The 115,343-nt window shown below is 39.7% G+C and carries 104 protein-coding genes and 2 tRNA genes (2 of these 106 only partly in view); 59 read left to right on the top strand and 47 right to left on the bottom strand.

Annotated elements, in window-relative coordinates; all coding sequences use genetic code 11:
• The 3 genes from DFQ04_RS02065 to DFQ04_RS02055 all read left to right on the top strand — a co-directional run.
• On the top strand, nt 1–71 hold the 3' end of the coding sequence (locus DFQ04_RS02065) for a T9SS type A sorting domain-containing protein (protein WP_133552196.1). The gene continues 1,768 nt to the left of window position 1, outside the view; the window shows 71 of its 1,839 coding nt (coding positions 1,769–1,839); its start codon lies off the left edge, out of view; the stop codon is at nt 69–71.
• A gap of 1 nt (nt 72) precedes the next feature.
• Complete coding sequence (locus tag DFQ04_RS02060) at nt 73–369, top strand: rhodanese-like domain-containing protein (protein ID WP_133552194.1); 297 nt, start codon at nt 73–75, stop codon at nt 367–369.
• Nucleotides 370–647: 278 nt separating this feature from the next.
• Nucleotides 648–1,856, top strand: a complete 1,209-nt coding sequence (locus tag DFQ04_RS02055; RefSeq protein ID WP_133552192.1) for a tyrosine-type recombinase/integrase — start codon at nt 648–650, stop codon at nt 1,854–1,856.
• On the opposite strand, the gene DFQ04_RS02050 is transcribed toward DFQ04_RS02055, so the two are convergent.
• On the bottom strand, nt 1,853–2,281 hold the full coding sequence (locus DFQ04_RS02050) for a hypothetical protein (protein ID WP_133552190.1): 429 nt from the start codon (nt 2,279–2,281) through the stop codon (nt 1,853–1,855). The genes DFQ04_RS02055 and DFQ04_RS02050 overlap by 4 nt on opposite strands.
• 153 nt (nt 2,282–2,434) lie before the next feature.
• Here DFQ04_RS02050 and DFQ04_RS02045 point away from each other — a divergent pair, with 153 nt between their 5' ends.
• Together DFQ04_RS02045 and DFQ04_RS02040 are read left to right on the top strand one after the other, a co-directional pair.
• On the top strand, nt 2,435–2,704 hold the full coding sequence (locus DFQ04_RS02045; protein WP_133552188.1) for a hypothetical protein: 270 nt from the start codon (nt 2,435–2,437) through the stop codon (nt 2,702–2,704).
• 451 nt (nt 2,705–3,155) lie between these two features.
• Nucleotides 3,156–3,752: a hypothetical protein gene (locus DFQ04_RS02040; protein ID WP_166637234.1), complete on the top strand. Its 597-nt coding sequence runs from the start codon at nt 3,156–3,158 to the stop codon at nt 3,750–3,752.
• Nucleotides 3,753–3,981: 229 nt separating this feature from the next.
• On the opposite strand, the gene DFQ04_RS02035 is transcribed toward DFQ04_RS02040, so the two are convergent.
• The 4 genes from DFQ04_RS02035 to DFQ04_RS02030 form a co-directional block, all read right to left on the bottom strand.
• A complete protein-coding gene (locus DFQ04_RS02035; RefSeq protein WP_133552184.1) occupies nt 3,982–4,650 on the bottom strand; it encodes a hypothetical protein in 669 nt (222 codons plus the stop codon).
• Between the two features lie 27 nt (nt 4,651–4,677).
• Nucleotides 4,678–4,836, bottom strand: a complete 159-nt coding sequence (locus DFQ04_RS18270) for a hypothetical protein (protein ID WP_166637233.1) — start codon at nt 4,834–4,836, stop codon at nt 4,678–4,680.
• A 100-nt stretch (nt 4,837–4,936) separates the two neighbouring features.
• Nucleotides 4,937–5,104 carry a hypothetical protein gene (locus tag DFQ04_RS18265; RefSeq protein ID WP_166637232.1) on the bottom strand — a complete coding sequence of 56 codons (168 nt, stop codon included), beginning with the start codon at nt 5,102–5,104 and terminating at the stop codon, nt 4,937–4,939.
• On the bottom strand, nt 5,101–5,457 hold the full coding sequence (locus DFQ04_RS02030) for a hypothetical protein (RefSeq protein ID WP_133552182.1): 357 nt from the start codon (nt 5,455–5,457) through the stop codon (nt 5,101–5,103). The genes DFQ04_RS18265 and DFQ04_RS02030 overlap by 4 nt, the downstream gene beginning before the upstream one ends.
• Nucleotides 5,458–5,640: 183 nt before the next feature.
• On the opposite strand from DFQ04_RS02030, the gene DFQ04_RS02025 reads away from it, so the two are divergent.
• From DFQ04_RS02025 to DFQ04_RS01985, 9 genes are all read left to right on the top strand, one after another.
• Nucleotides 5,641–6,219: a hypothetical protein gene (locus DFQ04_RS02025; RefSeq protein ID WP_133552180.1), complete on the top strand. Its 579-nt coding sequence runs from the start codon at nt 5,641–5,643 to the stop codon at nt 6,217–6,219.
• Nucleotides 6,220–6,336: 117 nt separating this feature from the next.
• Nucleotides 6,337–7,920 (top strand): type I restriction-modification system subunit M, encoded by a 1,584-nt coding sequence (locus tag DFQ04_RS02020; protein ID WP_133552178.1) that lies wholly within the window; start codon nt 6,337–6,339, stop codon nt 7,918–7,920.
• Nucleotides 7,920–9,206 (top strand): restriction endonuclease subunit S, encoded by a 1,287-nt coding sequence (locus tag DFQ04_RS02015; protein WP_133552176.1) that lies wholly within the window; start codon nt 7,920–7,922, stop codon nt 9,204–9,206. Before DFQ04_RS02020 ends, DFQ04_RS02015 begins: the two co-directional genes overlap by 1 nt.
• Before the next feature lie 4 nt (nt 9,207–9,210).
• Nucleotides 9,211–11,898: an McrB family protein gene (locus tag DFQ04_RS18405; protein WP_133552174.1), complete on the top strand. Its 2,688-nt coding sequence runs from the start codon at nt 9,211–9,213 to the stop codon at nt 11,896–11,898.
• Between the two features lie 4 nt (nt 11,899–11,902).
• Nucleotides 11,903–13,159, top strand: a complete 1,257-nt coding sequence (locus tag DFQ04_RS02005) for an McrC family protein (RefSeq protein ID WP_133552172.1) — start codon at nt 11,903–11,905, stop codon at nt 13,157–13,159.
• A gap of 10 nt (nt 13,160–13,169) precedes the next feature.
• On the top strand, nt 13,170–16,391 hold the full coding sequence (locus tag DFQ04_RS02000; RefSeq protein ID WP_133552170.1) for a type I restriction endonuclease subunit R: 3,222 nt from the start codon (nt 13,170–13,172) through the stop codon (nt 16,389–16,391).
• Between the two features lie 33 nt (nt 16,392–16,424).
• Nucleotides 16,425–17,909: an AAA family ATPase gene (locus DFQ04_RS01995; protein WP_133552168.1), complete on the top strand. Its 1,485-nt coding sequence runs from the start codon at nt 16,425–16,427 to the stop codon at nt 17,907–17,909.
• Nucleotides 17,906–18,556 carry an HNH endonuclease gene (locus tag DFQ04_RS01990; RefSeq protein ID WP_133552166.1) on the top strand — a complete coding sequence of 217 codons (651 nt, stop codon included), beginning with the start codon at nt 17,906–17,908 and terminating at the stop codon, nt 18,554–18,556. The genes DFQ04_RS01995 and DFQ04_RS01990 overlap by 4 nt, the downstream gene beginning before the upstream one ends.
• Nucleotides 18,557–18,784: 228 nt before the next feature.
• Nucleotides 18,785–19,408: a tetratricopeptide repeat protein gene (locus DFQ04_RS01985; RefSeq protein WP_133552164.1), complete on the top strand. Its 624-nt coding sequence runs from the start codon at nt 18,785–18,787 to the stop codon at nt 19,406–19,408.
• A 136-nt stretch (nt 19,409–19,544) separates the two neighbouring features.
• Here DFQ04_RS01985 and DFQ04_RS01980 read toward each other — a convergent pair whose 3' ends face one another.
• The gene (locus DFQ04_RS01980; RefSeq protein ID WP_133552162.1) at nt 19,545–20,195 is read right to left on the bottom strand and encodes a tetratricopeptide repeat protein; all 651 of its coding nucleotides are present in this window, start codon (nt 20,193–20,195) and stop codon (nt 19,545–19,547) included.
• Nucleotides 20,196–20,464: 269 nt separating this feature from the next.
• Here DFQ04_RS01980 and DFQ04_RS01975 point away from each other — a divergent pair, with 269 nt between their 5' ends.
• On the top strand, nt 20,465–20,935 hold the full coding sequence (locus DFQ04_RS01975; protein WP_133552160.1) for a hypothetical protein: 471 nt from the start codon (nt 20,465–20,467) through the stop codon (nt 20,933–20,935).
• Nucleotides 20,936–21,024: 89 nt separating this feature from the next.
• Here DFQ04_RS01975 and DFQ04_RS01970 read toward each other — a convergent pair.
• Nucleotides 21,025–21,101 (bottom strand) — tRNA-Ile (locus tag DFQ04_RS01970).
• Nucleotides 21,102–21,203: 102 nt separating this feature from the next.
• Here DFQ04_RS01970 and DFQ04_RS01965 point away from each other — a divergent pair.
• Nucleotides 21,204–21,833, top strand: coding sequence for an HAD family hydrolase (locus tag DFQ04_RS01965; protein ID WP_133552158.1), 630 nt, complete (start codon nt 21,204–21,206; stop codon nt 21,831–21,833).
• Nucleotides 21,826–22,935: a site-2 protease family protein gene (locus DFQ04_RS01960; protein WP_133552156.1), complete on the top strand. Its 1,110-nt coding sequence runs from the start codon at nt 21,826–21,828 to the stop codon at nt 22,933–22,935. Before DFQ04_RS01965 ends, DFQ04_RS01960 begins: the two co-directional genes overlap by 8 nt.
• Nucleotides 22,936–22,957: 22 nt before the next feature.
• Here the strand turns inward: DFQ04_RS01960 and DFQ04_RS01955 are convergent, their stop codons facing one another.
• From DFQ04_RS01955 to DFQ04_RS01915, 9 genes are all read right to left on the bottom strand, one after another.
• On the bottom strand, nt 22,958–23,515 hold the full coding sequence (locus tag DFQ04_RS01955) for a YceI family protein (protein WP_133552154.1): 558 nt from the start codon (nt 23,513–23,515) through the stop codon (nt 22,958–22,960).
• On the bottom strand, nt 23,512–24,477 hold the full coding sequence (locus DFQ04_RS01950) for a DUF5777 family beta-barrel protein (RefSeq protein ID WP_133552152.1): 966 nt from the start codon (nt 24,475–24,477) through the stop codon (nt 23,512–23,514). The genes DFQ04_RS01955 and DFQ04_RS01950 overlap by 4 nt, the downstream gene beginning before the upstream one ends.
• On the bottom strand, nt 24,474–24,923 hold the full coding sequence (locus tag DFQ04_RS01945; protein ID WP_243739617.1) for a QcrA and Rieske domain-containing protein: 450 nt from the start codon (nt 24,921–24,923) through the stop codon (nt 24,474–24,476). The genes DFQ04_RS01950 and DFQ04_RS01945 overlap by 4 nt, the downstream gene beginning before the upstream one ends.
• Before the next feature lie 193 nt (nt 24,924–25,116).
• A complete protein-coding gene (locus tag DFQ04_RS01940) occupies nt 25,117–26,463 on the bottom strand; it encodes a hypothetical protein (RefSeq protein WP_133552150.1) in 1,347 nt (448 codons plus the stop codon).
• A gap of 100 nt (nt 26,464–26,563) precedes the next feature.
• Nucleotides 26,564–28,159 carry a SulP family inorganic anion transporter gene (locus DFQ04_RS01935; protein WP_133552148.1) on the bottom strand — a complete coding sequence of 532 codons (1,596 nt, stop codon included), beginning with the start codon at nt 28,157–28,159 and terminating at the stop codon, nt 26,564–26,566.
• Nucleotides 28,160–28,199: 40 nt separating this feature from the next.
• Nucleotides 28,200–30,128, bottom strand: coding sequence for a proton-conducting transporter transmembrane domain-containing protein (locus tag DFQ04_RS01930; protein WP_133552146.1), 1,929 nt, complete (start codon nt 30,126–30,128; stop codon nt 28,200–28,202).
• Entirely contained in the window at nt 30,128–32,623 is a 2,496-nt protein-coding gene (locus tag DFQ04_RS01925; protein ID WP_133552144.1) for a YbcC family protein, read from the bottom strand. Before DFQ04_RS01925 ends, DFQ04_RS01930 begins: the two co-directional genes overlap by 1 nt.
• A gap of 95 nt (nt 32,624–32,718) precedes the next feature.
• Entirely contained in the window at nt 32,719–33,090 is a 372-nt protein-coding gene (locus DFQ04_RS01920; RefSeq protein WP_133552142.1) for a hypothetical protein, read from the bottom strand.
• A gap of 404 nt (nt 33,091–33,494) precedes the next feature.
• On the bottom strand, nt 33,495–34,442 hold the full coding sequence (locus DFQ04_RS01915) for a DUF4097 family beta strand repeat-containing protein (protein ID WP_133552140.1): 948 nt from the start codon (nt 34,440–34,442) through the stop codon (nt 33,495–33,497).
• A gap of 84 nt (nt 34,443–34,526) precedes the next feature.
• On the opposite strand from DFQ04_RS01915, the gene DFQ04_RS01910 reads away from it, so the two are divergent.
• Nucleotides 34,527–34,844 carry an antibiotic biosynthesis monooxygenase family protein gene (locus DFQ04_RS01910; RefSeq protein ID WP_133552138.1) on the top strand — a complete coding sequence of 106 codons (318 nt, stop codon included), beginning with the start codon at nt 34,527–34,529 and terminating at the stop codon, nt 34,842–34,844.
• 11 nt (nt 34,845–34,855) lie between these two features.
• On the opposite strand, the gene DFQ04_RS01905 is transcribed toward DFQ04_RS01910, so the two are convergent.
• From DFQ04_RS01905 to DFQ04_RS01895, 3 genes are read right to left on the bottom strand one after another with little or no spacing between them, the layout of a single operon-like run.
• Nucleotides 34,856–35,374, bottom strand: coding sequence for an acyl-CoA thioesterase (locus DFQ04_RS01905; protein WP_133552135.1), 519 nt, complete (start codon nt 35,372–35,374; stop codon nt 34,856–34,858).
• A 2-nt stretch (nt 35,375–35,376) separates the two neighbouring features.
• Entirely contained in the window at nt 35,377–36,006 is a 630-nt protein-coding gene (gene pncA, locus DFQ04_RS01900; RefSeq protein WP_133552133.1) for a bifunctional nicotinamidase/pyrazinamidase, read from the bottom strand.
• Nucleotides 35,987–37,480: a nicotinate phosphoribosyltransferase gene (locus tag DFQ04_RS01895; RefSeq protein ID WP_133552131.1), complete on the bottom strand. Its 1,494-nt coding sequence runs from the start codon at nt 37,478–37,480 to the stop codon at nt 35,987–35,989. Before DFQ04_RS01895 ends, pncA begins: the two co-directional genes overlap by 20 nt.
• 140 nt (nt 37,481–37,620) lie before the next feature.
• Between DFQ04_RS01895 and DFQ04_RS01890 the strand changes: the two genes are divergently transcribed.
• Entirely contained in the window at nt 37,621–38,346 is a 726-nt protein-coding gene (locus DFQ04_RS01890; protein ID WP_133552129.1) for a hypothetical protein, read from the top strand.
• A 58-nt stretch (nt 38,347–38,404) separates the two neighbouring features.
• Here DFQ04_RS01890 and DFQ04_RS01885 read toward each other — a convergent pair whose 3' ends face one another.
• On the bottom strand, nt 38,405–39,211 hold the full coding sequence (locus tag DFQ04_RS01885; protein ID WP_133554308.1) for a DMT family transporter: 807 nt from the start codon (nt 39,209–39,211) through the stop codon (nt 38,405–38,407).
• Between the two features lie 152 nt (nt 39,212–39,363).
• Here DFQ04_RS01885 and DFQ04_RS01880 point away from each other — a divergent pair, with 152 nt between their 5' ends.
• Nucleotides 39,364–39,816 carry a peroxiredoxin gene (locus DFQ04_RS01880; RefSeq protein ID WP_133552127.1) on the top strand — a complete coding sequence of 151 codons (453 nt, stop codon included), beginning with the start codon at nt 39,364–39,366 and terminating at the stop codon, nt 39,814–39,816.
• Here DFQ04_RS01880 and DFQ04_RS01875 read toward each other — a convergent pair.
• Entirely contained in the window at nt 39,811–40,467 is a 657-nt protein-coding gene (locus DFQ04_RS01875) for an ABC transporter ATP-binding protein (protein WP_133552125.1), read from the bottom strand. The two genes, DFQ04_RS01880 and DFQ04_RS01875, sit on opposite strands and share 6 nt — an antisense overlap.
• A 228-nt stretch (nt 40,468–40,695) precedes the next feature.
• Between DFQ04_RS01875 and sucC the strand changes: the two genes are divergently transcribed.
• On the top strand, nt 40,696–41,910 hold the full coding sequence (gene sucC / locus DFQ04_RS01870; protein ID WP_133552123.1) for an ADP-forming succinate--CoA ligase subunit beta: 1,215 nt from the start codon (nt 40,696–40,698) through the stop codon (nt 41,908–41,910).
• An 11-nt stretch (nt 41,911–41,921) separates the two neighbouring features.
• A tRNA-Arg gene (locus tag DFQ04_RS01865) sits at nt 41,922–41,995 on the top strand.
• Nucleotides 41,996–42,215: 220 nt separating this feature from the next.
• Here the strand turns inward: DFQ04_RS01865 and DFQ04_RS01860 are convergent.
• The 3 genes from DFQ04_RS01860 to DFQ04_RS01850 form a co-directional block, all read right to left on the bottom strand.
• Nucleotides 42,216–42,563 carry a hypothetical protein gene (locus DFQ04_RS01860; RefSeq protein WP_133552121.1) on the bottom strand — a complete coding sequence of 116 codons (348 nt, stop codon included), beginning with the start codon at nt 42,561–42,563 and terminating at the stop codon, nt 42,216–42,218.
• Between the two features lie 109 nt (nt 42,564–42,672).
• On the bottom strand, nt 42,673–44,838 hold the full coding sequence (locus tag DFQ04_RS01855) for a penicillin acylase family protein (protein ID WP_133552119.1): 2,166 nt from the start codon (nt 44,836–44,838) through the stop codon (nt 42,673–42,675).
• A gap of 62 nt (nt 44,839–44,900) precedes the next feature.
• Nucleotides 44,901–45,788 (bottom strand): aldo/keto reductase, encoded by an 888-nt coding sequence (locus tag DFQ04_RS01850; RefSeq protein WP_133552117.1) that lies wholly within the window; start codon nt 45,786–45,788, stop codon nt 44,901–44,903.
• Nucleotides 45,789–45,936: 148 nt separating this feature from the next.
• On the opposite strand from DFQ04_RS01850, the gene pfkA reads away from it, so the two are divergent.
• Both pfkA and DFQ04_RS01840 read left to right on the top strand, forming a co-directional pair.
• Complete coding sequence (gene pfkA, locus DFQ04_RS01845) at nt 45,937–46,911, top strand: 6-phosphofructokinase (protein WP_133552115.1); 975 nt, start codon at nt 45,937–45,939, stop codon at nt 46,909–46,911.
• Nucleotide 46,912: 1 nt separating this feature from the next.
• Nucleotides 46,913–47,248, top strand: a complete 336-nt coding sequence (locus DFQ04_RS01840) for a hypothetical protein (RefSeq protein ID WP_133552113.1) — start codon at nt 46,913–46,915, stop codon at nt 47,246–47,248.
• Here the strand turns inward: DFQ04_RS01840 and miaA are convergent.
• On the bottom strand, nt 47,236–48,144 hold the full coding sequence (gene miaA, locus DFQ04_RS01835; protein WP_133552111.1) for a tRNA (adenosine(37)-N6)-dimethylallyltransferase MiaA: 909 nt from the start codon (nt 48,142–48,144) through the stop codon (nt 47,236–47,238). The genes DFQ04_RS01840 and miaA overlap by 13 nt on opposite strands.
• 43 nt (nt 48,145–48,187) lie before the next feature.
• Here miaA and DFQ04_RS01830 point away from each other — a divergent pair, with 43 nt between their 5' ends.
• The 5 genes from DFQ04_RS01830 to DFQ04_RS01810 are packed head-to-tail and all read left to right on the top strand — an operon-like array spanning nt 48,188 to nt 51,920.
• On the top strand, nt 48,188–48,928 hold the full coding sequence (locus DFQ04_RS01830) for a response regulator (protein WP_133552109.1): 741 nt from the start codon (nt 48,188–48,190) through the stop codon (nt 48,926–48,928).
• The gene (locus DFQ04_RS01825) at nt 48,925–49,299 is read left to right on the top strand and encodes a response regulator (protein WP_133552107.1); all 375 of its coding nucleotides are present in this window, start codon (nt 48,925–48,927) and stop codon (nt 49,297–49,299) included. Before DFQ04_RS01830 ends, DFQ04_RS01825 begins: the two co-directional genes overlap by 4 nt.
• A 1-nt stretch (nt 49,300) precedes the next feature.
• The gene (locus DFQ04_RS01820) at nt 49,301–49,579 is read left to right on the top strand and encodes a hypothetical protein (RefSeq protein ID WP_133552105.1); all 279 of its coding nucleotides are present in this window, start codon (nt 49,301–49,303) and stop codon (nt 49,577–49,579) included.
• A complete protein-coding gene (locus DFQ04_RS01815) occupies nt 49,576–50,340 on the top strand; it encodes an MBL fold metallo-hydrolase (protein ID WP_133552103.1) in 765 nt (254 codons plus the stop codon). The genes DFQ04_RS01820 and DFQ04_RS01815 overlap by 4 nt, the downstream gene beginning before the upstream one ends.
• A complete protein-coding gene (locus DFQ04_RS01810; RefSeq protein ID WP_133552101.1) occupies nt 50,340–51,920 on the top strand; it encodes an NFACT RNA binding domain-containing protein in 1,581 nt (526 codons plus the stop codon). Before DFQ04_RS01815 ends, DFQ04_RS01810 begins: the two co-directional genes overlap by 1 nt.
• Nucleotides 51,921–51,932: 12 nt before the next feature.
• Here the strand turns inward: DFQ04_RS01810 and DFQ04_RS01805 are convergent, their stop codons facing one another.
• The 4 genes from DFQ04_RS01805 to DFQ04_RS01790 all read right to left on the bottom strand — a co-directional run bounded on the left by DFQ04_RS01805 (nt 51,933) and on the right by DFQ04_RS01790 (nt 56,696).
• Entirely contained in the window at nt 51,933–52,703 is a 771-nt protein-coding gene (locus DFQ04_RS01805) for a LytR/AlgR family response regulator transcription factor (protein ID WP_133552099.1), read from the bottom strand.
• A 135-nt stretch (nt 52,704–52,838) separates the two neighbouring features.
• Nucleotides 52,839–54,701 (bottom strand): fasciclin domain-containing protein, encoded by a 1,863-nt coding sequence (locus DFQ04_RS01800; RefSeq protein ID WP_133552097.1) that lies wholly within the window; start codon nt 54,699–54,701, stop codon nt 52,839–52,841.
• A gap of 128 nt (nt 54,702–54,829) precedes the next feature.
• Nucleotides 54,830–56,260, bottom strand: coding sequence for a pyruvate kinase (pyk, locus tag DFQ04_RS01795; RefSeq protein WP_133552095.1), 1,431 nt, complete (start codon nt 56,258–56,260; stop codon nt 54,830–54,832).
• Nucleotides 56,261–56,267: 7 nt separating this feature from the next.
• Complete coding sequence (locus DFQ04_RS01790) at nt 56,268–56,696, bottom strand: IPExxxVDY family protein (RefSeq protein WP_133552093.1); 429 nt, start codon at nt 56,694–56,696, stop codon at nt 56,268–56,270.
• A gap of 151 nt (nt 56,697–56,847) precedes the next feature.
• On the opposite strand from DFQ04_RS01790, the gene DFQ04_RS01785 reads away from it, so the two are divergent.
• From DFQ04_RS01785 to DFQ04_RS01765, 5 genes are all read left to right on the top strand, one after another.
• Nucleotides 56,848–57,084 (top strand): acyl carrier protein, encoded by a 237-nt coding sequence (locus DFQ04_RS01785; RefSeq protein ID WP_026950184.1) that lies wholly within the window; start codon nt 56,848–56,850, stop codon nt 57,082–57,084.
• A 20-nt stretch (nt 57,085–57,104) separates the two neighbouring features.
• Nucleotides 57,105–58,355, top strand: a complete 1,251-nt coding sequence (fabF, locus tag DFQ04_RS01780; protein WP_133552091.1) for a beta-ketoacyl-ACP synthase II — start codon at nt 57,105–57,107, stop codon at nt 58,353–58,355.
• Nucleotides 58,356–58,438: 83 nt separating this feature from the next.
• Nucleotides 58,439–59,101: a ribonuclease III gene (gene rnc / locus DFQ04_RS01775; RefSeq protein ID WP_133554306.1), complete on the top strand. Its 663-nt coding sequence runs from the start codon at nt 58,439–58,441 to the stop codon at nt 59,099–59,101.
• A gap of 31 nt (nt 59,102–59,132) precedes the next feature.
• Nucleotides 59,133–60,974 (top strand): NAD(+) synthase, encoded by a 1,842-nt coding sequence (nadE, locus tag DFQ04_RS01770; RefSeq protein WP_133552089.1) that lies wholly within the window; start codon nt 59,133–59,135, stop codon nt 60,972–60,974.
• 5 nt (nt 60,975–60,979) lie between these two features.
• Nucleotides 60,980–62,083, top strand: a complete 1,104-nt coding sequence (locus DFQ04_RS01765) for a prolipoprotein diacylglyceryl transferase (RefSeq protein WP_133552087.1) — start codon at nt 60,980–60,982, stop codon at nt 62,081–62,083.
• Here DFQ04_RS01765 and yidD read toward each other — a convergent pair.
• Nucleotides 62,080–62,304 carry a membrane protein insertion efficiency factor YidD gene (gene yidD / locus DFQ04_RS01760; protein ID WP_133552085.1) on the bottom strand — a complete coding sequence of 75 codons (225 nt, stop codon included), beginning with the start codon at nt 62,302–62,304 and terminating at the stop codon, nt 62,080–62,082. The two genes, DFQ04_RS01765 and yidD, sit on opposite strands and share 4 nt — an antisense overlap.
• 62 nt (nt 62,305–62,366) lie before the next feature.
• On the opposite strand from yidD, the gene DFQ04_RS01755 reads away from it, so the two are divergent.
• From DFQ04_RS01755 to DFQ04_RS01720, 8 genes are all read left to right on the top strand, one after another.
• The gene (locus DFQ04_RS01755; RefSeq protein ID WP_243739615.1) at nt 62,367–63,812 is read left to right on the top strand and encodes a hypothetical protein; all 1,446 of its coding nucleotides are present in this window, start codon (nt 62,367–62,369) and stop codon (nt 63,810–63,812) included.
• A gap of 61 nt (nt 63,813–63,873) precedes the next feature.
• Nucleotides 63,874–64,695 (top strand): PorV/PorQ family protein, encoded by an 822-nt coding sequence (locus DFQ04_RS01750; protein ID WP_133552083.1) that lies wholly within the window; start codon nt 63,874–63,876, stop codon nt 64,693–64,695.
• Nucleotides 64,696–64,766: 71 nt separating this feature from the next.
• Nucleotides 64,767–66,782, top strand: coding sequence for a ComEA family DNA-binding protein (locus DFQ04_RS01745; RefSeq protein WP_243739614.1), 2,016 nt, complete (start codon nt 64,767–64,769; stop codon nt 66,780–66,782).
• 67 nt (nt 66,783–66,849) lie between these two features.
• Entirely contained in the window at nt 66,850–69,267 is a 2,418-nt protein-coding gene (locus DFQ04_RS01740) for a zinc-dependent metalloprotease (RefSeq protein ID WP_133552079.1), read from the top strand.
• 183 nt (nt 69,268–69,450) lie between these two features.
• Entirely contained in the window at nt 69,451–70,812 is a 1,362-nt protein-coding gene (locus tag DFQ04_RS01735) for a tetratricopeptide repeat-containing protein (protein WP_133552077.1), read from the top strand.
• Nucleotides 70,813–70,836: 24 nt separating this feature from the next.
• Nucleotides 70,837–72,873, top strand: coding sequence for a M3 family metallopeptidase (locus DFQ04_RS01730; RefSeq protein ID WP_243739613.1), 2,037 nt, complete (start codon nt 70,837–70,839; stop codon nt 72,871–72,873).
• A gap of 52 nt (nt 72,874–72,925) precedes the next feature.
• Nucleotides 72,926–74,020, top strand: coding sequence for an AI-2E family transporter (locus DFQ04_RS01725; RefSeq protein WP_133552075.1), 1,095 nt, complete (start codon nt 72,926–72,928; stop codon nt 74,018–74,020).
• Nucleotides 74,004–74,939 (top strand): tetratricopeptide repeat protein, encoded by a 936-nt coding sequence (locus DFQ04_RS01720; RefSeq protein ID WP_133552073.1) that lies wholly within the window; start codon nt 74,004–74,006, stop codon nt 74,937–74,939. Before DFQ04_RS01725 ends, DFQ04_RS01720 begins: the two co-directional genes overlap by 17 nt.
• On the opposite strand, the gene DFQ04_RS01715 is transcribed toward DFQ04_RS01720, so the two are convergent.
• The 5 genes from DFQ04_RS01715 to DFQ04_RS01695 all read right to left on the bottom strand — a co-directional run bounded on the left by DFQ04_RS01715 (nt 74,927) and on the right by DFQ04_RS01695 (nt 83,020).
• On the bottom strand, nt 74,927–77,860 hold the full coding sequence (locus DFQ04_RS01715; RefSeq protein ID WP_133552071.1) for an ATP-binding protein: 2,934 nt from the start codon (nt 77,858–77,860) through the stop codon (nt 74,927–74,929). The genes DFQ04_RS01720 and DFQ04_RS01715 overlap by 13 nt on opposite strands.
• Nucleotides 77,861–77,982: 122 nt before the next feature.
• Nucleotides 77,983–78,666 (bottom strand): DUF2490 domain-containing protein, encoded by a 684-nt coding sequence (locus DFQ04_RS01710; RefSeq protein WP_133552069.1) that lies wholly within the window; start codon nt 78,664–78,666, stop codon nt 77,983–77,985.
• On the bottom strand, nt 78,666–79,241 hold the full coding sequence (locus DFQ04_RS01705; RefSeq protein WP_133552067.1) for a hypothetical protein: 576 nt from the start codon (nt 79,239–79,241) through the stop codon (nt 78,666–78,668). The genes DFQ04_RS01710 and DFQ04_RS01705 overlap by 1 nt, the downstream gene beginning before the upstream one ends.
• Nucleotides 79,242–79,298: 57 nt before the next feature.
• On the bottom strand, nt 79,299–81,563 hold the full coding sequence (locus DFQ04_RS01700; protein ID WP_133552065.1) for an aconitate hydratase: 2,265 nt from the start codon (nt 81,561–81,563) through the stop codon (nt 79,299–79,301).
• Between the two features lie 140 nt (nt 81,564–81,703).
• Complete coding sequence (locus tag DFQ04_RS01695; RefSeq protein WP_166637231.1) at nt 81,704–83,020, bottom strand: TIGR00366 family protein; 1,317 nt, start codon at nt 83,018–83,020, stop codon at nt 81,704–81,706.
• A 77-nt stretch (nt 83,021–83,097) separates the two neighbouring features.
• Between DFQ04_RS01695 and DFQ04_RS01690 the strand changes: the two genes are divergently transcribed.
• Entirely contained in the window at nt 83,098–84,891 is a 1,794-nt protein-coding gene (locus DFQ04_RS01690; protein ID WP_133552060.1) for a sensor histidine kinase, read from the top strand.
• Here DFQ04_RS01690 and DFQ04_RS01685 read toward each other — a convergent pair.
• Nucleotides 84,874–85,902, bottom strand: a complete 1,029-nt coding sequence (locus DFQ04_RS01685) for an acyl-CoA reductase (protein WP_133552058.1) — start codon at nt 85,900–85,902, stop codon at nt 84,874–84,876. The two genes, DFQ04_RS01690 and DFQ04_RS01685, sit on opposite strands and share 18 nt — an antisense overlap.
• A gap of 121 nt (nt 85,903–86,023) precedes the next feature.
• Between DFQ04_RS01685 and DFQ04_RS01680 the strand changes: the two genes are divergently transcribed.
• From DFQ04_RS01680 to cas6, 5 genes are all read left to right on the top strand, one after another.
• Entirely contained in the window at nt 86,024–86,371 is a 348-nt protein-coding gene (locus tag DFQ04_RS01680) for a 4Fe-4S dicluster domain-containing protein (RefSeq protein WP_133552056.1), read from the top strand.
• 177 nt (nt 86,372–86,548) lie between these two features.
• Nucleotides 86,549–86,878 (top strand): DUF3276 family protein, encoded by a 330-nt coding sequence (locus tag DFQ04_RS01675; RefSeq protein ID WP_133552054.1) that lies wholly within the window; start codon nt 86,549–86,551, stop codon nt 86,876–86,878.
• Nucleotides 86,879–86,947: 69 nt separating this feature from the next.
• The gene (locus tag DFQ04_RS01670) at nt 86,948–88,042 is read left to right on the top strand and encodes an AI-2E family transporter (protein WP_133552052.1); all 1,095 of its coding nucleotides are present in this window, start codon (nt 86,948–86,950) and stop codon (nt 88,040–88,042) included.
• On the top strand, nt 88,042–89,139 hold the full coding sequence (gene ychF, locus DFQ04_RS01665; RefSeq protein WP_133552049.1) for a redox-regulated ATPase YchF: 1,098 nt from the start codon (nt 88,042–88,044) through the stop codon (nt 89,137–89,139). Before DFQ04_RS01670 ends, ychF begins: the two co-directional genes overlap by 1 nt.
• Nucleotides 89,140–89,236: 97 nt before the next feature.
• The gene (gene cas6, locus DFQ04_RS01660) at nt 89,237–90,118 is read left to right on the top strand and encodes a CRISPR-associated endoribonuclease Cas6 (protein ID WP_133552047.1); all 882 of its coding nucleotides are present in this window, start codon (nt 89,237–89,239) and stop codon (nt 90,116–90,118) included.
• Nucleotides 90,119–90,154: 36 nt separating this feature from the next.
• Here the strand turns inward: cas6 and DFQ04_RS01655 are convergent, their stop codons facing one another.
• Nucleotides 90,155–91,423, bottom strand: a complete 1,269-nt coding sequence (locus DFQ04_RS01655; RefSeq protein WP_133552045.1) for a type IX secretion system plug protein — start codon at nt 91,421–91,423, stop codon at nt 90,155–90,157.
• A 34-nt stretch (nt 91,424–91,457) separates the two neighbouring features.
• Complete coding sequence (locus tag DFQ04_RS01650; RefSeq protein ID WP_133552043.1) at nt 91,458–93,383, bottom strand: ABC-F family ATP-binding cassette domain-containing protein; 1,926 nt, start codon at nt 93,381–93,383, stop codon at nt 91,458–91,460.
• 89 nt (nt 93,384–93,472) lie between these two features.
• Between DFQ04_RS01650 and DFQ04_RS01645 the strand changes: the two genes are divergently transcribed.
• On the top strand, nt 93,473–94,660 hold the full coding sequence (locus tag DFQ04_RS01645) for a PQQ-dependent sugar dehydrogenase (protein WP_133552041.1): 1,188 nt from the start codon (nt 93,473–93,475) through the stop codon (nt 94,658–94,660).
• Nucleotides 94,661–94,686: 26 nt separating this feature from the next.
• Here DFQ04_RS01645 and DFQ04_RS01640 read toward each other — a convergent pair whose 3' ends face one another.
• The 4 genes from DFQ04_RS01640 to DFQ04_RS01625 all read right to left on the bottom strand — a co-directional run bounded on the left by DFQ04_RS01640 (nt 94,687) and on the right by DFQ04_RS01625 (nt 99,107).
• The gene (locus tag DFQ04_RS01640; protein WP_133552039.1) at nt 94,687–96,006 is read right to left on the bottom strand and encodes an ABC1 kinase family protein; all 1,320 of its coding nucleotides are present in this window, start codon (nt 96,004–96,006) and stop codon (nt 94,687–94,689) included.
• A 3-nt stretch (nt 96,007–96,009) separates the two neighbouring features.
• Nucleotides 96,010–96,675, bottom strand: a complete 666-nt coding sequence (locus tag DFQ04_RS01635; protein ID WP_133552037.1) for a TetR family transcriptional regulator C-terminal domain-containing protein — start codon at nt 96,673–96,675, stop codon at nt 96,010–96,012.
• A 110-nt stretch (nt 96,676–96,785) separates the two neighbouring features.
• Nucleotides 96,786–97,328 carry an ATP-dependent protease subunit HslV gene (gene hslV, locus DFQ04_RS01630; protein WP_133552035.1) on the bottom strand — a complete coding sequence of 181 codons (543 nt, stop codon included), beginning with the start codon at nt 97,326–97,328 and terminating at the stop codon, nt 96,786–96,788.
• Between the two features lie 138 nt (nt 97,329–97,466).
• A complete protein-coding gene (locus tag DFQ04_RS01625; protein WP_133552033.1) occupies nt 97,467–99,107 on the bottom strand; it encodes a pyruvate dehydrogenase complex dihydrolipoamide acetyltransferase in 1,641 nt (546 codons plus the stop codon).
• Between the two features lie 114 nt (nt 99,108–99,221).
• On the opposite strand from DFQ04_RS01625, the gene DFQ04_RS01620 reads away from it, so the two are divergent.
• The 6 genes from DFQ04_RS01620 (at nt 99,222) to DFQ04_RS01595 (ending at nt 104,480) form a co-directional block, all read left to right on the top strand.
• On the top strand, nt 99,222–100,181 hold the full coding sequence (locus tag DFQ04_RS01620) for a YheT family hydrolase (protein WP_133552031.1): 960 nt from the start codon (nt 99,222–99,224) through the stop codon (nt 100,179–100,181).
• 29 nt (nt 100,182–100,210) lie between these two features.
• Nucleotides 100,211–100,909, top strand: a complete 699-nt coding sequence (locus DFQ04_RS01615; RefSeq protein ID WP_133552029.1) for an SOS response-associated peptidase — start codon at nt 100,211–100,213, stop codon at nt 100,907–100,909.
• A gap of 99 nt (nt 100,910–101,008) precedes the next feature.
• Complete coding sequence (locus DFQ04_RS01610) at nt 101,009–102,007, top strand: 3-oxoacyl-ACP synthase III family protein (RefSeq protein WP_133552027.1); 999 nt, start codon at nt 101,009–101,011, stop codon at nt 102,005–102,007.
• Between the two features lies 1 nt (nt 102,008).
• Nucleotides 102,009–102,584, top strand: a complete 576-nt coding sequence (locus tag DFQ04_RS01605) for a hypothetical protein (RefSeq protein WP_133552025.1) — start codon at nt 102,009–102,011, stop codon at nt 102,582–102,584.
• Between the two features lie 98 nt (nt 102,585–102,682).
• The gene (locus DFQ04_RS01600; RefSeq protein WP_133552023.1) at nt 102,683–104,251 is read left to right on the top strand and encodes a toxin-antitoxin system YwqK family antitoxin; all 1,569 of its coding nucleotides are present in this window, start codon (nt 102,683–102,685) and stop codon (nt 104,249–104,251) included.
• 64 nt (nt 104,252–104,315) lie between these two features.
• Nucleotides 104,316–104,480, top strand: a complete 165-nt coding sequence (locus DFQ04_RS01595) for a Lacal_2735 family protein (RefSeq protein ID WP_133552022.1) — start codon at nt 104,316–104,318, stop codon at nt 104,478–104,480.
• Between the two features lie 200 nt (nt 104,481–104,680).
• On the opposite strand, the gene DFQ04_RS01590 is transcribed toward DFQ04_RS01595, so the two are convergent.
• Nucleotides 104,681–105,199, bottom strand: coding sequence for a cupin domain-containing protein (locus DFQ04_RS01590; protein ID WP_133552021.1), 519 nt, complete (start codon nt 105,197–105,199; stop codon nt 104,681–104,683).
• A gap of 203 nt (nt 105,200–105,402) precedes the next feature.
• On the opposite strand from DFQ04_RS01590, the gene DFQ04_RS01585 reads away from it, so the two are divergent.
• Nucleotides 105,403–106,641, top strand: coding sequence for an ROK family transcriptional regulator (locus DFQ04_RS01585; RefSeq protein WP_133552020.1), 1,239 nt, complete (start codon nt 105,403–105,405; stop codon nt 106,639–106,641).
• A 73-nt stretch (nt 106,642–106,714) separates the two neighbouring features.
• Here DFQ04_RS01585 and DFQ04_RS01580 read toward each other — a convergent pair whose 3' ends face one another.
• Together DFQ04_RS01580 and DFQ04_RS01575 are read right to left on the bottom strand one after the other, a co-directional pair.
• Nucleotides 106,715–107,872: a glycoside hydrolase family 18 protein gene (locus DFQ04_RS01580; protein WP_133552019.1), complete on the bottom strand. Its 1,158-nt coding sequence runs from the start codon at nt 107,870–107,872 to the stop codon at nt 106,715–106,717.
• A 192-nt stretch (nt 107,873–108,064) separates the two neighbouring features.
• Nucleotides 108,065–110,227, bottom strand: coding sequence for a glutamine synthetase III family protein (locus tag DFQ04_RS01575; protein WP_133552018.1), 2,163 nt, complete (start codon nt 110,225–110,227; stop codon nt 108,065–108,067).
• Between the two features lie 233 nt (nt 110,228–110,460).
• Between DFQ04_RS01575 and mtaB the strand changes: the two genes are divergently transcribed.
• Nucleotides 110,461–111,780, top strand: coding sequence for a tRNA (N(6)-L-threonylcarbamoyladenosine(37)-C(2))-methylthiotransferase MtaB (mtaB, locus tag DFQ04_RS01570; protein ID WP_133552017.1), 1,320 nt, complete (start codon nt 110,461–110,463; stop codon nt 111,778–111,780).
• A gap of 19 nt (nt 111,781–111,799) precedes the next feature.
• Here mtaB and DFQ04_RS01565 read toward each other — a convergent pair whose 3' ends face one another.
• Together DFQ04_RS01565 and DFQ04_RS01560 are read right to left on the bottom strand one after the other, a co-directional pair.
• Nucleotides 111,800–112,093, bottom strand: coding sequence for a type II toxin-antitoxin system RelE/ParE family toxin (locus DFQ04_RS01565; RefSeq protein ID WP_133552016.1), 294 nt, complete (start codon nt 112,091–112,093; stop codon nt 111,800–111,802).
• Nucleotides 112,093–112,317, bottom strand: coding sequence for a hypothetical protein (locus tag DFQ04_RS01560; protein ID WP_208110497.1), 225 nt, complete (start codon nt 112,315–112,317; stop codon nt 112,093–112,095). The genes DFQ04_RS01565 and DFQ04_RS01560 overlap by 1 nt, the downstream gene beginning before the upstream one ends.
• 113 nt (nt 112,318–112,430) lie before the next feature.
• Between DFQ04_RS01560 and DFQ04_RS01555 the strand changes: the two genes are divergently transcribed.
• A complete protein-coding gene (locus tag DFQ04_RS01555) occupies nt 112,431–114,443 on the top strand; it encodes an alpha amylase C-terminal domain-containing protein (protein ID WP_243739612.1) in 2,013 nt (670 codons plus the stop codon).
• An 87-nt stretch (nt 114,444–114,530) separates the two neighbouring features.
• Nucleotides 114,531–115,343, top strand: partial view of a hypothetical protein gene (locus DFQ04_RS01550; protein WP_133552015.1) — the 5' portion only. The gene runs 177 nt beyond the window's last position; the window shows 813 of its 990 coding nt (coding positions 1–813); it begins with the start codon at nt 114,531–114,533; its stop codon lies beyond the right edge, outside the window.

The following is a 115,343-nucleotide window of genomic DNA, read 5'->3' as shown; positions in this document are numbered from 1 at the left end:
CCGGAATTTACATCATCAATGTAATTTCAAGCACGGGAATTCAATCTTTTAGAATTCAAGTCAGCAAATAGCATGGAAGATATCACCGTAAATGAGTTAAAGCATCGGATTGAAAATGGAGAGAAATTTCATTTTCTGGATGTGAGAGAGGAGTGGGAATATGAGGAGGATAATTTGGGAGCAGACAATATTCCACTCGGAGAACTACCCCACCGTCTTCAGGAACTGGAAGAGCTAAAAGATGAGGAACTAATCATCCATTGCAGATCTGGAGCCAGAAGCGGAAACGCAAAAAAATTCCTGGAAGGAAAGGGCTTTACCAAAGTCAGGAATGTATTAGGTGGCATCTTAGCCTACAGAGCATTATAATTCAAATCCCGAATCGAAAAAATTCGGGATTTTTTTATTGCTACCTATCCAAAATTACTTTTTGAAGGCATAAAAAAAGTCATCCGATTTCTCGGATGACTAATGTGGGCCCAGCTGGGCTAATACAAATAACTACTAATTCAACAAAAACAGCCTATACGCTACAAAAACACGCTTTTTTTGTTCTTTTTTTTTACTCTAATGTTTATTTATAGACGTTATTTTTACACTTTTGCGTACAAACTGTCCGTAAAACAGGCCGTAAACTGTCCGTAAAAATGAAAACAAAAATCTACCTAGATTCCAAGCTGGATAAAGAAGGAAAGGGCCAGCTGTTTTTTTACATTATTGGATCAGGAAAAAGGTCAAAACTATACTCTGGAATAAAGGTAAATCCTGACAACTGGAAAAATGGACTAATCTCGTCCCGAGAACCATACCACGACTTAAGCAATGCTTTGCTTCAGGCAAAATTTTCGGCGCTAAATAAATTGATTACTGAGCTCAAGATCCAAGCAAAGGTTTTGGAGCCAGAAGAAATCAAGGAATTGTTTCTACAACGGTTGGAAAAAAAGCAGCATGAATCCGAACCGGGAAAAACCCGACTAATTGACTACTTGGATTATTGTAGAACCAAATACACAGGAGTAAAAAAGGAAAGCACCCTGCGAGCAATCAAGCAGGTTCAGGGAAGGATTCAGGAATACGATCAAACCATTTGCTTAGAAACGATTGATCATCAGTGGTTGGTTGGGTACTGCAAATTTCTGATTCAGTCAGGTATTCAGGATTCCACAATCAAATCAAGGCATCTAAAGGAAATCAAATTTGCTTGCCGTGAAGCCCTAAGAAATGGAATCCCCGTATCTGTTCAGGTGGAGAACTTCACTTGGAAGATCAACGAAAAACAACCCTTTTACGCAACCTGGGAGGAAGTGGAAGCAATTTCCGCAATACAGGATTTTGTGCGGCCTATCCAGCAGAAAATACGAGATCTGTTTATCCTATCTTGCTATACTGGATTAAGGATTTCAGATTGGAACCAAATCAACAAAGACAACCTATTTGAACAGGCTGGGCAAAAAATGCTCAGGGTACAAGTCCAAAAGACCGGGTTTGATTATGCTATTCCTTTACAACCACAAGTATTGGAAATACTGGTCCGATACAACTACCAAATCCCGACATATAGCCAACAAGAATTTAATCGGGAAATCAAAAAGGTAGCACAAACAGTCGTAAATGGTCAGGCTTCAAAAGTCAAGTTTTTTGCTAGAAAAAGGGTATCTGAAAAAATACCCAAGCATAAATTCTTTTCTAGCCACACAGGAAGGAGAACCTTTGGTAGAAGATATTTGGACAAGGGAGGTTCCTTGGTGATCCTTTGCAAAATTTTCGGACAAAAATCTACTGAAACCACTATGAAATATCTTGGCTACCAGCCACAGGAAGTAGTGACTGAATTCCAGAAGGTTTTTGGTAATTAACTTTTAGAAATTAACGATTTGTAGAATTCCACTTTATCATCGAGTAATTTGACTCGCTGCTGAAGTAATTCCATTTGTTCTTGAACGATCTGGAATTCCCTAGGTGAAACCCCCGCAACCACTTCGGACTTTCTTTCCTCTTTCTCCTCCAAAATTGGCTTAACACCAAACAAAAGGTATTTTAAACTAATGCCGAAAGACTCATTCAATGCTGCTAAATGCTCCGCATTGGCATAATACGGTTTGGCATTTTCATCCCCAGATAGGAATTTCCGCATTCCCGTGATCCGTTGCGCCCGAAACCCTGTGACGCTTTCAAACTCCACCACCGTTTTAAGTCTTCCAGAATCAAGGAGATAATCCAGCGCATCGATGAAGTTTTGTGTGATTTGAAATTTACGATTTTCCTGATTTTCTGAATCCATATTTAAAATCTGATTTACAATGATTTAAAAAAAATTTTTGACATTTTTTTTCATTCACATCTTACGATTAATGATATTATTTTACTTTTATAGTAATTATTTTAACGATTAGCGTTTTTCTCTTTATGTATTAATGATTTCAGAATTAAATTTATGGAAGAAAATAACGAAAACCCAGAGAAATTCTTCACAATCCCACTGCTCAGACATCTTAAAAATCAGCTTCCGAAGCACTATTACAAACAATTTAAAGGCGAGTGGGGAATTCGGCATAAAAAGGAACCTGCTCCAAGCAGACAACTTGTATATGCAGTTCTGAATGGTAATTGCGACAATGACAAAATCATTGAGATTTTAATTTGGGTAGTGGAAAAACGAATGGAGCTAAAAAAAAGGCTTCAATTAGCTACTGACTGGCAATGAATAAACAAATCCAACAAATAATAATTGGCTGGACATTGTCAGAATTACATCAGTTCTGGAACAAGGTTGATAGGCCAAAATGCATTTCCAGGGGAATTAAATTCATAGGAATTTTTGGAAAGAAGAACAAGAAGAAGTTCTCCCGAGGCTTAGAAACAGAGTCCTCCACGTATTTAAAACCAAAGGGTCAGAAATAATGCTTTGTGGAGTTAAGTTCAATTTGGATTACTCTGCGATCAATCAATTATTGAAAAACCAAAACATTGAGTTCAAATCATTGGTGAATCTGGAAACTTCTGAAGTTGATAGAACTAGAATTTGGACTGATCGAGGTATGACAATTTTGATTAAAAGCCCTGGTTACGGAATTATCAAGGGAAGCCTACACAAATTTAAAAATGGTGGAAGGCACAACTATGATGATTTCCGGTGGTGCCAAGTATTTCAGGCTATGGATGATTTATCTGAAACTCTTGGCCTGAATGTTCGACACTTGAAGCTTATCAATTTGGAATGGGGCGTAAATATTAAAACCGAAATCCCTCCAAAGGAAATTCTTACTGGCTTAGTGATGCACAAAAAGAAGCGATTTGAAAAAATGTATGTTAGTCCGGGGACGCACTATGTCTGCACCCATAGCCAAGTCAGTATTAAAATCTATGACAAAGGATCGCAAAACCGTCTAGCTGAAAATATCATGCGTATTGAAATGGCAGCTAATAGATCCGTGTACATCAATAACTTGGGAATAACTACCCCTAATGATCTTAAACACCAAGACATTAGAGTCAACCTTCAAAATTCCCTTCTCTATGGTGGATGGGGGGATTTGCTTCTAATCGAGCCTAGCTTAATTCATTACTGCCACTTAAACAAACAAGTGCCAAAGAGGATAAGTAAATGGGTAAATCCGATTTATTGGCTAGAATCTGAAAATTATACCCGATGCTATCAAAGGAAAGAATATGATGAATTTAGGCTTTTAAATGGGTTTGACACTAAGGAAAAAATCTCCCAAGCGATCTTAGATAAATACAGGGAATTGTAACTGATTTACACCTAGTATGTACTGTAAATCAGTTACAATAACCTTCTAAGCTAAAAAGCTTCTTTATCGTTTACCGCTTCGGGAAGGAAAATATTTTCGGGACTAAATTTAATTAGATTCTCTATACTTGAATTTAGCACTTTGCTTAGATTGATAGAGGATAGCACCTATTTTGAAAAACGGCTGTTATCGGCAAAGGCTATTACTTTTATCCAATCGTTGTTGGCCATTAGTTTTGTTGGTCAAGTTCTTTCATATCATCTTTCATTGAACAAAGCATATGCTCTGACTCTGCGGCTTTTAGTTGTTGCATAGGTTTCGGCATTTCTTTGATTTCAATATATTTTTTTCTGGAAGCACCTTGTTCCACATATCCTTTCTCTTCAAGGATTTCCATTCCTTTTCTTGCTCCAGCATGCAAATAAATCTTGTCAGGTTCAATGTTTAGGTGTGATGCTATTCTCATTGATGTGTCATAAATGGAAAGTTCGCCAAATCCTTTTACCTTACACTCAGTCACTATTTGGTAAATTTCGTCAAAAGTTCTGGCTTTAAGGATGTCATTCATTCTCTTAATCATGTTGTTTCTGACTTGTCTTGAAACCTCATAGGGAACCCCTCTTTGGTTGCCTTCCTTGTCAAGAAAAACTTCTTGATGATTGTGTCTTATGAAATATTCTATCCCGTTGTTTGTCAGCTTGAAAATCCCGTCTGCTGCGTGAACTATTACTTCTGTCAGGTTGGGTAATTCTTTATAGAAGCTTAGATACCTGTCCAAATAGTCAGAATGAGTTTCAAAGAAAAAATGTGTTGTGATGTTGTTACCATCTTTGTCACGGTACTTCCAAAACTTATAGCCTTCTGTCTTGTATTGATTAATCAATTCTTCAAGTGTCATTTTGATTTGTATTTTTTAGCCTTATTGTTATTTCTCTACTTTATAAGCATTTTTGAAGTTTGCCAGCTCTCCGTTGTACTCCTCAGTCAAAAGCTCCTTCTCCTTAAACCAATCAATCAACTCCTTCGATTTGGTGTCTTCCAAATTCAAGTCGTAATAGTGCACGGAAAGCTCTAGTTTTTTCACAAGTGATGAAGCTGTTGGTAAAGCAACTTTTTGCAGGATTAAGAACACTTCCAGCTTGTTATTGAATCTAACCTCATCCTATTCCTTTTTTCAATAAATCCTAGCCTTGCACAACCGGGCTTCGAGTTAGCCTGTATTTTGACAAATCAGTATTTTCCAAAAATGCATCAATCAACTTCGCTTCTTCTGCTGTGATTTTTTTTGTGGTCAGTTTATCTGATGTAACTTCCTGCTCCCCATTATTTTTTTGTACCCTATTCTTCTTCATTGCTTTAGTGGTTTATCATCAGACTCTACATGGAATAAACTCCAATTACTTTCATTGCTATACTTGAACACAAGGCTGTATCGCTTTTCTTCAAAGGGAATTCCCAATTGAATGCAATCTCCAGAATGAGGAATTAAATCAAAATCAAACGCCTCTGAACTATTCAAATCACGCTCAATTTTTGCCGCTAATAACTCAATGCTTGATTCTTCGACAACGTATGGAACTATTGCTTCTCCAACCACAAAGACTGGATTATTGGTCCTTGATGACAGGTACTTCCAGAAGGATTTGGGAACTACTCCAGCTTCGGGGCAACTACAACATTTAAAGTCTTTTCCTTGAACACACATTGAAAAATCAGTTTGTTAAAAAAAGGATATCAGCATAAAAAGATGCCTAATGACTAATATAAGCAAAACTTCTTTTTCTGATAATTTAATCAGAATTAATCAACGTTGATTTTAGTGATTTTGGTATATTATACTCTTAAAAACAGATATTTCAAGGTTAACCTTCTCTAACAATTTAGGCAAATGAGGAAGAGTACTACCCAAATAATCGAATCTCTACCTGCACTTAGGACTTCTGATTTGAAATATTGGGAGACTGTTTCAAATCAATATTTATCCGGCAGGGATAATTCCCTTCTTCCTTATTGGGTCACTTATGAGCTATCAAGTGAGGGATTGATCCTGAATTATTACCTGAATGGATCTCAATCCGAACAGTTCATTGAAATTCTATTTGAACCTTCAAATTTGGGGATCGGGGATGTATGGTATTTTTCCTGTCCTGCTTCTGGAAGGAGATGCAGGAAGTTGGTTCTTTGGAAAGGAAAATTCGTTCATCAATCATCTATTGATCATGTGTTTTATAGACAACAGACCCAAAGTCTGCCTGAAAGAACTTCCAAAAAATGGATTAGGAAGTATGGTAAGTATTTGGAACTGCTGAGCCAACAGGAGAAACCCTACTATAAGCCCACCTACGCTGGATATTCTACCAAACTGGCCGTAAGGGCTACCCAAGCCCTCCACCGATATGCCATAGCAATACAGAACCAAAATGAGGTCTGGGCATGGTTTGGTCAAAAACCTAAGAATCAAGGATAATTGATAGTCCTACCAAATTCCATCAATTTTTAGGCTGCCTCCTATCCTATTTTTATTGGTTAATTGGTGATTTCAAACTAAATTTTGCATCTAATATTTTTATCTGATTTTTAACACATGACCCAATCCGACATCAAAAACCTGGAGAAAGAACTCTGGGATGCTGCCGATGAACTTAGAGGTAACTCCAAACTAACCGCTGCTGAATACAAAGACCCTCTACTTGGATTAGTGCTGCTACGCTTTGCACAGAACCGCTATGAGGATGCCAAAATCGAAGTGGAAAAGAAGCTCCCAATCAATCCACGAACAGGTGAAAAACGGGAACCTACCAAGGATGACTTTGCAGCCGCAGGAGCAATCATGCTTCCTGATAAGGCCAAATATGATTACTTGGTGGCATTGCCTGAAAGCGAGGACATCGCTGAGGCTATCAACAATGCCATGAAGCTGATTGAAGCGGAGTACCCTGATCTTGCAGGCATTCTTCCTAAAAGCTATCAGGAGTTTGACGCCAAGCTTTTGCGAGACTTAGTACGGGTATTCAATTCGGATGCCGTCAAGCATGCTAAGGGTGACGTATTCGGTAGAATCTATGAATTCTTCCTAATGAAGTTTTCCATGCAGGGTGCAGGCGCTCAGGAAGGTGGAGAGTTCTTCACGCCCCCTTCTTTGGTGAATCTGATTATCAACTTTATCCAGCCCAACCATGGGATCATCCATGATCCGGCTTGTGGCTCTGGCGGTATGTTTGTCCAAACGGCCCATTTTATCAAAAGTCATGGTGGCAATCAATCGGTAAATGAGGCGATCACCATTTATGGCACCGAACTGAAAAGCAACAACGCCAAACTGGCGAAGATGAACTTGGCAATACATGGGATTGAGGGAAAGATTCAGGAAAGCAATAGCTTCTATACCAACCCTTTCAACCTGACAGGAAAGTGTGACTTCGTGATGGCTAACCCGCCATTCAACGTAGATAAGGTGGATGCCAAAAACAAGTTCCTAACCGAAGATGACCGACTTCCTTTTGGAGCTCCCCTGACAGGTAAGGGTACCATTGGCAATGGAAACTACCTGTGGATGCAGTATTTCTACTCGTACCTTAATCCAACAGGCAGAGCAGGCTTTGTCATGGCATCCTCCGCTACGGATGCAGGCAATGCCGAAAAGCTGATCCGTCAAAAGTTGATCGAAACAGGCGCTGTCGAATGCATCGTGTCTGTGGGCAACAACTTCTTCTACACCCGAAGCCTACCTTGTCATCTGTGGTTTTACAACAAGGGCAAAAAGCCTGAAAATAAGAACAAGATCCTGATGATCGATGCCCGGAATGTGTACCGCAAGGTAAGTACGACGATCAACGACTTCACCGAGGAGCATCTGGAAGGCCTGACCGCCTTAATCAATGCCTTCAGAGGCGATGAGCTGGGTGTAAGCCCTGACAACACCTGGTTCAATGAACACTTCCCTGAAGGCAAATACCAAGATGTGGAAGGGCTCTGCAAGGTGGTGGACTTAGAAGAAGTGATCGAGCAGGATTATAGCCTTACACCCGGACGCTATGTGGGAGTAAGTATAGAGCTGGATATGGACTTTGACTACCAAAGAAGAATCAGGGAAATTCATGCTGAGCTTGCAGATTTAAATCAGGAATCCAATAAGCTTATGTCGCAAATCCAATCGATAGAATTATAATGAAAGGTTGGAAAGAAATACCATTTGGCGATCTAGCTACTTTTAGAAACGGTCTCAATTTCAAAAATGACAGCCATGGAGATGGTTGTTATATTATTGGTATCCCTGATTTTCAAAATCATTTCAGACCTGAATACTCAACTTTAGGGCAGATTAACCCGCTTGGCATTGTAAAAGACCAAGATTATCTTGAAAAAGGTGATATTTTATTTGTCCGGTCAAATGGCAATAAAGACCTAGTAGGTAGAAGTTTATTTATTGACAAATCTATCAAGGCAGTTTTTTCCGGATTTTGCATTAGAGCTCGAATTGAATCTGAAAAAGCAATACCATTATTTATAGCATATTTCACCCGAACAAGTGATTTTAGATCCCTAATTTCTGCGGGAGCTGGTGGAGCCAATATCCAAAACCTAAATCAAGGAATACTAAGTAGGGTTAAAATCAATCTCCCCCCTCTACCCACCCAGCGCAAAATAGCAGCCATCCTTTCGGCCTATGATGACCTGATCGAAAACAACCTCAAGCGCATCAAGCTACTGGAAGAAAAAGCCCAACTCACCTATGAGGAGTGGTTTGTCCGAATGAAATTCCCTGGGTATGAATCCATGGTGTTTGAAGAGGTAAATCTAAATGATCTTGCACTCTATTTTGGTAGAGGAGTAACACCTCAATATGAAGAAGGTAGCGGATTTTGGGGGATCAATCAAAAAGCAAATAAGGGGTCCAACCTTGAAAAATCACATTTTAAAGAATATAAAAAAGGTGACTGGGTCCCATCAGAAAGATTTGCCAAGAATGGGGACGTTTTACTTAATTCATTAGGAGAAGGTACAATTGGAAGATGTCATTACTATAAATGGGAGAGTGATGTTTACCCAGTTGATCAACACATGACAATCTTTAGAGGGAAATCTCCTGAAATTTCATTATTTATCTATCATTTATTAGCATCTGAGCAAGGTCAAGGAATTTTAAACTCTTTGAAAAAAGGTGGGACCAATATGACGATGTTAAATATTGGTGATTTGCGAACTATTAAAGTGAATGTCCCAAAAGCTGAAATTCTTCGGGATTTTTATGAAAAGGTTGAAATACTATTTAATCAAAAATCAAACCTAGAATATCAAAACCAACTACTTAAAGAAGCCCGAGATATCCTTCTCCCCCGCTTGATGACAGGGATGATTGATGTAGATTCTTTGGATCTTTCGGCTTTTGAGAAAGGAGATCAGGAGGAGATGTTGATGGCAGCGGAATCGAAAGGGGGCTATAAAAAAGACTGAGCTTATGAAAAAAGAAGATATTGATAGGTTAATCCCTGAGGAAGAATTCCAGAAAATCATTCATGAAAAGGAGTTCTATTTTTCAAAAGGTCGAGAAGCATTGCAAAGATGGCTAGACCTAAAGGTATCCGATCAGTTAAAAGAGGATCTTATTCGCCTTTCTGGTGATTATACTCAATTTCAGGAAATCGCTGAGCTTGATCCCGAAATAGCCAAAATCAAGGACTTGCTCTTTGAGATTATTTCATATTTGGATAGCCACGCTAAAGACAAAATCAAATACAACAAATATCCTGACAAGAGAACAGTTGCAAGAGCAAGTGTTCGCATGGGATATTGGGTGGATGGCTTGGTCAAATTGAAATTTAAAAATGCTGAAATCACTGGACCGTCAATTATTAATGCTTTCTATTACATCCTTTTACCAGAGGAAAACTCTCCACTTTTAAGTGAATCAATGAGGGAAGCAGTTACAAAAAACCTTTTCAAGCGCCCCTATAACCCAAAGAATTTTGTTTTAGATCTAAAAGAGTACTTTGAGAAGTTTGATCTAAAGGTGGAAAATCCAGAAAACTACACCCTATTGGCATCAAGCTTTCTATACAAATTTTACAGCGAATGGGGTGAGCAAGTTATTGGCTTAATGGCATCTGATGGGACAGGATGGCACGAAGAGGAACTCTATTTGGAGAGTAAATATTCAGGACTGATTGTTTGGAACAGTAGTAAACCAGTTGGAGGAAACGAAACATTAAATTTCCTACATAAAATAAACAATGAAGGAAACACCTTCCCATTGTATGTTTCAAGTGGAAATCTTGTTAGATATAAAATAGAAATCAGTGACTTTGTAGTAAATCAAAAGGAACTTGAACTAGTAAATTGGGATATTTCAAAAATCAAATACTACCACAATAACTTCTCTGAATACAAGGACTCCGATGGGAAGAAAAAAGCCAAAATCGTATTCCTTGCAGAATCAATAACCAAATTGGAACCTATTCCTGTTTCAAATTTTAAATTTTACAAAAATTTCCAAAAACCAGTTCACCATAATTTAGCACCAATTAAATGGATTCCAGACGGCGAAAAATCAATTGAATTAGAAATTCCAAATGATAAAGAAAAGCAAGTGAATTCTCCTCTCAATCAAATCTTTTTTGGTCCACCCGGCACCGGAAAGACCTACCGCACCATCAATGAAGCACTTCGGATTTTAGGAGTAGATGCCCAAGACACTCAAAGAGAACAACTCAAGGAAGAGTTTGATAAAAGGGTTGCAGCTGGTCAAATTGTCTTTACCACATTCCATCAAAGCATGAACTATGAGGAGTTCATTGAAGGGATCAAACCAAACTTGGATAATGGGGATATTGATGAAGAAATCAACACTGAAATCGAATACGTCATAAAGCCTGGAATATTCAAGCGCATTTCTGAGAGAGCTAGAAATAGTATAAACAGTCAGTATTCATTTGACGACCTATGGAATGAGTACTACAATAATTTGATTAGTAAAGGAGCTGTTGAATTCACATCTGTTTCAAGTGAATTAAAACTAGAACCATCTGAATCTAAAATAGAAAGGCTTGGGGTCCGATTTAAGAAATCCTACGACCCTGATGCAGCTGAAGGAAAAAAAGTTTTTCCTGTAAGCAAAAACATCATAAAAAAGCTTTTTGACAATCAGATCGATGCGACAGAATCCAATGCGAGACAAGAAATCAGAGCTATTGTTGGAGGAGGAAGAGCAACGACGTATTATGCTGTATATAAATCCTTTTACGACTTCGTTTCATCAAAAGGCAAGCTTAATTCAAAGAAGCAGAACTATGTTTTAATCATCGATGAAATAAATAGAGGTAATGTATCTCAGATTTTTGGGGAACTGATCACCCTGATTGAAAAGGATAAACGATTGGGAAAGGAAGAAGAACTGAAAGTGACACTACCCTACAGCCATGATAAATTCGGTGTTCCAGATAACCTTTACATCATTGGAACAATGAATACGGCTGACCGAAGCGTGGAGGCTTTAGACACTGCACTAAGGCGAAGATTTAGCTTTAGGGAAATGCCACCGATACCCGAACTCCTAGAACCGACCTTGATGCTTCAGCGGCTTTGGTTGAAATATGAGGACTTACAATGGGATGACCCAAAATGGATTTCAGTAGAAAAAGACTTCCTTGAGTTGCATAAGGCAAAAATCACCAATCGAAAGGCTTATGAATTATTGGAACAGGAAAATGATTTGAATCTTTTGCCTATCCGATTCAAAGAGTTGATCCAGTTTGAAGGCATTAACTTGGAAATTCTATTAAAAACTATAAACCGAAGGATTGAAAAGCTCCTAGACCGAGATCACCTTATCGGTCATAGTTATCTGATCCAAGCTTATTCTTGGGCCGAATTGGAGAAATCCTTTTACGAAAACATCATCCCTTTACTTCAAGAATACTTTTATGGGGACTATGCCAAAATTGGGGCTATTCTGGGTGAAGGATTTGTCAGAAAACAAGATGATAACCTAATCGAGTTTGCATCCGGATTTGAGGCTGAAATCGACAATGAACGAGTCATTTATCAAATCATCGATTACAGAGAAGGCTACCCAGGAAACCAATACAAACAACCCGATATGACCTTTGAGAAGGCCATACTCAAATTAATGAATCTACCTATAGCATAGACCTTTGGCAACTGGGAGACAACATATCAAAGTATTTGAGCATCAGTCCATTTTTCTGAATCAGAAATTTGAAGATGATGTTGTGTTCGATTCTGACAAATTTGACAGTCTGGTTAAATTTTTCGGGAAAGGTGTACCCTATTATTCTCTGATTCGAAATGGAATCCGTTTCAATGAATTCGTTGGAGCGCTCCAGGTAGGAAATCTTCTAATCAGTGTTCTTCCCAAAGCTGATAAATACCAACAAGAATCCACGGATGAGAAGGATAAATGGAATTCCATTTTGGTAGATATGCTCAGAGTAGTGCATGGATTTGAAGTTAAAGCCCCTAGTACTTCCCATATGAAGGTAAAGAATAACACTGTTTTGGATCTATACTTTGAGATTTTTGTATCAGAGGTGGAGGCACTCCTGCACAGGGGACTAGCTAAGAAGTATAGACAAACAGAAGGGAATTTAAATGCACTTAAGGGAAGCATTCAGTTTAGTAAACAGATAAGTAAAAACTCCATCCATAAGGAGCGATTTTACACCCGACATACCACCTATGATGTAGAGCACCTGCTCCATATCATTCTGTATCGGACCCTGCTGCTTCTAAAGCGAATCAATACCAATACAGCACTTATCGGACGGATTAATGCACTGACATTAAACTTCCCTGAAATGCCTGATCGAAAGATAACGGAGGCTGATTTTGACAAAATAGTACTTAACCGGAAGACGCAGGATTATCAAAAAGCTTTGGAAATCGCACGGCTTATTCTCCTCCACTACCACCCAGATTTGACTAAAGGTCGGGAGGATGTTCTCGCTTTGATGTTCGACATGAATTTACTTTGGGAGAAATTTGTCTTGGCAAGCCTTAAAAAAGACTCTGGCCTAAAAGCCAGAGGACAGGACAGCAAATCTTTTTGGCAACCTGATACGGGATATAAAAGAAACATCAGGCCTGATATCACTATTGAAATCGGGGAAGAAAAATATGTCATCGACACCAAATGGAAGTTGGTTTCGACAGAGCCATCCATGGATGATTTAAGGCAGATGTATGCCTACCATCATTACTTTGGGGCAGATAAAGTTGCGCTTTTATATCCTGGTAAAAACCCTTATTTCAAGGGAACATTTGTCCCACTTGATAAGGAGGAAGAAAAGGACAAAGTGGTGGAATGCGGACTTTTGTTCAGTAAGGCCGAAACCTCAGTAAAGAATTGGCAAAATAGCATCAGGGAAATGGTAAATACTTGGGCAAAATAATTTTTTAACAATGAGCTACGAATACTCAGAAGACGGATTGATTGAAGAAGCAACCCAACAAGTTCTTGAAGAGCTGGGCTGGAAGGTTGTCACAGCTTGGAAGAAGGAGAACTTTGGTGAAGATGGTTTGCTGGGAAGGGATAATAAGTCTGAAGTTATCCTTTCCAGACACCTTAGAAAAGCCCTGACCAAACTAAACCCTGACCTCCCCCCTACGGCCTATGATCAGGCTATTGAACAAATTTCACAGAAAGTTGCAGACCAATCTCTGGGGAGGATCAACAAGGAAAAGTCTGAGCTTTTAAAAAATGGCGTTCCGGTAAGCTACACCAATGATAAGGGAGAATTGGTCAAGAAGAAGCTAAAGGTCTTTGATTTCAAGGATTACGGATCAAATGATTTCTTGGCTGTAAGACAATTTGAGGTATTAGGTGAACTTTACCTGAGAAGGCCTGATGTTGTCTGCTTCGTCAACGGAATTCCATTGGTATTTATGGAATTGAAGGCACACCATACCGATCTTCAAAATGCATTCAATGACAACTTAAGGGATTATAAGGATACTATAGCCCATATTTTTAATTGCAATGGCTTTATCATCTTGAGTAATGGAACAGACGCTAAGGTGGGGACTATCACTAGCCCCTTCAAGTACTTCCTTGACTGGAAAAGAATTGAAGAAGATGAAGAAGGGGTAGTCAGTCTTGATACTGTATTACGGGGTACCTGCGCCCCTCATCGCCTCTTGGATATAGTTGAAAACTTTTTACTCTTCGATGAATCAAGAGGAGATGTAATGAAATTAATGGCTAAAAACCACCAATACATCGGTGTCAATAAGGTTATTGAGAATGTCAGAAACATAGAAAGCCTAAGGGGTAAACTTGGGGTGTTTTGGCATACGCAAGGCAGTGGAAAATCCTATTCCATGGTTTTTCTCTGTGAAAAGATCCATAGAAAGCTGGGAGGTTCTTACACGTTTCTGATTGCGGTCGACAGGCAGGAATTGGAGAATCAATTATATGACACCTTCTCTGGGGTTGGTGTAGTGAACGATAAGTCAATTGTAGCGGGTAATAAATCTGGAATTACAGGACGGGACCATTTAAGGGAGTTACTTGCCCAGAACCACAAGTATGTATTTAGCCTAATCCATAAGTTTTCTATCGACCCAGAAAAGGAAAGCGAATATCCTCTGATCACTGATAGAAAAAACATCATTGTTATTTCTGATGAAGCTCACAGAACCCAAGGAGGCACCTATGCACGAAACATGCGTTTTCATGGACTTCCAAATGCTTCTTTTCTTGGCTTTACAGGAACACCAATCATTAAGGATGAAGAAGAGTTAACCAAAAATATTTTCGGTGAATATGTCTCTGTTTATGATTTCAAGCGAGCTATAGATGATGAAGCCACCCTCCCACTGAAATACATTAACCGAGGAGAAAAATTAAATATCGATAACCCGGAGCTAGATGAGCAAATGGCAGAAATCCTAGAGGATGAGAGTCTGGATGATGACCAAAAAAGAAAGCTCGCCTACATGTTCCAAAAGAACTATCCAATCCTTACAGCAGAGCCAAGATTGGATGCTATTGCAAGGGATTTGGTTTGGCACTTCAATGAAAGGGGATATCAAGGGAAAGCAATGTTCGTTGCTTTGGACAAGCCTACTGCGGTAAGAATGCATCAGTTAGTGCTGAAATATTGGCCCGAATATCTAGCAGAACTGGACAAACAGATCAATGAATCAAACGATCCACAGGAAGCGCAGGAACTAAAAAGGAAATATGAAAAAGTTCAATCGACCGAAGTTTGTGTTGTCGTCAGCAGCGAACAGAATGAGGTTGATAAATTCCGAAAGATGGGTCTTGATATTGAAACCCACAGACGGAAAATGGTTGAGCGTAACCTTGAGAAGGAATTCAAAGACCCAGAAAACCCATTTCGCCTAGCCATTGTATGTGCAATGTGGATTACTGGCTTTGATGCTCAATGCGTATCGACGGTTTACCTTGACAAACCCATCAAAGGACATACGCTCATGCAAACCATCGCAAGAGCTAACAGGGTGTATGATGATATGAAGGAGAATGGGCTTATAGTTGACTATGGGAATGTCTATGAACAACTTGAAAAGGCGTACTCTATCTATGGAGAAGGAAGCAAAGGAAACGGTCCAAACGGCAATGATGGTGGAAAAGGTCAGAATAAACCAGTAGAGGAATTAATTGCACTAGAGGAAGAACTAAAGGAGGCAATCAAGAAAGCAGAGAACTATCTATTGACATTGAACTTCAAGCTTTCCGAATTGATCAATGCCCAACCAATGCAAAAGCTGGGTAAGATCCGAGAAGCCGGAGACTGTGTCAACCTTAATGAAACAACTCGAACCACCTTCGAGATGATGGCAAGAAACGTTTTCAGGAAGTTTAAAGCCCTTTATCCCGAGGAACAAGTAAAACCCCACGTCAAGCAACATAATGCTATTGAAGCCATTTATGGCCTTTTAAACCAAAAGACAAAAAGTGCGGACGTGATTGAAATCATCAAGCAACTTCAGGAGGTAGTTAGCGGAAGCGTACTATTGGTGGATGAGGTTGCAGAACCTAATGAAGAAGTTTATGTGGATCTGAGCAAGTTGGATTTCGACAAGCTTAAAGCTGCATTCCAAAAAGCACCACGGAAGAATACGATTACCTATGATCTCCAGCAGGCGATAGAAAAGAAGCTTGAGCAAATGCTGAAGGAAAATCCATTGCGGCTTGAATTTTACGACCGATACAAAGAGATCATTGACGAATATAACAATGGTAAGTCGCTAGAAAACACAGTAAGAGCATTCAATAAGCTCACAGACTTTTTGGCTACGCTCTCGGATGAAGAGCAAAGAGCTGTTCGTGAAAACCTTGTAGATCAAGAAGCATTGGCAATATTCGACCTGCTAAAGGAGGGAAAAGAACTTGGCCCTCAGGATATGAAGGAGGTCAAAAAGGTAGCCCAACAAACCCTTGAAAAGCTTAAAGCGGAAAAACTGAAAATCGACAGGTGGCGTGAAAGCCGCCAAATCACAGCACAGGTCAAAGGTATAATTTACGACAACCTCCTGTGGCTTCCCCAGGAAGCATACAGTGACGAGGAAGTCAGCCTAAAAACAGTCAGCGTTTATCAGCACATCTACACCAATTACTATGGTGGAGGGAAGAGTGTGTATCAGAGGAGATCCTAAATCAAATAATTCGACAGAATCATAATTAATTTAGTGGATATTTATAAGTACCTAGTAGTTGGGGAAAATGTAAGGATACAAGAAAAAAAATTAAAAATCATGAATGGTGTTAGAGTTATAAGTTTACAATTCCAAGGACAAAATATCCCCTTGATAATGGATAAAAAGGGCGATTTAAATAACAATCATTTTACTGTAATAATAGGCAAGAACGCATCGGGAAAAAGTCGAATTCTAGCCTCTATCCTAAATAAAATCCGGATAGCCAAAAATCATAGATTGAAACCTTTAGAAGATTCAGGATATCTGAGACTTTGGTTAAATAATGAAGAATACATGATTTCTGGAAAATCATATAATCCTGATGATTTTAAAGAAATTAATTTACTATCCATTTCAAATAGTCTTTTTGATAAGTTCCCGTTTTCCACCAAGTCTGATAAAAACTATACCTATATAGGCCAGAGAATGATAGGATTATCAACACACAGAAGAGCAATTATAAATGATGTTTTAGATGTTTTAAACGACAATATAAACACGAAAGAGTATCAAACAAAAGCCTTAAAATTATTCAATTTTATTGGAATTGAACCTTTCATCCGAATCAAGTTGCGTCTCGGAACTAACTATAAAAGTATTGAAAAAAACGATAAACATTTTATAGATCCAAGCAGTGATTTAAGGAAATTCCTGCTTGAACTTTCTCAACAAAGATTCTTCCAAAATCAGTCTTACTTTCTTGAAAAAAAAGCAAACGATAATGACTTTATCAATGGCCTTAAGGAATATATTCAAAAGAATCTACTCTTTTTCGCAAGATCGAATTATACTGAAACAATAGATTATACAATTGATTTTAACAGTACCACAAAATCAGACCATTTTACCCAAGATTATGAATATTTTTCAATCCTACGAAGATTAAACCTACTCTCCTATTATTCTATTACCGTCAGGAAAGGAAACCAGGAATTTGATATCCTTGAATCCAGTACAGGCCAAATTGGTCTTCTAACTACGTTGCTCCGTGCTTTACCACACCTAAAGGACAATTCAATAATTTTAATAGATGAACCAGAAATTAGTCTTCATCCGACCTGGCAAATGCAATACATTGAGCTTTTACAGAATTACTTGTCAGGGTTTTCTGGGTGCCATATTTTAATAGCCACACACTCACACTTTTTATTATCAGACCTTAATCCTGATTGGTCATCAGTAGTAACAATTGAAGCGCAAAAAGATGGTCTTAATGGCGAGGTACTAGAATATACTCCCTATTCCTGGTCACCAGAAGCAATACTTTACAATGTATTTGGGATCAAAGGTTTAAGAAATCACTACTTTGAATATGATGTGAGAACACTTCTTGAATTAATATCAAATAACTCCAAGAATAAAACAAAAATTAAGAATCTTATAGAAAAGTTAGAAGAATTCAAGCTCCCTCAAGGTGACCCTATGAAAACAATCCTTGATGAAGCAAATTATTACCTAGATTCAATTTCAAAATGAATCAACCTTTTCTATACCAAAGCTTAAGAATAACAATTACCTTTAATCTTGTTGAACAAGCCATCATTAATAGATTAAAACCATTGGATGGCTCAGAATGGGATGGAAATATAAAATCTGGTTGTTCTGTTACTAAAGCTGAACGAGATAAATTAGTTACAGACATTAAAACAAAACTTGAGACTATTCAAGGTTCATATTGCATATACTGTGGAATCCATAGTGATTATAGAGGACATCTGCAACGTGAACACATCCTAAGTAAGTCCAGCAGAAATTACCCTAATTTCATGTTTGAACCTCGAAATCTGGTCTTAGCTTGTAGAGTTTGCAATATGGACTTAAAACGCACTAAGGATTTCGGGTCAAAGGAAAGGATAAAGTACCGGAAAAACACATTTAGTATTATTCATCCATATATAGATGACTTTAATAGGCATTTAAAATTTTTTGGTAGTGGACACCAAGTCTTGATCCAAAAAATGCCTTATTCCAGGAAAGGTAAAAAAACTATAGAAGTCTTCGAGTTAGATTCAGTAGCAAGAACTGTAGAAAGAAGTGGGCTTATTGATCAATATGAAAAACACATTGATCCAAAATTTCTGGGTACACTAGCCTTAGTATTAGGTAAAAAATATTTTAAATAGAAACCCAAATTCCGCAAGAATATTCAAGGATCTTCATACAAATTTTAATTCAAAATATGAGAGTAAGTTAAATAATCTTTTTTAAGAGCTTCGGGAAAACCGACAAAAACATTTGTCAAACCTTTGAAGAATAACAGTATATTTTTAATTTCTTTAAACCGTTAGCAATAGAATACCTTTAGAATTAAAAGGCATCTACCCACTAATTCTTGGGAAGAAAAGAAACCAGTGATTGAATCATTAAAAAATTTGTGGGGTGAACAAACAGGTCATAGATCGAGATTGAAAAATGCTTTAAATTGGATGCATAAGAAACCAAAGAACTTAAATGGAATGAAAAAAATAATTCTAATAACGATAGTTTTAATTTGGTCTATTGAAAGTTACAGCCAAAGTTCCTGGGATTATGTAAAAAATGGATCAAGAAAAATGGACCTCATGGATTATCACGGAGCAATTCTTGATTTTTCTAAGGCAATTCAACTAAACCCTAAAGAGTCTTTCGCTTTCATGTACCGAGGTTATTGTAAAGCTGAATTAGAAGACTATAGGGGTGCAATTTCAGATTATAGTAAGGCAATTCAACTTGTAGATCCATGGAAAGAAGATTTACTAGCTGAAGCTTATAATGCAAGAGGGAGTGCCAAATCACTTCTAAAAGACTCCTCAGGCGCCATATTAGACCTAAATAAAGCAATTGAGTTAGGTGAAGATTCAGGCAGTGCTTATTATAACAGGGGTCTAACAAGAATAGAAATGAATCAAAAGGAACTTGGGTGCCTTGACCTTTCGAAAGCAGGTGAATTGGGACTATCAAAAGCCTACACAGCCATTAGAGCCAAGTGCAACTAGTATCTTAATTCATAAAATCTAAAAGACCGAAATCCTAACACAATAAAATTCAAATGGAACTTTTTCATTCGATCCGCATCAAAAACATAAATTAATCCAAGATAAATTTCGAGTTCCTAAAACGCTATTTGACCAATCATTTGCACATTACCCTAATTTCCTCGTAGACAGAGGACAATCCTAATTCACCTGCTTTAGATAAATCCAAGCACCCACTCTCTTTTTGGTTAAACCTAATCTTACAAATACCTCTTGAACGGTAATTTTGTGGGTCATTTGGGGAAAGTTCAATTGCTTTATTGTAGTCTAAAATTGCTCCTCGATAATCCTTAAGGTTTGCCTTAGACAGCCCCCTATTTTGGAAAGCATTGGAGTTTCTTGGGTCTTTTTCAATAACTTTTGTATACTCTAAAATTGCTCCTCTATAATCCCCTAAAACTGATTTATAATAACCCTTGCTTGAAAAAATTTCAGCTAAGTGCTCAGCTGGTACTCCAAAGCCTTCTGCTTTGCTAATATCTGTCAAAGCACCGCTATAATCTCCTAAATATCCCTTCGACTTCCCCCTGAAATAGTAATGTTCCCATTCTGATGGAAACAGTGAGATCAAATAAGAAAAATCTAGAATTGCACCAGAGTAATCCTTGTCTTTAAATTTTTCCAAAGCCTGAATTCTTAATAATCCATTATCTAATTCATCTAATTTTTTTCTAAGTTCTTCCTTATTTTGAGCGTAACTTCCTGAAATAAAGAAAGATAAAAAAATTGGAATTAGAATGAATTTCATGTTTGGAATATTTATTAACCTTTAAAAGTGCCTTTGGTCTTATTAAAGATAATAATTCAAACCTTTCAAAATTTTAGAAAACGAATTTTCATTCAGGAATTTTAAATTAAAAATCCCTGAATTTGCGATCAGAATGCAAATAAATGAGTAGTTAGGACTTGCAAATTCATAGGTGACTAATCATAATTTCGTTAAAATTCTGCTTTAGGCTGTAACCAAACATCCATCAATAGAACTTGATTGGATTTTTAATTTATATTTTAACAACAATGAATTGGATTAAATCAAATTACCCCACCCTAATAGCTTTCGTTTTTGCTACACTATTAGTCATTGGGTACTTCAATACTAGATTTGATGAAAGAGTATTCCTTGGCATTTTAGGAATAATGGCAACGATGTACCTTGGAACCCTTCGTACACGAATGGAACATGACAAACTTTTCAAGGAGCTTTTTACTGATTTCAATACCAAGTACGACAACCAACTGAACGACCTTTTGAATGACCTAAGGGCCAACCCAGAAAGGGATCTAGAGCCAGAAGAAACCCAAATGATTTTTGATTATTTTAATCTATGTGCTGAAGAATACTTGTGGAGGAAAAAAGGCCGCATCCCATCAGATGTTTGGGAAGCTTGGAAAGCAGGGATTCAATCTAACTTGGAAATACCACAGGTAAGAGAATTGTTTAACAAAGAGGCAAAGGACAAAAAACAAGAATATCTTATTATGGATTGATGGATGAATTAAGGTGGAAATAAATTAAAGTGTCCGTAAATTCAGCCGTAAAAAGAAAAAATCCCCTTAAAAACGATAATTAAGGGGATTGGTGGGCCCAGCTGGGCTCGAACCAGCGACCTCCTGATTATGAGTCAGAAGCTCTAACCAACTGAGCTATAGGCCCAAAATTTAAAACCTTAGATTTTCGACTTGGAATGCCTTCTAACCTTGGTTTTGGGTCTGCAATGTTACATATTTGAGTTCATTTACACAACTTGAAAAGTGCATGAAAAATGTCCCTGATGCAGATTTTGTGATTTTTGATCTGGGCAATGTGATCATCGATATTGACTACCACCGCTCCCTTAATCTGATTAAGTCCTTGGTTTCTAATCAACTCCACGACAGGGTGGATCAATTTTATTTGACCGATTTTCATAAAGCCTACGAAAAAGGTAAAATCAGTTCAGAGAATTTTAGGAATCAGGTAAGAAATTATTTTGAGCAAAACTGGAGCGACCAAAAAGTAGATGAACTTTGGAATAGTCTTTTAGGAAAAATCCCACCTCAAAGATTGGACTTGGTAAAAAAACTAAAAGAAAAATATCGATTGGGAATATTGAGCAATACCAATGAAATCCACATCGATGCGGTGAATCAAATGCTAGTGGAAGACTTCTCGGTCCGAAATTTTAATGAGCTCTTTGATCATGTGTTTTATAGTCATGAAATGGGCCTTGCCAAACCTAGTACAGAGATTTATTCTACCATGCTAAATCAATTGAATACCGCTCCTGACCGGGTGATATTTTTTGATGATTTGGAAGCGAATGTAAAAGGTGCAAGTTCTGTAGGCATAAATGCTGTTCATGTGACTGGTCCCCAAGTTCTATTTGATTTTTTCTCCCATGTATAGCACCAAAGAGTACCTAAAACACATAGGATTATTTCTGTTGACAATTCTTACAGCTACTCTAGCCGGTGGAGAATGGGTCTATGGCAAATCAATTATAGGCGTTGATGAAAGCGCCTTGACTTGGGAGTACTTTTTTAAATCCATGTCCTTCTCGATTCCATTTATCGGAATTCTCCTAATCCATGAATTGGGGCATTTATTTACCTCAATTTACCACAAAGTCAAAAGCTCCTTACCCTACTTTATTCCAGTGTGGTTGGGGTTTATAGGCATTCCCTCCATCGGAACTTTTGGAGCTATCATCCGCATGAAGGGCTTTGTCAATAGTCGAAAAAAATTCTTCGACATTGGTGTAGCCGGACCATTGGCCGGTTTTGCCATAGCTTTAGGGGTATTGATTTATGGTTTCACTAATCTGCCAACCTCCGACTACATTTATTCGGTTCATCCCGAGTATGCCGATCCCAATTTTGAAGGATATGGAGAAGATGTTTTGGAGTTTGAATTGGGAAATAACCTTTTATTCAACCTGTTAAGCGAACTATTTGCCGATCCAGAACGGATGCCAGATATGGGTGAGGTCATTCATTACCCTTTTCTATTTGCAGGATATTTGGCTTTATTTTTTACGGCTTTAAACCTTTTGCCAATAGGGCAATTAGATGGTGGACATGTCATTTTTGGGCTTTTTCCGAAATATCATTATCCAATTTCCCTGGTATTTTTCACTGCGTTCTTGGGATATGCTGGACTAGGCATGATCAGTCCGATTATGCCTTTGGAGGATTTGGTGATTCGAATCCCGCTTTATATCGGGTTTATTTACATCTGTTATTCCCGAACAGATTTAAGCCAAAAGACCAAATTGACCTTGGCTCTTACCATCGCTGCAGTTCAATATGCAATTGCCTTCCTGAAACCTGAATGGGAAGGATATCAGGGCTGGCTTTTATTTGCCTTCTTTCTCGGAAGAATGGCAGGTCTCAAGCATCCGGAGGTTTCGGGAAACAGGCCTTTGGACACTAAAAGAAAGCTTATCGGATGGTTGGCGATTTTGATTTTCGCACTTTGCTTTTCTCCTAGGCCATTTATTTTCAGCTAACTAATTTGTCTGAAAACTCAAATTAGTTCGTCTTTCTCTCTTGTAGGGAAATATTGCCAGTAACCTCTATTTCTTCGGCGATTTTGGTGATTACAAGGGAAGGGATTTCTACTTTATACTCCTCTGGTTTCACCAAAAATTTAAAATCGATTTTTAGAGAATTACCGGATGATACAAGATTCCCTTTCACCGTAAAGGGCTTGGTGACTCCGTGGATTGTCATACTTCCGACGGCGGTAACAGGATAGGTTCCGGGAACTTTAAAATCTATTTGCTCTTTGATTTTCCCTTTGAAATTAGCGGTGGGGTACTTTTCACTTTCCATGTAATTCTCGTTGAAATGCTCCTGCATCAACTTATTGGGGAAAACGAAATCGGTGATCTTCATCTGTACTGCCAAATCCATGGTTGCAGGATTAACCAAGCAACCCACTTTTTGATTTAATGCTTCAATGGTTTCCAAAGGGGTATCAGAATAAATCTTGACTTCACCTGTGCTCGTTCCATACAAAGTTTGTCCCAGCGCTTCATTAACCTGAAATGCCGTCAGAAATACTAGTATTCGGATTAGATTTTTCATTTGTCTTTGTTTTTTGCGCCTTTTTCAAAACTGAATGTTCTTGAAATATTAAATCCGTAGAAAATGTCTGCATTCTCCCAGGATCCCACGGTCTGACCTACAAATTGCTTTTCGATCATCCCCCTTGAATTGGTGAAATGAAGTTGAAAAACGTGTCCTCCCGTCTCTATATCCACTCCAATGGAAAAGGAATTGTGGTAGGGATAGGGATTTCTAGTACTCACTTCGTAAGCTATAGGATCGGTGACCGCATAATAATACTCCCCAGAAAGAGTAAATCTTTTGGTCAGTTTATATCTCCCTCCTATTCCCAAAGCCCATTGATCATTTGAAATTGAAGGATCTTCGACTTTATTGTAATGAACCAAGGTAGGGACAAGTTGAAGCGATAGTTTTTCATTGAATTTTCTTCCGATAAAGGCCTGGCCCCAATAGGTGTACCGTTCAAGGTTATTGGAAAATTTCATAACTGAACCAGATTCCATGACATATCCGGATTCCATGGTATTAATCCCCCAACCGGCCATTCCAGTCAAGGTAATTGGGAAACGGTCGGACTGCCTCAATAGTTTATACTTAGTGTAGAGATCATAGGTCTTTTCCTGACTACTTCTTCCTGCTCCTATCAACCACTTATCGGTCAGACCATATTCCAATCCCAACCTAATTCTAGCCTCATCTAAACCGAAGAAGTTGGCCAAAAACCCACTATTGACTGCCCCGAATCTGTGCGAAATCCAGAAATTCAAATGGTTTTTGGAAATGGTTTCTATAGTCTGCCCATTGATCAAGCGGGTGGCTTTAAAAGTAGCCAAGGTATAAATCGGGTCCTTGGACTGTTCTTCTTCAAGCATACTCAGCAAGTCATCTTGCGCATTTGCCTTTGGGATAAACAAAACAGATCCTACTAACAAAAAACAACCCGTCAGGAATAGGCTGAATTGATTTTTTTGGATTCTCATGAATAATAGACAGTTAGGTTAGTTCCTGACAATTCGGTTCTATAGGTCGTAAGTCCTCTGGATCCATTGGAATTCAAACCCTTTCCTGAAGTATCGAATCTCGCCCCGTGTTCAGAGCAATAGAATTCTCCACTTCGAAAAGTCACTTTGGCTTTTCCTTCATGCGAACAAACTTGGGTGACTGCTGCAAATGAAGTTTGAGAAACCCTGGCGATTACGATTCGATTGACAATCACATAGTTTCCAACCGTATTTAAAGTTGAATAGGAAGAACTCGTAAGATCCAAAACAAGATTTGGTGTGGATCCGCCGTCATTTCCAGCTGGAGCCATACTTTCATTAATACAGCTGGTCAAAGCCCCACCAGCACAATAGACAGCAACAAGAGAAGCTCCTTTAAGTCCTAAGGACTTTAGAAATTCCATTCGATTCATTTTCTCATTCATGGCGATTAAGTTTAGGGTGTTTGATTTGATTGGGTAAAGTTAAGTTAGAAGTCTTCAGGCAGTCTTAGCCTTTTCTTAAGATACGCTTAAAGGGAAACGTTCGGATTTTAAAAAAATTGACAATACTTATTTCAAAAAATCAAATAACCTCAGAAGAAACTTCCGAGGCTATCCAAATATCAGTCCATCACAATTAAAATGAAAATTGGTACTGCAAGACCCACATTCCTTTGCGTGGCTCTGAATCATTTACAATTAATTTTTCGGTATTTCCTTTGACCAAAATTGGCCGAAGCTGGTAATCAAGGGAAAGCTTGGATCGATGTCCAGCCTGAAGCCAATTGACACCTAAGTCAACTACAGTAAAGGGCTTTTCCACTCTTTGATAATCCGAGACAATCAATTGACCATACGGCTGAAGAGTGCCCATTTTCCCCAAAAGGTCCTTTTTCATCAAATAACCGATTTGGGTATAATAAACACTCCCTGTTCCGATCAAGGGAAAGGAATTGCCCGGACCATTGAAGGTTCCATTAGCATTCACCCCGTTTGCAGGATTTATAGCTCCTCCAGTCCGTAGGTAATTGGGACCAAAATCATAAGAAATATATGCGGCGTAGGCAGTTAGGGCTGTTCCTTTAGATTCATTGAGTGGGGCATCGTAAAAGACATCAAGTCCCCACTGCTTACTGGCCTGTTGTAGCACAGGTCCAGAAGCGGATTCCCGGTATTCCACGGCATGATCTTGCGTAGAAAATCCTCCTCCGATATTGAAGACTCTCTTTTTCCCTAAATAGGTACCTGTCATATACGGGATCTGATTGGATTCTTTATCAAGGAATTGCCAAAAGAAATAACCCTGATAATTGATCGCTGGGGCCATCGTGCTGTAATAGGCAATATTGGCTACGCCTTCAGGTAAAGTAGGAACAGGACTTAAAGCCGTTTGAACCGGGAAGGGATTGGAAACTGAAATTCGGTAATCCAATTTCCCAAGTTGACCCTTGGCATAAACACCAAGCTTTCTGACAAATTGATCCGTGATATCATTGGTAGACTCTTCGATAAATGGAAGATCCATTCCAAGAATTGTCGCCACAGAAGAAGAGGAATACCTTACTGTTCCGTTCCAGCCATGAAGACCTGCACCTAAGCTTAATTTTCCCGGCACGACTGCATAATCTGCAGTCACATCATGAAGAAACAAGCCGGGCTTTCTTCCCGAAAGTGAACCAAAACTATTGATCCCAAATTGGGTGTAGACGAAAACCTTATCCGTTACCTGACCTAAAACCTGATACCTTACCCTTCTCAATCCCACATCAAAAACCTCGCTTTTTGGTGTACCGAAAATGGTAGAACCGGGATTAAGCGCTGTATATCTGACCCAGATTTGACCCAGTCCAGTACCTTTGACCCAATGGGTCTTTTCTTCATTTAGAAATAGTTTAACTTCTTTGTCCGCTTGGGCATAGACAGCGGATGTTTTCCATCCTACCATGAGACCCAGCAGCAAAAGAACTTGAGCTAGCTTTTTCAATTTTTTGAAATTTAAGGGAATGAACCTCCAAGGCTAGTCATTTCTGATAGCCCGGAGGGTGATTGTACTAATCAAGGAATGCCTTTCTAAAAGGCTAAATTCAAGAAGTTTTGAGCTTTCTTGCAGCCAAATGGTGATCAGAAACGGCTTCGTGTTTCTCAAGTCCCACTAACTTCACATGGCCCCCATTTTCTTCATAATCATGCTGAAAATGATGAAGGTTTTCCATTACGGAGTGATCTACCAGCTTAGTGTTTTTCAGGTCAATGGTCACATTGAAACCTGCAGGGATTTCCTCTAGCTTTCTCTTTATTCCTAAGAAATTGGAGAATATCGCTGCCTTATCAATTTCCACCAAGTAGTCATTTCCAACAAATGAAACCACGGTTGGAGCTTTGAAGAATGAACTGACTGGAGTTCCATTGATCAGGTGAAGAATCATCTTCAATACAATACCTGCAGCAATACCCACTAACAAATCCTCAACCAGGGTGAAAATGATTGTTACCAAGAATATAGCAAGTTGCTCTTTTCCGATTTTGAAAGTATTGATAAACTCTTTTGGATGGGCAAGCTTGATACCCACTGTAATCAACATTGCAGCTAATGCAGCATTCGGGATCATTTCAATCACTGGAGTGGCAACCAAAACGAACACCAAAATAAAGAAGCCATGGAAGAAGTTTGCCCAACGGGTTTTCGCACCATTATTTACGTTTGCAGAGCTACGAGCCACTTCAGAGATCATAGGCAAGCCACCCACTAAAGCACTGATGGTATTTCCTACACCTACTGCAATCAGGTCTTTGTCGTTATTTGACTTTCTCTTGAATGGATCAGTAAGGTCAATGGCCTTTACAGTAAGTAAGGATTCCAAAGTACCAACTAAGGCAAACATAATCACATATTTTATGAAGATTCCGGTTTGTGAAATACCCGAGAAATCAGCATTCAATTTTACATTTTCGACAAGGTTTCCAATGTGAAGCAAAGCATAAGCTGGCTCCGTATTTTGAAAATCCATAGCCAATTCAGCAGGAATAGCAATTAACAAAACGACCAAAGGAGCTGGAACTTTACCTAATTTGAATTTTTTCAAGTAAGGCCAACCCAACATAATCGCCAAGCTGACAACTCCAATCATCGTCGCTTTAGGATCCAAATTGGCAAGAAATTTAGGAATAGATGAAATCATCGCCACAATGCTCAAGCCCTTGTATAGTTCTGGATTCACATCCAAGAGAACAGGGATTTGCTTCGCAATGATGATAATACCAATCGCTGCCAACATTCCGTGAATAGCTGAAAGAGGAAAGATATCTGCTAGTTTTCCCAGCTTAAGAAATCCAAAGGCAATCTGAACCAAGCCTGCTACAACCATGGCTCCCAAGGCAAGTTTCCAACCCGTTTCCCCTCCTCCAAAATCTGCTACTGAACCTGCAACCACTACAATCAAACCTGCAGCAGGTCCTTTAATGGTTAATTTAGAACCTGCAAAGAAACTGACTACGATACCACCGATAATGGCTGTAACCAAACCCATAATTGGAGGAAAATCTGATGCTTTTGCAATACCCAAACTCAAAGGCATAGCCAATAGAAATACCACAAAGCCCGAGATAGCATCGGAACTGAAGTTTTCCTTTAGTCCTGCCCAGCCGTCTTTTGGCAACTGAAGTTTTGATGAATTTTTCATGTGCTTAATATTTTATTTTGGGCCGAGCCCAAGTTATTTTTTAGGAAAGTGATGATTTAATTGAGCGTTTGGACTTTGAATTTCCATTACTCAGTCCTTTGGTAATACCGAATAAAGTTTCCGGAACAGGTCTTTTTGTTCCCAAAAAGAGTCTTGCAAATATTCTAACCGCTGCGATTCCTTCCATTACGAAAGCAAGTGCCGCAAAGAATGCCAGAAGATACTGATCCTCTTGGATGTGGCTGAATAACAAATCCTCTCCTACGAAAGTGGGAGAAATCGGAAATCCCATCAAACCCAAAACGCTCAGCAGGAAGAGAAATGCCAATCCAGGATATTCTCTGACATAACCTTGATATTCATATAGGCCAGACTGTTGAAGTTTCCTATTCATCCAGGAAATAATCAAAAGCCCTGATAGTCCGAAGAAAACCACACCGCTCAGGTAAATGACTAACTCAAGCCTTGTGGTCAGCTCATTTTCAGCAATCGCCAAAGCCATCCAGAAATGGTTCATTACCAAAAGCGTCCAACTCAATCGAGCAGATTTTCTTTCAGTAAAGGACTTCATTACCATAAGTAAAGCCACAAAAGCAAATACTAATGGAAGAATGGAATGAAGGTATTCCGGGATTTTGTAGCCTATCAAAAGCAAGGTTACCCCTACCAAATAACTAGGTATAAAGTAATACAATACGGTCTTATAAGAAAGGAAATCCAGTTTGTGTCCCAATTTCTTCATTGGAGAAAACACAAATTGATTGATAAATCGGTCAAGATTCCATTCTTTCAAGCTCCATACATACATGGAAATCCTCATTTTTTCCATCCAACCGTTTCTGGTTTTCATTGCCTTTGGCTCAAATCCATAAAACTGTTCACGAATTAGGTAACTGACCACGGAAGGTGATACCAATAATTGGTAAGTTCTCAGGAAGGCATTTCCGGCAAAATGGATCAAAGCCAAAACCTCAAGTCCAGCCGCCACTTCAATGAACATGATTCCGATTTGAGTCAAAGAGGCATAACCGATCTGAGTTTTCACCGAAGTCTGCACCCTCGCGATCATAGTAGAAACAAGGGCTGTTGTTAGGCCCATAAGCCCAATCAACACTCGGACAGTGATTTGATTTTCCCAAAACGGAAAAGTTCTAAGCAATAGAAACACACCCAAGTGAACTGAGAGCGAACCATAGAAAATGGCAGAGGAAGGAGTTGGACCCTCCATAGCTCTAGGCAACCAGCTTGAAAATGGAAACTGAGCTGATTTTGCAGCAGCTGCCAAAAGCAACATCATGGCAATGAAAATCCCTATACCTGAATGACCTGCCAGGTGCTCAGAGACCAATTCGGCATTATTCAACTTAATGAAGGTGATGTTCTCATGCCAAAGGTGATGACTTGCCCACATCGCCAAAATCAAGCCTACATCCCCGATTCTATAGATCGAGAAGACCTTGATGGAGTTTCGAGTTGGAAGAAGATTTTCTCTGTAAAAGGCTACCAGTAGGAAAGAGGAAATTCCTAAAATCTCCCATCCCACGAATAGCGTTTCAAAGTTTCCTGCCAATACCGTGATATTAAAACCTAAGTAGAAGAACAAGACGGTATTGAAAAACCTCTTGTAACCACTTTCCCTGTGTAGATAATACCGGCTGTAGAATGTGATTAGGAAAGTAAGCATCGCCCCAATCACCACATATACAGCTCCTACCCGATCAAAGAAGAAATCTACCAAAAACTCAAAATGGGTAGTTTTTAGAAGAATAAATTCCTTGAGGTTTAAGCTTTGAAAGCCTCCAATTCCCCAGAAAACGAGGAAAACCAAAACGCTCAGTAAGTTTAATCCTGCAGTGTAGAAGGCAATTCTAGAGAGCAAGTTCTCCTTTGATTCTGGAATAAGAATACTGATTAAAAAACCCACAAGTGGTATCCCAATCATGAGTTGAATCCAAGCTGACAATTCCATTACAACGAGTCGATTAAATACACTGGAAGATTTTCTTTAGAGCTCAAGAGCTTGTCCTGGAGATGCTCGATGTGATCGATGGTAGATTCTGGCTTATATTGTACAAAAGCCTCATCCTTGAATCTCAGGAAAGTCTTGGTATGTGGATCGATGACCACAAAATGAACCCAGTAATTCTTGATCCATTCGTAAGTAGCAGGGTTGGAGCGAATCACGTCCATGACCACGTCTGGGTATTGCTCCACAATCAGCATCAAGCGAATAGGATCGTGAATCTCTACCATTTGGTAAGGAAGGCCTGTTCTCAAATCTCCATCTGCTCCATTGGCAACTCCAATGAGTCCCATGACATTGTGAGGCAGTTTGGTTCCTGCACCCAATTTATCCGGATCCATCCTGGAGAAATAGTACTCTAAGTTGATACCTCCACAAACTGGAGCGGCAGCACCGAGAATTTTTGTTAAAGCCTTTCCTTCAGGATCTTTTCTATAATCATAGGAATTCAAGAAGGCCCTACGGTCGAAAAACAATCCTTTGATCGTGGATTTCCTGGAAACAATACACAAGGCATTGGTTGCGTGATTGTATTCCGGACGAGGCTCAAATAGAGAAAATGCTCTTTTCTTTACTGCCTCGTGCAATCTGTTGATAGACTTGTTTTTTCGTAAAGTATCAAATCGTCTGGATCTTTCAAGTGCATTGATATCCAAAGCCTTACTAAATTTCAGCTTATTCAATTGATGCTGTTTCAGGTTTTCTGGACTCAATTGATCCTCATCGTAATATTCAATTTCATCCTTGGTCGTATCATGAAGGCCTCCCAAGAACTGTGTTGATTCCGGAATCACAATTCCTCTTGCTACCAATAATTCCCTTACCTGTGGATGGTTTGCCATGGCTGCGGCAACACGTGCGTTTACCGAACCGGGACGACCGCAGCAAGCACCACAATCATACCCTGCATAATGGGTATTGTTGATACTGGAAGCTCCGTGCCCGATCAAATAAACCAAAGGAGAAAATCTGTCCAATAAGCCAATGCTTCTGAGCAATCCTTCTATTCGATCGGCCATTTCTTCAATCTTAAATCCAACCTGTAGACCATCGAAAAACTCCCCTTGAAACTCAATGGAAAGTGTCCCTTTAGGATCCATATGCTTGAAGGAAGAAACTTCCAAAGCAGAACTTGATGGTTTAAGGATATTTCCAACCAATCTTAAAGCCGACCAAAAACCAAGTGTTTGAGCATTTACCCAACCTCTTAGCAAGGAGTGGCTATTTTGGTTGAAATGGGCATCCTTAGCTAGTTTCTTATGGTTTGCTGTTTCCTTGATGAGATACTTTGGAGTTACTGGTGCTGGGCAAGATTTGGTATAAAACTTTCCAAACTCGGGCTGAAAATAAAACTCCACGCTAAAGAAACCGGGAGTTCCATAAGTCGCACATTCAGGATCGACATATTCCAAATGTCTCCTAGTGGAGCATTCTCTATCGTCAATGCAAAACATTGCCTGAAAGCTTGGAGAATCGGGTGATTTTATTTCAGGCTGCACCGATTTTATACCTGCTAAAACCTCATCGTAATAACTCCATTCATAGGCCTCTTGCCAGCAATGGAGCATTAAATCAATCTCTTCAAAAGGAACAGTCTCGAATAACTCTCTGGTATCTTTTGGAAAACGAACCCCAATCGGGCTCCAGTTTTCTCCAAACTTCTTATCCAAAGCATCGATCTCTAGAAGACATTCGAATTTGATCATATCCTCTAGATTGATCTTTTTTCTATCCAAAAGTGATTCCGGCTGAGTTTCCAAAACAGAAACCATTCCTGACCATCCCGGATGAGCAAACTGCTGATCGAAAAGATACCAGCCATAGGCTTTTTCATTTCCAACCAGAATTTCAAGAAGTTCTTCGAGTTTGAGATTTTCCTTGTGAAGAAGGGTTTTGACTCTTTCTGATTTAAATAAGGATGCGATACTTTCTTTTTCGATTGCCTTGATAGCTTCTAAAAACCCACTGGCTTCTACCGGAAATGACCAAATAGAAATCCCTTGATCTAAATAGGCTGAAAGAACTCTGAATAAGAAAGGGTGGGTGACTTTATCGAGATTGAAGTGGTAATCACTTTTCCAATGGGCTCTTAATGTTCCCACTTTAGGATTGGTCTCAATCTCTAGGGTTTGATCAAACATTTTGATCGCCCAATCATTAGCCAATTGAGGTCCAAATTGATCTTCGAGGACATTTTTGAGTATCTGTCCTTTGATTTTTCCTTCATGATAAAGTTCTCTGTATGTTTCCAAAGGAAGATATCCTTTGTATCCGAGCTGCGTTTTTGCCTGCTTGATTGCCTGATGAAAAGGCAAATTTTGGAAAGCATGCAAGGTGTTATGATGGACGAAGTCCTTTAGCGGGGCTTGGGCTGGAAGAAAATGCTTGAGTTCATGCACTATTTCTTCCAAGCCGTATCCCTGCTTGTGATGATGTTTCATTAGAATGTATGCTGAGTGATGGAATTGATCCCTCAGATGGGATCATTATGTAAAATGGGAAAACTCCCTTTTTCAATTGCCCAAAAGGCTAAAAATCAACTCGCATAGACCTTCCAGGAATGGAATAGGTCATATAAATGTACTCCAACTTTCGCCCCTTTGCTTCCAAATGGACTTTCATTGTCTCCAAAAGATAAATTCCATGAAGACAAGAAAGTATAGGATTCTAAGAAATTTAAATAGGATTCCTGTTCAGATTCTTCTTTTTCCTCTTCTTGGGTTTCAATTAAGCCTTTATCATCAAAGCCTAATCCAAAAATAGAAGATTTGATTTCCTGTTCTTTTTGTTCAGAAGTTGAACAAGAATTAGAACCAAAAAAATCTGCCGGAACAATTTCCACCAACTGGCTTTGGATAACCAAAGTCAATCGAAGAAGGAAAGTGATTAATGACAGAATAGAAATCATATTCGAAAAACTCTCGAAATCTACATGTATTATTAAAATTCTCAATACAAATGATTAAAAATTTTAACAAAATGGAAATTTATTTTATAAAAATTAACTAAAAAGAAAATAGCCCCGGGCTTCCGGGGCTATCAGGTGATTTAACAACTTTTCCAATTTCCTAGTAATCAAGACTTTTAAAGGAATGATCCCATGGATTCAGAAACAGACGATTGGAAGTCAAATGGAGAGTAAACCTAAACCTAAAACCATTTCGACTTCCAAATTTTCTACTGATTTGCAGAAAAATTTATTCGTCATGCATACAAAATTAGTGATGATTTTTTTATTAATGAATTCTAGCTGAGGATTTTGACCTTTATCAAACTCTTCACAATCAGAAGGAAATGATTTTTGGGGCCCATTTAATTATTAATTTCAATCATACCACTAGATACAGAACCATGGATGGTATAAGTAGATCCGTTATTTATTTTCAGGGAACCTGATGAAGAATTTTCTCCCACACTTACTCTTCCGCTTCCAGCCTGAAGGTCATAATTGAAATCATTCAGATTGGAAAATGTACGAAGGACGATTCTACCGGAAGAGCTGGAAAGCAAAGTCTTAGGTCCCAAGCCAATTCTGTTTCCGGTAATATTTCCTGAGCTGATTCTTAAGTTTTGGACTTCGTCAATATTTTCAAGCTGTAGTCTTCCAGAGCTCATTTCAGAATTTAATTGACCTTGAAGATTAGATACTTCCACATTCCCGCTTGAGGCAAAAACTTCTAGATCTCCAATAACTCGGTTGAAGTCCATCGAGCCTGAACCTGCTTTGGCAATTACATTTCCATTTAAATCATACCCCTTGATCACACCCGAACCGACTTCCACGTGAATTTTATAAGAATTGACCTCATTTAGCTCTATACTTCCTGAACCGGCAAAAACTTTTAAAATCTCAGAATTGACAGTTGAAACCCTGGTCATTCCTGAACCTGATTCTATGGTCACTTCCATATCTTCTGGGCCATTAAGATTGAGGTACCCTCTATTTCTTCCTCCACCAAAAGCACCTTTTTGTTTTAGCTGAACATGAAGTGTATTTCCAATCACTTCATACTCGATTCTATAATTCCCACTTCTGGAAGATTCCAAAAGTCCGTCTAAACTCAAAAAGGTCTGGTTAGAATTTCCTTGGTAATTCACTTCCAAGAACCCAGATTCAACTTCGATTTTTGTGACTCCAGAAAATTCATCATTGACAGTTTGGACAACTTCCAGCTCTTCGTAGCAAGAAGTCAAAAACAACATGGAGCCTAAAAGCATCGCTGCTAGTCCAAAAAACCTGTTTAAATTTTTCTTTTTCATAGTTGGTATAGTTTGAATTTTTAGATTTTTTATCTTTCCATTAAGACAATTCAAAATCTTTCTACCCCTATTCCAATTCTAAAAATGATTGCAAAAACTCCTAAACCGCCCTATTACGCTGTCATTTTCAGCAACTTAAGAACAGAAAAAAATGAAGGTTATTTGGAGATGGCTGAAAGAATGGAAGAATTAGCCACCAAACAAGCCGGGTATTTAGGACATGAAAGTGTGCGGGATGGACTGGGAATTACCATCAGTTATTGGGAAAGTCTAGACGCAATCCAGGCATGGAAAATGAATGCAGAGCATCTCGCTGCTCAATCCTTGGGAAGAGAAAAATGGTACAAGGCATTCAAAACCAGAATTGCCTTGGTAGAACGAGATTACGGTTTTGAGTTATAAAAAAAGGGGAATCATTTCCCCTTTTCTATTTCCAATTTCAATTGCTTTACCCGGTTCTTAGGATCTAGATCAGCCAGATCCAAATTCAAAGAAGTGGCCTTGAGAAATTCCATCACCGCTCCTGAATGATCGGTAGACTTTCCTTCCCCGAGGGTAACATATCTCATCGTAGACCACAATACTGTTTTGAGTTGGGTCTTGGAATCATCCGTCATGTAATATTCCACCAGAATGGTATTGTGATTATGCCATAGGATTCGGCTCATAATCCTAACCCACTCCCCTACCATTGCCGGTTTTACATAGCTGATATTATGGTTATAAACCACCCAGGCAGCCTTATAAACCCTGATCAAGTCAATGATTTCCAAACCATAAAGCTTTGGAACTTGATCCTCTCTGGCATTGAAAAAATAATCGAAATACTTCGCATTGTTGAGATGTCTCAACGGATCACAGTCCTGGAAGCGGATAACCACCCGGCTTTCTGTTTCTTTAGGATAATGCTTGTCAGGATCGTATTGGAACATGGTTAAATTGATTTACTATCACAAATGATTACTCCTGCACTTCTCAGTTCTTCTATGGCTTTCTGTCCGTCTTCTGGAGAAAGATTGACAGCTCGGGTTGCATCCGCAATCAAGTGAGTCTCAAAGCCTAATGACCTCGCATCCAAGGCAGTGAATTTTACGCAATAATCCAAGGCTAAACCACAAACATAAACCTGAGTAATTCCTTCTTTCTTTAGGTAATCTCCCAATCCAGTATCTCCTCTTCTGGCATTATCGAAAAAACCGGAATACGAATCCACCATTGGATTTTTTCCTTTCTGAAAAATTGCCTCCCATTCCTTTCTTTCCAATTCCGAATGAAAATCCGCTCCTTGCGTTCCTTGTACACAATGGACTGGCCAAAGGATTTGGGTTAAACCTCCCAATTCAATAAACTCCCCTGGCTTCTTACCGGGATGATTGGCAGCAAAACTCCCATGATCCTTAGGATGGAAATCTTGAGTTGCTATGACATGAGAAAACTTGGGCTGGATTTCATTAATCAAAGGAACAACCTGATCCCCTTCAGCCACAGCCAAAGCTCCTCCAGGGATAAAATCATTTTGAACGTCCACAATAATCAATGCAGCATTATTCGGCTTCTTGCTCATTTTCAAACTTTTTGGCTTTTAACACTAAATCCATTCTCAAATGATGAAGATTTTCTTCCAATCCCACCGGATACAGGTGTGGATTCACCAAACGCTTATGGGCTTTGTCCAAGGATTCCAATTGGGTAGCTGCTCTTTCACGTATTTCATGAAGACTTGGAATGGTATAAACCTTTTCTCCTTTTTTAAAGATAGGTTTCAACAAAACTTCTTCTTTATAAAATGCTGGCATCAAACGCTTTCTTCGGGTGGCATCAATGGGATCAATGATCACCACACCTCTCGGGTCAATTTCCTGATCTTCCAAATAAATCATATCTGAAACGGCTTTCCCATTGGAATAATACCGCTTCACGTTATGGAATCCAGGAATATTGATCTTCAGCGATTGCTGAGAGACTTTCACTTTGGGCTCCCAAACACCTTCTGAATTCTTAACCGCCGAAAGTTTGTAAACGGCTCCCAATGCTGGTTGATCGTAAGCAGTAACCAGTTTGGTACCTACTCCCCAAACATTAATTGCTGCGTCCTGACTTTTCAGAGAAGTGATGATATGCTCGTCTAGATCATTTGAAGCGACGATTTTTGCATCTGGAAAACCTGCCTCATCGAGCATTTGTCTGGCTTGGGTAGAAAAGTAAGCCAAATCACCGGAATCAATACGAATTCCTACCATCTCCTTTCCTTTGGCTCTCAATTTATCCCCAACCTTAATGGCATTCTTCACCCCATTCAGGGTATCATAGGTATCCACAAGGAAAACGCATTGATCTGGAAAGGCTTCCGCATAGGCCTCAAAAGCTTCCAACTCAGTTTCAAAGGACATAATCCAGCTGTGTGCGTGGGTTCCTGCCACAGGGATTCCAAAAAGCTTTCCAGCCATCACATTGCTGGTAGAAGTACAACCCCCAATGTAAGCGGCCCGGCTAGCTGCTAAAGCCCCATCAATTCCTTGCGCCCGGCGAAGTCCAAATTCCAAAACTGGTTCTCCCTGAGCAGCCAAATTGATTCGTGCCGCTTTGGTTGCAATCAAAGTCTGGAAGTTGATGATATTCAAGAGCGGGGTTTCCAACAATTGACATTGGATCAAGGGGCCTTTTACCCGGATCATGGGAGCATTGGGAAATACTACCGTTCCTTCTTCCACCGCATCGATATCACAGGTAAACTCCAAATTTTGCAGGTAATCCAAAAAGGCGGATTCAAAAACAGGGCTTCCATCCTTGTTTTTCATATCCCCCAAATACTCTAATTCCCCTTTTTCAAACTTAAAATTCCTGCAAAAGTCAATCACATAATCCAACCCCGCTGCCAGAGTAAATCCTCCCTGAAATGGATGCTTTCTAAAAAAAAGATTGAAAACCGCCTCCTGCTCCCCTTTTCCAGACTTCCAATAGGCATAAGCCATGGTGAGTTGGTAAAAATCCGTTAGCAGCACCAAACTGCTTTGATAAAGGTCCTTGGTGATTTTCATAGTTAAAGCTTTGGGAGATTAAAGGTAAGGCGAAGTGATGGACCTACCAATGATAGTTTGGTTTTAAAAGCTTGTCAAATAGGAGAAAGTTGGACTCATTTTTGATTATTTGTGGTCTCAATAATTTAATCTACCATAATATGAAAATCACAAAAATTCTTCTCGCAGGGTTGATCATTTCCTTGGGAGCTTGTTCTGAGAATGAGGTTCCAGAAATAGGGGAAGGCGAAGTTAAGATCGGAATGGGGATAAAATTATCCTCCAACAGCGCATCAGGGGCCAGATTACAAAATACTGGATTAGACATAAAAACAGGTTTCGTTTTGATCAAGAAAATGGAACTTGAAACTGCGGGTGTAGATGAAAACGGGGCAGAATTTGACCGGGAAATCGAAGTTAAATTTCCGGAACCAAAGCGGATAGATTTTGATGCGGTGGACTCCTCTGTTGATTTCTATTTCAATATCCCGGCAGGAAATTATGAGGAAATAGAGCTGGAAATGGATGTGATTGATTATAAAAATCAGCCATCTCTTCAATTAGACGGCACGTTTACAAAGGCCAATGGATCTTCAGTACCTTTCAAATTTGAAGTGTATGGAGAGGATGATGAAGATTTGGATTTTGAATTGGAAATCGAAGCAGAGGACGATGAATTGTTTTTCCTGGAAGAAATCAATAATCATGTAGCCTTGATGCAAATCAATGCCAAAGCTTGGTTTAGCTCCATAAGTCAAAGTGAATTGGAAAATGCCAAACTTACCAATGGAGTTTTACTCATAAATGAATCTACAAATGAGTCTATTTACGATAGGGTCTTAGAAAAAATCGAAAGTTCTCTAGAAATAGAGATAAAGATGAAGTAAGCTTCGAACCACAAAAAAAGGGATGCCATCTAGCATCCCTTTTTTATTGAATTCTTTTTTAATGCTTCACCCTCAGGTTTAGTAAAATCCCCGCCAAAACTAAAGCCATTCCCAAATAAGCTTCAATCGGGAAGGTTTCCCCAAAGAGGAAATAACCAAAAGCCAAGGCATACAAAACACTCATGTAACTCAAGCTGGAAACTCTGGAAAGATTACCGGTTTGATAAGCCACTGTCATAAAATATTGGGCGCTCTGGGTACAAAATCCAATCCACAGCAACATCAGCCAATCCCAACCTGATGGCATTACCCAATCGAAATACATGATGATCGAAGCGATGGGAAGCGTAACCAAAGGGAAATAGAAAACAATGACTAAGGGATGCTCGGAGGTCTTTAATTTCCGAATCATATTATAAGCCACGCCGGCAGCCAGGCCAGAAGTCACCCCCATCAGCGCACTCAATCCATCCACTCGAGGATCAAATCCCTGAATAATCAATACCCCCGAAAATGCCATAGCGAAATACAGAAACTGGATCGGCCTTACCCGCTCTTTCAGAATGAAAATCCCCAAAATCGTGGTGAAAATCGGAGACAAGTATTGCATGGTCACCGCACTGGCTAAAGGAATCCGCTGGAGGGTATAGAAAAACAAGATCAGACTAATCGAACCCACAATTCCACGGATCACCAAGCTTCCTTTTCGATTTCCGAAAACAGGAATTGACTTTTGGCGGAGGATAAAAAAGGTAAAAACCAGACTAAATACAGACCTAAACCAGACAATCTCGATAGCAGGGATATGAGGAATGAACTTCACAGATACATTCATCATGGCGAAGAACACTCCTGCCAAAAGCATGGATTGTACGCTACTGATTTTAAAGTTGGGGCTGGTCATGAATTTAATTCCGGCAAATCTACGCTATGCGAGGCAAGAACTGGTCATCAAAATTATATTTGGTATAAACTATTCGCTAATTCGGTAGGTTTATGATTTAAAAAAGAAGACCAATGGCTCTAGCAAAAGGCAAAAAAGCACCGGATTTTACACTTCCCTCCACTTCAGATTTCAAATTTCATTTGAAAGATTATGCGGGAAAACCCTTGATTCTTTTCTTCTATCCCAAAGATTTTACCCCGGGATGTACCAAAGAAGCCTGTGAGTTTAGAGATCAATTTGCAGAATTCAGAAATCTGGAAGTTCCTGTATTTGGAATTAGCCGAGACGATATTGCTACCCACGAGAAGTTCAAAAAGGCTCATAAACTCCCTTTTGATCTTTTGGCTGATACTAATGGAAAAGTTTGTCAGCTATTTGATGCCTTGATTCCAATTTTAAAAATCCCCAAGCGAGTCACCTATCTATTGGATGAAAATCACATAATAGTTGGGGTATTCGAGGGTATGTTTGAAAACACCGCCCACGTGGACGCAATGCTTAAAGCATTGAAAAAATCCTCATGAGGGAATAATCAAGCCGTCCTGCATCACTACTTTCCGATCTGCCATTCCCGCCAATTCCTGGTTATGGGTGACGATGACAAATGCCTGCTTCAATTCATCCCGAAGTTTGAAAAACAATTCATGCAAGCCTTTGGCATTGACAGAATCTAGATTTCCACTGGGTTCATCTGCAAATACTACCGAGGGATTATTGATTAGAGCTCTTGCCACGGCCACTCTCTGCTGCTCTCCTCCGGAAAGTTCGGAAGGTTTATGATCCAACCGATGACTTACTCCCAGGATTTCCCCCAACTCCTGAGCCCTTTTCTTCAGCTTTTGGTCATCAGTTCCCTGAATAAATCCGGGAATCTGAATATTTTCCAAAGCTGTAAACTCAGGAAGTAGATTATGAAATTGAAAAATGAAGCCGATTTTACTGTTTCTGAAGTTGGCCAGTTTATCTCCCTTCAAGCCGATCAGATTTACTCCTTCCATGACTAGGCTTCCTGAATCCGGCTGATCCAAAGTTCCCAAAATATGAAGCAAGGTACTTTTTCCTGCTCCGGAGGAACCGACTATGGAAACAATTTCAGAAGCGGAAATTTCCAAATCCACTCCTTTCAGCACGTTTAGACTTCCGTAGGATTTATGGATCCCTTTGGCTATCAGCATGGTAGTATTTTTTGTGATTTTAAAAGTAAAACAAATCCCTCAAATCCAGTAGCTAAGAGCCTTTTTTACCAAAAATTGAACAAGGCCGGTTTGATTTATCGGGCTCATCCGCTTATCTTCGGGCAAAAATTTCCAGAGGATGAAATCGAGCGGAGCTTGGATTGCAAAGACTGCAAAAGCCAAAAGAGCGAGATTCCATGTGGCCTTTGAAAAAAAAATCTAACACACATGAATATTCACGAATATCAGGCAAAAGAAGTACTAAAAGGTTATGGTGTAAGAATTCAGGAAGGCATTGTAGCCGATACTCCTGAAGCTGCTCATGAGGCCGCAGTTAAACTCAATGCTCAAACCGGAACTTCCTGGTATGTGATCAAGGCGCAAATTCACGCCGGTGGTCGTGGAAAGGGCGAAATCAAAGAAACCGGATCAAGAGGTGTGGTTTTGGCGAAAAAGCTTGATGATGTAAAAGAAAAAGCTGCTGCTATTCTTGGAGGTACTTTGGTAACTATCCAGACTGGAGCAGAAGGTAAAAAAGTAAATAAAATCTTGGTGGCTGAGGATGTATACTATCCTGGAGCTTCTGAGCCTAAAGAATATTACATGTCCATCCTTTTGGACAGAGCTACCGGATCCAATGTGATCATGGCTTCTACCGAAGGGGGTATGGACATCGAAGAGGTAGCTGAAAAGCATCCTGAGAAAATCATCAAAGAATGGATCGATCCTAAGGTTGGTCTTCAGGGTTTCCAGGCTAGAAAAGTAGCTTTCAAATTGGGGCTTTCTGGGACCGCACATAAGGAAATGGTGAAATTCATCACCTCTCTTTACAATGCTTACGTAGCTACTGACTCTTCCCAGTTTGAGATCAACCCGGTATTAAAAACTTCTGACGACAAGATCTTGGCAGTAGATGCCAAAGTAAACTTAGACGACAATGCACTTTACAGACAGCCTAAATTGGCTGAATTGAGAGATTTGGCTGAGGAAGATCCTTTGGAAGTAGAAGCTGGCAAGTCTGGCTTGAACTATGTGAAATTGGACGGAAACGTAGGTTGTATGGTAAACGGCGCTGGTTTGGCAATGGCTACTATGGATATGATCAAGCTTTCAGGTGGTGAGCCTGCTAACTTCCTGGACGTAGGAGGAGGAGCAAATGCCACTACTGTAGAGGCTGGTTTCCGTATCATCCTTCAGGATCCAAATGTAAAAGCAATCTTGATCAACGTATTCGGTGGAATCGTACGTTGCGATAGAATTGCAAACGGAGTAGTAGAAGCTTACAAGTCTATCGGAGATATCAGAGTTCCGATTATCGTAAGACTTCAGGGAACCAATGCTGAAGAAGGTGCTAAGATCATCGACGAATCAGGATTGAAAGTATTCTCCGCAATTACCTTGAAAGAAGCGGCAGAAAGAGTTAAAGCAGCTCTGGAAGCTTAAGATAAAAACAGGCACTCGTAGTTCAACTGGATAGAATATCGGATTTCGGCTCCGAGGGTTGAGGGTTCGAATCCTTCCGAGTGTACAAAGCTCAGACGAAAGTCTGGGCTTTTTTTATGTATTCTCGCAAAGACGAAGAGCCGCAGAGAAAGGGAAACGCAGGAAAACAAAAAGAAACTCAAATGGTATTCGTGCCAAACTCCCCCTTTTTTAAAAGGGGGTTAGGGGGATTTGTACCAATTTGATATTAAGTATCCTCTTAGACATTCAACCTTAGAATAACATCATCACAGTATCTCAATTTTTTAATCAATTTTCTTAGAAACAAAATAGCTAAAGTCAGATTTCAATATTTTGAATTCATTCTCTGTATTCTTAACCAAAGCCTTGATTTCTCCGAAATTATTTAACCCTGTTTTGGTAGGATTAAATTGAATCAAAATTGTATCATTTAAAACAAATAGTTCCTTTTGACAACCTTCAATTGATTCCTTTGATTCGTCAACTTTTTCTTGATCAAAAGAGATATTGCAATCAAAATAAGCCTTAACTATCTTCCAATTCTTTTCGGATGTATAGATTCTAACTAATACATCTTCATTTATTGAAACTGTATCATTTTTTAATATCTCCAATTCCACATTATCTGACACTCTTTTGCAAGAATTCAATCCAATAATTATGAGGATTACAGATAGACAACAAATAAAATTTTTCAAAGGACTTTATCTAACTCCTAATTCTTAATTCAAAATTCCCAATTCACCTCTTCCCAGGCTGATACCTCTCCTCCGCTCTTTTCTCCACATCTTCTCTATAAAAAGCAGCTTCTTTGAAGTTGGTATCTGCATAGCGCTGGGCCTGATCGAAGAAGTGAGGGGAATTTGGATCGGAATTTTGCCCACCGGCTAAAATGGTTTTGGCTTTTACCTTTTCTCCAAACTCTACGACTGCCACAAAGCTATTTCCTCGGTAGCCATAGAGTCTTTTGGTTCCTTCGAAGGTTCTAGCTCCATAAGCCGCCAAAGCTCCCCAGTTGCCGGAAGCATAGCCTACAGGAATGTAGGGCTGGTTGTCATCGTATTTCAGGTCTATATCTCCGCTGAGTCTTTGGAATCTATTGATCTCTCCCCAAGGAGTTTTCCAGGTTCCAAAGTCAGCATCCATCTGCGCGATGGTCTCTTCCAATACCTCTAAGATTGCTTTGGCCTCTGGGGCTTTTGCATCAGAAGGATTGATAAATCTGCTCAGGCTTCTGAATTTTCTCTGGTAATTTTCTCCATAGAAATGCGCCAAAGACATAGGAACTGAGTTCAAACCCGTTCTGTAATCCCAAGAAGCCAAAAGATCCACCGCTTCTTTTAGATTTTCCTTTCCTTTTCCAGCCTGTAGAAATGCAGAAGAAAGTTCAGGAATCAAGTATTGGAATGCTGGCAAATAGGAATCATGGGCCAATGCAAGGAAGCTATCCAAGTTAAGTTTCTTCACCTCACTCAAGACTTTGACCGCATGGATTCCCCGGAAATTTTCCTGATCCGGAGCCATGTAGTTCGGATAATTTTCAGCCTTTGGACTGAATTCCGCCGCGGCAGTAAATGGTGTAGAATTGCAATTTTGAATCCATCCGTTTTGAGGATTTAGGATCAAAATGCTCTCGTCTACGGTGTGCAATCCTTTCCAATCGGTAGCCGGATTACTTCCATCCACAGGTCTGGAAAAGTCAAATTCCGGATTTCGCTTGGGGATAAAGTTTCCGTGGAAGTAGGCAATATTTCCCTCTGCATCTGCAAAAACCGTGTTATTGGAGGAATTGGTGCGGATATTCATCATTTCTTTAAACTCCGCGTAGTTGTTCAGCTTGGTTCGGGTATAGCTTTGAGTTAGCGCATTTACCGGATCCCAGTTGATTTTGGTAGCTACCCAACCGTTTTCACCCTTGTGAGTGATAGGTCCGTGATGGGTTCGGTAAATAGTGAAAGATTTACTTCTCAACTCCTCTCCTTCCTTATATTTCAAGGTGATTTCCTGACTTTTCACCTCCCGCTTTTCACCTCCATAGTTGTACAAAAGCATTCCGTCTTCTTCCAGAATTTCTTCTTCAAACTCATCGATAAAATCCACAAATGTGGATGTATGAATCCAGCCGGTCTTTTCATTGAATCCTTGGTAAACAAAGAACTGCCCCCAAGTCACTGCCCCGTAAGCATTCAAGCCTTCTTCAGAAACCACATGAACTTCCGGACGAAAATAGAAAGAAGTATGCGGGTTGATCAGCAACATGGCATTTCCTGATTCAGAAAGTTCGGGAGCGATGGCAATTCCATTGGAGCCTTGAGGCTCTTCCAAAAACTGAGCATTAAATTTTCCCTGATCCCAAAAAGCCACTGCGCTTTCCTGCTCATAAAAAGCCTTCAGACGCTCAGTAGAAATCCGTTCTATATCTCCGCCAATAGATCCTTCAAAAAAGAACATCGGCATCCAAGGTTCATATTTCGTGATCACCTGGGGAGTAACCTCAGGATGAGTATGCAAGTAATAATTCACTCCATCAGCAAAGGCCACACAGAGTTCTTTCAGCCAATCTGGGGCTTTCTCATAGGCCTGCTTGGCCTCTTCCTCCGTCATGTAGAGATTTGCTCGCACGTCGGAATAGATGGCGCTCTCCCCTTCCAATTCGGCCAATCGACCGATTGCCCAGATGTAATTGCGCTCCACTCTTCTAAAGTCATCCTCGCATTGCGCATACAAGAGCCCAAAAACCGCATCTGCATCGGTTTTTCCATAAATATGAGGAACTCCAAAATCATCACGGATGATCTCTACATTTTCAGCCTGAGCTTCCCACTTGGAAACTTCCGGATCGGATTCAGAAGGCTTGCAAGAGAAAAAGCCGACTACAAGAAATGCAAGTAAAATTCTAGAAAACATGGTTCAGTCGATGGGTGAAGATGGAAAGTAAAGCAATTTTTAAAATTCTTTGCAATGAAATCTTATCGATGGTCTTGATAGAGGTTTGCAGGAAATTCTTCTTTTAGTTTTTGGATTACCTGATCGGGGATGTTTAGACTTTCTTCATACTCTTTCACCATTTTCAGAATCTGCTTTGAAGAACTCGCCCCAATAATCATCCCTCCCACTGCCTTTGGAGTCAAAGCATACTTAATCAAAACACTTTCTGGAGGATAGCCGGTGGATTGAATTGCGAGCTTAATTTTTCCTACCTCTTCTGCATTGAAATCCAAAAAGCCCTGAATTGGCTTATCAATTAAAATTCCTTTTGCCAAGCCTCCACGAACCAGCACTCGGGTTGACGTATTTTCCAAAAGAGGAAAAACGCTTTCCTCAGGTCTTCTGTCCAAAGGAGAATATTGCATCATAATCGTGGCTAGAGGATTCATGCTCATCACTTTTCGGATCACATTTGGACGGATCGAGGAAATGCCAAATTCCAGGATTTTGCCTTGAGTTTTTAAAAGCTCAAAAGCCTCCCAACTTTCTTCCCAAGGATCATCCAGAGTCCCTCCATGCAATTGATACAAGTCTAGGTAATCAGTTTGAAGTCTTTTTAGCGTTTGATCGATAGCTTGTAGTATATATGCCTTTGAAGGATTCCAAGTCCAGGAATTTCCTCCGGGGAGCAATTGATTACCTACTTTACTTGCAAGTTTTAACCGATCCCTTTTCCCTTTCAGAAACTTTCCCAAATTCTCTTCATTCTTCCCCTTTTGGTATAAATCTGCAGTATCGAAATAGGTCAAACCACATTCTAAAGCCTGTGAAAGGACCTTTTCTGCTTCTAGATAATTTTCAGGAAGAGACATACATCCCAATCCTATGGGCAGGTTTCCTATCGAGAAAGGGTTGGTTTTTAAATTCATGCTATTGGTAAACAAAAAGCCTGTCAGGAACTTAATTAGTAAATAGTCAACCCTCTAAAATGGGCGATTTATTTTCAAATTCAAATTGGCATTTACTTGAGGTATTCAGGCTATAATCTCTATTTTTGGGGCGCTTAAAACCTAAACCATGAAAAAAATTGCGGTTTTCACCTCTGGAGGTGATGCCCCGGGAATGAATGCTTGTATTCGCGCTGCGGTTAGAACAGGGATTTATAAGGGACTTGAAGTTTACGGAATCTATCGTGGATACGAAGGTATGATTGAAGGTGACATCAAGCGACTTTATTCCCATTCTGTAAGTAATATTGTCCAGAGGGGTGGCACTATGTTAAAGTCTGCCCGCTCAGAGGAATTCCGAACTCCAGAAGGACGGAAAAAAGCCTATGAAAATCTAAAAGAGCTGGGCATTGAAGGACTAGTGGCAATTGGTGGAGACGGTACATTCACCGGAGCCAAGTTGTTTTTCGAGGAATATGGAATCCCAACAGTCGGCTGTCCAGGGACTATCGACAATGATATCTACGGGACTGATTATACTATTGGGTTTGATACTGCTGTAAATACGGCTTTAGATGCAATCGATAAAATCCGGGACACAGCAGCTGCCCATGATCGAATTTTCTTTATCGAAGTGATGGGAAGAGATGCAGGATTTATAGCAGTGGAATCTGGCATTGGAGGCGGGGCCGAATTTGTGATGGTTCCGGAAACCAAAACAGACCTGAAGCAGGTGGTGAAATCCTTGAAAAATCTGAGAAAATCCAAGACCTCCAGCATCATCGTAGTTGCAGAAGGTGACGATTTGGGCAATGCCGATGAAATCATGAAACAGGTAAAGTCCCAGATCAAGGATCCAAATAAGGAATTTAAAGTAACTACCTTAGGACATATTCAGCGTGGGGGAAACCCTACTGCCCGTGATCGTGTTTTAGCCAGTAGATGCGGAATGGCGGCAGTTGAGGGACTTCTGGATGGAAAAACCAATTGCATGGCTGGAGTCATGAATCAACAAGTGGTGTACACTTCATTTGGGGATTGTATAGGCAAGCCAAAGCCACTGATCCAGGATCATTTGAAACTAATAGACATTTTGAGTATTTGATATGGGATATATTCCACTTTTCCTGACCATGGCGGGTGCTTGCATGTTGTTTTTCCTCACGGTAAAAACCACCATGCAGCGTAAATTGAATTTGCAGAAAGAGCTTTTCTCCAAACTGGCTCTTGAACACCCGGAATTAGGCTTGGTCTTGGGTCAAATTGCAGACCCTGACATGGTCATGGAGCAATGGAAAAAAGAAAACGGAACTGCAAAGGTTTCATCTAAAAGTCTTGAATTGATCAGAGAAATCAGGGTCAACCGCCTACAGTTTAACCAACTGATCAAAAAAGCTCCTTACAACTGGGTAGCAAAACTGAGCGGATATCAGCCGATTTGAGTAGCAACCCACTGGATGATTTCTTCGGTTTGTTCCGGATGAAACCATTGAATTTGCTCATCTCTTCTAAACCAAGTTAGCTGGCGTTTTGCATAGCGCCGGCTATTTCTTTTTAAAAGCCTGATGGCTTCATCTCGATCATAATTTCCTTCCAAGTAGCCAAAAATTTCAGTGTATCCGACAGTTTGTAGGGCATTGAACACTCTATACTCAAATAGACTTTCGGCTTCCTCGAAAAGGCCTTGCGCAATCATTTGGTCCATTCGCTGATCAATTCGTGAATAAAGTTCCTCCCTATCTCGATCCAAACCGATTTTTAATGTGGTAAAGGGTCTTTCTACCTTCCTTTTTACTCGAAAGCTACTAAACTTCTTTTCTGTACCTCGGAGGATTTCCAAAGCCCTCATAAGTCTTTGAGGATTTTGCCGATCAACTTGAGCAAAATATTCCGGGTCACCTTTTTCAACTTCTTGTTGCAGCCATTCCAAACCCTTTTCTTGGTATTCCTTGATCACAAGTTCTCTGACTTCAGGAGCTAAATCAGGCATATCATCCAACCCTTCAGTAACGGCATCAGCAAAAAGCCCTGAACCACCAGTCATGATGACTACATTTTTCTTGGAAAAAAGCTTATCCAGAATTCCCAAAGCCTCCTGCTCAAATCGTTTCACGTCATAATCATCCTGAATAGAAAGAGAATTGACCAAGTGATGTTTCACCTCAGCAAGTTCTTGGCTGCTAGGTTTTGCCGTCCCCAAATTCATTTCCCTGTAAAACTGCCGGCTGTCACAGGAAATAATTTCCGTATTGAATTTTTTGGCTAGTTTTATACAGAGATCGGTTTTTCCCACTGCGGTTGGGCCGACTACTAGAATAAGGAATTTTTTGTCCGGCAAGTTGAATCCTGTTTTGCTCCCGTCAAAAATCCATACTTAAGCCATGAAAAGCAAAAAGATACTGATCGTAGATGATAATGACCTGAACAGGAAGCTTTTCGAGAATCTCTTGGGGCAAATCTATTCCTTTGAATCTGCAAAAAACGGAAGGGAAGCCTTGACTTTGGCACAAAGCAAAGCCTTTGATCTGATCTTAATGGATATTCAAATGCCGCAGATGGACGGAATCACCGCAATGAAAAAAATCAGGATGAATCCGGGCCATCAATGTCCTATCATTGCAGTAACTGCCTTTGCAGAAGAAGACGAACGATCGGCCTTTCTTTCTGAAGGATTCGATGAATTTATAATCAAGCCTATTCGACCAAGGGAATTTCTTAATACCATCCAAAGTGTCCTTCAGATCAAAAAAGAGAATGTGATCGAAGAAACAGGAGAAAATCCTTCTGCCATTTTGGATAAAAACATCTTGCAGCAACTCTTTAAGTATAATTCCCAAGCGACTATAAAAAGTGTGTTTGAAGAATTTCTGAATGAATGTTCCATAACAGAAAAGTTCTTAGAAAATGAGCAATTTGACCTTGCGCTTTTGGAAAATATCCACAGTTTGAAAGGTAATTCAGGCACCCTGGGAGCTCAACGGATTTATCAGGCCTCTCAAAAAGTTGAGGAAGCTCTGAGAACTAATCAAATGGAAAACTGGGAAGAACTAATCTCTACCCTGAAAAATGAAATCAAAGAATTTAAAGGATTTTTGAATCTAGAAACTATTTTTGAACCATGAGCAACAAGAAAATTTTGGTCGGAGAAGACAGTTCCATCATCATTAATTTGACGAAAAACGTCCTAGCTTTTGACAATTTTGAAATGAAAGCAGCCCGAAATGGCAAACTGGTTTTGGACCTATTGGAAAAGGAAGATTTTGACCTGATCCTGATGGACATCACCATGCCGGTCATGGACGGATTGGAATGTACCAAGCAAATCAGAGCGCTCGCAGACCCCGTAAAGAGCAAGCTTCCCATCATTGCCATCAGCGGAAACCTGAATAATTTTTCTCCTGAAGAATTCAGAAAGTTCGGCTTTGATGATTTCATCCAAAAGCCTCTGGACTATGACAAAGTGTTGGCGACTGTAAAAAAGCATTTGAGTTAATATGGCCGTCAAGTACACCAAGCATTTTTTGGACAAACTCGAAAACCTCTTCGCAGCTTCGGAATACATCTTGCGCTACGAAAAAGGAAATTTCAAGTCTGGCTATTGTGTACTCAAAGACACCAAAATCGTCATAGTCAATAAATACTTTCCTTTAGAAGGAAAAATCAATGCATTAATTGACATTCTTAGCGAATTGAATCTTGATCCACAGGAGTTTAAGGACAAATCCAACCAAGATTTTCTAACTGAGCTCAGACAAACCAATTTAAAATTTTGAAAGTCACATTTCTAGGCACAGGAACCTCCCAGGGTGTCCCGGTAATCGGATGCGATTGTGAAGTTTGTCTTTCCTTGGATTTCAGAGACAAAAGATTCCGGACATCCATTCATATTGAAGTAGACGGGGTTTCTCTGGTGGTGGATACCGGGCCAGACTTCCGCATGCAAATGCTTCGTTCGGGAGTAAAAACACTGGATGGAATTCTTTTCACCCACGAGCACAAAGACCATACGGCAGGTCTGGATGACATTCGGCCTTTCAATTTTCGTCAGCAAAAGGACATGCCGATTTTTGCTAGAAAACCTGTGATCCAACAAATCCAGAAGGAATTTTCTTATGTTTTCAGCGATAAAAAATACCCCGGAGTCCCTCAAATCTCCTGTGTAGAAATCGATGAGAATCCTTTTCACATCAACGGGGTTTCCATTATTCCTATTCCAGTTTATCATTACAAGCTCCCCGTTTTGGGATTTAGAATCGGTGATTTTTCCTATATCACAGACGCTAACTTCATTCCAGATGAATCTTATAAATTATTGGAGGGAAGTGAAATTTTAGTTTTGAATGCCTTGCAAAAGGAGCATCATATCTCTCATTTCACCATGGATGAGGCGATTTTTGAGGCTCAAAAAATCGGAGCAACCCGAACATATTTCACCCATATTTCTCACAAACTTGGTCTTCATGATCAAGTGACTAAAGAATTGCCAGAGGGAATTCAACTTGCCTATGACGGCTTGGAGTTAACTTTGTCCTGATGCATCTCAATTATCATTTTCTGAAATTTCTTTGCCCGGAACTTTCCAATGAATTTGCCGGGAAAACCATTCTTTCCTGCTTTTCTCAAAGCAAGGATGAATTGATCCTTGAGACTTCGGATGAAAATGAAACCAGATGGATCAGGGCCCACCTCCTGCCTCCGGATATTTATCTCAGCTTTCCAACCCAATTTCACAGAGCCAAAAGAAATAGCATAGACTTATTTCCCGAACTAATCGGAGATAAAATTCTGGCTTGCAATGTTTTTGACTTTGAGCGGGGTTTCTATTTCCAACTCCAATCAGGAAAGCACTTGGTTTTAAAGCTGCATGGCAATCGAAGTAATGTTTTGCTTTTTGAGGAAGAAAATCCATTTCCAAAGATCCTTTTCAGAAATGGAGTAAAAGAGGATAAGGAATTGGAATTCAAAAGCCTGTTTAGGCTGCTTGATTTAACTCGTGAAAAGTTTGATGAATTGGAAGGAAATGCTTCCAAATTTCTCCCGACTTTGGGGCAAATACCAAGAAATTGGCTGAAAGAAAGAGGCTATCCTGAAGCTGATTTGGATACCAAATGGGAATTAATGGAAAGCTTGCTGGACATCTTGGATTCTCCTTTGTACGCTTTAGTTGAACTCGATGGACAGGTTCATTTAAGCCTTTTGCCAGAATCTAATCCCTTAAAAACCTTCTCCAATCCCATTGAGGCTTGCAATGAGGTTTTTTATCTTGCTCTGGTCAAGGGGAGTTTTGAAAGAGAGAAAAACAGCCTTCTGAAAAACTTACAGGAAAGCCTTAAGCGTACCAACAGCTATTTGGAAAAGTCGGGTCAAAAACTTCAGGAACTCAAAACCTCTGCTCCTCCCTCCCGCTTGGCCGACGTCATAATGGCTAATCTCCATATGTTTAATCCAGGTGATTCTGAAGTTGAGCTCTTTGATTTTTACACTCAGAGTCCTGTAAAAGTCAAATTGAAACCCAATCAAAAGCCTCAGGAAATTGCAGAAAACCTCTATCGGAAATCCAAAAACCGACAGGTTGAAATTGATCAAATCGAAAAAACGCTTGAGGCAAAAAGACTGAAACAAAAGGAAATCCTTGAAGAAATTGAGCGGGTAAGCGCATTGGAGAATTTTAAAAGTCTCAAAGCATTTCAAAAAACCATAGCCAAAGAGGACAAAAGCAAACCCAATACTTCTGGATTGCCTTTTAAAGTATTTGAATTCGAAGGATTTACCATTTGGGTTGGAAAATCCGCAAAAGACAATGACGAGATGCTTCGAGGCTATGTACACAAAGATGACCTCTGGCTTCACGCGAGGCAGGTACCTGGCTCCCATGTAGTCATCAAAACCAAGGGAATGCCAAAGGTCCCAAGCCAAGTCCTTGAACGAGCGGCAGGCTTAGCCGCTTTTTACTCCAAATTAAAGTCAGATAGTTTAGCCCCTGTGATCTACACCGAGGCAAAATTTGTAAGAAAAGTCAAGGGTTCTGCTCCCGGTTCAGTAATGGTAGATCGGGAAAAAGTAATCATGGTTCCTCCGAAAGGACCAGAGGCTGTTCTTTTTCAAAATGACTAATCCGAAAATACTTTATTGATTTATCCAGGACTTGAATTCATTTACCTTCTCCCGGGCTACAATGAATCCACTTTCCGTTTTTGCTTTCAGGGATAAAGCCAAGCGTCCATTTTGAAAAGGTTTCATTTCAACGAGATTATCCAGATTAATAATCACAGAACGATTGATTCTGTAGAATTTCTCGGGATTCAGAAGTTCTGATTCTAACTCATTTAGCGAGTAGTCAACAACATATTTTTGGGAGGTCTCAGACTCCACCAAAAATGTCATCCCGTCTTCAGAATAGAAACAAGCGATTCGTTTCACCGGGATAAAAGTAAACTTGTTGCCGATTTTGGTCAAAAATCTCTTTTGATAATCTTTGGGAACGAAGGTTCTATTTGAAGCTTTGTAAGAACTTTCTTTCATAAAAGAAATTCCCAAATTGAAGTGCTCCACTTTTTCCAAAGCTCTTATGAATCTTGACTTTTCAAATGGAAATATCAGAAAATCCAATCCATTGGAATCGAAGGCTTTTAAGGCATGAAGTCCGTCTTTTGCTATAAAAATAACAGGCGTATTGATTTCCTCCCATCCGCTAATTTCAAAGCAATTTCCATCAGGAAGTTCAACTTGGCAAAAGATTAAGTCAAACTGATTGAATTCAGGAATCCAATCCTCTATTTCTTTTACGCTCTGAAGTCTTTGTGTGATTTCCCAATTGGGTCTATTTTCCTGTATTAGGTCAGCTATCTTTGAAAAAGATACATCATCATTCTCAACAATAAGAGTTCTAAAGTGCATTTGGGAGTCAGTTTAAAAACCAAGGATTCTCCAATTGATTAGAGAATCATTCATTTAACCCCAAAAGAAAAATTTTGTTTAAATCAATTCAGGAATAAAAGCAGGGGGAATGATCCCCCCGCTTTTTCAACCTGATTACAACGTAGGCAATAATACCCCGTTGATCACATGGACTACGCCATTCTTGATTGCTACATCTGCAGTCACCACATTAAATGTGTTTCCTGCTTTATCAGTAACAGTTACATTATTTCCATTTCTGGTCACTGTCAACATTTCTCCAGCAAGCGTAGGAACCATTTGAGATCCTTGTGCCAAATCAAATGAGAAAGCTGTAGCAGGTACCACGTGGAATCCCAAAACTTTCGTCACTGCAGAAACACCAAGCGTATTGATCAATTCCTGAAGAGAATTCAATTTCAAATCACTTAATAACTTGGTGAATGCCGCATTGGTAGGTGCAAATACGGTCATTGCTTGCTGATTCAACAAGGTGTTTCCTAATCCAGCAGCAGTAACCGCCTGTAAAAGGGTAGTAAGGTTTGCCGCAGTTGCAGCTTCTACTACATTAGGTAGAGTAATAGTTGGTAATAATACTTTATCGATTACATGCACTACACCATTTTTGATAGCCACATCAGCCGCAACCACATTAGAGGTATTTCCTAAAGCATCGCGAACAGTTACACCAGAAGCCGTTTTGGTTACTGTAAGTTGCTGACCAGCAAGAGTAGTGAAGGTATTTGTTGGTGCTAAATCAGAAGAAAATGCAACAGCAGGAACCACATGGAAACCTAGAACAGTTTGAAGGTTCTTAATTCCACCGATTTTAGCTACCAATTGATCCAAGTTGGAAACTTTGTAAGCTTGAAGAGCAGCTGCGAAGGCGCCATTATTTGGAGCGAATACAGTCATCGCTTGTGCATTTAGCAAGGTATTTCCTAAACCAGCTGCAGTTACCGCATCCAACAAAGTAGTCAAACCAGCAGATTGAGCCGCTTGAACAACAGTTGGAAGCATTAAATCAGGAAGCATCATTCCATTGATTACGTGAATGACACCATTGGAAATCTGAATATCTGGAGTAACCACTTGTGCAACTCTACCCAATTGATCTTTCACAGAAACTGTATTTCCTGACTTTTCAACAATAATATTCTGACCAGAAAGTGTGGTAAACGTATTAGTTGCAGCCAAATTAGATGACAACGCAACAGCTGGAACTACATGGAATCCCAATACTTTTTCCAAGTTGGCAGGACCTCCAATTTTCAACACCAAGTCATTAAGATCTTTAGCTTTGAAGATTGCCAATGCCGCTGCAAATGCTTCATTTGATGGCGCAAAAACAGTGATTGCTTGAGCGCTTAGTAATCTATTTGGCAAAGTAGGTACAGCAGTAACTGCACTCAATAAAGTAGTCAAACCTCTTGCTGTTGCAGCTTCCACCAAATTTGGCTTTGGCAATTCAATAGAAGGAATAAGAACTCTGTCGATCACGTGTACTACACCATTCTCAATGCGTACGTCAGCTTGTACCACTCGAGCTACGTTTCCAGCTCGATCAGCTACAGTAACTACTCCATTGTTATTGAATACTCGGAGTTGCTGTCCTGAGACTGTGGTGAAAATATTGTCTTCGAAAAGATTTCTTGAGAAAGCCACTGCAGGTACAACGTGGAATCCTAGAACGGTTTGAAGATTTTGAGCTCCACCGATTTTAGTCACCAGGTCATTTAAGTCAGTTGCCTTAAAGTCTCTCAAAGCATTTGCGAATGCCTCATTTGTTGGTGCAAACACAGTAATTGCTTCTTGATCTTGAAGAGTAGCTTCAAGCCCCGGAATAGCTCTAACGGCAGAAACAAGGGTAGTAAGACCAGCCTCATTAGCTGCCTCCATCAATGTTGGATAAGGTACAGGCCCCTGATAGTCCTCACTGCAGGACACTGCTGCAAAGAAAAGGGACAATAGGAGAAGGAATCTGGAAGTTGTTTTCATAATTAAAAGATCAGGTTGTTTAATCTTTAAACACTATTATTAAACAAAAATCCTTCTACTTCCCATGAACTGTATAAAAAAAGGGATGAATTGAGTAATTCATCCCTTGAATTGTAATTTTTCAGCTATTAATCCACCACGTGAATCTTTAGCATATTGGTTTTTCCCTTTTTCTTTAAAGGCATACTCGCAGTATTGATAATCAAATCTCCGGCATTTACATGACCATCTGTTTTCAAGGTATTTTCAATATCCTCGAAAGTGGCATCTGTAGAAATCTGATTAGTGTAATAATAAGCCCTTACACCCCAAACCAAAGACATTTGAGTCAATAATTTTTCATTTCTGGTGAAAACAAAAATATTAGCGAAAGGTCTGTGAGAAGCGATTTTAAACCCAGTAAAACCGGAAGAGGTAATTCCTACAATGGCTTTGGCTTTCACATTTCGGGAAAGTCGAGCAGCCATTAAAACTAAATTGCTGCTTTGGAAAGTAGGGTCGTTTTCCGGGATTTTATATAAGTGATGATAAATGTCTGCGTTTTTCTCCAGGTAGGTAATGATACTTGTCATAGCCTTAACAGCATTGACGGGATACTTTCCTGAAGCTGTCTCCGCAGAAAGCATCACCGCATCTGCACCATCCAACACAGCCGTTGCCACGTCATTGGTTTCAGCTCTGGTTGGTCTAGGATTTTGGATCATACTCTCCATCATCTGGGTAGCAATGATCACCGGCTTGCAAGCTTCCTTGCACTTTTGTACCATTTTTTTCTGCCAAAGTGGTACAATTTCCATCGGAACCTCTACCCCGAGGTCACCTCTTGCCACCATGATAGCATCTGTTGCTTCTATGATTGCATCAATATTTTCCAAAGCCTCAGGCTTCTCAATTTTAGCTACGATTTTACAGTATTTACCAGCGGCTTTGATTCGCTCTCTCAAATCCAAAATATCCTCAGCTGAGCGAACGAAAGACAAAGCAATCCAGTCCACATCCTGATCCAAACCAAATTCTAGGTCTTCAATATCTTTTTCTGTAAGAGAAGGAGCCGAAACTTTGGTATTAGGTAGGTTGATCCCTTTTCTGGATTTTAAAATACCTCCATGGATTACTGTGCAATTCACATTTTTGCCATCGGTGCTATTTACCACCACTTCCAAATTCCCGTCATCAATCAAAATTCTATCACCAGGAACTACATCCTGAGGAAGATTTTGATATACGGTAGAGACCAAAGAAGCGGTACCCACAACAGGGTCATTGGTAATAGTAATCGCCTCACCTGGCTTAATTTCCACTCCATTATTTTCAACTTCACCAACCCGGATTTTTGGACCTTGCAAGTCCTGAAGGATTCCCAAGTGACAGTCAAGTTCTTTGTTAACTTGTCTGATAATTTTGATTACTTCTTTGTGTACTTCATGGGTTCCGTGAGAGAAATTCAAACGGAAAACGTTGGCCCCTGACATCGCCAGATTTTTAATCATTTCATAATTATTGGAAGCAGGGCCTATTGTTGCTAGGATTTTTGTCTTTTTAAAAGGGAGATGGCTCATCGGGTTTTTAATAAGTTAATAGGTTTTCTTTCGATTTTATTTTTGAAACATCCAGTCGAACTGCACTTTGAATCATTGAGTTTTTGGCCAGAAGATTGGCGAAATAGGAAAGATCAGTCTGCCCTGTTTCATCCTGTACCAAAAGAAAATAATCCATATTCCTCAGTTCAGGCACCAAATATGCCAATTGCTGGGAAGAATTGAGTGATTTATTTTTCAAAAGTTGAATATAACCGTGCGGTAAAGAAAGGAAATATTGAGAAATTTCAAGATTGGGGGTATTCAAAAACTCAATAAATATTTCTTCTGTACGAACTAGGTTTAATCCAAGAATTTGGTTGATCAACCAAGCCATTTTATAGTCTTTTACCGGGGACACAAGTCCCAGTAATTCAAAATCAAAAGTGGGTTCTATGAGTAATTTGGCCTTCTTCATGGATGAAGGATGGAGATCAAAACAAAGTTAGGGATTAAAATTTAGAGGCAAGAGGCCTCTGCACACTTAAAAATTTACTTGAATCTTTTCTTTGTCAATTAGGCATTAAATATATTTCTTTGCGGAGTGTTATTAACTAAACTGATCAAAAATGTCTGAAATTGCACAAAAAGTAAAGGCCATCATTGTTGACAAACTTGGCGTAGAAGAGTCTGAAGTGACTATGGAAGCTAGCTTCACCAATGATTTGGGCGCTGATTCACTTGACACGGTAGAGTTGATCATGGAATTCGAAAAAGAATTCAACATCTCTATTCCTGACGATCAGGCTGAGCAAATCGGTACTGTGGGACAGGCGATCACGTACCTTGAGGCCAACGTAAAATAATTTCCAATTAAATTCAGCACATGAATTTAAAACGAGTTGTTGTAACGGGAATAGGTGCTCTCACACCAATAGGCAATACCAAAGATGAATTCTGGAAAGGGTTGACTTCTGGTGTGAGCGGCGCTGCGCCTATTACTCGCTTCGACGCTTCACTTTTCAAGACCCAGTTTGCCTGTGAAGTCAAAAACCTCAATGTCGAGGATTTTATTGACAAGAAAGAGGCTAGAAAAATGGATGCTTTCACCCAATATGCGATGATCACCGCTGATGAAGCGATCCTCGATTCGGGTTTAGACTTAGAAAGCATCGATAAATCCAGAGCAGGTGTTATTTGGGGTTCAGGGATTGGAGGTCTTCGGACTTTCCAGGAAGAAGTTACCGAATTTGCAAAAGGTGACGGAACTCCTAGATTCAACCCTTTCTTTATCCCTAAAATGATCGCAGATATTTCTGCGGGATTTATTTCCATTAAATACGGATTTAGAGGTCCAAATTTCGTTACCGTTTCTGCCTGTGCTTCTGCTACCAATGCCCTAATCGATGCATTCAATTACATTCGATTGGGCAAAGCTGATATTTTCATTAGCGGTGGTTCTGAAGCAGCAGTTACTGAAGCGGGTATTGGTGGATTCAATGCCATGAAAGCACTTTCCCAAAGAAATGATTCTCCTGAAACAGCCTCCAGACCTTTTGATAAGGATAGAGATGGATTCGTGTTGGGAGAAGGTGCGGGCGCATTGATTCTTGAAGAGTTAGAGCATGCTAAAGCCAGAGGGGCAAAAATTTATGCCGAATTGGTAGGTGGCGGAATGACAGCTGATGCAAATCACATTACCGCTCCACACCCTGAGGGTCTGGGAGCTAGTAGCGTAATGGAAATTGCATTGGAAGATGCTGGATTGAAGCCTGAGGATATTGACTACATCAATGTACATGGCACTTCCACTCCACTAGGAGATGTGAGTGAGACCAAAGCTATTCAAAAAGTTTTTGGTGAACATGCCTACAAACTCAATATCAGCAGTACCAAATCAATGACAGGTCATTTGCTTGGAGCAGCAGGCGCCATTGAAGCAATTGCTTCGATTCTTGCTATCCAAAATAGCCTAGTTCCTCCTACGATCAATCACTTCACAGATGATGAGGCTTTTGATCCTAGACTTAATCTTACATTTAACAAAGCGCAAGCTAGAGAAATCAACTATGCGCTGAGCAATACCTTTGGATTTGGAGGACATAACTGTTCTGTCATTTTCAAAAAATACAACTGATTAGAGTGAAACTTTTCCATAAACTAGGAATCCACACTCTCTTCTTTAGCTCAAAAGACAAAAGGCTTGCCTCCTCGATCAAAATGATCACGGGACGCAAGCCTTTAAATTTATCTCTTTACCGGCTCGCCCTTACACCGGCAGGATTGAGCGAAGAAAGCCATCAGGGATTCAGAATTTCAAATGAGCGGCTTGAGTTCCTTGGCGACGCAATTCTTGGAGCCGTGATCGCTGAACATCTTTTTAAAAAATTCCCCTTCCGGGATGAAGGTTTTTTGACTGAAACCCGATCTAAACTGGTGAATCGGGAAACCCTCAATTCAATTGGTATAAAAATCGGATTGAAGGATACCCTAGAACTTGTCATTGACAGTAGACAGTTTACCGGGAACAAATCTCTTTATGGAGATATTTTGGAGGCTTTTCTTGGAGCAATCTATCTCGATCGAGGATATCAGTTTTCGAAAAAACTCATCTTGAGCCGAATACTCATTCACATGGATCTGGAAGGGATGATTACCACCGTGTCCAATTACAAAAGTAAAATCATCGAATGGGCACAAAAGGAAAACAAAACGGTTGAATACAAAGTCATCCAAATAAATGGGAATCAGCGATTCAAGGAATTTGTGGTAGAACTTCATGTGGACGAGGAATCAATTTCCTCCGGAAAAGGTCCTACCAAAAAGAAGGCGGAGCAAGATGCATCAAAATACGCCTGTGAAAAACTCGGATTGCTCAATTGATTACCTTTAACTTCGGAAACTACAACTAGCTATGGCTGCCTTAAAAATTGCCTGCGTCACAGTCAATCAAACTCCTTTAGATTGGGAAGGGAATTTCAAAAGAATAACTAATGCAATTGCTGAGGCCAAAAAGAAAAAGGCTGAATTGGTTTGCTTTCCTGAATTGGCAATCACCGGCTATGGTTCTGAAGATCTTTTTTTAAGCTACTGGTATCCACAAAAAGCAGTAGCCCAATTAGCCAAGCTAATTCCTTTTTGCCAAGACATTACGGTGGCCGTTGGTCTTCCCGTCAGGATAAAAGAGAAGGTTTTCAATACGGTTGCCATCATTGAAAATCAAAAATTAATCGGCTTTGTAGCCAAGCAATTCATGGCGATAGATGGAGTTCATTATGAATTCAGATGGTTTACTCCATGGAATGCCCACGAGGTAATTGATTTTGAATTTGAAAACACACTAGTGCCTTTTGGAGATTTGACTTTCCATAAAAATGGAGTCCATTATGGGTTTGAGATCTGCGAAGATGCCTGGAGAGGGCCTGTTCGACCTGGCTATGGCCTCAAGGATAGAAAAGTCGACTTGATTTTTAATCCAAGTGCCTCACATTTTGCGATGAAAAAAACATTGGAGCGAAAAGAATTAATTGAATTCAGTTCCAGGACTTTTGACTGCTATTATGCTTATGTCAATTTATTGGGCAATGAATCCGGCAGGATGATTTTTGACGGGGAAATTCTTTTGGCAAAAGAAGGAAAAACCCTTGGTAGAAATCAGCTACTTTCTTTCAAGGATTTTCAGGTTGTGACTTTTGATCTTGAAAATAAGATTCAGGAATCTGCCCCCATTCAACCTAAAGAATGGGAATTTGTCCAAGCTTCTGCTTTAGGACTTTTTGATTACCTGAGAAAAAGTAAAAGCAAAGGCTTTGTTCTTTCTCTTTCTGGAGGAGCGGACTCTTCTACCATAGCTGTTTTGGTTGCTGAAATGGTCAAAAAAGGAATTGAAGAATTGGGCTTGGATACTTTTCTTGAAAAATTGAATCTCAAGTTTATTCCAAAAACTTCCTATCCTGAAAAAGAGATTGTTGGAGAACTTCTGACTACTGCCTATCAGGGTACCAAGAATTCTTCTGAAGACACCTTTCAATCTGCCAAAAAATTAGCAGAAAGCTTGGGAGCGAAATTCTATTCTTGGACCATAGACGAGGAAGTAAATTCCTACACCCAAAAAATTGAAAAGGCAATTGGAAGAAAACTGACTTGGGAGCAGGATGACATTACCTTGCAGAATATCCAAGCGAGAAGTAGATCCCCGATCATTTGGATGCTAGCCAATTTGAATAATGCCCTTTTATTGAGTACTTCCAATAGAAGTGAGGGTGATGTTGGCTATGCCACCATGGATGGGGATACCAGTGGAAGCATCTCTCCTATTGCGGCCGTTGACAAATATTTCATTTTGCATTGGCTACAGTGGGCTGAAAAAAATCTAAACCGACCGGGACTTTCTTACGTCAATTCCCTTACTCCAACAGCAGAGCTTCGCCCTTTGGAAAGAACGCAAACAGACGAAAAAGACTTAATGCCTTATTCAGTGATTGTTGAAATTGAACGATTGGCAATCCGGGATAGAAGATCACCAATGGATATTTTCCTTCTCTTGAAAGAAGAAATTGAACTGGAAGAATCCGTTTTGAAAGAATACATTAAAAAATTCTTCCGACTTTGGTCCCGAAACCAATGGAAAAGAGAAAGGCTGGCCCCTTCTTTCCACTTGGATGAATTTAACGTAGACCCAAAAACCTGGTATAGATTCCCGATTCTTTCGGGTGGTTTTGAGGAGGAATTGAAACAATTAGATCAAATCAATTGAAAATTATGCTTGATACTATACTTAGTTACGTAGTCTGGGATCCAAACCAAGCCGTTTTTTCCGGTTTTGAAAGACTCAGGTGGTACAGTTTATGTTTCGCCTTGGGCTTCATCATTTCTCAGCAGATTATGGTCTACTTTTTCAGAAAGGAAGGTCAAAATGAACAGCTGGTTGATAAGCTGACGATCTACATGGTTTTGGCAACCATCATTGGAGCAAGATTAGGTCATGTTTTATTTTACGAGCCCGAAAAATACCTGAGCAATCCAATCGATATCCTAAAAGTATGGGAAGGCGGATTAGCTTCTCATGGTGCTGCTATCGCAATCCTTTTTGCACTTTGGATTTATTCCAAAAGAACTCCTGGTCAAAGCTACCTTTGGGTGGTAGACAGAATCGTCATTGTGACTGCCATGACTGGAGCGCTTATCCGATTTGGAAACTTAATGAATTCAGAAATTGGAGGAAAGGACACTGGAACCGATTATGGCTTTGTCTATGCAAGAGATACCGAGGAAATTTTGGAATCCCTCAAGGTGCCCATTGAATCAATCGATGCCTATAAACCAGTTGATAGAGCTAGTGAATTACAGGGTAATGGAATTGTCCCGGTAAATTTTGAACTGGTAATTACCAAAGGCAATTTCACCAAGGAAACGCTAAGCGACATCCTTGCCCAAGATGTAAAATACGCCCTTACGAGATTTAATTCCTCCAAAGAATATCTAGCAGAGCCTGTTGAAACTCCTTTGGATTTTGAAATTAAAGAACAGCAAAATAGTTATCTGGTAACGATTAAAACTTTTGGCCGTACCAAATACCCCACTCAAATCTATGAGTCAATTTCTTACTTCATCATCTTCCTGATCCTATTGGGCCTTTGGTCAAAGTATAAATCCAGACTTCCCGATGGCCTTTTGCTGGGACTTTTCTTGATATCCGTATTCGGAATGAGATTTATATGGGAATACTTCAAGGCGGTCCAAGTAGATTTTGAAGCAGATATGCAATTCAACATGGGACAGATTCTGAGCGTACCACTGGTGCTAATCGGAGTAATTCTAATTATCAGGGCTTTGAAAAACGGATTGAAGCCCGAAAAAATTTAAGGAACAGGATCATGGCCATGTCCTCCCCAAGGATGACATCGGCCGATTCTTTTCATTCCCATCCAACCACCTCGGAAGACCCCATGTTTCAGGATAGCGTCCTTCATATAATGGCTGCATGTTGGCGTATATCTGCAGCTTGAAGGAAACAAGGGAGAGATGAGATATTGATAGACCAGAACGGGAAATATCGCTATCTTTCTGAGGATAGTTTTAACCATCGTTAAGCAAAACCTTTTTTATTGGCTGTTTGGTTAACCAAATATATTGAAAGAGAATTCCATTGCGCGCTTTACTTATTTACATATTCTGTATTCTATTTTTGGGAGTTTCCCTGCCTACTCACCCAAGTCAGGCTCAGGATACCAGCTATGCACCTGCAGAATCCTCCACACCAGAGCGAATAAAGGTTAACAACATTTTCATTATAGGAAATCAAAAAACCCAGAAGAATATCATCCTCAGGGAATTGGATTTCACTACCGATTACTATTACGACTGGGAAACTTTTATGGGAATCCTGAAAGCAGACCAGCAGAAAATCTATAATCTCAGGCTTTTCACAGAAGTAGAAATTACTCCACTGATCACCGGTCCAGAAGAGGTTGAAGTCCTGATTTCGGTAAAAGAAAGATGGTATATCCTCCCTTCTGTGATTTTCCAGTTAGCTGACCGAAACTTCGCAGAATGGTGGACAAATCAAGGCCGGGATTTTTCAAGGGTAAATTATGGCGTGCGAGTCACACATTCCAATGTGGGAGGCAGAAATGAGAAACTGAGGTTTTTAGCACAATTTGGTTTCACAAAAGCTTTCGATATTCTTTATTCCAAGCCTTATATCGATAAAAACCAAAAACATGGATTGGCTTTTCAGCTCTCGTATGCAGATCAAAAGACTATCCCTATTGAATCCGAATTTAACAAACAGGTATTCTTTACTAATGAAACCGAAAGCATCCTAAGGAGGACTTTTTCAACTGCACTTCGCTATACCTATAGAAGAACGTTTTACAATTTTCACTTTGTCACTCTTGGATATAACAGGACTTGGGTAAGTGATGACGTATTTCAGGAAAATCCAATCTACTTCCAGCATGATGGGAATTATTTAAGATACCTGTACCTGCAATATTCTTTCCGGCACGACCGAAGAGATAATGTGGCGTACGCAACTGACGGGGAATTGCTCCAACTTACGGGGACCAAGTATGGGCTATTTTTTACCGATGAATTAGACGAAGTAGAAATCAACATAGTGGCCAATAAGTATATTCCCATCAGTGATAAATTCCATTATGCAGGAGGGCTTACCGCAGCTTGGTTTTTGAGTGATCTTCAGCCCTATACACTTGTTAGAGGAATTGGGTATAACCCAAATTTCATCAGAGGCTATGAATTGAATGTAATAGAAGGGCAGCAATTGTATGTACAGAAAAACAGTTTGAGGTTCAAATTTTTAGATGTCGCCTTTGACTTATCCAGTTATCTTCCCGTTGAGCAATTCAGCACCCTTCCTTTCAAAATGTACCTAAGCGCCAACTTTGACCATGGATTTGTGACAGACCGAAACAACATCCCTGAAAATGCCAGACTTACCAATAAGTACCTTTTTGGCTATGGAGCAGGAATTGATATCGTTGGATTTTACGATGCAGTACTCCGCTTTGAATACTCTTTAAATAATCAGGGAGAAGGTAATATCTTCTTCAATTTTAAAGCTCCTTTCTAAAAAGTTTTCAAACTTGATTTTCATTTTTTAACTAACTTAGGTTCAGACTTTTCTGAATCCCATGAAGCCATTTCTATTTTTATGCTTCTGGGTCTTTTTGGCTATTTCTTCTTTTTCCCAAACTGACCCACTTACCCAGGCTCAAGGCGCCAGAAGCCAAGGCATGGGAAATTTAAAAACCAATCTCCCAGACGCCTGGACCATCTTCAATAATGTAGGCGCCTTGGACAGAATAAAATCGGCTCAAATCACATCGGGTTTTGATAGCAGATTCGGTCTGAAAGAACTCAGCACCTTTAGCCTAGCAGGTGCATTTCAAGAAGATTGGGGAACATTTGGATTTGGAATTAGCCGATTTGGTGGAGAGCTTTTTAATCAGCATCTGATGGGATTGGGCTTCTCCAATACAATGGGAATTGTCAGCCTGGGCGCAAAAATCGAATGGTTTCAAACCCAAATTGAAGGATTCGGGACGGGAAATTCCTTTTTGTTTTCCTTTGGCGGAGTGGCAGAATTGGGACCAAAGACTTTTTTTGGAGCCAATTTTTCCAATATCAATCGAGCCAGATTCAGCAAAAACACGGATCAAAGAATCCCAACTTTTATTGAAATGGGGATTACCTATCTCCCTTCAGAAAACATTTCCCTTTATTCCGAAATAGAAAAAGAGGTGGATTCCAAGGCCATTTTTAAAGTTGGACTGGAATACAAATTAAAAGAATGGATTTGCTTGCGAACTGGAATTTCTTCGGCTCCGAATAGATTGAATTTTGGATTAGGCTTTAGAAAGGAAAGGTTCGGATTTGACTATGCTTTTGGCCAAAATTCCATTCTGGGAACTTCACATCATTTGAGTCTAGGACTTTTTTTCAGTGAAAAATGAAATCTTGGTTCTTTATTTTTTTCCTCCTTTTTGGATTCACTTCTTGGGCACAAACCCCAAAAAAACCCGCCGTGGATCTGGAGTCCTTTATTGAGAGACTTTTTCCAATCCAAGAAGAAGACATTGATTATGAGGCTATTTATGAGCAGCTTTTCCAACTTTATCAAAATCCCATAAATTTGAACAAGGCCGATCTGGAAGTACTTCAAGCGAGTTATTTACTCACGCCCAATCAAATCAATCAGCTCGTTAAGTATCGTTATGAATTCGGAGATTTTTTGAGTCTTTATGAATTACAGGCAATCCCGGACTTTGACCTAACAACCATCGAAAACCTTATCCCTTTCGTGACTTTGGACGAAATACCCAATAAACCCAAACCATTTCTCCAAAGGATTAAGGAAGAGGAAAATGCCTACCTACTTCTTCGGCATAAGAGAACTTGGGAACAAAGGAAGGGCTATACAGCACCTGACACCAGTTCGACTGGAAAATTAAGCACAAGGTATTTGGGCGACCCTAATGAGATTTATCTCCGGTTTCGGATCCAGCATTCCCGGGATTTCAGTTTGGGAATGACCTTGGAAAAAGATCCCGGGGAACAATTCATTTGGGATCAAAAAACCAAAAGATATGGCTTCAATTTTCTTTCATTTCACCTTACCAAATATCAATTGGGAAATTGGAAAACCATTGCTTTGGGGGATTTTCAGGCAAGTTTTGGGCAGGGATTAGTTTTTGGAGCTGGGTATACTGTAGGAAAAGGTGCTGAAACAGTTCCAACGGTTAGAAGAAGCAGCATTGGGATTTTACCCTACACCGCTGCTTTGGAATATGGCTTTTTCAGAGGAATTGGTGTGACCCGAAAAATCAGAAATTGGCAAGTTACCTTGATAGGATCCAGAGTCCCTAGAGATGGGAGAATTAGCTCAAGCCTGGATTCTTTGGAATCCAATCAGGATATTTTGACCTCAATCTCCCAAACAGGACTTCACAGAACCCCAAGCGAATTATCTACCAAAGGCCAGCTCAACGAATCAAATCTGGGTGGAAATATTCAATTTTCTTCGCCTTCAGGAAGATGGATGGCCGGAGCAAATTTCCTTCATACCTCGTTTAGCATTCCTTGGGTGAGGACTCCCAGTGTTTATAATCAATTCGAATTTTCAGGAAAATCGAATCAGGTCGGAAGTGCCTATTTCAACTACAACTGGAAAAACTTTTTCTTCTTTGGAGAATCAGCGATATCAGCAAGCAAAGGAACAGGTACTGTTTTGGGATTAGTTTCAAGCCTTAGCAAGCAGGTTGATTTTTCCATGCTATGGAGAAATTATTCCAAAGACTTCCATAGCTTCTACTCTTCAGGATTTGCTGAAAATACCCGCCCAATCAATGAAAAAGGGCTTTATATGGGAATTCAGATCAAACCCAATCCCACATGGAAAGTCAATGCTTACTACGATGCCTTTTCTTTTCCTTGGTTAAAATACCGCGTATATGCCCCATCCAAAGGATTCGAATGGCTAGGACGTCTTACTTATCAGCCCCGAAGAAATTTCATTGCCTTTGTACAACTTAGGCAGGAGGAAAAAGCGAGAAACCTTTCCGATTCAGGAGAGCCGCAACTCACTTATCAGATTTTACCAATTAGAAAAACAAATGGTCTGATCAGTTTAGAAAATCAATTGACCAAACAAATCTTCATTAGATCTAGAATTCTATGGAGTCAAGTTGAAATTCAAAATCAAAAAACTTCTGGAATCATGATTTACCAAGATGTTCAGGTTGAGAAAGGTAAATGGAGATGGACTGGAAGAATAGGACTTTTCGATTCGGAAACTTATGACAATAGACTCTATGCCTTTGAAAACAATGTGCTTTGGACTTTTTCTATTCCTGCATTCTCAGGCAGAGGAATTCGGTACTACCTTCTAGCCCAGCGACAGATTGGGAATAGAATGACTGTTTATTTTAGATTTTCAAGAACGTCCTATACAGACAGGGAAACTGTAAGTTCGGGTCTGCAGGAAATAAATGTTCCACACCAAAGTGATACTGCTTTTCTGATCAGGTATGCTTTGAAATGAATTTTTCCATTAATGGTGTTCCAGACCAAATCGAATTTGGTAATTTGTGGTCAAACCAAAACACCTTATGAGAAAAACATCCTTGATCTTAAGCTTTTTGTTTTTTTGGACGATTTCAGGTTTTATTCAAGCCCAGGATTTTACCAAAATGAGCAAAAAAGAAGGTTTTGTCCCTTTTTATTTAGATGAAGAGAAAGGCAAAATCTATTTGGAAATCCCCTTTTTAGATAAAGAATTCCTCTATGTAAATGCACTAACCGCTGGAGTTGGCTCAAATGACATCGGACTTGACCGAGGACAATTGGGCGATGACCGAGTGGTAGAATTCAGAAAAACTGGAAACAAGATTCTTCTTGTGCATAAAAATTATGGTTTCAGGGCTTACACAGACAATCCCTATGAAGCCAAATCCATCAAAGATGCTTTTGCAGAATCTGCCCTTTGGGGATTTGAAATTGTAAAGACTGAAGGAGATAAAGTAATCGTAGACGGGACCAACTTTTTCCTCCAGGATGCTCATGGAGTAAGCGAATCTCTTTCTCGAAGTAGACAGGGAACTTATCGGGTGGACGCTAGCCGATCAGGTTTGTATTATGAAACCACCAAGAACTTTCCAAAAAACACTGAAGTTGAAGCAACTATTACTCTAACCGGAACAGGCGCAGGAGGCTATTTGAGATCGGTTACCCCTACTCCTGAAGCGGTAACGGTAAGGATGAGACATTCCTTCATTGAACTTCCTGATCTCTACGCCAAAAGAGAATTTGACCCTAGAGCGGGATTCTTCTTCATCAGCTACCAGGATTATACCACCCCAATTGATGAGCCTTTAGTGAAGCGATTCATTTCCAGACATAGATTGGAGAAAAAAGATCCCAATGCTGCTGTATCTGAGGTAGTGGAACCAATTGTTTATTACTTGGACCGAGGAACTCCTGAGCCAGTGGCTTCAGCTTTGATTGAAGGTGGAAACTGGTGGGCTCAAGCTTTTGAAGCAGCAGGTTTCAAAAATGCTTTCCGGGTTGAATTAGCTCCAGAAGGAATGGACTTGATGGATATCCGCTACAATGTGATTCAGTGGGTTCATAGATCTACCCGTGGCTGGTCTTATGGTTCTAGCGTTAGAGACCCAAGAACAGGTGAAATTATCAAAGGTCAGGTTTCTTTAGGCTCCTTGAGAGTTCGTCAGGATTACCTCATTGCCCAAGGTTTAATTCAACCTTTTGAAGAGGGAAAACCAGTAGATCCAAGAATGATGGAATTGGCAATTACTAGACTAAAGCAGCTTTCAGCCCATGAAATTGGCCATACCATTGGATTGGCTCACAGCTATGCAACTTCTGCTTCTGGAAGATCTTCTGTAATGGATTACCCGCATCATTTGATTACCGAAGATGCAAATGGGAATTTAGACTTTGGACAATCCTATGACTTAGGAATTGGCGATTGGGATAAATGGGCGATTACTTATGGCTACGGAACTCCAGCACCTGGACAATCTGAACAGGAGTTTTTAGAAAAAACATTGAGGGATACCTATTCAGCAGGATTTGAATTCATTACTGATTCAGATTCCAGAAATCCTAGTGGAGTGCATCCTCGCTCCCATCTTTGGGACAATGGAGCTTCCGCTTCTGCAGAATTGATGAGATTGCTCAAACTGAGAGAAAACCGAATGAAAACTTTCGGTTTAAATGCTATCAAAACCGGAGAGCCTCAAGCCTTGTTAGAAGAAGTTTTTGTTCCCCTATACCTGATGCATCGCTATCAGTTGGAAGCTACCTCAAAGTTGATTGGTGGCTTGGACTTCACTTATAAAGTAAAAGGAGACAACCAGCCTAACCAAAAATGGATTGCTGCTAAAGATCAGAATGATGCTCTTTCTGCTCTTTTGACAACTATTTCTCCTTCTCAGTTAGAGGTTCCTTCCCATATTTTAGCTTTAATTCCTCCAAGACCTTATGGGTATGGCAAAACTAGGGAGACCTTCCCTTCCAGAACTGGACCTGTCTTCGACCCGATTGCTCCTGCTGAAAATGTGGTAGAAACCACCTTCAGTTTCTTGCTGGAGTCCGGAAGAGCAAATAGAATCTACCTCCAAAACTTACAGGACAATTCCCTTCCAAGCTTTGAAGCTGTCTTGACCAAGGTTAAGGATCAGGTATTTTCCAATACTGTTCCTTCAGGACTACAGAGTGAAATCAAAATGATGACAGAATCCAAGTATGTGGATCATCTGATTGATTTGTCCAAAAATGCAAATGCAAGCCAAACTGTAAGGGCTTTGGCTAGAAAACATCTAAGCCAATTGGCTGGAATGTCAGGATCTGGCTCATCAACTCTTCAAGCCCATAGAGAATACTTGGCCAAAAAAATCAATAGCTATCTAAATTTACCTGAAGAACTCACCCCTCAATCTACATTGAGTGTGCCTGATGGAGCACCGATTGGAATGGAAAGCATGAGTTGCGATTTCGACTATTAAAATCCATAAAAAACCCGGCCTAAGGCTGGGTTTTTCTTTTTCTATCAAAATTTCTTCTTATTCAAAATCGAACCTTTGTGTATTTTGGCTCTAAAGCATTCGCTTTCATGATTTTATTTTATAATTTCTACCTTTCATAATATTTATAAAACACACTAATTTTCAACTTTTAACTTTTTGACTATGGCCGATACCAAAAAAAGATGCTTCGTGGTGATGGGCTTTGGAACCAAAACCGACTACATCAACGGAAGGAAGCTTGACCTCAACAAATCTTACAGACTCCTGATCAAGCCTGTAGTTGAAGCCAAAGGAGTGGAATGCGTCCGAGCCGACGAAATCACCCATTCGGGTTCCATAGATGTACAGATGTATCGGGAATTACTTCAAGCAGATTTAGTGATTGCTGATTTATCTACTTTGAATGCGAATGCATTGTATGAATTAGGTATACGACATGCTTTGAGACCTTTCACCACCATAGTCATCTCTGAAAATAAATTGATGTACCCCTTTGACCTGAATCATATTGTGATCCACAGTTACCAGCATTTGGGGGATGCTATCGATTATGAGGAAGTGGAAAGATTCAGGGCAGCCTTGGGAAATGTAATTCAAACAGTTTTGGATAAAAAAGAACCGGACAGCCCAGTTTATACTTATTTGAATTCTCTTATCCCGCCAAAACTTCAGGCTGAGATTGAAAAGGCTGTAGAAAGCCAAGAGAAAAAACCTACTTCTCCTGAAATCGGAAAAGCTCTTTCCTTAATTATTCAGGAAGCAGAAGATGCGATTGAAACCAAGGAGTTTTTGAAGGCAAAAGGATTATTCCAATCTGCACTTTTATTATCTGGACAAAAAGACACCTATCTGATTCACCGCCTGGCTTTTGTTACTTACAAAGCTGCTCATCCTGATCTGGTTACTTCCCTTTATGAGTCTTTGGCTCTATTGGAATCCATCAATCTGGCCCATACGAATGACCCGGAAACCGTTTCCTCTGCTGGAGCAGTAAAGAAAAAACTTTACGAATGCGGTGAAGGAGCAAACCATTTGGAAGATTCCATTCTATACTACCAAAGAAGTTACTATTTGTTGAATAACCGGTACAATGGAATCAACCTGGCGCTAACATTAGTATATCATGCTACCTCTCCTTTGGTTCAAAATGAACAGGAAAGGATCGCAGACTTAGTTTTCGCACGAAGAACCTGGACAAGAGTTTTATACCTCTGCGATCGAGATTGGAAGTTGATCATTGAAAAAGAAAAGAATGACCAAGACTTGATCAATGACGGAACTAAAGACGGTCAGGAATTGCAAGAATATTACAATGCCCAGAAGTACTGGATATTAGTCAATCGTGCTGAAGCCTCATTTGGTTTGGGAGATTTTGCCACCTATCAATTAAGTGTTGAAGAATCCCAAAAAGTAAAGTTTCATCTCTGGCAATTGGAAAGCTTTACTGAACAAATTGGTAAATTGAAGGCCGAAATGAAAAAAATCGGGCATCTGATTGAGCCCAAATGGGAATTCCCAGAATAAATCACCACAAGCATTACAAACCTTATGATTAACCCACTTTTAGCAGAATTTGCTACACCTTTTCATACCCCTCCTTTTCAAGAAATTAAACCCGAACATTTCCTTCCAGCCATCAAGGAATCCATATTGGAGGCTAAAAAAGAAATTGAGAAAATCAAAGCCCAGCCCCTCCCCACTTTCCAAAATACAATTGAGGCCTTGGATCAATCAGGGAAAAAGCTTGGGGCTATATCAGCTATTTTCTTCAATCTGAATTCAGCGGAAACCAACGATGAAATTCAAAAACTAGCTAGAGAAATTTCTCCTCTTCTGACTGAGCATTCCAATGACATCTTATTGGATAAGGAGCTTTTCCAGCGGGTAGCTCAATTAAAGCAGGAGATTGATTTAAAATCTCTTTCACCCGAGCAGGTTACACTTTTAGACAAGACTTACAAGGCCTTTGTCCGAAATGGTGCTAATCTATCTCCAGAACAAGCAAATAAACTCAGAAAAATTGATCAGGAATTAGCTCAATTAAGTCTCAAGTTTGGAGAAAATGTCCTGGCAGAGACCAATAAGTTTGTACACTTTGTGGAAAAGGAAACCGATATAGACGGGCTGCCTGAAGGTGCCAAGGAAGCCGCTGCCTTGGTAGCAGAAGAAAAAGGACAGCCTGGCAAATGGGCTTTTACCTTGGATTACCCGAGTTATATCCCCGCTATGACTTATGCAAAAAATAGAGAATTGCGGAAGTCATTGTTCATGGCCTTCAACACCAAGTCTTCCAAAGGTGACGAATTGGATAACCAAGAAATCATTAAATCCATCCTAAACCTAAGACATCAACGGGCCAATCTGCTGGGATACGCAAGCCACGCTGCCTTTGTTCTTGAGGAAAGAATGGCGAAAAGTCCTGAGGCGGTGATGAAGTTTTTGGAATCCCTTCTGGAAAAAGCAAAGCCAAAAGGAAAAGCTGATGTGGAGGAAGTAAAAGCCTACGCCCAAAAAATGGATGGGCTTAACGATCTTGAAAAATGGGATTTTGCCTATTATTCTGAATTACTGAAAAAGGAAAAGTATGAGCTGGATGACGAGCTCCTTCGCCCCTATTTTCAGTTGGAGAAAGTCATCGATGGAGTATTTCTGACTTCAGAAAAATTGTACGGACTGACTTTTGAAAAAAACTCCTCCATTCCTGTTTATCACCCAGATGTTACTGCTTATGAAGTAAAAGATAGAAATGGAAAGCATTTGGCGGTATTTTATGCGGACTTTTTCCCAAGGGCTGGAAAAAGAAATGGGGCTTGGATGACCTCATTCAAAGGGCAGTTTAAAGAAAATGAAACCGACAGCCGACCTCAAATCAGCATTGTCTGCAATTTTACCAAACCTACTAAAACCAAGCCCAGCCTTTTAACTTTCAACGAGGTCACCACCTTGTTCCACGAATTTGGCCATGCACTTCACGGCATGCTTGCAAGAGGAACCTATGAGAGTCTCTCCGGAACTAGCGTGTACTGGGACTTCGTGGAGCTTCCTTCCCAGATCTTTGAAAACTGGTGTTACGAAAAAGAATGCCTGGACCTCTTTGCCAGACATTACCAAACCAATGAGGCTATTCCGGTGGAATTGATTGAGAAAATCAAAAAGGCAGCAAACTTCCAACAAGGGTATCTAACTGTAAGACAGCTGAGTTTTGGACTTTTGGATATGGCTTACCATAGTCAAAATCCATCAGGGATTCAAAATTTAAAGGATTTTGAATCCAAGGTAATGGAAAAAACCGACTTGCTTCCTAAGGTTCCCGAAGCTATGGTTAGCACTAGTTTTTCCCATATTTTCCAGGGAGGATATTCTTCAGGCTATTACAGCTACAAATGGGCTGAAGTTTTGGATGCAGATGCATTTGAATTATTTCAGGAAATGGGAATTTTTGATCCGGTCACGGCAAGATCTTTTGAGGAGAACATCCTTTCCGCGGGAGGCTCAGAACATCCCATTGAATTATTCAGAAAATTCAGGGGAAGAGATCCAAAACCAGATGCATTATTGAAAAGATCTGGACTAGTAAGTCAATAATTGGAATTCATTTTCAGAACCTATATCTTCTGCAAGAATCAAAAGAAAAAGCATGCGGGCCCACAACTTCTACCTTCCACCCTATCTCAAGGCATTGACAGTAATGTTGTTCATTATTGTTTTGGTCTTTTTCCTAATAGTTGGAAAAGGTCTCCTTGTCCCTATTTTCATGGGTGGTTTTTTTGCCATACTGTTTACACCCCTAAGTAATTTTTTGGAAAAGCATAAGTTCCCTCGGACACTTGCCTGTTTCATTTCACTTTTGCTAATGACTGCCTTAGTTGTTGGTCTAATCAGTTTTGTGATCAGCAATGTGGTGAGTTTTACAAAAGATTTTACAAACGTGACTGATAGGTTGGTCGGCGTGGCAGGAGAAATAGACCAATGGACATTAAGTAAATTTGGAATCAATGAGAACCTTGAAGATAAAATAGATTCTAATGCACTTATCGAATACCTCAATCAAAACAGTAAAAGTATAACTGCCTTTGCCCTGAATGCAATCGGATCAATATCCGGGCTTGTTTTGATTCCGATATTCATGTTTTTCTTACTCCTTTACAGAGATCATTTGACAAAAATGATGGTCATGATTTACCGCGAAAAAGACCCGGTATTGGTTAAAATGAGAATTTCCAGCTTGAGGAAATTAATTCAAAGCTATATAGTAGGAGTAGGGAAAGTAATGATCATCCTTGCCATTTTGAATATCACGGCCTATTCCTTAATTGGAATCAAGCATGCCATTTTCTTCGGAATCATTGGAGCGATTCTAAATATTATACCGTATATCGGACCATTGATCGGGGTATCCTTACCTGTCATCTATTCTTTCCTTACCATGGATAGTATTTTGTATCCGGTTTTGGTTTTAGGTGCCTACCAGATAATTCAATTCTTGGAAGGAAATTTCCTTACTCCAAAAATTGTTGGAGGAAATGTGAATTTGAATGCCTTCATCACTTTTTTGGGATTATTGGTGGGTGGATCAATTTGGGGAATTGCAGGGATGATTTTGGTAATCCCAACATTAGCTATTCTTCGAGAAATTTTCGATTTATCCGAACACACCAAACCTTTTGCCTTACTTTTGGGTGAAGAAAAAGAGGATATAAAGTACCTGCCCGAAGATGAGAATACTGAATAGCGTTTTAACCATTTTACTTTTTGCCCTGATATCCACGAGTTGTGACAGCCTAGAGGATAAAAAGGGAAGATTCCTATTGAAAGGGAATGAAAAAATGGAGGAAAATGACCCAAAAACCGCCTTGGAGTTTTATCAGGAAGCAATTGCTTTAGATTCTACTTTTTCTGATGCCTATTACAACAAAGCACTTGCTCATCTTCGATTAAATCAATTGGAGGAAGCAATTGGCGATTTCTCAAAGGCCATCCAATTCAATCCTACCTATTTTGACGCCATTTTTCAAAGAGGCTTGACCTATTTGGATAATGGGGAATTTTACAAAGCCCGAGAAGATGGGGATCGATTGGTAAATCTTGATAATACTAATTGGCAATCCTTTTTCTTGGTGGGGCTGACTCAAGAAAAGTTGGAGAATTTTGATGCTTCTTTGGAGGCATTCGAAAAAGCAATCCAATTAGAGCCTGGAAACTCAGATCTATTGGTCAATAAGGCTACGATTTTGTTTTATCAGAAAGAGTTAGCTCAAGCAAAGGCAGAATTGGAAAAGGCAGAAGCTATCAATCCTTCCGAACCCAATTTATTCAATCTGAGATCAATGATTCTTTTTGAAGAAAAGGAATATCAAAAAGCTCTTGATGCTGTTGAAAAAGCCATCACTTTGGATAATCGCCAAGCCTATTTCTATAACAACAAAGGGCTTTATCTTTTATTCCTAAATAAGTTGGACGAGGGATTGGAATTTATCAACCAAAGTATCCAAATGAATCCTAAAAATCCGTTTGCATTACGGAACAAAGGGATTTACTATGTTTTAAAAGGAGACAAGGTTTCGGCTTTACAGTACTTACCTGAACTGGCAAAAAATTATCCTGAAATGGACTTGGTCCAGGAATATTTAGCAAAGGCTCAAGACCTTTGATTTTTCTCACTGATTACTTCTTTGATTCTCTTCAGTAATTCTGCTGCGTCGATAGGTTTTGCCACAAAGCCATCAAAACCACATTCTTGGATTTTTTCCATGATTTCCAGCTTCGCAGCGGCAGTCAAAGCGATTACGGGTCTATCAGAGAATTTCTTAATGGCAACAGTTGCCTCAAAACCATCCATTTCAGGCATCTGAATATCCATCAGTATACAATCGTAGTTTCTATTTTTGGCAGCTTCCACAGCTTCCAAACCATTAACAGCCCGATCAAAGGTATAGCCCCACTTTTTGATGATTTTTCCGAGTACCAAGGCATTTACGTCATTATCCTCGGCCATCAATAAATGTAATCCTTCATAGGATGGAGAAGAACTAGAGATTTCAGCAGGAGTTTTTTGTTCTTCTTGAGCAACTTCGAATTCAAGTTCGAAATAAAACTTACTGCCCTTACCAACCTCGGATTCCAAAGCGATATTACCGCCCATCAATCCCAAAAGTTTACGGGTAATGGACAATCCCAATCCAGTGCCTCCGTATTTGGTACTGAAGGTTGGTCTTACCTGGTCAAAGTCATTAAAGATCTTTTCTTGATTTTCTGGAGCGATTCCGATTCCGGTGTCTTTTACCTCGAAATAAACCTTGATTTTATTTTTAGACTGTGCGACCAATTCTACCTTGATATCTACATTTCCCTTATTTGTAAACTTCAGGGCATTGGTAATCAAATTATTTAGGACTTGTGAAAGTCTTGTTTTATCCCCTTTTACAAAGGTATTTAGTCCCTCAGACACATGAAGCTCAAGTATGTTTTGGCTATCCTTCGCATGGAATGAAAGTCCTTTTACAATTTGATCCAGAAGATCTTGAAGGTTGAAAGGATTTTTCTCAATGGTCAACTTCCCTGCTTCTATCTTCTGGAAATCCAATAGATCATTGATCATGATGATCAAATTGTCCACTGCAAAGTTGATGGTGGTTAATGCAGTCTTTTGGTTTTCAGTTGGATTTTCCTGGAAAAGAGAATAGACAGAACCAGAGATCGCATTCAAAGGCGTTCTCAATTCATGAGAAATCATGGACAAGAAATCCGATTTGATCTGATTGGCCTTCTCCGCAGTTTTCCTAGCCTCATCAAGCTTAGTTTCAAATTCTTTTTGCTTGGTGATGTCTGTGAGGTAACCATACCATACCATATCTCCATTTTCCAATGATTGAGGTCTCGCTGCACCCAATACCCAACGATACGGTTGATCAGGATTTCCCGACTTCACTCTAAACTGACATTGCCAAGGTTCAAGTTTTCTTGCAGAGGCTACGGAGCTCATGATCACCTGTGGAAGATCCTGAGGATGAACTTTGGAAATTGCTACTGAAATGTCCTTAAACTCCAAGATTTCTTCCTGGCTCAAACCTAACACAGAATTAATCCCCTTTGAAAGGAAGGAGAAATTCATTTGTCCCTCTGAATTCAATACCAATTGGTATAGTCCCCCAGGAACTTGTTCAGTAAGGTTCATTAAAAAGTCTCCACTTTCCTCTAGGGTTTTCTCAAGAATTATCCTTTCAGAAATATTTCTAAAGGAAATCACTACAAAATTATCCCCGTCAACTGTGGATTTTTTTGTGGCTACCTCAAGCGTAAGTTGCTTGCCCTTTTCATTGATTAACAATGTCGAAAACCGGGTAACAAATTTTTCCTGACCGTATGCTTTTACCCAATCAGTCCAGTTTTCCCCCTCTTCAAAAAATACATTTAAGTCTGATAAATGAGCTAAGCTTTCCAATTTTTCAAGGCCAAAAAGCTCTAATGCCTCCTTGTTGGAGAACATGATATTCCCCTCTTCATCGACAACCACCATGGCTTCTGGACTTTCGAGCCATAGTGATTTGTGGAGCTTAATTTCTTTGGAAAGTTTAATGAAGCTGGAATTCTCCGAAAATATTCCAATGTACTTATTAGGTTCCAGGGAAGATTTAAATCCAGAAATTTCAATTGTGCAACCACCTTTGAATTGAATTTTTTCTGAAAACCCTGATTCTAAATCCGTCGATTTCTTAAGTAAATTCTCAAGAGAATTGGTAAGCTCAGTAGTCAATGCCTCTTGAGATAATCCTGATTGATTATAGAAATCCTGAGAAACCTGGTTAGGATTCTCAAGCTCAAATTCTTTTCTAACAGCGTAAAAATTCCATTTTATTGGAGCCGAAGAATTTTTTGAACTTGTTAATAGATTTTCTCTTTTAGCAAATTCTGATTGTTCTTTAAGTTTTTGAGTGACATCTCTTGCGATCACAAAAAAGACTTCTAATTCAAATCGAATGGAACATTCCAAGGATTTGTATTCTCCGGACTTTGATTTAAATCGAATCGTATGGATGACATTTCTTTGGTTCTCCTTTAAAGATTTCCAGAGATGCTGGATTTCAGGAAGATCCTCATCAGAAATAAATGGACAAAGATTCGTGTTTAAAATTTCCTCTGGAGAATATCCTAAAACTGGAGAAACCAGTGGGTTTACATAAGTCAAACAATCATTCTTACCGATTGCAATTAAATCCAATTCGGACGTGAAAAACTTATACGCCTCCTTTTTAGAAGGAAGTCCATGAGTTTTTACCTCTTTACCTTTATAAAAAAGATAATAATTAGACCCACTTTCTTGCGGAAGTTCCAATTGAAAGGAATAGTCCTTATTCTCATGAGTTAGGATTAATTCCTCTTTGAAAATGTAGGAGGTAATATCTAGGCCTAGACCTACGAGGGTTCTTTCCTTTAGATTATCCCCAATTTGATTTTCAAAAGACTCATTGCCATAAAAAATAGAATACGGATAGGTATCATCAGCCAGAAATACCATTTCTGAAGATTCATAAATGATCTTTTTGAAAGTGCTATTGATCCCCCTATCCTGCATTAAAAACTTATTAGCTGAGTGATTTTGGCTTATGAATTGTATTTTTCAAATAATATGCGGTAAACATACAGCAAATTGTATTTCATAGCAAATTTTTTACGTTTCAAAAATTGATTTTTACATCAGAAATTATAGAAATAGCTGATTTTTGCCCATAAACGGGTACGAAATCCGTCTTGGATATATCCATCAGTTCTATAATCGATTCCCCACTCCATTCTTTCTTTTCTGCTAAAAAATTTACCTAGGGAGGTAACCAGCCGGTTTTCAATTTCAAAATCCCCGCCTTTTTGGCTAAAAATAGACTCTGCTGAACCCAAAAAATAAAATTCTCCCGGATCAAGTTCAGCTCCTTGAAGGGGAATTTCCAAAGAAAGTCGATATCGAAATCTTAGCTCCAGAGGCTCATTTCGTGTAAAAGTCTGATCCGTTCTGAATCGATGATTGATTCTGAGGTTTCGAGATTTTTGAAGTATAGCAAGCTGCTGGATAATTCGATTTCCATCTTCCCCTTCCTGAAATCGGTGAAAAACACCCAAAGCAACACTAATTCCAGGCCTTAGGGATTGATCAAAAAAGCCCATGATATCTGTTCTATAATGAGAATACTGAGGGTTTTCAATATCTCTGTTGTCAAAAATTATCTCCTGATTTTCAATTTTGAAATTGATTTTTTGGGTTGGCGATATACCCTTGGTAATGGACACTTCAGGAAAGAGGCCGGTAAAAAAAGTCTGATTAGACTGAGAAAATGCCTCACCAATTATTAGAAAACAAAACAGCAAAATCCAATTTCCTCTTTTCATCAAAAAATCAAATGGTCCACCGGCTTAGTTTGTACACGAATAAGGGTCATAAAACTTCCATTTTCATCAAAAAGGGCTTCCCATACTTGCCAGTTGTCTTTTTTGCCATCAAAAACAATTTCATAACGCAAAGTAATTCCCTCCTTTTCTCCCTCATCAAAAAAGTCCTCTACATCAGACTCACTTCCAATAATTTGTCTTTGGATTTTTTGGACTGAATAATCCACAAACTCTCCTTTGAAATAGGATTGAACATTAGCCCAAGATTCTATTGGCATTTCTTCGGCAGAAATTTCAATTTCAACATCTTTTAGGTTGCCGAGTGAGTCAAATTTCACACTATGGTAGTGTTCCTCCCACCAAAATTTAGCTTCATACGCTTTCCCTTCCTGAGAAAATTCCAAAAACCATTTAGGCTTTTTCACCTTTTCAAAAGAATCCTTCAACCAAGATCGGGCAGAAATTGGAACCTCAGATGGTTTCACCTTTACCTCACGCTCAATTTTTTCTTGAGCGAGCGAAAAAGAAGACCCAGCAAAGAGAAAAATCAAAAGATAAAGGACATTTTTTTTCATAGTCCAAGAATAAAAAAAGCCGCGGCCTTAAGACCGCGGCTTGAATAAGAGTCCGAATCAATTTGCGGCTGCCTTGATAAGATTCAAAGCAGAACCAGCTTTAAACCATTCAATTTGGCCTTCATTGTAGGTATGGTTAGCCAAGATTGTATGACTGCTTCCGTCTGCATGATTCAAAACCAATTCCAATGGCTTCCCAGGAGCAAATGTGGTAAGACCTTTGATATCAATAGAATCGTCTTCCTTGACCAAATCATAATCAGTTGGATTGGCAAAAGTCAAGGCAAGCATCCCTTGCTTCTTCAAGTTAGTCTCGTGAATTCTGGCAAAAGATTTTACCAAAATTGCTCTAACTCCCAAGAATCTTGGTTCCATCGCGGCATGCTCTCTAGAAGATCCTTCTCCATAGTTTTCGTCACCTACTACGATTGAACCTACGCCTGCAGCTTTGTACTGACGCTGAGTTGCAGGCACTTCACCGTATTCACCGGTAAGTTGATTCTTCACTTTGTTGGTGGAATCATTAAAGGCATTTACTGCACCAATCAACATGTTATTGGAGATGTTATCCAAGTGACCTCGGTATTTCAACCAAGGACCTGCCATAGAAATATGGTCAGTGGTACACTTGCCTTTAGCTTTGATCAAAAGCTTCAAACCTTTCAGATCAGTTCCTTCCCAAGCAGGGAAAGAATCCAAAAGCTGAAGTCTATCTGACTTAGGATCAACTTTTACTTCAACTTTAGAACCATCTTCAGCAGGAGCTTGGTAACCTGCATCTTCTACTGCAAAACCTTTGGTTGGAAGTTCAAGACCTCTTGGCTCATCCAGTTTTACTTGCTGTCCATCTGAATTGGTCAAAGTATCCTTCAATGGATTGAAAGTTAAATCACCGGCAATAGCTAATGCAGTCACAATTTCAGGAGAAGCTACGAAAGCATGCGTGTTTGGATTTCCGTCAGCTCTCTTTGCAAAGTTTCTGTTGAATGAAGTGATGATGGAGTTCTTTTCCTGCTTTTCAGCGCCATGTCTAGCCCACTGCCCGATGCAAGGACCACAAGCATTTGCCAAAACAACTCCACCCATTTTACCAAAGGTGTCCAAGAAACCGTCTCTCTCTACCGTGAATCTTACCTGCTCAGAACCTGGAGTAATAGTATACTCTGATTTTGCAGTTAATTTTTTATCAACTGCCTGCTGAGCCAAAGAAGCTGCTCTGGAAATATCTTCATAGGAAGAGTTGGTACAAGAACCGATCAAACCAACATCTAATTTTGCAGGCCAGCCGTTTTCCTTTACAGCAGCAGCGAATTTTGAAATAGGCCAAGCCAAATCTGGAGTAAATGGACCATTGACATGTGGTTCAAGTTCAGAAAGGTTGATTTCGATTACCTGATCAAAGTATTTTTCAGGATTAGCATATACCTCGTCGTCTCCTGTCAAATGCGCAGCAATACCATCAGCCATCGCTGCAATATCAGCTCGACCAGTCCCTTTTAGATAAGCTGCAGATTTTTCATCGTATCCGAAAATTGAGGTAGTAGCGCCGATTTCTGCACCCATGTTACAGATCGTGCCTTTCCCGGTCGCAGAAAGAGATCTTGCACCCTCTCCGAAATATTCAACGATTGCACCGGTTCCACCTTTTACTGTAAGAATTCCAGCTACTTTCAAGATTACATCTTTTGCTGAAGTCCATCCGGACATTTTTCCGGTAAGTTTTACACCTATCAACTTTGGAAACTTAAGTTCCCAAGGAAGTCCTGCCATTACGTCGCAAGCATCTGCTCCACCTACACCAATTGCGATCATTCCAAGTCCACCTGCATTTGGTGTGTGGGAATCAGTTCCGATCATCATTCCACCTGGGAAAGCATAGTTTTCCAATACTACTTGGTGAATAATACCGGCACCTGGCTTCCAGAATCCAATGCCATACTTATTGGATACAGAGGCCAAAAAGTCATAAACCTCTCTGTTTTTATCTTTAGCCTTGTTGAGATCTTTCTCTGCACCTACTTCCGCCTGGATCAAGTGATCACAGTGAACAGTAGAAGGAACAGCCACCTTATCTCGACCGGCTTGCATGAACTGCAACAATGCCATCTGAGCTGTCGCATCTTGCATTGCAACTCTGTCTGGCTGGAAATCCACATAGGATTTTCCTCTTTCATAAGCCTGTGAAGCAGGCCCTTCGGTCAAGTGGGCATAAAGAATTTTTTCTGTCAAAGTAAGGGGACGACCTACAGCTTTGCGGGCTGCTTCGATTCTTTTTGGAATCCGGTCATATACCTCTTTGATCATTTCGATATCAAAAGCCATTTTTTGATTATTTTAAGGTGGATAAAAGGTTCAAATTTTCGATTGCGAATATAGGCAAAAGGACTCAAAAAGATAACTTAACATCTTGTCCAATGGTTCCTTGGCACCTTGACAGGCAATTTTTATGATTTTTAATTCGATCAAATCAAAATCCAAATCATCATACTCAGGTAAATGAAACCTGCCAAGAAAAACACCAAACAATAGGGCAACAATTTTCGAACTGAAACTCCAGTGATTGCAAGTAGGGGTAATGCCCAAAATGGCTGCAAAAGGTTTGTGATTTGATCACCATAGGCAAAAACCAAAGCCATCTTCGCATAACTCAATTCCAAAATTTCTGCGGTTTTCATGAGTAAAGGCCCTTGGACAGCCCATTGACCTCCTCCTGAAGGAATAAAAAAATTGACCAGCGCAGAAGAATAAAAAGCGAACAAAGGAAAAAATTCCTTCCCTGAAATTTCTGTAATGAAATCAGAAAGCGAAATCAGCAATCCCGAACTCAGAATTAATCCCATGATCCCCCCATAAAATGGAAATTGGATGAAAATGTCAAGGGTACTCTTCAAGCCCTCTCCCATTGCTTTCAAAAAACTTCCCCAACTTTTATAAAAGACCAAAGTGGTTCCGAACAAAAGAAAAATCACCCAATTCAATGAAATGGTACTAAGACCAGAGTTTTTTCCAAAAATCGAACCCGATAAAATCACCAAGAGAATAAATATTCCAACCCATTTTGCAAGCCTATCCTCACCACTTGCTTCAATGGACTTTAGCGGAAGATTGTCTTGTATAAATGAATCGCCTGAGGAATACTTTCCCATGATCCCAGAAACCAGAATAAAAACCAAAATCAATCCTCCGGTGAAGATCAAATTCTCGTAGGAGAAAATAGTTTGATCGATAGGTATAACTCCAATTTGATTTTCAAGACTATGCCCTTTTTCAGCTATGCTCAAAAGGGAAGAAGCTGATAATCCTCCATGCCAGACTGCCATTCCGAGATATCCACAGGCGGCTAATAATTCCGGATTGGATTTTCTACCTCTTTCCACCAAGGACTCATGAACCATCCTGGAAAAAATCGCTCCAATAACTAAACCAAAACCCCAATTAATCAGGCCAGAAAGCATTGTTATTCCTGAGACTAATAAAGTGGCTTTTATCAGGTCATGGGGTAATTCCGCGGCCTTTTTTAGCATTTTATTGATCGGACGAAAGATGGCCAAGGCATACCCAAAAGCCAATACCATCATCATTTGAAGGGTAAAGGCCAATAAGTTGAAAAAGCCAGATTGCCAGAAACTCAAGGAAGATGGAATAGCTTCGAATACTGATTTTCCGGAATCCAATTCTAATTGAATTACCATTAAGAAAGTAACCAAAGTCAGTCCTATCAATAATCCGATTGGAGAAAAAATAGTATTGAGATAATTATTCTGGTTAAGGTTCTTCAAAACTTTTTTTAGTTTGAAATAAAATAGTTTAATTAACATTTAATTCCCTTGCCCTTTAAAATACTTCTGGATCATAAATGGATTTGTCTATAAACCCATATTCACTTACCCTGATATTTTCAGGCCTGATAGTTGGGATCATTTCCACATTTATCACCTGGAAATCAACTGATTCAATCAAATGGTTAGGATTTACCATGATCGCTGTTTCAGTCTGGGGATTCTTTTATGGAATTGAACTTTCTACCAGTAAACTTGAAGAAATTATTTTTTGGATCAAGATAGAATATGCAGGATTATTAACCGCTCCGGTTTTTTGGGTAATTTTTACCTTAAAATATACCGGATTTGAACTGAGAAAATCTCGTTGGATAATACCCACATTATTTATCATCCCGATTTTAACTTATATCATTTTATTAAATGAAAGTCTTTTTCACCTGCATTATGCAAATTATTGGCTTATAGAAACTGGTCCATTCCCATTAATAGGAATAGATAAAGGACCTTGGTACCATATCCAGACAATTTTTGCATATGGGTGCTTTCTAATGGGGACAGTAATTTTGATTAGAGGATTTCGAAATGCAAATCAGCATTATCGTTCACTCACGAAAATTCTCATAATCGGAGGAATTTTCCCAATTGCCTTAAATATTCTCTACCAAACCTCCATCTTAAAACCTTTTGAAGGTCTGGATGTAACTCCATTTGCATTCCTTTTCACTTATTTCTTTTTGGCAATTGCAATCATCAATTATCAACTCTTAGACCTCAAACCCGTCGCCAGAAATAAAATCCTGGAATTGGTAACTCGTGGGGTTATTGTTTTGGATAAATCTCAAAAAATTGTGGACTTCAATCCGGCTGCGAAATTTCTTTGCGGCTCTCCTGGACTTTTAAAAATCGGAAATAGTGTCCAAGATTTATTTAGTGGCAAAGATGAAATTCTAAATCTCTTGAAAGGAGATTCCTCGGAAAATCAGGAAATCACCGTAAAAATCCCAGAGAAAGAAACCTATTATAAAATTGAATCAGTAGCGCTTTTGGATCAAAAAGGTGGAATTACTGGCTATATTCTCTTGATTGATGATCTCACCAAGGAAATTTTGAATAATGAAAAGCTGAAAAATCAAGCTCTTGAATTACAGAAGCTCAATGACCTAAAGGATAAGCTTTTCAGTGTGATTTCTCACGACCTAAAAGGTCCGGTTTTAGGCGTCAAGGAATTGATTCATCTTACTCAAACAGGGTTGATTTCACAGGAGGAGTTTTTGGAAATTTTACCGGAGGTCTCCAAAAATATGGAGCATGTCGCGCTATTATTGGAAAACCTTTTAGGCTGGACTAGTTCCCAACTTCGAGGTGAGCAAATCGACAAAAAAGAATTGGATCTAGAATCAATTTTGAAAAGTCAAAAAAGCCTATTGGAACGCATAGCCAAAGAGAAAAATATTCAGTTGGAGCTGATTAACCCTAAACCGACCAAGATTAAGGCGGACAAAAATATGATCGAATTGATCTTCAGAAATCTAATTTCCAATGCAATTAAATTTTCTCCCCAAAACAGCAAGGTAATCATTGAACTGATTGATGAAGGCGAAAATCAGGTGAAAGTCTGTGTAAAGGACTTTGGTATTGGGATTTCTGAGGAAAACCTCGAAAAATTAAATTCAGGGGTATCCTTCACCACCAGAGGACAAAATAATGAAAGCGGGACTGGTTTAGGACTGGTCTTGGTAAGAGAATATATTTTTAAGAACGGAGGAACTTTGGAAATCACCTCCAAAGAAGGGGAAGGATCTAAATTTTGCATCACACTGGAAAAAAGCCTTCAAAATGAAGCTTCTTCCTTAGTCCAGACTCAATAAAAATTTCAAAGTATCTACCTTATCTGCGTATTCCCAAGGAGCTGGCTTCTGTGCAGTACCAAAAGGGATGAAGGCAGGACATTCGGATTTTTTCCCAACCATTACCTGAATTTTCTGTCTTTGGGCTTCCAGAGTTTGAATCAACTGAGGAACATCATCATAAAACTCATAATACAAAACTCCTATCGGGGATACCAACTCAGGGCTTTCTTTCAAGATTAAAAATCCATTATCTAAATGCGGTTCTCGGTTGACCAGATAAATAGATTTATTGTATTCGTAATTATTGAGGTACTTATGATTATCAGCCACATACTTATATTTCTCCAATGCATCCAATAAGCGAATCAGAATTGCTTCATCTTTTGCATAGACTTTGGATACATTTCGGCAGCCCAAACCAAAATAAGTGAAAATATCCTCTCCCAAGTCTGCCAGATCCTGATCGGATTCACTCCCAGAAAGAATGGCAACAGAAGTTCTATTAGCTCTGATTAGGTTAGGGTATTTTCCAAAGTAGTAATTGAAATATCTCGCTGAATTATCACTTCCTGTTGCGATATAGGCTTCCTTACCTTTTAGCATTTCCTCCATAGAAATAGCTTCTGCCCATTTAGGTTGAATTTCAAAAAGTTGGTTGATCAGCCAAGTAGTGAAATAGGAATCTGCAGAACTCAACTTCACAGCAGCTTTATTCCCTGAAAGTAAGACACACATCAAATCATGAAATCCCACTCCTGGAATATTCCCTGCCATGATTATTCCTATTTCCTTCGGAGTCTTTTCTGTAGAAAAATCATACTTACTGAGCCATTTTCGAAAATTTTGCTCCTCAAGCATATAAGAAAGGCCTTCCAAAGCCGAAAGAACTGAATTTGAAGTAAACCAATTGTTTTGATTATTAGTCCTTCTAATTACTTCCTCTTTTTCATCCGGGCTTAATGAACTAAGTCTTTTGCCTAAAGAAATAAAGGAATTCAATCTTTCTTCAAATGGTAAATAAGCATTCATGGTGTCAAAGTTACCGAAAAGGCACAGAAGGATGGAATAATTTTAAATTAATTAGTGTGACAACTTTTTTTTGTCTGTATGGGTTAAGGTTGTAATTTTGGAATTATAAACGAAATCAACCATGGCAATAATGATTACAGACGAATGCATCAATTGCGGTGCATGCGAACCTGAATGTCCAAATACAGCTATTTACGAAGGTGGAGTGGAATGGACTTGGGGCGGAGGAACCAGCCTCAAAGAAGTAACTCTTGAAGACGGTACAGTTGTCAGCGCAACTGAAAAGCAAGAGCCTATATCAGATGAGTTTTATTATATCGTGTCTGCAAAATGCACCGAGTGTAACGGATTTCATGAAGAACCACAATGCGCAGCTGTTTGCCCAGTGGATTGCTGTGTAGATGATCCTGATCACGAAGAAAGCGAAGAAGTATTATTAGCCAGAAAGGCATTCTTACATGGAGAATAAAAAGTGGCAGTAGCCACTTTTTTTATTTCCAATCCCAATTAAGTTCTGATTTATAGGTATTTATCGAAGCATTTCTTTCGTATTTCAAAAAAAACAAACTTCTATTTTGATATCTAGAAGGGTTTTCATTTATCTTAGTTGCCGATAAAGTACGTTTCAACCCAAAAAGAAAGCACTGTGGAAGATCATCGAGGTTATGATAGAGATGAGATATTCTCTAAAAAAGTAAAGGCAGGTAAACGGACCTATTTTTTCGACATCAAGTCGACTAGGTCAAATGACTATTATCTGACCATTACTGAAAGTAAGCGAAGAGTTAATGGAGATAACTTCAGCTACGAAAAGCACAAAATTTTCCTATACAAGGAGGATTTCTTCAAGTTTGTCAATGCACTCAATGAAGCCGTAGATCATGTCAAGACTGAATTGATGCCGGATTTCGATTTTGAGCAATTTGAAAACGAAGATTCAGAAAGCGAAATGAACGATGAACTAAAGTGGGAATAACTTGCCGGTTCATTGCATAATCTAAACTAGTATATTTGAGGAGGCCTTGCCTCCTTTTCTTTTGCCTCTATGCAACGCTTTTTTTTATATCTACTCGCAGCTATAGTCGCCTTCCTGGTTTTTGGTTGGTACTTTTCCAATGTGACCTCATATCTGGTCATTTCTCTGATCATTGCAGCGATCCTTAGACCGCTTACCAATAAAATCAATGACTTCCATGTCTTTGCCCAGCATATTCCCAGATGGGCCGCTATTTTGATTTCTTATGCCGCTATCCTATTTGTGGCTTTTCTATTTGGGCTTTTGTTCTTCCCTTTGATCAATAATCAGATTCTACTTCTGGCTCAGGTAGATTTGGATTACATCTATCAGCAATTAGATGAACCTCTCACTTCTTTAGAGACCTTTCTTTACAAAAATAAATTATTTGAAAATCGCCCGGGATTTCTTCTAGACGAGCTTAAATCAGCCGTAATCGAGACCATAAAAGGAATCGATTTTGGGGGCTTTATCAGTGGACTCATTGGAATTACTTCCAGCATCTTCATCGGAGTAATGGCTGTGGCCTTTATTACTTTCTTCCTTCTGTTGGAAAATGGTCTCCTTCGAAGAAACTTACTTAATCTAGTGCCCAACTCCTACTTTGAGATCTCAGTTGCGACGTTTACCAAAGTGGAAAAGCTACTTTCTAATTATTTATCGGGTCTTCTAGTCCAGATGTTGTCTATCTTTTTACTGGCAAGCTTAGGCCTTTCACTCGCGGGTATTGAGTACGCTTTGACGATTGCCTTATTTGCTGCTGTAGCCAATTTAATTCCTTATGCGGGACCAATTCTAGGTGCAATTTTTGGGATCGTGGTAGGCCTTTCCACAGGAATTTTTGAGACCCAACAGGATTATAATTACCTATTGATTAAAATTCTCTCAGTATTTGCAGTGGTACAAATCACTGATAATGTGGTTCTTCAGCCTATGATTTTTTCCAAATCAGTGAAAGCTCACCCGCTTGAAATTTTTGTTATTATCTTTGCCGGGGCAAAAATCGGAGGAATCATAGGGATGATCTTTGCCATTCCGGTTTACACCATCTTCAGAGTATCGGTGATGGAGTTTTACTCGGGTTACAAATCATATAGAATTTTCAAAATCAAAGCAACAAATTAATGGCTTTACAATGTGGCATTGTTGGACTTCCTAACGTAGGAAAGTCTACCTTGTTTAATGCACTTTCCAGTGCCAAAGCAGAAGCAGCAAACTTCCCCTTTTGTACCATAGAACCTAATGTGGGTGTCGTAACAGTTCCAGATAAGAGACTTCAAATCTTGGAAGAGTTAGTAAGCCCTCAGCGAGTAGTTCCGACCATTATTGAATTTGTAGATATCGCCGGCTTAGTGAAAGGCGCTTCAAAAGGAGAAGGTTTGGGTAATAAGTTTCTTGCCAACATTCGTGAAGTAGATGCAGTGATCCATGTGATCCGTTGCTTTGAAGATGACAACATTGTTCACGTGGCTGGTGGAGTAGATCCGGTTTTTGATAAGGAAGTAATCGACACAGAACTCCAGTTGAAAGATTTGGAATCCGTAGAGAAGAAAATCCAGAGAATTGAAAAAATAGCCAAATCAGGTGATGCAAAGGCAAAAAAGGAATTAGAAACGCTAAACCTATTCAAGTCTGGCCTGGAATCCGGATTAAATGCCAGAGCTGTCGAAGTTGATAAAGAGGATCTTGAAGTGGTTCGGGATTTACATTTATTGACTATCAAGCCTGTATTATATGTGGCCAATGTTGATGAAAAAAGCATTCATACAGGAAACAAATTTGTAGACCAGCTTAAGGAAAAAGTCAAAGAAGAAAATGCTGATGTCATTCTTCTTTGTGCAGCCATTGAATCTCAAATAGCGGAGTTTGAGGATCCTGAAGAGAAGGAAATGTTTCTTTCAGAGTATGGTTTGGAAGAAAGCGGTTTGAATAAATTGATTTCTGGAGCCTATTCTTTACTCAACTTAATTACCTATTTCACTGCCGGAGTACAGGAAGTGAGGGCTTGGACTATCAGAAGAGGCTGGAAAGCACCTCAAGCAGCTGGAGTAATTCACACCGACTTTGAAAGAGGATTTATTAAGGCTGAAGTCATCAAACTTTCAGATTATCAAAAGTATAAAACAGAAGCAGGTTGTAGGGAAAATGGAAAAATTGCAATTGAAGGAAAAGAATATATTGTTCAGGATGGTGACATTATGCATTTTAGGTTCAATGTTTAACTTTTTTTGAAATTTATTTGTAGTTTTAAAGCGCTTAATCACCCAAACAAAAAAGTACTTTAATACAACATTTGTCTCATTTTATTTTTAATACACCGTGAGAGTTAGACTTATATTTTCCTTAAAGAACAAGGGATCCTATTTACCCTTTCATCACCAGTATATCCTTGCTCAATTCCTAAAGGGATTGATTGTAAAAGGAGGTAGAGAAGAATTCTACAACTACAACTACTTCAACTTTTCTGGCCTAAAAGGTCAGACAAAAGTGAGTAGAAGTGGATTGCATTACTATTCTAGTTTGGTAACCCTAGTATTATCTTCCCATGATGAAGATTTTATGGATTACTTATTGGAACAGGTATTTGCAACCCCAAAAATTGAGTTGGGAAACCTGATTCTTTCTCCTGAATATACTGAGTTAGAAACTGCACCAGAGTTGGAAACTGCAAACAAGTTTGTTTGTATTTCTCCTTTGGTTTTGATCACTCCAGCTTTCAATGAAGAAGCTGGCAAGAGATTTATCAGCCCGGACAGTGACGAATTTTCTGATTTGCTTTATGAGTCAACCTTGACCAGAATGGAGAAATCAGGATGGTATACTCCTGAGCAGATGGAATCTTTCTACAAATTCCAAGTTGTTCCTGACATGGTTTATATTAATAAGCTTAAAGAACAGCAGAAAAAATTCGCCAGAATCTATGCGGTTTATGACATGGACGTCAAATATGAGGTAAGAGGATACACCCTTCCATTTACTTTGTACGCAGCACCAGAAGTTCATGACTTTGTATTCAAGTGTGGTCTTGGAGCATTTACCCATAAAGGATTCGGTATGCTTGACCTTGCAAACCACCCTGCTGGAAATAGAACTAGCCCTTACAAATTCAAAAGAGAAGGATTTGTACCTTACAAGCCGACAGAAAGAGTAAGGCAAAATGTAGCTCCTGAATCTGAGGAACAAGAAGAAAGCAACGACTAAACAAAGAACCCTTCGAAATTTCGAAGGGTTTTTTGTTTATAATCTTCTTCTATTTGGATGAAGGTAAACGTATCCGACTAGTTGATCATAGCGGGAACCAAGGTTTCGGAAATAGACCAAAACTTCATATTCATTTTCGGTCTCGAAATGACTTCCTTCCAAAGGTTCTGTATCTATCCCTTCTGGAGTTTGGATCCCATATTGAAAATCATACCATCCCTGCTTCAAAAGAATTGAGGTGGTATAGACATTGTTTTTAGGATCATATTTCATTTGAGCTTCTGGGTTTTTACCCCATCCCGTTAAGGAACCAATCATTCGGATATCTCTGGCTGGATCAGCTCTCAAGTAAAACGTGGTATAGATGTACTCACTTTCAACTTCCGGATTTCCGCCTGGTCTGTCATTTGTATAGATTAAATACTGCCCATTCAAATCCAAATATTGGGAATAAGCACCCCCAGGTCTTGAAATATCCAAGTTAGACTCTGCCAAAACGATATTTTCCTCTACAGTTACGGATGAAACATTAACACCGGTCGCACGGATAAATCTCAAATCCACAAACCTAAATTCATTCCCAGCCCGAAAAGTGCTCGATCCGTCGAAGGGTTCATATCTGATAGTTTTTGCGCTTTGATTTAGAAAAGTTGGTTTGGTAAGGTATTTCGCATTATCCCACCGCTGGTTTTGACGGATCAAAATCTTGATCTGAGTACTAGGGTCAACTACTTCTACCTTGGAGTAATTGACCACCGCATTGATTTGTTGAAGTGCACGCCTGTCTTCCGTCTGAGTTGGGGGAACTATCCCAGCTCCAACCGTAAATAATTCCTCAAAGACCATGAATCTTTTTGTCAAGATCACCTCATCCTCATTTCGATTACGGAAGACCTTTAAGATGTAATTGCCAGATTTAGTAACTCTGGGGACCTCAAATTTGTAATGGATGTAGGGAATCCTTGTATTGACAGAATATTCGTACTCATTGACATTAAATTGATTGAAATTGATGGAAAAATCATTGTCTCTCAAAGATGACTTTGTCCAATCAGCATTACAGTGAATCAGTTTTGCGGTGTACAATTCTGGATCATAAGCCAAATCATCAAACAATAAAATAAGAGACCTTTGATCGGTCAAGGAGACAACCGGAGCGTCCAATGGGCTGTCTGCCTGAAATCCTGCGGGAAATAGGCGGACAGACTGTATATGTTCAGAGTAAACCTTATCCTCCAATACCTGAGTAAAACCCAAACTTGGAAGCAAAAGGAAGAAAAACAGAAACCATCTCGATTTGATCATAGCTAAAAATAAGAATTTATCCTTGATGCAAGGATCAGGCTAGTTTTTCCTGAAGCGTAGATACCTGATCTACCAGACTTTCCCATTTTGCAGTCGATTCATACAGGCTATTCTGTACATTTTGATAGCTCTCCTGGATTTTTTGGACCTTTTCTTCATCAGAGTAGACCTCAGGGTCAGCCAATTTTTCTTCTAATTCAGACTTCAAAATCTCCAAGGATTCAATTTCCTTTTCTGTTTTCTCAACCTGTTCTTCCAATTTTTTAAGGTCCTTTTTGGCTTGCTGGAATTCTGGAGTATTCCTTGGAGTCTCGACGGGAGACTTTTTTGCAGCTTTCACTTCCTGCTTTGACGGAGTATTTTCGATTTGCTGGCTTCGCCAAAATTCATACTCTTCGTAAGTCCCCGGATATTCCTTGATTTCTTGATCCTCGATGTACCAGATCTTATTTGCCACTCCCTTGATAAAATGTCTATCGTGAGATACCGTCACAAAAGTCCCCTCATATTGCTGAAGGGCTTGGATCAAAATATTCACCGACTGGAAATCAAGGTGGTTAGTCGGTTCGTCAAGCAAGAGAAAATTTGCTTCCGAAATCAAAGTTTTAGCCAAAGCAACTCTTGACTTCTCTCCACCTGAAAGGACTTTGATCTTCTTAAAAACATCATCATTGGTAAAAAGAAAACATCCCAATACGTTTCTCAATTCGGTTTCGGTTTTTGGACTTCCTGATTGGGACATTTCCTGGATAATTTCATTATCCAAAGTCAGGGCTTCTAGCTGATGCTGGGCAAAAAAGGATTTGATCACATTATGACCCTCAGCTCTATTCCCCTGAATTTTTTCCGATCCGTCAATTATTCTTAGCAGGGTTGACTTTCCTTTTCCATTGGCACCTATTAGCGCGATCTTATCTCCCCTTTCTATTCGAGCTGATGTATTTTTCAAAATCACCAAATCCCCATAGGACTTCGAAACATGATCCAAAACCACGACATCTCTACCTGATTTTTGGGAAAATTTGAATTTGAAATTCACAAAAGCCTCATCGTCTACCACTTCATGAACCCGATCCATACGCTCCAAAGCCTTTATTCTGGACTGAACTTGGTTGGATTTGGTAGCTTTTGCCCGGAATCTCTCGATGAACCGCTCCGTTTGCTTGATCATCTGCTGCTGATTTTCATAGGCATTTTGTTGGAGCTCCATCCTGAGCTTTTTCTCCTCTTTATAAAAAGTATAATTCCCGGGATAGGTAGTCAAAGTCTGATTTGCGACTTCAACTGTGGTGCTGATACAATTATCCAAAAAGGTCTGATCGTGAGAAACCACAATCACTGCACCTTCATAATTTTTCAGATAATTTTCCACCCATTGAATAGAAGGTAAATCCAAGTGGTTGGTAGGTTCATCCAACATGAGCAAAGAAGGCTTTTCCAAAAGAAGTTTGGCAAGCATCACCCGCATTCTCCAACCTCCGGAAAACTGCCTTAAGGGTTTATTTAAGTCTGCTGTTTGAAAGCCAATTCCTTCCAAAACCTCTTCAGCTTTAGCTTTGATGGTATAGCCTTCGTTACTTTCGAATCTATCCTGAAGCTTCGCCAGTCTATTGATTATTTCATCTGAATAATCGGTTTCCATTTGCTTCAATACCTGATCGATTTCTTCCTGAAGGGCCAAAGTTTCTTTAAAAGCAGCCAAAGCCACATTCAAAATACTATCATCGGACTGGTAGGAAAGCAAATCCTGATTCAAAAAACCAATAGTACAATCCTTCGCTTTTTGAACCTCACCGGTCGAGGGTTGGTAATCTCCATTGATGATTTTTAAGAGGGTAGATTTACCGGTTCCGTTTTGACCAACCAATCCAATTTTATCTTTTGGCTTGATATGAAGGTTGGCATTTTCGTAAAGCGGACGTCCGCCGATGTAATAGGAAAGATTGCTAATCGATAACATGCCCCAAAAATAACCAATGGCCCGCTTATCCCGCTTAGCTGGTAAAACATTATCAGGATTATTAACTTATTTATTCAAATTTTAAACTCATGAATAAACTCAAACCCATAATTCTAAGCTTGGCCCTGGGAGTATTCTCCCTTGGTGTGGCTGCACAGGGAAAACTCACCCCGATTTCCACTCCCAACAGCAGCAACAAAAGAAATATCCAAAATGCAAAAGCTGAGGTAAAATTAGACCAACTCAAACTTCCAGCTGGTTTTAAAATCTCAGTTTGGGCGGCAGATATTCCCAATGCAAGATCCATGGCAATCTCCGACAATGGGATTGTCTTTGTAGGAAATCGTCAGGAGAAGAATGTCTATGCAGTAGTTGATGAAAATGCTGATGGAAAAGCTGACGCAAAATTTATCCTTGCAGAAGGACTTCGAATGCCAAATGGAGTAGCCTATAAAAACGGAGACCTTTATGTGGCTGAAGTGAATCGAATTCTACGATTCAAGGATATCAAAAACAATTTGACCAATCCAAAGTATGAAGTGGTTTATGATGGTTATCCAACAGACGGACATCATGGATGGAAATTCATTTCCTTTGGACCTGACGGAATGCTCTATGTTCCTGTTGGAGCTCCTTGCAATATTTGCGAAAGTGAGAATCCAATCTATGCGAGCATCACCCGTTTGGATGTAAGTAAGCCAGGAGCAAAACCTGAGATCTATGCTCAGGGAGTTAGAAATACGGTGGGGTTTGATTGGAGACCAGGGACGACAGAACTTTGGTTTACAGACAATGGTCGGGACATGATGGGAGATGATATCCCAGATTGTGAATTAAATAGAGCAACCGCAAAAGGGCAACATTTCGGCTATCCTTATTGGCATGCCGGAACTGTAAAAGATCCTGATTTTGGAGATAAGGGAAAAGCTGCCTCAGCCTATGTAGCTCCTGCAGCGAAAATGGGACCTCACAACGCTCCACTTGGAATGCGTTTTTATGAAGGGGGAATGTTTCCAACAAACTACAAAAACAGCGCAATCATTGCTAAACATGGCAGCTGGAACAGAAGTAAAAAAGCTGGCTACCAGGTCGTGGTTGCAAAAATTGATGGAACAGGAAAAGTTACCGGTCAGGAAGTTTTGATTTCCGGTTGGTTAAATGACGCAACTCAGGATGTTTGGGGAAGACCAGTCGACGTTCAGGAATTACCAGATGGTAGCCTTTTAGTCTCTGACGACATGGCCAATTGCATCTATCGAGTGACTTATTCGAAATAAAAAAAGGGAGGTAAAACCTCCCTTTCTTATTTTAACCATTCCGGTTTAGTTGTGACCACATTGGCCTGAAGCTGGTTTAGCAAATTGTATAACCCAAAATAGGTCCTGTTGATGTATAAGCCATGCTTTGATCCTCTCGCTTGACGGGATTTTTTGAACATCTTTTCATTGGAAATTCTATCTCCTAATTGAAAGATTTGCTCAAAATATCCATCATTGGCGAAATCAAAAGATTCGGCATGGAACGGCTTACCCAATAGGCTGATCATTTCTTTGAACACTCCTTTGAAGTACTTTTTCTCTTCTTCAGTATCTCGGTCAGAAATAAATTCTAGATCGTAGAAAATCTGATTCAGCTCGTCTTCTTTAACCACCAAGTCTTTTTTGATTAGGGAAAAGTATCCATGGTAGAAGTCTTGAGGAATTACCTTCACACAACCAAAATCAATAATTCCCAAAGTTCCATTATCCTGAACAATGAAATTTCCAGGATGCGGATCCGCGTGAACCTGCATCAATTCATGCACTTGGAAATGATAAAAATCCCAAAGGGCCTGGCCTATTTTATTTTTCTCCTCTTGCGTTGGATTCGTTTCCATCCACTCCTTAATATGCTTCCCATAGATCCAATCCATGGTGATGATTCGCTCAGAACTGAATTCATCATAATAATTCGGGAAACTCAAATTAGGAATTGAAGAGCAAGCTTGAGAGATTTCTCTGGAGCGCTGAACCTCTAATAGGTAATCGGTTTCTTCAAGCAGTCTTTCCTCCACTTCCTCCATATAATGATCCAATTCCCTTTCATTCATATTCAAAAGTCGAAGGGCAAATGGACGAACCAATTTCAGATCAGAACTCACCGAATCAGCGACTCCAGGATATTGGATTTTTACGGCAAGGGTCTTTCCATTTAGGGTAGCTTGATGAACTTGGCCAATAGAGGCAGCATTCACTGCAGATCGGGTGAAAGTTTCAAACAACTGCTCAGGTCCTTTAAAGAAATATTTCTGGAAAGTCTTTACCACCAAAGGAAAGGATAAAGGTGGCGCAGAATATTGAGCCATAGTAAATTTATCCTGATAGGCTCGGGGAAGGATATTCTTATCCATAGACATCATTTGAGCCACTTTCAAGGCAGAACCTTTCAATTGACTCAATGATTTATAGATATCCTCAGCGTTATTCTGATGAAGTTCTTCCTTTTCTAAGGAAGGATTGACAATCTTTTTAGCATAATGCTTCACGTAATTCCCCCCAACTTTCGCTCCGGTAGAAATAAATTTAGCTGCTCTCTGCACTTTTGAAACAGGAATAGAATCCTGCTCTTTCATCTGGGATGGCATGAATTACTTGTTTTGGTATAGAAATTTTGCGAAGTCCAAAAAGGTATCAAGCGCACTTTTTCCCATAAGGTCAAAAGCAAGGTTGACTGACTTTTCGATAGCTGCGTCTGTTTTTTCAAATCTTGGACTCTTGTCACCAAGCCAAAATCTGAAGATAAATGCTGCCTGAATCCAAAGAGCCTCGTCGTACTTTTCAGAAACATAAGGTCTGGAGGCAATTTCCTCAGATTCCTTTCCTGCTGAAACGATGTCATTGGCAAACTCCTTGAATTTTGACTTAAAATCTGCAGAATCGGCATGCAAAGCTCTAGCAGACTTAAGTTTATCTCCATAAAGGACTAGAAGATATGAGCGGACTTTCTTTAACTCCTCAATCCAAGTGAACAAAAAGCTTAGAAATTTTTCTCTTGCTGTGTATCCGGCATAAACTTCTTGGGATTCGATAGAGGCAATAGTTGCGTCTAAAATAGATACCCATATCGAGGATTTGATTGAATCAAAAGAGGTGTAGTAGGTATAAAAGTCCTCCTCTTTCATTTTCAATTCTTTGGCAAACTTGAAAACAGAAGGTGGCTCATTCCCATGCTCCAATACATAATTCACATAGCCCTCAAGAATAAGCTTTTTATAATCCTTCTTGACTGATTTTTTTGAGGTTGTCGTTTCCATAAACTAATTCAGATTCAAGTACACAACAAGGTATTGAAGCTTCAGGTTTTAAAAACCACAAAAAAAGCCGGATAAAAATCCGGCTTTTGATTAATCTCAAGTTTATTAGATCAGTTTTTCACCTTTTCGACCACCAAGTTATGGTTAGTATAGATGCAAACATCCGCTGCAATGTGTAGACTTTCTCTCACCATTTCTTCAGCACTGAGTTGAGGAGCATATTTTTTCAAGGCTCTTGCGGCTGACTGAGCAAACATACTTCCTGAACCAATGGTCGCAATTTCCATATCTGGTTCGATTACATCGCCAGTTCCTGAAATGATCAAAATATCATCCTTGTCAGCGATAATCATCATTGCCTCCAAGCGGCTAAGCATCCGGTCCATCCTCCATTCTTTGGCTAGTTCCACTGCTGCACGCTTCATGTTGTTTCCAAAAGCGTTAAGCTTTTCTTCGAATTTCTCAAGAAGAGTAAAGGCATCGGCGGTAGATCCTGCAAAACCAGTAACGATTTTTCCTCCTTGCAAAACTCTGATTTTCTTGACTGTGCTTTTAGCTACTGTATTTCCTAAGGTTGCTTGTCCATCCGCTCCGATGACTACTTCACCATTGTGTCGGATGGCTACAACCGTTGTTGATTTTATTTTTTCCATGAGGTAAAAATGATAAGTTCTAGATTTTGGTCTGAAGGAAGTTTTTCAAGTAATAAAAACTCCAATTCCACCTTTTCTACCAATAACCATACAAAAGCAAAAAGTCCTATCGAAACAGGACTTTTTGACAGATAAATTTTAGATCAATATTCTGACTGGATCTTCAAGAAGACCTTTCAAGGTCAAAAGGAAGGCGGAGCCAACAGCTCCATCCACTACCCTATGGTCGCATGACAAGGTCACTTTCATGATATTGCCAATTTTCATTTGACCGTCCTTCACGATAACAGTTTCCTTAATCCCTCCTACAGCAAGAATACAAGCATCTGGTGGATTGATGATAGCGGTAAACTCATCGATTCCAAACATGCCTAGGTTAGAAATGGTGAAAGTATTTCCTTCCCAATCCTTTGGCTGAAGCTCTTTATTTTTGGCTTTTCCTCCCAAAGTTTTGGCTTGATTAGAAATTTGAGATAAAGACAAGCTGTCTGCAAAACGGATCACAGGAACCAAAAGGCCTTCTTCCACTGCAACAGCCATTCCGATATGGATATGATCGTTGTATCTGATTTTATCTCCCAACCAGCTAGAATTCACCTTTGGATGCTGGCGCAAAGCAGCAGCGGCCGCCTTGATCACCATATCATTAAATGAAATTTTCACCGGAGAAATCTCATTCATGCTCTTACGTGCTTCGATGGCTTTGTCCATGTTGATTTCCATGGTCAAATAGAAGTGTGGAGCTCCGAATTTACTTTCAGCCAATCGCTTCGCGATGGTTTTTCTCATTTGAGAAACTTTCTCTTCTCTGAAGCTTTCCTGGCCCAGAGCAGGAGCGGTAGCTCCGGCAGTAGTGGCTACAGCGGCAGCAGGAGCTGCGGCAGGTACAAAATTCTCAACGTCTCGCTTAACAATTCTTCCTCCTTCACCAGAACCTGCAACCTGACGAATGTCTAGGCCTTTTTCCTCTGCAATTTTCTTTGCCAAAGGAGAAGCTTTTACTCTCTCTCCATTGGAAATTGCAGGTGCAGAAGCTGCAGTTGGAGCAGGAGCTGCTGCAGGCTTAGTTTCTGTTTTTGCTTCAGGAGTCGGTACTGCAGGAGTTTCAGCAGGAGCTGATTCGGATCCTCCTGATTCATGAGCTTTCAACAGCGTCTGATAATCGGCGCCTTTTTCACCGATCACAGCAATTACTCCATCCACTGGGATGCTATTACCAGCTTCGACACCTATATATAATAGAACTCCATCTTCGTAAGATTCGAGTTCCATTGTAGCTTTATCAGTTTCAACTTCGGCAATGATTTCACCCGCTTTCACTGAATCACCAACTTTCTTCAACCAAGTAGCGATAGTCCCTTCCTGCATCGTATCACTCATCTTAGGCATGGTGACTACTGTAGCATTGATGGAAGAAGTATCAATTTTTTCTGCTGGAGCAGAAGCTTTGGCAGGCTCAGCTGCTTTTGGTTCTTCTTTTTTAGGCTCCTCAGTTTTTGGTGCGGAGGAAGATCCATTCAACAAATGCTGAAAATCTTCTCCTTTTTCACCGATTATTGCGATCACTCCATTCACAGGAACAGAGTCTTTTTCTTGTACTCCGATATATAAAAGCACACCCTCTTCGTAGGATTCCAGCTCCATGGTAGCTTTGTCGGTTTCCACTTCAGCCAGGATATCACCCGGTTTGACAGTATCTCCCACTTTTTTCAACCAAGCAGCGATTACACCTTCTTCCATGGTGTCGCTCATTTTTGGCATTCTTATAATTTCGGCCATAGGTAATTTTCGAGCTTGTTCGTTTTTTTTAAAGTGTCCAAAAATAGTTTTTAAAAACGCTTTATTCAAATTTATATCTTCTAATTTGACAAGTCCTTTTAGGTCTAGTAGAACATGCCTATCATTCAGCAGTCAACATACAAACGCCCAAAATGGTTGTTTAACGGGCATTTAGAAACCATTTATCCCGCTCTATTCCGAAAAGTTGATTTTCAAAAACCTGAACGTGAGCGAATAAGTACTCCGGACGGAGATTTTTTGGATTTGGATTGGTACAAAAATCATAAGCCCAAACTTGTTCTGATCAGTCATGGATTGGAGGGAAATAGCTCCCGACCTTATATAATGGGGATGGTTAGGGAATTTGTTCAAAATGGCTTTGATGCCCTAGCCTGGAACTATAGAGGCTGTGGAGATGAATTAAACAATAAACCGATTTTCTACCATAGCGGGGCGACCTATGATCTGGACACGGTGATAAGCCACGCGCTAAAATCCTATGAGGAAATATATTTAGTGGGTTTTAGTCTGGGCGGGAACCTCACCTTGAAGTATCTTGGAGAAAAGAAAAATAGCCTACCCCAAATCAAAAAGGCTGTTGCAATTTCAGTCCCATTGGATTTGGGTAAGTCCTGCGACAAAATCTCAAGCGGTGAAAATATTTTGTATTCAAAGCGTTTTCTTTCAACACTCAAGGAGAAGGTGGTCAGGAAATCAATGCTTTTCCCAGAAGAAATCACCCCTCAAAAATTAGAAAAAGTAAAAACACTTCGGGATTTCGACGACGTCTTTACAGGTCCATTGCATGGCTTCCAAGATGCCCAAGAGTACTATGAGGTCAATTCCTCTCTGCAATTTTTGGATCAAATAGAAGTCCCTGCACTGGTTTTAAATGCCATCAATGACCCCTTCCTGAGTGATACCTGCTTCCCATATTCTTTGGCAAAAAAGTTGGAAACCGTCTTCTTTGAATTCCCAAAACATGGAGGACATGTGGGCTTTTCTTCAGGAGGCAATGAAAAAAGCTACTATTCTGAGCGTAGGGCAGTTGAATTTATAACTCATGATCTCTAACTTCCCAACAAATCTAGGATCCCCTTATCATGTGCGGAAGATATTCCCTGAGTAAAAGTAAAATTGACCTGGAAGAGCGCTTTCAGGCAGAGATGTTGGCTGACTTCAAACCCAGATACAACATCGCCCCTACCCAACTAGTCCCTGTCATTACTTCTGATAGTCCCAAGGGATTTTCCTTTTTTTATTGGGGAATCACTCCAGATTTTGGTCAAAATAAGCCTGTTTCCCAGAAACTGATCAATGCCAAAGCGGAAACGGTTCATGAAAAAATTTCCTTCAAAAGTTCTTTTGAAAGAAGAAGATGTCTTGTGCCAGCCGATGGTTTTTTTGAATGGAAAAGGCTGGGCAAAAAGACTAAAATCCCAAATCGGTTTACTCTTCGAGATGATAGCCTTTTCTCTTTTGCAGGGATTTGGGAAGAATACGAAGGGCTTTCTGGGGAGGTGCAGCATACATTTTTGATTCTTACCACCACTCCAAATGAACTGGTGGAAGAGGTTCACGACCGTATGCCGGTGATTTTATCCAGAGAAAATGAAAAAAAATGGCTAGACAAATACACCAGTGAGGCAGAACTCCTGAATATGCTAAAGCCCTACCCTGTAGAATTAATGGTAAGCTATCCAGTTTCTCCATTGGTAAATTCCGTCCAAAATGATTCTCCTGGAATTATTCGAAAAACTTCTCCGATGGACCAATTTGGAAACTACACCCTCTTTGGCTAAGTAAGACTCCAAGCTTTTTTCTTTTTTGTAGGAATGCCATCTTGTTCCGATATTGGCAGTCCCAAAAATTTCTTTGCATTCAGATAAACCCAAATACTGATGAAAAAATCCAGAATACTTGGCGCTGGTCATTATGTCCCTGAGAGAATAGTAACCAATGAGGAACTCTCTCAGATGATGAATACCAACAATGAATGGATTGTAGAAAGAACTGGAATTCAGGAGAGAAGATGGTTTACACCGGGAGTTGACACAGTAACCAACATGTCTGCCAAAGCTTCTCGAATGGCGCTTGAGCGGGCTCAAGTGGATCCAAAAGAGATTGATTTCATTGTTTTTGCAACGATTACGGCTGATTACTTTTTACCCGGAAACGGGGTTCTTTTGCAAAGAGAGCTAGGGTTAACTTCCATCGGTGCCTTGGATATTAGAAATGCCTGCTCGGGTTTTATCTATGCCTTATCAGTAGCAGACCAGTTTATCAAAACCGGGATGTATAAAAAAATCCTTGTCGTCGGAGCCGAAATCCAATCTTCAGCTTTAGATAAAAGTGATGAAGGAAGATCAAGTGCCGTAATTTTCGCAGATGGTGCCGGTGCTGTGGTATTAGGAGCAGTGGATTCTGATCAACCCGGAATTTTGAGTACCCATTTACATTCCGAAGGTTCCCATGCTGAGGAATTGTATTGTATAGCTCCCAGCTCTAGCGGGAAAGTTAGAATTTCTCAAGAAATGATTGATCGAGGAGATTTCTTCCTTAAAATGAATGGAAATGCTGTGTTCAAACACGCTGTAGTTAGATTCATGGAAGTAATCAAGGAAGCCCTCGACTTTAATGGGATGAAAAAAGAGGATATTGATCTTCTTGTCCCTCACCAAGCTAACCTGAGAATCAGCCAATACATCCAGCAGAAACTTCAGCTTCCTGATGAGAAGGTGTTCAATAACATCATGTATTTGGGAAATACTACTGCTGGAACTATTCCAATCGCCTTATCCCAAGCTTGGGAACAAGGAAGAATAAAAGAAGGTGATTTGTTATGCCTCGCGGCTTTTGGATCAGGATTCACTTGGGCCTCGGCGCTATTGAGATGGTAAAATGACTGATCCCCATCAGCGGCTAGATTTAAACTTATGGCTGGATCAGGAATTGATCAAGCGACAAAACAAGCTTAAAGCAGGTTTTCTGCAAGTATTGGAGGGGGTTGCCAATTCATTCTCAAACGAAACACTTTCTCAAATTCATCAAAATTCAAAAGGAAAGAAGATTTCAAAAGGAAGTGACTTGGTAGGATTTCCCTATCAAGTTCTGGATATGATCAGGGATTTTACTCTGACTTCTGGATGTGATATACGAATTTTTAATTGGTTTGGTCATGGAATGTTTCTGATGCTAATTCATGGCTCGGAATTCAGCCTGGACTCAAATAAGCTTATCCAAAGTGGTTTTGAGTTTTCTTTGACCGATTCCCCTTGGGATTATCCAGAGTTGATTTTGGAAAAAAGACACACTTCCGATGAAAATCAGATTATTTTTCAGGAGGGAGTTTTAAATCTCTGGTTCAAACCGCTTATCCCCGTATACGATTTGGAAAGCAGTATTCGTTTGGTAGCTGGAGAGGTTGAAAATCTCTTGGATATTCTAAAACTTTCATCCCAAACAAAAAGGAATTAACTTAATTTTAAACTGAAGATTGTTTCCTTCGTAAACGTAGGGCAAAGCATTCTTCCCCTGGAAATTTTCCTGGAACTCTTATCCGAAACCGAAGACCAATGAAATACCTACTTCCGGTAGCCTTTCTCCTACTTTTCAATTCAGCTTTCGCCCAAGAATCCCAATTGGTTCGTCAGTTTAATTCTGACTCAACCATAATGGGTACCGGTGTTGTAGAAAAAAACCAACGCACAGGTTTATGGAAATTTTATAATCCCAAGACCAATACCTTGATTTCTGAAGGAATTTTTAGAAATGGAAAAAAGGACGGGACGTGGAATTCTTTTTATCCTTCAGGAAAGCCAAAAGAAACAGCTGAATATCGGGATGGAAAACTCTTCGGACCAGCAAAATATTATGACGAAGACGGAGCCCTGAAAAAGGAAATGATTTTTCAAGACAGTGTTTTAGTCGGAAAATACATTGAATATTATGGCAAAACCGGTGTTCCCAACTATGTCACCCCAAAGCAAGTAAGAGTTGACGGACAATATGATAAAGGCCAAAAAACAGGTCAATGGGTTACTTATTTTGAATTTGGAGAAGTTGCAATCAATGAATTTTATATCGATGGCTTGAGGGAAGGTCCTTACTTAGAGTATGATCCAGAAGGCACAGTTGTAACTGAGGCATTTGCTACAAAAGGTCAATTCAATGGATCTTTCAAGACTTATTCACTTCCCAATGTCCCATTGGAAGTAGGTAATTATAAAAATGGAGTAAAAGTCGGCGAATGGAAAAGATATTTTCCGGGTACCAGAATTGTAGAAGCCGAAGAGTATTATTCTGACAATGGTAATCGAACTGGGCAATGGAAATATTATTATCAATCTGGTCGAATAGCTAGAATTGAAACCTACGAAAACAATATTGCAGTAGGCACCTGGGAAGAATATTTCCCAAACAAAGCATTGGCTAAGCGAAAATCTTTTGAGCTAGGTGTGCCAGTAGGTGAATATTTAGAATACCACGACTCGGGAGATCTATCTGTGCGAGGACAGTATGAGGGTGGAGCCAAGAGCGGCCTATGGAAAAGTTATTACCCAGACGGGCAATTATTCTCGATCGGTGAATATAAAAATGACCTGAAAACTGGACTTTGGAAATACTTCAATAAGATAGGAATCCTAATCGCTGAGGGTAAATACATTTTGGGTATGGAAGACGGGCAGTGGGTTTACTACTACGATGGAGGCCAACTCAAATCAGTAGGTTCTTTCAAATTGGGAGAAGAAGATGGAATCTGGGGTCTTTTTTATGACAACAAGCAGCTAACTCAAGAAGAATTTTGGGATAATGGCAGGCTTACCAATGTGGGAGACTATTTTTCTTATGATGGAAAAACCCAGCTTGAGAAAGGTTCTCTCAAAGACGGAAATGGAGTAAGAATAACTTATTACGTCACAGGACAAAAGGAATCAGAGGGCAATTATAGATCAGGAAAACCTGATGGACTTTGGGTGTTTTACCATGAAAATGGAAAGAAAGCCTCCGAAGGTGCCATGATCGACGGAAAGAAGGAAGGGCCTTGGAGATATTACAATACATCAGGAAGGCTTGAAGATTTGATCAATTATCAGAAAGACGAGGTTGTGGCTAATTCTAACTCTTCCTTGATCAGAAATTAACCTAAACGGTCTTTCATCATTCCAAACAATGCAAATCAGGAGCAGTTATACCTAAAAAAAGATCATGTTTGGACTATTCAAAAAGAAAACCGAAAAAGAAAAGCTTCAAGAAGCTTATGCAAAAAAGCTTTCCGAAGCTCATAAAGTTTCACATGTAAACAGAACCCAATCGGACAAATTAATGGCCGAAGCTGAGGAAATAGCCAAGAAAATTGAAAGCTTGAATTAATCCAAAAATGTATTTCAAAATATCTAATTCATTTTTTGAATATAAATATTTGGATTTTAGATATTTAAAGGTATATTAGATGACACTTTTTAACCTAGTCCGCAGACGTTTATAAACAAAACAAGTTTATTTTAAGGGTGATTGAGCTACGGACAATATTCTAAACTTTTGAAAACTCGGGCTTGACACCCCGAGTTTTTTTATTTTCTAGCAAAATCATCTTGGACCCGAACGATATCCTCTTCATCCGATGGATTTTCAGGGTCAATGTGCATCCAAATCTCGGCTACTATCCCCCAGTTGTTATCACCAATCAATCGATGTCTTTCACCTTGTGCCAGGCGAATTACCTTCCCTATTTCCATGACTTGTTTTGGTGTTTCAACATCATTTGGACTAATGGCAATCGAAGACTCGCCAAAGATTAGTTTCCAAATTTCGGCCCTTCTGTGGTGATATTGCCAAGAAAGCCTCTTTCCTGGACCTACAATCAGAATTTTAGGACTTAATTTCAAACTCAACTGCTCTTTGGAAAGCTCTACTTCCGGAAAGAACTTTTCCCTAAAGGCTCCAATTTGAGTTTCATCAATCACATAAAAGCCGCCCCATGGTCTGTTCTTATCGAAAGAAACTATTTCGATACCTGCCTGTTGAAGGTACTCCTCAACGACGTTAAAAACTTCTTCTTTTGAAAAACCAGAATCTACTAAAATACTCATTCAAACAATTTTTCCCCAAACTTAATACATGATCTGATTTTTACCCTAAGTATTCAAACCAAAAAAATCTTTTCTAAAAGAGGATTTATCTAATCAAGAAATTTATTTTCAAGGGCTAAACTTTAATTTATTATTCGATTTTTTTCAGGAAGTACTTTTTTGAAGGATAAAATTTCGCTTATTTGAGGCAATTCTTGAATTTTATGAACCTAATTAACCCTAAAGAGGAAATTTCTAAAATGGATGGCGTGGTAGAAATCAAAAGCTACCTCAACAAAATAAAAATCATTAAGAATCTTTACCTCAAAGGTGCCAATACCGCCAGCGAAATCTGCAATGAAGTTGGGATATCCCTTCCCACAGTTAATAGCCTTCTTTCTGACTTAATGAGTTCTGGAGAGGTCATCAAACAAGGACGAGCGGAATCTCAAGGAGGAAGAAAGCCGGATTTATACCGATTGGCCTCGGACGCTTTTTACGTGCTTTCAGTTGATCTTTCTAAGTACAACATTCACTTGGCCTTATATTCCTGCAATCATGAATTGGCCTATGAGAAGCAAAGCCATAAAATCAACTTGAATAACGAGAAAGAGACTTTTGACGAAGTCTGTGATAAAATTGATGCATACCTTTCGAAAACCGGAATTCCTTCAGAAAAAATTATTGCCATAGGATTTTCAATGCCCGGTCTGGTGGACTCTATTGGTGGGGTCAATTATACCTATTTAAGATTTGGGAAAAAGACACTTTTAGAAAATCTCGAAGCAAGATTCAAAAAGAAAATTTTCTTGGAAAACGACGCTAGAGCGATGACTTTAGCAGAATTCAAATTTGGTGCTGAGGATACTCACAAGAATGTATTGGGGCTTTTTATTGGCTGGGGAATCGGATTGGGAATCATCATAGATGGAAAAATCTACCAAGGAAGCTCGGGATTTGCAGGGGAGTTTTCACATTCTCCAATTTTTGAATCCAGAGACGTAACCTGCACCTGTGGAAAAAAAGGCTGTCTGGAAGCAGTAGCCTCAGGTACGGCAATTGTAAGAATGGCCGAGGAAGCCATCCAACTAGATAAAGACAGTATTTTGGCAAGAATGGTCAGAGACCATAGCGGGGAGTTAGATCCGGAATTGGTGGTTGAAGCCGCACTAGCAGGAGATCAAAGAGCGATAACAATTCTTTCAGAGGCGGGACTAGACCTAGGCAGAGGAATTTCCATGCTCATCCAATTGCTCAATCCTGAACTAATTATCATCGGAGGTTCAGTTGCGGAAGCCAATCAATACTTGATCACACCAATTCAGCAGGCACTCAATATTTACAGCATGGCCAAATCAAGGGAAAAAACCCAGTTGGCATTGTATAAATTAGGAAAAGACGTCGGTCTACTTGGGGGTGTCGCAGTCGTGAATGAGAAGCTCTTCGAAGATGTCTTAAATTAATATTGAGGTCTGACCTCAGCAGATTTCGAACTCTTTAAAATTCTAAATAAACCAATCCCAAATCCTTTTTCAGTCACGCTCCGGGAACCTTTTCGGTTATTCTGGGTGTGTATTCCATCCCTGGATTTAAGCCTTCGAATAAGGTTTTCAGAAGTAATCGGGTATTATCCTCGCTCATTTCCCAAAACATCCCTCCTTTGAGGCCTTTTTCTCTTATGTAATCGGTTTTCTTTTTTACAGATTCTGGGTCCTCATAGGTAATCCAAGTTGAATCCTGTGCCGCAAAAAGATAAGGAGCCTGAGCTTTTTCATCCCAAAATCTCTTGTATTTGGAAGTCATGGTCAAAGCATAAATCTGATGATAAGGCAATCCCATTGCGTATTCTCCTTTTTGAAAAAGCCCATTCTGCTCTGGATTAACTTTTTTCCACATTCTTCCATAAAAAGGAATTCCTAAAACCAACTTTTCTGCAGGCACACCAAATTCTATTTGTTCCTCAACCGCAGTAGCAGCTGAAGTTTTCTTATTTCCGTTTGGATAAAGGTTAGCATGATGACCAGTCTCTTCATCTCCTGCTGTATAAAAATCATAGGCCATAATATTGATAAAATCGAGGTACTTCTGGGCTTCCGCAAGATTATTGACCTCCAAATATCTCCTAAATCCCCCAGAAGCAATCGTAGTCAAATAATGAGTGTCGGTGACCATCCCCAAAGAATCCAATGCTTCCCGAAAGCTTTTTAGCATTAGGACAAAGTTTTCTTTATCCTCTGGCCTGTAAGGATTATTGTCCCCCTGCATGGCAGGATATTCCCAGTCAAAATCCAGTCCATTCAGATTATGATTAATCAGGTATTCCAACCCAGATTGCGTAAGTTTTTTCCTACCTTCTTCAGTAGCCACGGCATCTGAAAAACCTTTGGAATGTGTCCACCCACCAATAGAAACCAAAATTTTTATCGCTGGATTTCGCTCTTTCAAGGTTTGCAACTTGATAAAATTCAGGCTATCCCGTTCCGCATCCTTTGGATTCATCGGAGCAATTCTTCCCGTACTGTCCACATGGGCAAAAGCATAATTCACATGGGTAATTCTTTCTGCCGGGATATGCTTTTCGCGGATATTTTTCCATCCTGCCACATAGGCTACAATGACTTTTTGGCCATCGTCTGACTTCTTTTGGCCACAGGAAAATAAAACTACAAGCAGGATCGGGAATAAGTATTTCATAGGATTTTAATTCTGGTCAAAGTTAAAAAAAGAGCTAAGCCGAGCGGTAAAGCCAAAGTTATATCTCCAAAGATTTTGTTAAAACTGAACTGATTTTGGGCGATAACGCAATAAATTCTCTCCATTGAAATGAAAATGCATTAAAAAAGCCACTTGGAAATCCAAGTGGCTTGTGTTTATAAGCTTTTCCGATTAGCGGATAAATAGCATTTCGCGATACTTCACCAAAGGCCAGCTTTCGTCGTCAACCAAAAGCTCAAGTTTGTCAACTGCATATCGGATTTTGTCGAAGTAAGCTTCCTTCACTTCTTTCTGATATCCTTTAGCACGCTTTACGACATCATCTTCCTTGTTGAGTTTCTTTCTTGCCTCGGTCATTGCCGTTACATCTGACTTCAAAGACTCAATATGCTTAGACAATTCCTTGATAGTATCTACAGCAGCAGAGTGATCCAAGCCAAGTCCTTTCAAACCGTTTGCGTTTTGAATCACCTTGTTTTGATAAAGGATAGCGGTAGGAATGATATGATTCAAAGCCAAATCACCCATTACACGGCTTTCGATCTGAACCTTCTTAATAAACTCTTCCAACATGATTTCATGTCTGGCATGAACTTCAATCGCATTAAGTACATTATGACGCTCGAAAAGCTCCTTAGTAGCTTTCTTCGCATAAACGTCCAAAGCTTCTGGAGTAGACTTCAGGTTAGAAAGTCCTCTTTTTGCTGCTTCTTTTTCCCACTCTTCAGAGTAGCCATCACCTTCGAATCTGATTTTCTTAGATTCCTTAATGTACTTTCTCAAAACGTTTACTATGGCAATTTTCTTTTCCTTGCCAGCACTCATTTCCTTCTCGATGTCCTTTGCCATTGTTTTCAAAACATCAGCAACGATTACGTTCAGGGTGGTCATTGGTCCTCCACAGTTTGCAGAAGATCCTACTGCTCGGAATTCGAACTTGTTTCCGGTGAAGGCAAAAGGAGAAGTTCTGTTTCTATCGGTATTGTCTAGGATGATTTCTGGGATCTTGGAGATACCCAATTTCATATACATGTTATCACCCTTCTCGATTTTCACGTTTCCGTTCTTTTCCAACTCATCCAAAAGCTCTGTTAAAGTAGCTCCCAAGAAAGTTGACATAATTGCTGGAGGGGCTTCATTCGCACCCAAACGGAAATCGTTAGAAGCTGAAGCTATACTTGCTCTTAACAAATCAGCGTGATCGTGTACTGCTTTAACTGTACCAACCAAAAATGCCAAAAACTGAAGATTTTCTCTAGCTGAATTGCTTGGCTGGAAAAGATTCACACCTGTATCGGTGATCAAAGACCAGTTGTTGTGCTTACCTGAACCGTTTACTCCGGCGAATGGCTTTTCATGGAACAAAACTTTCAAGCCATGCTTGTCAGCAACTTTATCCATTACATCCATCAACAATTGGTTGTGGTCAATTGCCTTGTTAATTTCTTCGAAAATTGGAGCTACTTCAAACTGACCCGGAGCCACTTCATTGTGACGAGTTGAAACTGGAATACCTAATTTATGAGCCTCGATTTCGAAGTCCATCATGAAATCTTTTACTCGGGTAGGAATTGATCCAAAATAATGGTCTTCTAGCTGCTGTCCTCTAGCTGGGGTATGTCCATAAACTGATCTTCCTGACATCACCAAATCAGGCCTTGCATTGTAAAGCGCCTTATCTACCACGAAATATTCTTGCTCCACCCCTAAAGAAGGATTCACCTTTCTGACATTTCTGTCAAACAATTGGCAAATCTCCACTGCCGCATTACTTATTGCTTCCATGGATTTCAACAATGGAGTCTTGTAATCCAAAGCCTCACCAGTGTAGGACACAAAGATGGTAGGGATACAAAGAGTCTTTTCGAAGATGAAAATCGGAGAAGAAGGATCCCAAGCAGTATATCCTCTAGCCTCAAAAGTAGAACGGATACCTCCATTTGGGAATGAAGAAGCATCTGGCTCCTGCTGAACTAGTGCAGAACCCTTGAATTTCTCCATACCGGCATACATGTCAAAGAATGAGTCATGCTTCTCAGCTGTAGACCCTGTCAATGGCTGAAACCAGTGGGTGTAATGCGTTACGCCTTTAGAAATGGCCCAAATTTTTACAGCAGATGCAATTTCCTCTGCAGTTGCCGGATCGATCTTGGAGCCTTTATCGATCGCTTCCATTACTTTTTTGTAAACGGAAGGTGCTAAAGATTGCTTCATTTGAGCTGGACCAAAAACGTTAGTCCCGAAGTAATCTGAAATCTTAAAAGAAGGAGCGGTAACTGACACTCGCTGTCTCGCCTGAACCATCGCCAGGGCTTGCTGTCTTAGTGTTGCCATATCTACAATGTGTGGTTTAAGAATACACCCACAAAAATAGAAAAATATGTACTCGAAAAAGATATTCAGCCTTTTTTGAACTCATTTTTTGAAAAATTTCCACTTTTTTCAAAAAAACATGTCCTTTTTATAGGCAAAACCTGAAAAAAAGTGTGTTTTGATCCCTAAAATTGGAAAATTGAAAAAAGCTGGGGAATACTTACCTTTGCAAAATCATCCTTCTTTCCAGATTTGTGAAAAAAGTTGCCTTCTATACCCTCGGTTGCAAGCTGAATTTTTCAGAAACATCTACTATCAGTAGACAATTTGAAGAAAAAGGCTACCAGAAAGTCGATTTTCAGGAAAATCCCGACATTTTCATCATCAACACCTGCTCAGTAACCGAGAATGCTGACAAGAAGTGTAAAAAGATCGTAAAAGAGGCAAAAAAGATTTCCCCCAACTCTTACGTCGCGATAATTGGTTGCTATGCTCAGTTAAAACCAACCGAAATCTCAGAAATCGAAGGGGTAGATGCGGTATTAGGCGCAGCTGAAAAATTCAGATTACATGAGCTCCTGGGAGATTTTGCTAAAGAACAGGAGGCAAAAGTACTGGCTAGCGAAATCACCGAAGCTAAATCCTTCAACAACGCCTACTCTATTAATGACAGAACCCGGACTTTTCTGAAAGTCCAAGATGGCTGTAATTATGGATGTGCTTTTTGTACAATCCCTTTAGCTAGAGGAAAAAGCCGAAGCAATACCATTGAATCAGTTTTGGCTTCAGCTAGAGAAATCGCAGCGACTGACGTAAAAGAAATCGTCCTGACTGGGGTAAATATCGGTGACTTTGGAATTGTAGAAGGAAAAAGAAACGAGCGATTTGCAGATTTGGTATTTGCTCTCGACGAAGTGGAAGGGATAGATCGATTCAGAATTTCCTCCATCGAGCCGAACTTGCTGACTAATGAGATCATTGAATTTGTCTCTACCTCCAAGCGTTTTGTACCTCATTTTCACATCCCTCTTCAATCGGGTTCCAATACCATTTTGAGAAGGATGGGCCGTAGATATCTTCGGGAGCTTTACGAGGACAGGGTTTCCAAAATCAAAACCTTGATGCCTCATGCATGTATCGGTGTGGATGTAATAGTGGGTTTTCCTGGGGAAACGGATGAACTTTTTCTCGAAACCTACAACTTCCTGAACGAACTGGACATTTCCTATCTCCACGTTTTCACCTATTCCGAACGAGCTAATACAAGAGCAATGGAAATGGATGGGGTCGTTCCCATGAAAAAGCGAAATGAGCGATCCAAAATGTTGCGCATTCTTTCTGAGAAAAAAAGAAGAAAGTTTTACGAAGAAAATCTAGGCAAAACTTTCAGCGTCCTTTTTGAAGAAGATGTAGAAAATGGAAAAATGCACGGCTTCACCGAAAACTATATTCGGGTAGCTGCCAAGTATGACCCGATGCTAATCAACGAATTAAAAACCGTTCATCTTGATCAAATCAATGAATCAGGGAATGTAGAAGTTTTGGAGCCGGAGATGGTGTATGAAAAACATTAGCCAAGAATCCTGAGCTATTTTATGCATTTCTCCATTTCCCTGGATTCGCAGAAGTTGAAAGAACGCCAAAGACATAGACACGGTTTCCTTCTATTTTAAAATGAATGGAAACTGGGAATTTTTTCAAAAAGGCAAACCGGAAATTTTGGTGATGAAATTGGTACCCCTTGGGCTCTAAAATTACTTTTTCAAATTTTTCTTCCAGATCACTTAAAAAATATTCTCCCAAACCGGGAACTTTTGACTCATACCATTCAAAAATATCCCGAATATCAGTTTCTGCTTCGGGTTTGATGATCAATGAATACTTCATTAATTTTTCTTAGAAATCCGATTTTTTACTTCAATCCAACTAGAACCAGCTTCAGGATTTTTTAAATGAACCGAATATCGTCTTTCTAATTCAGCAACCTGTTCAGGATTCATATCCAAAACTTTCTCCGAAGGACTCAAAATATTGAAAATCAATTCAAGAACATCCTGATTAGCTTTTTCAATTAATGCATGTATTTCTTCTTTGAGGTCAGCGGAGCCCATAGTAGTTTTTTACTAAAGTTAGAGAAAATTCACTTTTTTGATAAGCTTCCTAGAGGTCCACGTTAAAAAGTGTTTATTTTTCCTAATTTCAACAATCTCAAAATTACTTTTTCGTGAGCCAAAATCAATTACCTATTCTCCTAGATGAAGCCTGGCTAGAGCCTTATGCATCGGTCATCCAAAAGCGCTACGATCAGTTCCAATCCGCTATTCGGGCTATCAATGACTATTCTGGAAGTATCCTGGAGTTTGCCAGAATGCACGAATATTACGGAGTCCATTTTGATAAAATAAGAAATGGATGGGTCTATCGGGAATGGGCGCCGAATGCCAAGGCTCTTTTCCTGATGGGCGACTTCAACTGGTGGGATAGAAATTCTCATCCTCTTCGTAAAAACCATCGGGGCGATTGGGAGATTTTTCTTCCTTTCGAGCAATACCAAAATACCTTCATCCATGAGAGCAAAATCAAAGTTCGGGTTATCGGAGCCAATGATACAGACCTAGATCGCATCCCAGCCTACATCACACGGGTAGTGCAAGACGAAAAAACCCATGACTTCGCCGGGCAACTTTGGTTTCCCAAAAAAGAATTCAAATGGACTGACCAAGAATTCTCCTTGAAAAAAGCCGCTGAAATGCCCCTGATCTACGAATGTCATGTAGGCATGGCTCAGGAAAAACTAGGAGTAGGTACCTACAAGGAATTCGAGGAAAAAATCCTCCCCAGAATCAAAGCAGGTGGTTACAATGCCATTCAGATGATGGCTGTGATGGAGCATCCTTATTACGGTTCCTTTGGCTATCACGTGTCCAACTTTTTTGCTCCCTCCTCTCGATTTGGAACTCCAGAGGAATTAAAGTCCCTGATCAACACTGCTCACCAAATGGGCATCGCCGTGATCATGGATATTGTGCATTCCCATGCAGTGAAAAATGTCAATGAAGGGCTGAATGAATTTGACGGGACGGACGACCTCTATTTCCATCCCGGAGAAAGAGGCTACCATGAGGGATGGGATTCCAAGCTTTTCAATTATGGAAAATGGGAAGTCCAACAATTCCTACTTTCCAATATTCGCTATTGGTTGGAGGAATTTCATTTCGACGGGTTCCGGTTTGACGGGGCCACTTCCATGTTGTATCACCATCATGGGCATACTTCTTTCGATTCTGCTGAGAAATATTTCGATTCGGGAATAGATGAAGATGCATTGTTGTATTTCCAATTGGCAAACACCCTGATTCATGGCCTAAAGCCTCATGCCCTCTCCATTGCCGAAGAGGTCAGCGGAATGCCTGGACTTTGCAGGTCGGTGGCTGATGGGGGAATCGGTTTTGATTTCAGGTTGGCAATGGGGATTCCGGATTTTTGGATCAAAACCCTCAAGCACAAACTGGATGAGCAATGGGATATGTTTGAGCTTTGGCATGAGCTGACTAATAGACCTAAGAAAGAAAAATCAATCGCCTATGCAGAAAGCCATGATCAGGCGCTAGTCGGGGATAAAAGCATTGCCTTTTGGCTGATGGACAAGGAAATGTACTTTTCCATGTCTGTGCTGGAGCAAAACCTGGTCGTAGACCGGGGAATTGCTTTACACAAAATGATCCGGATGATTACCATTTCCCTGGGTGGTGAAGGCTACCTCAATTTTATCGGGAATGAATTCGGACATCCAGAATGGGTGGATTTCCCTCGCTTGGGAAATGACTGGAGCTACCAATACGCCAGACGTCAATGGTCCTTGGTAGATACTCCTCACCTTCGCTACCAGCAACTGGATGCCTGGGACAAGGCAATGATCCAACTCTGCAAAAATTACAATATCCTCTCGGCTCCACCAGCAAATCAGCTCCATCTGGATCCTGACAAAAAAATCCTAGCCTATGAGCGAGGTGGGCTGATTTTTATCTTCTCCTTCCATCCTACCGAATCCATTTTCGGCTTCCCAATCCGGGTTCCTGAGGCAGGAACATACCACTTGGTACTCCAGTCTGATGAAAAGAAGTATGGAGGATTTGATCGTCTGGATCAACAAATCGCCTACCCTACGGATAAGGATCAACAAATCCATCTCTATATACCAAACAGGGTAGTGATGGTAATGGAAAGGAAGAAGTAAAAAGTATAAAAGGTACACAAATGCAACCAAATTAAGCAAGTAGGCGGAAAAAAGGTATATTAATAAACAAGTTAGCAGCAAGAAAAAATGAAAACACTCCCAATATTTATAATCATCTCAGTTTTGGTGATTTCATGTAAAGAAAGGCCAACCTTCCAATTTGAAACTACCTCTGACAGACTAACCGAAATAATAGAATGGAAGAATAAAATACTAGTAAAAGACAACATCGGGACTTTACATTCTATAGAAGGAGAATCACTTGAGAAGTTTAATTTTGATAATATTGAAAGCATCAGCAAGTGCAAAAATGAACACTATATATTAAAAGTTCCTAATGATTCAACATTCATCATCACAAGACCTGACAATTCTGAATGGCTTGTAAGTAATAAAACTGGTTTTGAATCAAAATATTTCACTATACGTACAAATGAAAAATGTGAAATACTATTAGAGTATGGAATGATTGCTTTTAAGATTCAAGAAGAAACCTTTATTGATATGAATAAAGTTTATGGATTTAAAAATATTGCGCTCAATATCTCCGATAAATTTGGCTATTTTGAAAACTTCATCTTTTTAACAAAATACGCAGACTATTTTAATGGAGGACTTTTGATTTCGTACCTAGATAGTGATAGTAATAAATATAGTTTACCAAATGATAGTAAGGTTAGGGATTTTACAATCCACAATGATGAACTATGGCTAGCAACTGGGTTCTTTGAATCTAATGAAGGTAGAAAAATCGTTGAAAAAAAGGTTTTAAAAATTAAACAAGGTAATATTGAAGAAGTGCTTATAAAGGATATTCCAGATGATATGGACATAGCTTCAATATATTCCAACAATAGTTCAATATATTTTTTATCTGAGAATTTAGGTTTTTTTGAACTC

It is taken from the genome of Algoriphagus boseongensis (genome assembly GCF_004362805.1).
Lineage (GTDB): Bacteria > Bacteroidota > Bacteroidia > Cytophagales > Cyclobacteriaceae > Algoriphagus > Algoriphagus boseongensis.
The sequence above is the reverse complement of the archived record's forward strand: the minus strand, read 5'-3'. Positions and strand labels throughout refer to the sequence as shown.

What these genes read in the sequence shown, in the direction of transcription:
- DFQ04_RS01730 (WP_243739613.1), top strand. Translation starts at nt 70,837, where the DNA reads ATGATTAACCCACTTTTAGCAGAATTTGCTACACCTTTTCATACCCCT.
- DFQ04_RS01855 (WP_133552119.1), bottom strand. Translation starts at nt 44,838, where the DNA reads ATGTTTTCTAGAATTTTACTTGCATTTCTTGTAGTCGGCTTTTTCTCT.
- DFQ04_RS01955 (WP_133552154.1), bottom strand. Translation starts at nt 23,515, where the DNA reads ATGAAAAATCTAATCCGAATACTAGTATTTCTGACGGCATTTCAGGTT.
- DFQ04_RS01680 (WP_133552056.1), top strand. Translation starts at nt 86,024, where the DNA reads ATGGCAATAATGATTACAGACGAATGCATCAATTGCGGTGCATGCGAA.
- DFQ04_RS01800 (WP_133552097.1), bottom strand. Translation starts at nt 54,701, where the DNA reads ATGAAAACAACTTCCAGATTCCTTCTCCTATTGTCCCTTTTCTTTGCA.
- DFQ04_RS01875 (WP_133552125.1), bottom strand. Translation starts at nt 40,467, where the DNA reads ATGCTGATAGCCAAAGGGATCCATAAATCCTACGGAAGTCTAAACGTG.
- DFQ04_RS01965 (WP_133552158.1), top strand. Translation starts at nt 21,204, where the DNA reads ATGAAAAATGTCCCTGATGCAGATTTTGTGATTTTTGATCTGGGCAAT.
- DFQ04_RS01565 (WP_133552016.1), bottom strand. Translation starts at nt 112,093, where the DNA reads ATGAAGTATTCATTGATCATCAAACCCGAAGCAGAAACTGATATTCGG.
- pfkA (WP_133552115.1), top strand. Translation starts at nt 45,937, where the DNA reads ATGAAAAAAATTGCGGTTTTCACCTCTGGAGGTGATGCCCCGGGAATG.
- DFQ04_RS01910 (WP_133552138.1), top strand. Translation starts at nt 34,527, where the DNA reads ATGATTGCAAAAACTCCTAAACCGCCCTATTACGCTGTCATTTTCAGC.
- DFQ04_RS02045 (WP_133552188.1), top strand. Translation starts at nt 2,435, where the DNA reads ATGGAAGAAAATAACGAAAACCCAGAGAAATTCTTCACAATCCCACTG.
- DFQ04_RS01715 (WP_133552071.1), bottom strand. Translation starts at nt 77,860, where the DNA reads ATGCAGGATAGGGGGATCAATAGCACTTTCAAAAAGATCATTTATGAA.
- nadE (WP_133552089.1), top strand. Translation starts at nt 59,133, where the DNA reads ATGGCTGCCTTAAAAATTGCCTGCGTCACAGTCAATCAAACTCCTTTA.
- DFQ04_RS01605 (WP_133552025.1), top strand. Translation starts at nt 102,009, where the DNA reads ATGACTGATCCCCATCAGCGGCTAGATTTAAACTTATGGCTGGATCAG.
- DFQ04_RS01850 (WP_133552117.1), bottom strand. Translation starts at nt 45,788, where the DNA reads ATGAATTTAAAAACCAACCCTTTCTCGATAGGAAACCTGCCCATAGGA.
- DFQ04_RS01670 (WP_133552052.1), top strand. Translation starts at nt 86,948, where the DNA reads ATGCAACGCTTTTTTTTATATCTACTCGCAGCTATAGTCGCCTTCCTG.
- DFQ04_RS01975 (WP_133552160.1), top strand. Translation starts at nt 20,465, where the DNA reads ATGAATTGGATTAAATCAAATTACCCCACCCTAATAGCTTTCGTTTTT.
- DFQ04_RS01945 (WP_243739617.1), bottom strand. Translation starts at nt 24,923, where the DNA reads ATGAATGAGAAAATGAATCGAATGGAATTTCTAAAGTCCTTAGGACTT.
- DFQ04_RS01950 (WP_133552152.1), bottom strand. Translation starts at nt 24,477, where the DNA reads ATGAGAATCCAAAAAAATCAATTCAGCCTATTCCTGACGGGTTGTTTT.
- DFQ04_RS01575 (WP_133552018.1), bottom strand. Translation starts at nt 110,227, where the DNA reads ATGGCAACACTAAGACAGCAAGCCCTGGCGATGGTTCAGGCGAGACAG.
- DFQ04_RS01790 (WP_133552093.1), bottom strand. Translation starts at nt 56,696, where the DNA reads ATGAAGAAGGCCAAATTACTCATAGAACCCACTTTTGATTTTGAATTA.
- DFQ04_RS01750 (WP_133552083.1), top strand. Translation starts at nt 63,874, where the DNA reads ATGAAGCCATTTCTATTTTTATGCTTCTGGGTCTTTTTGGCTATTTCT.
- DFQ04_RS02000 (WP_133552170.1), top strand. Translation starts at nt 13,170, where the DNA reads ATGAGCTACGAATACTCAGAAGACGGATTGATTGAAGAAGCAACCCAA.
- DFQ04_RS02050 (WP_133552190.1), bottom strand. Translation starts at nt 2,281, where the DNA reads ATGGATTCAGAAAATCAGGAAAATCGTAAATTTCAAATCACACAAAAC.
- hslV (WP_133552035.1), bottom strand. Translation starts at nt 97,328, where the DNA reads ATGGAAAAAATAAAATCAACAACGGTTGTAGCCATCCGACACAATGGT.
- DFQ04_RS01920 (WP_133552142.1), bottom strand. Translation starts at nt 33,090, where the DNA reads ATGATTTCTATTCTGTCATTAATCACTTTCCTTCTTCGATTGACTTTG.
- DFQ04_RS01610 (WP_133552027.1), top strand. Translation starts at nt 101,009, where the DNA reads ATGAAAAAATCCAGAATACTTGGCGCTGGTCATTATGTCCCTGAGAGA.
- DFQ04_RS01990 (WP_133552166.1), top strand. Translation starts at nt 17,906, where the DNA reads ATGAATCAACCTTTTCTATACCAAAGCTTAAGAATAACAATTACCTTT.
- DFQ04_RS01830 (WP_133552109.1), top strand. Translation starts at nt 48,188, where the DNA reads ATGAAAAGCAAAAAGATACTGATCGTAGATGATAATGACCTGAACAGG.
- DFQ04_RS01905 (WP_133552135.1), bottom strand. Translation starts at nt 35,374, where the DNA reads ATGTTCCAATACGATCCTGACAAGCATTATCCTAAAGAAACAGAAAGC.
- sucC (WP_133552123.1), top strand. Translation starts at nt 40,696, where the DNA reads ATGAATATTCACGAATATCAGGCAAAAGAAGTACTAAAAGGTTATGGT.
- DFQ04_RS01935 (WP_133552148.1), bottom strand. Translation starts at nt 28,159, where the DNA reads ATGAAAAATTCATCAAAACTTCAGTTGCCAAAAGACGGCTGGGCAGGA.
- DFQ04_RS01895 (WP_133552131.1), bottom strand. Translation starts at nt 37,480, where the DNA reads ATGAAAATCACCAAGGACCTTTATCAAAGCAGTTTGGTGCTGCTAACG.
- DFQ04_RS01625 (WP_133552033.1), bottom strand. Translation starts at nt 99,107, where the DNA reads ATGGCCGAAATTATAAGAATGCCAAAAATGAGCGACACCATGGAAGAA.
- DFQ04_RS01595 (WP_133552022.1), top strand. Translation starts at nt 104,316, where the DNA reads ATGTTTGGACTATTCAAAAAGAAAACCGAAAAAGAAAAGCTTCAAGAA.
- DFQ04_RS01585 (WP_133552020.1), top strand. Translation starts at nt 105,403, where the DNA reads ATGAACCTAATTAACCCTAAAGAGGAAATTTCTAAAATGGATGGCGTG.
- DFQ04_RS01960 (WP_133552156.1), top strand. Translation starts at nt 21,826, where the DNA reads ATGTATAGCACCAAAGAGTACCTAAAACACATAGGATTATTTCTGTTG.
- DFQ04_RS01700 (WP_133552065.1), bottom strand. Translation starts at nt 81,563, where the DNA reads ATGGCTTTTGATATCGAAATGATCAAAGAGGTATATGACCGGATTCCA.
- DFQ04_RS01840 (WP_133552113.1), top strand. Translation starts at nt 46,913, where the DNA reads ATGGGATATATTCCACTTTTCCTGACCATGGCGGGTGCTTGCATGTTG.
- DFQ04_RS01720 (WP_133552073.1), top strand. Translation starts at nt 74,004, where the DNA reads ATGAGAATACTGAATAGCGTTTTAACCATTTTACTTTTTGCCCTGATA.
- DFQ04_RS01590 (WP_133552021.1), bottom strand. Translation starts at nt 105,199, where the DNA reads ATGAGTATTTTAGTAGATTCTGGTTTTTCAAAAGAAGAAGTTTTTAAC.
- DFQ04_RS02015 (WP_133552176.1), top strand. Translation starts at nt 7,920, where the DNA reads ATGAAAGGTTGGAAAGAAATACCATTTGGCGATCTAGCTACTTTTAGA.
- DFQ04_RS01620 (WP_133552031.1), top strand. Translation starts at nt 99,222, where the DNA reads ATGCCTATCATTCAGCAGTCAACATACAAACGCCCAAAATGGTTGTTT.
- pncA (WP_133552133.1), bottom strand. Translation starts at nt 36,006, where the DNA reads ATGAGCAAGAAGCCGAATAATGCTGCATTGATTATTGTGGACGTTCAA.
- DFQ04_RS01740 (WP_133552079.1), top strand. Translation starts at nt 66,850, where the DNA reads ATGAGAAAAACATCCTTGATCTTAAGCTTTTTGTTTTTTTGGACGATT.
- DFQ04_RS02030 (WP_133552182.1), bottom strand. Translation starts at nt 5,457, where the DNA reads ATGTGTGTTCAAGGAAAAGACTTTAAATGTTGTAGTTGCCCCGAAGCT.
- DFQ04_RS18405 (WP_133552174.1), top strand. Translation starts at nt 9,211, where the DNA reads ATGAAAAAAGAAGATATTGATAGGTTAATCCCTGAGGAAGAATTCCAG.
- DFQ04_RS02020 (WP_133552178.1), top strand. Translation starts at nt 6,337, where the DNA reads ATGACCCAATCCGACATCAAAAACCTGGAGAAAGAACTCTGGGATGCT.
- DFQ04_RS01655 (WP_133552045.1), bottom strand. Translation starts at nt 91,423, where the DNA reads ATGATCAAATCGAGATGGTTTCTGTTTTTCTTCCTTTTGCTTCCAAGT.
- DFQ04_RS01885 (WP_133554308.1), bottom strand. Translation starts at nt 39,211, where the DNA reads ATGCTTTTGGCAGGAGTGTTCTTCGCCATGATGAATGTATCTGTGAAG.
- DFQ04_RS01735 (WP_133552077.1), top strand. Translation starts at nt 69,451, where the DNA reads ATGGCCGATACCAAAAAAAGATGCTTCGTGGTGATGGGCTTTGGAACC.
- DFQ04_RS02060 (WP_133552194.1), top strand. Translation starts at nt 73, where the DNA reads ATGGAAGATATCACCGTAAATGAGTTAAAGCATCGGATTGAAAATGGA.
- rnc (WP_133554306.1), top strand. Translation starts at nt 58,439, where the DNA reads ATGATCACGGGACGCAAGCCTTTAAATTTATCTCTTTACCGGCTCGCC.
- DFQ04_RS01890 (WP_133552129.1), top strand. Translation starts at nt 37,621, where the DNA reads ATGAAAATCACAAAAATTCTTCTCGCAGGGTTGATCATTTCCTTGGGA.
- DFQ04_RS01690 (WP_133552060.1), top strand. Translation starts at nt 83,098, where the DNA reads ATGGATTTGTCTATAAACCCATATTCACTTACCCTGATATTTTCAGGC.
- DFQ04_RS01810 (WP_133552101.1), top strand. Translation starts at nt 50,340, where the DNA reads ATGCATCTCAATTATCATTTTCTGAAATTTCTTTGCCCGGAACTTTCC.
- DFQ04_RS01820 (WP_133552105.1), top strand. Translation starts at nt 49,301, where the DNA reads ATGGCCGTCAAGTACACCAAGCATTTTTTGGACAAACTCGAAAACCTC.
- ychF (WP_133552049.1), top strand. Translation starts at nt 88,042, where the DNA reads ATGGCTTTACAATGTGGCATTGTTGGACTTCCTAACGTAGGAAAGTCT.
- DFQ04_RS02035 (WP_133552184.1), bottom strand. Translation starts at nt 4,650, where the DNA reads ATGACACTTGAAGAATTGATTAATCAATACAAGACAGAAGGCTATAAG.
- DFQ04_RS02040 (WP_166637234.1), top strand. Translation starts at nt 3,156, where the DNA reads ATGGATGATTTATCTGAAACTCTTGGCCTGAATGTTCGACACTTGAAG.
- DFQ04_RS01980 (WP_133552162.1), bottom strand. Translation starts at nt 20,195, where the DNA reads ATGAAATTCATTCTAATTCCAATTTTTTTATCTTTCTTTATTTCAGGA.
- pyk (WP_133552095.1), bottom strand. Translation starts at nt 56,260, where the DNA reads ATGAGCCATCTCCCTTTTAAAAAGACAAAAATCCTAGCAACAATAGGC.
- DFQ04_RS18265 (WP_166637232.1), bottom strand. Translation starts at nt 5,104, where the DNA reads ATGAAGAAGAATAGGGTACAAAAAAATAATGGGGAGCAGGAAGTTACA.
- DFQ04_RS01925 (WP_133552144.1), bottom strand. Translation starts at nt 32,623, where the DNA reads ATGAAACATCATCACAAGCAGGGATACGGCTTGGAAGAAATAGTGCAT.
- DFQ04_RS01580 (WP_133552019.1), bottom strand. Translation starts at nt 107,872, where the DNA reads ATGAAATACTTATTCCCGATCCTGCTTGTAGTTTTATTTTCCTGTGGC.
- DFQ04_RS01560 (WP_208110497.1), bottom strand. Translation starts at nt 112,317, where the DNA reads ATGGGCTCCGCTGACCTCAAAGAAGAAATACATGCATTAATTGAAAAA.
- DFQ04_RS01685 (WP_133552058.1), bottom strand. Translation starts at nt 85,902, where the DNA reads ATGAATGCTTATTTACCATTTGAAGAAAGATTGAATTCCTTTATTTCT.
- DFQ04_RS01710 (WP_133552069.1), bottom strand. Translation starts at nt 78,666, where the DNA reads ATGAAAAGAGGAAATTGGATTTTGCTGTTTTGTTTTCTAATAATTGGT.
- DFQ04_RS01880 (WP_133552127.1), top strand. Translation starts at nt 39,364, where the DNA reads ATGGCTCTAGCAAAAGGCAAAAAAGCACCGGATTTTACACTTCCCTCC.
- DFQ04_RS01645 (WP_133552041.1), top strand. Translation starts at nt 93,473, where the DNA reads ATGAATAAACTCAAACCCATAATTCTAAGCTTGGCCCTGGGAGTATTC.
- yidD (WP_133552085.1), bottom strand. Translation starts at nt 62,304, where the DNA reads ATGGTTAAAACTATCCTCAGAAAGATAGCGATATTTCCCGTTCTGGTC.
- DFQ04_RS01915 (WP_133552140.1), bottom strand. Translation starts at nt 34,442, where the DNA reads ATGAAAAAGAAAAATTTAAACAGGTTTTTTGGACTAGCAGCGATGCTT.
- DFQ04_RS01635 (WP_133552037.1), bottom strand. Translation starts at nt 96,675, where the DNA reads ATGGAAACGACAACCTCAAAAAAATCAGTCAAGAAGGATTATAAAAAG.
- DFQ04_RS01930 (WP_133552146.1), bottom strand. Translation starts at nt 30,128, where the DNA reads ATGGAATTGTCAGCTTGGATTCAACTCATGATTGGGATACCACTTGTG.
- DFQ04_RS01805 (WP_133552099.1), bottom strand. Translation starts at nt 52,703, where the DNA reads ATGCACTTTAGAACTCTTATTGTTGAGAATGATGATGTATCTTTTTCA.
- DFQ04_RS01640 (WP_133552039.1), bottom strand. Translation starts at nt 96,006, where the DNA reads ATGCCATCCCAGATGAAAGAGCAGGATTCTATTCCTGTTTCAAAAGTG.
- DFQ04_RS01615 (WP_133552029.1), top strand. Translation starts at nt 100,211, where the DNA reads ATGTGCGGAAGATATTCCCTGAGTAAAAGTAAAATTGACCTGGAAGAG.
- DFQ04_RS02055 (WP_133552192.1), top strand. Translation starts at nt 648, where the DNA reads ATGAAAACAAAAATCTACCTAGATTCCAAGCTGGATAAAGAAGGAAAG.
- DFQ04_RS01600 (WP_133552023.1), top strand. Translation starts at nt 102,683, where the DNA reads ATGAAATACCTACTTCCGGTAGCCTTTCTCCTACTTTTCAATTCAGCT.
- DFQ04_RS01725 (WP_133552075.1), top strand. Translation starts at nt 72,926, where the DNA reads ATGCGGGCCCACAACTTCTACCTTCCACCCTATCTCAAGGCATTGACA.
- DFQ04_RS01765 (WP_133552087.1), top strand. Translation starts at nt 60,980, where the DNA reads ATGCTTGATACTATACTTAGTTACGTAGTCTGGGATCCAAACCAAGCC.
- fabF (WP_133552091.1), top strand. Translation starts at nt 57,105, where the DNA reads ATGAATTTAAAACGAGTTGTTGTAACGGGAATAGGTGCTCTCACACCA.
- DFQ04_RS01785 (WP_026950184.1), top strand. Translation starts at nt 56,848, where the DNA reads ATGTCTGAAATTGCACAAAAAGTAAAGGCCATCATTGTTGACAAACTT.
- DFQ04_RS02025 (WP_133552180.1), top strand. Translation starts at nt 5,641, where the DNA reads ATGAGGAAGAGTACTACCCAAATAATCGAATCTCTACCTGCACTTAGG.
- DFQ04_RS01705 (WP_133552067.1), bottom strand. Translation starts at nt 79,241, where the DNA reads ATGAAAAAAAATGTCCTTTATCTTTTGATTTTTCTCTTTGCTGGGTCT.
- DFQ04_RS01825 (WP_133552107.1), top strand. Translation starts at nt 48,925, where the DNA reads ATGAGCAACAAGAAAATTTTGGTCGGAGAAGACAGTTCCATCATCATT.
- DFQ04_RS01650 (WP_133552043.1), bottom strand. Translation starts at nt 93,383, where the DNA reads ATGTTATCGATTAGCAATCTTTCCTATTACATCGGCGGACGTCCGCTT.